This window comes from Micromonospora sp. CA-259024 (assembly GCF_050936255.1).
Classification (GTDB): Bacteria; Actinomycetota; Actinomycetes; order Mycobacteriales; family Micromonosporaceae; genus Micromonospora.
The window spans coordinates 4,055,869-4,171,211 of record NZ_JBNJND010000001.1; the positions used below are offsets into that span (position 1 = coordinate 4,055,869).

The following is a 115,343-nucleotide window of genomic DNA, read 5'->3' on the forward strand; positions in this document are numbered from 1 at the left end:
CGGGCCTGGGCGAGCGAGAGTGATTCCGGTGCGGTCATCGTCGGCGACCTTAATTCATCGGTACGACGCCGGTGCGGGAAGCTGGACGCGACGGCTATCGGGGCATAGAACGGTGCAATGCTGACCATCCGCCGGGAGGAGCCGGACGACGCCGAGGCGGTCGCCCGGGTGCACGTGCACGGCTGGCAGGCGGGCTACGCGGGCTTCATGCCGGACGAGGTGCTCGGGCGGTTGAACGTGCTGGCCTGGGCGCAACGCCGTCGCGACGTCGGCACCGCCGATCCGGAGCACCCGTTCACCACCCTGCTCGGCGAGGTGGACGGGTTGGTCGTCGGCTTCACCACCTTCGGGCCGTACCGCCGCAACCAGGACCGGGACGACCTGGACCCGACCGTCGGCGAGGTGGTGGCGCTCTACGTGGAGCCGGCCTGCTGGGGTGACGGGACCGCCGCCGCACTGCTGGCCGCCGCCCGGGCCGGGCTCAGCGAGCGGGGCTGGACCGATTACCGGGGGTGGGTGCTGGCCGAGAACCGGCGGGCCCGCCGGTTCTGCGAGCGGGCCGGGCTGTCACCGGACGGTGAGCGGTCGACCTACCAGGTGCCGCTCACCGGCGGGAGCCCGCCGGTCGGGCTCGTCGAGCTGCGGTACGCCGGTCGCCTCGGCGACTGACCCGCCCGGCCCCAGCCACCGGCGGATCGGCAGGAAGGCCAGCAGCGCCAGGCTGATCCACACGTAGGTGTTGCTGCCCAGGAAGCCGTCGACGCCGGTGAAGTCCTTCTCCCAGAACCAGACGGCCCGGCTGATCAGCAGCGCGTACCCGATGGTCGCGGCGACCAGCAGCACCCGCCGTCGGCGGCTGGCCGGCGCGGCCATGGCGTTGTCGACCAGGAGGATCAGCGCGGGCAGCAGCCACACCAGGTGGTGCACCCAGGTGACCGGGCTGACCAGACACATCACCGCGCCGGTCAGCGCCAGACCGGTCGCCTCGTCGCCAGCGGCGACGGCGGCCCGCGACCGCCAGGCCCAGAGCGCCAGGGTGCCGAGCACCAGCAGCAGCCAGAGCAGGGTGCTCGGGTGCTGCGGGTCGAGCCGGGCGACCACCCCGCGCAGCGACTGGTTGGAGACGAAGGCCAGCTCGCCCACCCGCCCGGTGTTCCACAGCGCCTCGGTCCAGAATTCCCGGGACGCGTCGGGGAAGAGCGCGCCGGCCAGCAGTGACACGCCGGCAGCCGTGCCGCTGGCGGTGAGCGCCGCCCGCCAGCGCCCGGTCACCAACAGGTAGACGATGAACACGCCCGGGGTCAGTTTGATCGCGGTGGCGAGCCCGATGCCGACCCCGGCCCACCGGTTGCCGGCCGGCAGCAGCCGCAGCAGATCCACCGCCACCAGGAAGAGCAGCAACGTGTTGACCTGGCCGAAGTTGATCGTCTCCCGCATCGGCTCGAACGCGGCGGCCAGGCAGAGTGCCACGGCGAGGGCGAACCACCGGGTCCAACCGGCGCGCCGGGCGATCGGGTCGACCAGCCACCAGATCAGCACAGTGGTGGTGACCACGCTGGCGAGGACGCTCACCACGATCGCGGCCGACCACGGCAGGTACGCCATCGGCAACATGACCAGCGCGGCGAACGGCGGATAGGTGAAGCCGTACTGGGTGCCCGGCTTGAGGTAGTCGTAGATCTCCCCGCCGTCGTGCACCCACCACGTCAACGCGCCGTAGTAGACCTTCAGGTCGAAGAAGCCGTGCCGTACCGCCGCGACGGCGAGGAACGCGGTGACCGCCGCGGCGAGCACCACCACCCCGACGACCTGCGCGGTCGTCCTGTTGGCACCCTGCGCCACCGTCGCCTCCCTGGCCCTGCGTAGGCTTCCGTCCCATGGCTCTCGGGTACGTCCGCCCGGCGCGTCCCGAGGACGCCGGCGAGATCGCACGCATCCAGCTCGCGACCTGGCGGGTCGCGTACCGCCGGATCCTGCCTCGGCACGTGCTCGACAACCTGGACGAGGCGTTCCTCGCCCGGCGGTGGAGCGCCGCGGTGCTGGAGCCGCCCTCGGGCGCGCACCGGGTGCTGGTCGCCGTCGAACAGGCCGAGCAATCGTATCTGGTGGGCTTCGCCGCCTCCGGCCCGGCCGATGCCGAGGCGCTGGCCCCGGGCGAGCCGGCCGACGCACTCGGCCCGGACGTGGCCGCGGTGACCGACCTGCTGGTGGAGCCGCGCTGGGGCCGGCGCGGGCACGGCAGCCGGCTACTCGCCGCCACCGTCGACCTGTGGCGGGAGGACGGCCTGAGCCGGGCGGTGGCCTGGGCGTTCGAGGGTGACGAGGCGACCCGCACGTTTCTCACCAGCACCGGTTGGGAGCCCGACGGCGCGGCCCGCGCGCTGGACGTCGACGACATGCTGGTGCCCCAGGTACGCCTGCACGTGGGCGTCCCGACCGAGAAGGTGCCCGCGGACGACTGACCTGACCGGGATGGCGGCCCGCGCCGGAGCCGCCACACCGGCCCGGGTCAGCCCTTGTCCGAGCCGTCGTTGGCGTCGCGGACGAAGTACCGCTGGAACACCACGAAGATGATCGCCACGGGGATGGTGGCCAGCAGCGCGGCGCCGAGTTTGAGCGGGTACTGGGTGCCGCTGCCGAGCGAGCCGCTGACCAGGTCGGCCAATCCGCGGGGCAGGGTGAACAGGTCCGGGTCCTGCACCGACACGAGGCTGTGCGGGAACTCGTTCCACGAGCTCTGGAACGACAGGATGGTCAGGGTGATCAGCGCCGGTTTCGCCATCGGCAGCACCACCGACCAGAAGGTGCGGAAGATGCTCGCCCCGTCGATCCGGGCAGCCTCCTCGACACTCACCGGGATCGACTCGAAGAACTGCTTCATGATGAACACGCCCGCCGCGTCGGCCAGCAGCGGCACCACCAGACCGGCGTAGCTGTTGTAGATGCCGAGCTGGTTGAGCACCAGGAACTTCGGGATCAGCAGCACCACCCCGGGCACCGCCATCACGGCGATGACGGCGGCGAACAGCCCGCCGCGACCCCGGAACCGCAGCCGGGCCAGCGCGTACCCGGCGAGCGAGTCGAAGAACACCCGGCCGATGGTGACCAGCACCGTCACCAGCAGCGAGTTGCCCAGCCACAGGGGGAAGTTGGTGCCGGCGAAGATCCGCTCGAAGCCGGCCAGCGTGAGCGGGTCCGGGAACGGCGAGAGCGGGTTGGCCGCCGCGTCCGACTCGGTCTTGAGCGAGTTGCCGATCTGGACGACGAACGGGTAGAGGAACACCAGCCCGAAGAAGACCAGCGTGGCGTACCCCAGGAAACGGGTGGCCAGGGTGCGGGCCACACGCTGGTCGCGCCGCGCGGGCGCCGCCGCCGGGCGGTCGGTGAGCACGGCCATCTCAGGACCTCTCCGGTACGCGCCGACGCCACCAGCCTCGTCGCGGCCGGTCGGTGTCCCGCTCGGCCAACGCCCGGCGCTGGACCAGCGTGAGCACGATGATGATCAGGAACAGGACGAACGAGATCGCCGCACCGGAGCCGTAGTCGAAGTCCCGGAAGGCGGTCCGGTACGACAGGTAGGCCGGGGTGAGCGTGGTCTTGGCCGGGTCGCCCTGGCTCATCACGTACACCTGGTCGAAGACCTGCCAGGAGCCGATCATGCCGAGGGTGAGCACCAGGAACGTGGTGGGCTTGATCAGCGGCAGGGTGACGTGCCGGAATCGCTGCCATCGGGACGCGCCGTCGAGGGTGCTCGCCTCGTCCAGCGCCACCGGCACGTTCTGCAGCCCGGCCAGGAACATCAGCATGAAGGTGCCGGAGGTGGTCCAGACGACCAACGTGATGATCGAGATCATCGCCACGCTGGGTCCGGCCAACCAGTCCCACCAGGTCAGCCCGAACGGGCCGCCGTCGGCCAGTGCCGCCGGCGGCGAGTCGACGCCGACCACGCCGAACAGCAGGTGCAGCACGCCCCGGGAATCGGCGAACCACTCCGGGCCGTCGATCCCGAGGAAGCCGAGCAGTGCGTTCACCGCGCCGGAGTTGGCGAAGAGGAACAGGAACACCACGCTGATCGCGACCGAACTGGTGACCGAGGGAAAGTAGAAGGCGCTGCGGAAGAAGCTCTTGCCCTTGAGCATCCGGTTGTTGACGACCAGTGCCAGTCCGAGCGCGAGCACGGTCTGCGCCGGCACCACGATCGCCACGTAGTAGATGTTGTTGCGGATACTGGTCATGAAGTCGCGGCGGGCCAGCCCGTCCTCGGTGAACAACTGGGTGTAGTTGTGTGCGCCGACGAACGGGACGTCGCCGGTGAAGGGACTGCCCTGGCCGTTCCAGTCGGTCAGGCTGACCCAGAGCGCCATCAGGATCGGCAACAGCAGGAACAGCCCCAGGATGACGATCACCGGCGCGACGAAGAGCCAGCCGGCGACGTTCTCGTTGCCGCGGGTGCCGCCCCGGCGTCGACGGGGACCCGCTCCGGTCGCGGTCGCCACGGCGGTCAGTGTCTCGGTTGCCATCTCCCCTCCCTCCCTGTCTCAAGCCGACAGTGACGGCGGGGGCCCGCTGCTACCCGGGCCCCCGCCGTCACCTCAGCTGGCGCCGAGCGCCGCCTTGGCGTTCTTGTCGAAGTTCTGCAGCACGGTCTTCGGGTCGCCGTTGGCCAACCCCTGCAGACCGGTGTCGAAATCCTTGAGAACGCTGTCCATCTTCGGGGCGTTCACCGGGCCCTGGGCGTACGCGGCGCCGTCGATGAACGGCTTGTCCTCGGGGTTGGCGGACGTGTACTGGTCACGCACCGACTGCCGGGACGGCATCACACCGACGGCCTTCGCGAAGATCAGCTGCTGCTCGCCGCTGGTCATCGCCTCGACGAACTTGATCGCCTGGTCCTTGTACTTGCTCTTGGCCGCGATGCCCCAGCACTGGGTGAAGGAGAGCGTGCCCTGCCCCTTCGGGCCAGCCGGCAACGCCACCACCCTGTACTTCACGTTCGGGAAGTCGTTCTTCAGGGCGCCCTTGATCCAGTTGCCCTCGATGGTCATCACGGCCTTGCCCCTGCCGAACGCCTCACCGGACCAGCCGGCGTCGAGCTGCTTCGGGTACTTGGCCAGGCCCGTACCGAGCATGGTCTTGACGTACTGGAGGGCGGCGAGGTTCTCCGGGGTGTCGGCCGTGGGCTGCTTACCGTCCTTGCTCAGCAGCCAGCCGCCGTTCTGCACCATGAACGCGCCGATCCGGTCGCGGGTGTCGCCGAGGGCCAGCGGGACCTGCCCCTTGGCCTTGATCTTCTGGGCGGCCGCGGTGAGCTGCTCCCAGGTGGTCGGCACGTCGGCGTCGGTCAGCCCGGCCCTGGTCCACAGGTCGGTGTTGATCTGCAGGGCCAGGGTGGAGAAGTCCTTGGGCGCGCAGTAGAGCTTGCCGTCGTACGTGAACGCGGTGCGCAGGCTCTCGTAGAAGTCGCCCGAGTTGCTGACCTTGTCGCCGTACGGCTCCAGGGCGCCGACGCTGGCGTAGTCGGCGAACTGGGCCGCGTCCACGTAGAAGACGTCCGGCGGGGTGCCGCCGGCGAGAGCCTGACCGACCTGCTGGGTGAGATCCTGTGCCGGCGTGACCGTCGCGGTGTTGCCGGAGTTGGTGGCCCACTTCGCCGCGGCGTCCTGCACGGCCTTGGTCTCGGCCTCGCCGGACGAGCCGATCAGGATCTGGAGGCTGGCCGGGCCGCTGGACTGGGCGGTGTCGCCGGAGGAGTCGTCGAAGCCGCTGCCGCAGGCCGCGGAGCCGATGAGGGCGACGGCGGCAAGGCCGGCCACCGCTGCCCGGGTGACTGTTCGAGGTGCCATGGTTTCTCCTGTGGGGGTGGGACTACGCGGTGTGCCGCAGTGCCAGCGAGGGCTGGAGCAGCACGGGGGCGGGGGTCTCGTGGTTGCCGTCCAGGACCCCGGTGAGCAGGTCCACGCAGCGGGCGGCCGCCTCACCGAGCGGTTGGCTGACGCTGGTCAGCCCGACCGCGGCGGCCACCGGTGTGTCGTCGAAACCGATCACCGACACGGGCGGGTCGATGCCGCGGATCGTCTGGAGGGCGCCGAGGGCGAGCGAGTCGCTGGCGCAGACCACCGCAGTCGGCGCCACGGTGACGAGCAGGTCACGCATCAGCCGTTCACCCTCGGCGATGTCGTCCTCGGTCTCCCGGTGCAGCCCGGTCGGGTCGACACCGGCCGCGCGCAGCGCGTCGCGCCAGCCGGCTCGCCGGTCGTCGCCGACGCCGGAGCCGGCCGGCCAGCCGAGAAACGCGATCCGTCGGTGCCCGGCGGCCAGCAGGTGCCGGGTGGCCTGGGCGGTGCCGGCGGCGCCGTCGACGTCCACCCAGGGGTGTGCGTCGATCGCGTCCCAGGGGCGGCCGAAGGTCACGAACGGCACGTCCCGATTGGCGAGCCAGGCGGTACGAGGGTCGCCGTACTTCGTACCGACGAGCACGAACGCGTCCAACTCGTACGTGCCGAGCAGGTCGTCGTAGGTGGCGATCTCCCGCTCGTCGTCCGTGGCGGTGTAGAGCAGCACCCGGTAGCCGGCGGCCTCCGCGGTCTCGGTGAGGCCGTGCAGGAAGCGGTCGAGCACGGAGCCGTTGATGCCGTCGCGTGTCGGTTCGATCCGGGCGGCGATGAGTCGGGACCGGCCGGTCCGCATCTGCCGGGCGGCCTGGTTCGCCCGGTAGCCGAGTGCGCTGATCGCGTCCTCGACCCGCAGCCGGGTCTCCTCCCGCACGATGTGCGGGGCGTTGAGCACGTTGGACACCGTCTGCCGGCTCACTCGGGCGTGCCGGGCCACCGTCGCGATGGTCACCTTTTCGGCCACGTAATTCCTCTCGCCGTCTTGAACGATCCAATCCGGATAGGGCAAAATTGGATCGTTCAAGTTTCTGGAATGTTTCGCACTTTGCACCGCCAGGGGCCGCGTTGTCAAGACGTCCGCCCCGCACCCCGAGGATCTGGAGCCACACCGTGATCGAACGCCAGCTGCAACCCCTCCTGCACGAGTTGGTGGGGGTGGTCCTCGCCCCGACCAGCGCACTGGGGGACGCGACCGGGCAGATCCGCCCGACCGGCGTCCAGGGCGTGTTCCACGCCGACGCCCGGGTGCTCTCCCGGGCCGAGCTGCGGGTCGACGACCGTGAGCTGGAAGGTCTCACCCGCGGTGACGACGGCCCGCACGGCGCCCACTTCGTGAGCCTGGCCCGCTGGCTCGGCGACCCCACGCCCGACCCCACCGTCCGGGTCGACCGGCTCCGCCGGGCCACCCGCAACGGCCTCACCGAGGAGCTGCGGGTCGTCTCCACCGCCACGGTCGGCGTACGGGCCACCGTCACCATCGACCTCGGCTGCGACCTGGCGCCCATCGAGGTGGTCAAGTCCGGTGGGACCGCCGCCGCGCTGGAGGCCAAGACCGGCCAGCCGGGCGTTCTCACCTGGTCGGCGGACGGAATCAGCGTCACCGTCACCGCGCCCGGCGCCGACGTGCTGGCCACCGACGAGCGGATCACCGCACCCCGGCTGTCCTGGCCGGTCGAGTTGCCCCCCGACGGTGAGATCGTGCTGCGCTGGCAGCTCACCGTTGAGGACCCGCACGCCGTCGTCGTCGGCCCGTCCGGCGAGCCCGAGTGGTCCCGACCCGAGGTGACGGCGGACGACCGGCGACTGGTCCGGCTGCTCCACCGCAGCCTCGACGACCTGCGCGGCCTGCGACTGGCCGAGACCGGCGCTCCGAGAGACGTCTTCCTCGGCGCCGGCGTGCCCTGGTTCCTCACCCTGTTCGGCCGGGACAGCCTCTGGGCCGCCCGGATGATGCTGCCGCTCGGCACCGACCTGGCCGCCGGCACCCTGCGCGTACTCGCCCGCCGGCAGGGCACCCGGGTCGACCCGGCCACCGGCGAGGCCCCCGGCAAGATCCTGCACGAGCTGCGCCGCCACGAGTTCGCGCTGCCCGACGACGGGCTGCGTCTACCGCCGGCCTACTACGGCACCGTCGACGCCACCATGCTCTGGGTCAACCTGCTGCACGACGCGTGGCGCTGGGGCCTGCCCGCCGAGCAGATCGAGCCACTGCTGCCACACCTGGAGGCGTCCCTGCGCTGGCTCGGCGAGCACGCCGACCCGGACGGCGACGGCCTGGTCGAGTACATCGACACCACCGGGCACGGCTTGTCCAACCAGGGCTGGAAGGACTCCGGCGACGCCGTCCGATTCCACGACGGCACCCTGGCCACCGCTCCGATCGTGCTGGCCGAGGTGCAGGGGTACGCGCACGAGGCGGCGGTGAACGGCGCCGCCCTGCTGGACGCCTTCGGCCGACCGGGCGGCGACCGTTGGCGCGAGCACGCCGCCGCGCTGGCCCGCCGGTTCCGGGACAGCTTCTGGGTCAACGGCCGGTACGGTCCACACCCCGCCCTGGCCCTGGACCGGGACAAGCGCCCCGTCAACTCACTGACCAGCAACATCGGTCACCTGCTCGGCACCGGCCTGCTCAACGGCGAGGAAGAGGCCCAGATCGCCCGCCTGCTCACCACCGACACGCTCGCCGGTGGCTTCGGGCTGCGGACGATGTCCACGGACGACGCCGGCTTCAGCCCGCTGTCGTACCACTGCGGCTCGATCTGGACCCACGACACCGCGATCGTGCTCGCCGGGCTGGCCCGTGCCGGGCACCGGGAGGCGGCGCTCGGCCTGGCCGAGGGGCTGCTCACCGCCGCCGAGGCGTTCGACTACCGGATGCCGGAGCTGTACGGCGGCGACGACCGCTCGCTGGTGAACCGCCCGGTGCCGTACCCGGCGGCGTGCCGGCCGCAGGCGTGGGCCGCGGCGGGCGCGGTGCTGCTGCTCCAGGCCGCGATTGGCCTCTACCCGGACGTGCCGGGCGGAACGGTCCGACTGGCCCCGCTGGCCGGAGCCGAACTCGGCGCCCTCGCGGTCAACGGCCTACGCGTGGCCAACACCCCGGTGAACGTCACGGTCAACCGCACCGGCGAAGCCACCGTAACCGGCCTTCCCACCTCCCTGACCCCAACCCCGACCCTCCCCACCCAACGCCGCCCCAAGACCGCATCCCTCCCCCGCTAGTCCCTACCCTCCCCCTCCACCCTCGCGATCTTGCACTTTCGGTTGCCGATGTGCCGCCTTGGCACCGATATCTCCCGACAGAAAGTGCAAGATCGGCGCGGTGGAGGGGTGGGGACGGGGTGGGGAGGGATGGGGGCGGGTGGGTTACGGGGTCTTTTCGGCTATCAGCTCGTCGTCGTCCATGGCTCCGGTGGGGTGGAAGCCCAGGGACTGGTAGAGGGTGGCGGCCTGGGTGTTGTCGGGGTGGTACGAGAGGCGGACCGGGGGGTTGCCGTCCCTTGTGGACAGCCAGGCGGCCAGGGTCCCTACCGTCGCGCGGCCCACGCCACGGTTCTGCTCGGCGGCGTCGATGAGCATTCCGCCGATCCAGTGCGAGCCGTCGTCGTCCACGCCCCACATGACGTGGCCGACCACGGCCTCCCCGGCGTACACGGCGAGCGAGGTCCACACCTCGGAGCGGGTGCTCAGCAGCAGATAGCGGGCGCCCAACGCGGCCACGAACCGGCGCTGGTCGTCGCGCGGGGCGACGTCGGCCACCGCCCGCCAGTTGTCGTCGTCGACCGGGCGCAGGGTGACCCGCCGTCCGACCCGGTCCAGGTGTCCACCGTCGATCATCTCGGCAGCCTAGGAGCGGCCCGGCCAACCCGCGACCAGGATTCCCGCCCACTCACCGCCGGCCCGCCGCCGCCCCGGCCGAACGACCGCAGGCGGCGCACCACCGACGCGTCAGTCGAGCAGTGCGTCCAGGGCGACGGTGAGGCCGGGACGATTGCGCACCGCGCGGACGGCCAGCAGCACGCCCGGCATGAACGACGCCCGGTCGTACGAGTCGTGCCGGATGGTCAGCGTCTCGCCGGTGGTGCCGAAGAGCACCTCCTGGTGGGCGACGAGCCCGGTGGCCCGTACCGCGTGCACGCGTACCCCGTCGATCTCGGCGCCGCGCGCACCCGGCACCTCGTCCTTGGTGGCGTCCGGCACCGGGCCGAGGCCGGCCTCGGCGCGGGCCCGGGCGATCTGCCGGGCGGTGTGGGTGGCGGTGCCGCTGGGGGCGTCCAACTTGCGCGGATGGTGCTGCTCGATGATCTCGACGGACTCGAAGTACCGGGCGGCCCGGGCGGCGAACTGCATCATCAGCACCGCGCCGATGCCGAAGTTGGGGGCGATGACGACGCCCACCCCGGGATTGCCGTCGAGCCAGCCGCGCACCTGCTCCAGGCGCTGCTCGGTGAAGCCGGTGGTGCCGACCACCGCGCTGATACCCCGGTCGATGCACCAGCGCAGGTTGTCCATGACGACGTCCGGCGTGGTGAAGTCGACGAGCACCTCGGCGGCGGAGGCGGCGGAGAGGTCGTCACCCTGGTCGATCGTCGCCACCAGCTCAAGGTCGTCGGCGGCGTCGACCGCCTTGCAGACCTCGATGCCCATCCGGCCTCGGGCACCCAACACGCCGACCCGCAGCGGCTCGCCCGGGGTCTTCTCCTGCTCGTCAGTCACGGGGCACAACCTATCCCAATCGGGACGTGCGCTCCCGGCCGGATCCGGTCGGCTCCACCAGCCGGGACGTACGGCGGCAGCCCTCAGACCGCGAAGTCGCCCGCGCCGAACGGACCGACCACGGCCAGCGACATCGGCCGGCTGAGCAGCTCGGCAGCGAGCGCGTTCACGTCCTGCACGCTGACCTCGTCGACCCGGCGGAGCAGCTCGTCCACCGGCATCAGGTCGCCGTAGAGCAGCTCACCCTTGGCCAACCGGCTCATCCGGGAACCGGTGTCCTCCAGACCGAGCACGAACGAGCCCTTGCTCATCCCCTTGCCCCGGGCCACCTCGGCCTCGGTCAACCCGTCGGCGGCCACCCGGGCCAGCTCGGCGCGGGTCAGGGCGAGCACCTCGTCCACCTTGCCCGGCGCGCAGCCGGCGTAGACGGCGAACAGGCCGGTGTCGGCGTACTGGCTGGCGTAGGAGTAGACCGAGTACGCCAGGCCGCGCTGCTCCCGGATCTCCTGGAACAGCCGGCTGGACATGCCGCCGCCGAGCACGTTGTTGAGCACCCCGAGGGCGAAGCGCCGTTCGTCGAGGCGGTCGATGCCGGGGCAGCCGAGGATGACGTGCGCCTGCTCGGTCTCCTTCGTCTCCACCATGGTGGTCGCCGGCTCGGTGCGTACCGCCGGGGTCGCCGCGCGGTGCGGCGCCGGGGTGGCCGGGTCGCTGTCCAGCGGGGTGCCGCGCACGGCCTGGCGGACCAGCTTGACCACCGCCGCGTGGTCGAGGTTGCCGGCCGCGGCGATGACGATCTGCGGCGCGGTGTAGCGACCCCGGTAGAAGCTCTGGATCTGCTGCCGGGTCATCGGCGTGACGGTCTCCTCGGTGCCGGAGATCAGCCGACCCAGCGGGTGGTCGCCGTAGACGGCCCGGACGAAGAGGTCGTGCACCTCGTCACCGGGCTCGTCGTCGTGCATGGCGATCTCCTCCAGGATCACGCCGCGCTCGGTCTCCACGTCGGCCGGCTCCAACAGCGAGTCGGCGACCAGGTCGCACATCACGTCGATCGCCAGCGGCAGGTCCTCGTCCAGCACGCGGGCGTAGTAGCAGGTGTATTCCTTCGTGGTGAAGGCGTTGGTCTCACCGCCCACCGCCTCGATCTGGGAGGAGATCTCCAGTGCGGTGCGCTTGTGGGTGCCCTTGAAGAGCAGGTGCTCGAGGAAGTGCGCGGCACCGGCCTGCGGGCCGGTCTCGTCACGCGAGCCGACCGCCACCCAGATGCCGAACGAGACGCTGCGCATCGCCGGAATCGCCTCGGTGAGCACGCGCAGGCCGCTGGGCAGCACGGTACGTCGTACCGTGCCGCCCAGCGGGTCGTCGCTGAGCGTCCGGGTCACCGCGCGGGCGGTGCCGCCGGAGCGGCCCGCCCCGGTGTCCCGAGACGGAGCCACCCCCCGTCGATCCGGTGGAAACGGCGCACTGAAGGCCCGACTCACGTGTTGCTCCCGGTTCGACGAGGGGTGGGTTTTGCAGGTGCTGGTGGTCAGCTGTGCCGGGTCCGACGGCGCGGACGCTCGCCGCCCTCGCCACCCTCGCCGCCGCCGTTGCCGCCCTCGCCGCCGCGCTCCGGGCCACGCCCGCCACGGTCGCCGCCACGCTCACGGTCGCCACGGTCACGCGGAGCCCGGTCGCCCCGGTCCCGACCAGCCGGCCGGTCGCCAGCGGCGGCCTCACCGGCGGCCGGAGCCTCGGTGCCCTCCGGGCGGACCTTGTCCAGGTAGATCTTGCCGCGGGCGTCGATGTCCGCGATCTCGACCTCGACCCGGTCACCGACGTTGAGGAAGTCCTCAACGCGCTCGACCCGCTTGCCGTCGCCCACCTTGGAGATGTGCAGCAGGCCGTCACGGCCCGGCAGGAGCGAGATGAACGCGCCGAACGCGGCGGTCTTGACCACCGTGCCGAGGAACCGCTCGCCCTGCTTCGGCAGCGTCGGGTTGGCGATCCCGTTGATCCGGTCGACGGCCGCCTGGGCCGACGGGCCGTTGGTGGCGCCGACGTAGATCGTGCCGTCGTCCTCGATGGAGATCTCGGCGCCGGTCTCGTCCTGGATCGCGTTGATGGTCTGCCCCTTCGGGCCGATCACCATGCCGATCTTGTCCACCGGGATCTTGACGGTGGTGACCCGCGGCGCGTAGTCCGACATCTCGGCCGGAGCCTCGATCGCCGCCTTCATGACCCCGAGGATGACCTGCCGGGCCTCGTTCGCCTGCTGCAACGCGGCGGCCAGCACGTCCGACGGGATGCCGTTGAGCTTGGTGTCGAGCTGGAGCGCGGTGACGAACTCCGGGGTGCCGGCGACCTTGAAGTCCATGTCACCGAACGCGTCCTCGGCACCGAGGATGTCGGTCAGCGTCACGTACTGGGTCTTGCCGTCCACCTCGTCGGAGATGAGCCCCATCGCGATGCCGGCGACCGGCGCCTTCAGCGGGACACCCGCGGAGAGCAGGCCCAGCGTCGACGCGCAGACCGAACCCATCGAGGTGGAGCCGTTGGAGCCGAGCGCCTCCGAGACCTGCCGGATGGCGTACGGGAACTCCTCGCGCGACGGCAGCACCGGGATCAGCGCGCGCTCGGCGAGCGCGCCGTGGCCGATCTCGCGACGCTTCGGCGAGCCGACCCGGCCGGTCTCACCGGTCGAGTACGGCGGGAAGTTGTAGTTGTGCATGTAGCGCTTGCGGTTCTCGGGGGACAGCGTGTCCACCATCTGCTCCATGCGGAGCATGTTCAGCGTGGTGACGCCCAGGATCTGGGTCTCGCCCCGCTCGAACAGCGCCGAACCGTGCACCCGGGGCAGCACGCCGACCTCGGCGGTCAGCGCCCGGATGTCACGCGGGCCACGCCCGTCCATGCGGACCTGCTCGCGCAGCACGCGGTTGCGCACCTCGGACTTGGTCAGCGACCGGAAGGCAGCGCTGAGCTCCTTCTCCCGACCCTCGAACCGAGCGCCCAGCTCCTCGGCGACCCGGGCCTTGACCCGGTCCAGGGCCTCCTCGCGGTCGGCCTTGCCGGCGATGGTGATCGCCTCGGCCACGTCGGCGCGGGCCAGCTCGGCCACGGCGGCGTACACGTCGTCCTGGTAGTCCAGGAAGACCGGGAACTCAGTGACCGGCTTCGCGGCGACCTCGGCCAGCTCGCTCTGCGCGCGGCACAGCTCACGGATCGCCGGCTTCGCGGCCTCCAGGCCGCTGGCGACGATCTCCTCGGTCGGGGCGGTGGCACCGGCCGAGATCAGGGCGACGGCGTTCGGCGTGGCCTCGGCCTCGACCATCATGATCGCGACGTCGCCGTCTTCGAGCGTGCGGCCGGCCACGACCATGTCGAAGGTGGCGCGAGCCAGCTCCTCCAGGGTCGGGAAGGCGACCCACTGGCCGTCGATGTGGGCGACGCGGGTCGCGCCGATCGGGCCGGAGAACGGCAGGCCAGAGAGCTTGGTCGACATCGAGGCGGCGTTGATCGCCACGACGTCGTACGGGTGCTGCGGGTCGAGCGCGAGGACGGTCTCGACGACCTGAACCTCGTTGCGCAGGCCCTTGACGAAGGACGGGCGCAGCGGCCGGTCGATCAGCCGGCAGGTGAGGATCGCGTCCTCGCTGGGCCGGCCCTCACGGCGGAAGAACGAGCCGGGGATGCGGCCCGCGGCGTACATCCGCTCCTCAACGTCGACGGTCAGCGGGAAGAAGTCGAACTGCTCCTTCGGGTGCTTACCGGCGGTGGTGGCGGAGAGAACAACCGTCTCGCCCAGCTGGGCGATGACGGAACCGGCGGCCTGGCGAGCCAGCCGGCCGGTGGAGAAGGTGATCTCGCGGGTGCCGAAGGACCCGTTGTCGATCACGGCGGTGCGGGATTCGGTGCCGAGTTTGGTCTCGGTCATGTGCTGTCGTGCTCCTTCGCGTCGTGGGCCCACGACAACGGGAGCTGCTCAGCCGGCCGGTCTTCGATCGAAGCGCCCGGGTGGCCGGCATGATGCCGGGTTCCCGGGGGCCACTACCGGAGACCGGTACGCTGACCGGCTCCCTCTCGGGTGGTCGCGCGGCCCGTGTTCTTCAGGTGGGACGCCGATCGGGGGAGCGGCCGTTGGGCCACTCCCCCGTCACGTCACCGGCGCAGGCCGAGCCGCTCGATGAGCGACCGGTAGCGGGCAATGTCCTTCTTCTGGACGTAGTTGAGCAGCCGACGGCGACGGCCGACCAGCAGCAGCAGCCCACGGCGGCTGTGGTGGTCGTGCTTGTGCACCTTCAGGTGCTCGGTCAGCTCGGCGATCCGCTTGGTGAGGACCGCGACCTGAACCTCCGGCGAACCGGTGTCGCCCTCGGCGGTCGCGTACTCCGCGCGGATGCTGGCCTTGGCTTCCTGGTCGAGCGCCATGTTCTCCCTGTTTCGATGGGTTGATCAAGTAAGTGTCCGTCGTCCCGATGGACCGGGAACGGACCGGTACCTCGCACCCGCGGCGTCGAGCAGGCACGCGAGGCCCCACGCCGGTCACCCGACGTCTCCGCAAGACTACCAGCACTCACCGGTAACACCGGGCCAAGGGCCTCGGCAGGGCCACGTCAGCCCGCGGCGATCAGGCCAGAGCACTCCGGGTACGCGCGACGTCCTGCTCGATCTGGGCGATCAGCGGCTCGATCGAGTCGTACCGGACCTGGCCGCGCAGGTGCGCCACGAAGTCCAGGGCCAGCCGCTCGCCGTAGAGGTCACCGGAGAAGTCCAGCGCGTACGCCTCCACCCGCCGTTCCCGACCGGAGAAGGTCGGGTTGGTGCCCACCGACACCGCCGCCATCAGCGGCTCGCGCTGCCCACGGCGGATCAGCCGGGCCGCGTACACCCCGTCGGCGGGTACCGCCGCGTAGCGGTGGCAGAGCAGGTTGGCGGTGGGGAAGCCCAACACCCGGCCGCGCTGGTCGCCACGGACCACCACGCCCTCCACGCGGTGCGGGCGACCCAGCGCGACGGCCGCCGCGCCCACGTCGCCCGCGTCGACGCAGGACCGGATGTACGTGGAGGAGAAGACCGTCCCGTCCCCGGCGATGAGCGGGCTGCCCTCCACGCCGAAGCCGAAGGTCTGACCCAGCCGCTCCAGCAGCCCCACGTCGCCGGCCGCCCGGTGCCCGAAGCGGAAGTTGCCGCCGACCACCACCAGCGCCGCGTGCAGGTGCTCGACCAGCACGTCGTGTACGAACTGCTCGGCCGAAAACCGGGAGAACTCCGGGGTGAACGGCACCACGCAGAGCACGTCCACGCCGAGCGACTCGATCAACTCCGCCTTACGGGCCGGCTCGGTGAGCACCGCCGGATGCGAACCGGGGCGGACCACCTCGGCCGGGTGCGGGTCGAAGGTGACCACCACCGACTGCACACCCAACTCCCGGGCTCGGGCCACAGCGTGCCCGATGGTCGCCTGGTGCCCCTGGTGCACGCCGTCGAAGACACCGATGGTGACGACCGAGCGTCCCCACCCACCGGGCGCCGCGTCGTACCCCCGCCATCGCTGCATGCCGTTCCTCCCTGCTGTCCCGCCTGCCGGCGGGTCGACACCGCCGGCCACGGGCCGGCGGACCTGCTTTCCGCCGTCAGGCCGGGGCGAGCACGATCTCCGCGCGGGCCCGCCCGTCCCGCTCGCTGACGATAGCGATCAGGCCGCCCGCCGGTCCGAAGACGGCGTACGGCCCGGTGCGGCCGGTCGGGTCCAGCGGCCCGCCGTGGGCGAGCACCCGGGCCTCGTCGGGCGTGGCGTCCCGGCGCGGGAAGAACCGGTCGGCCGCCGCGTCCAGCGGCAGGTTCACCACGTCCGGGGCGCGCTGCTCCAGCTCATCGAGGGTCGCCGCCTCGGCGAGGGTGAAGCCACCCACCGCGGTCCGGCGCAACGCCGTCAGGTGCCCACCGACACCGAGGGCCAGGCCCGCGTCCCGGGCGATGGCCCGGATGTACGTGCCGGAGGAGCAGGTCACGTCCACGTCCACGTCGACCACGTCCGGCTCGGTACGGCGGATCGCCAGCACCTCCAACCGGGAGATGGTGACCCGCCGCGCGGGCAGCTCGACGCTCTCCCCGTCGCGGACCCGCTTGTACGCCCGCTGTCCGTCGATCTTGATGGCGCTGACCGCGCTCGGCACCTGGTCGACCTCGCCGGCCAGGGCGGCCAGCGCCGACCGGATCGCGTCGTCGGTGACCTGGCCGGCCGGCGTGGTGGCGATCACGTCGCCCTCGGCGTCGTCGGTGACGGTGGCCTGACCGAGCCGGATGGTGCCGGTGTAGCTCTTGCCCGCGCCGATCACGTAGGTCAGCAGCCGGGTGGCCCGGCCCACGCCGATCACCAGCACACCGGTGGCCATCGGGTCGAGCGTGCCGCCGTGCCCGACCCGCCGGGTCTTCGCCAGCCGGCGGATCCGCGCCACCACGTCGTGCGACGTCATGCCGCCGGGTTTGTCGACCACGATCAGACCATCGGTGCTCACGACGCCCAAGCCTGCCAGATGCCCCGCCCCCCGGAGTGCCTGGGCGGGCCCGGCGTGATCCGAACGACCAGCGTCCGACTGGCAGCGCCGCGAAGGGACCCTCAACGGACCGCGCCGGTGACCGCCCATCTGCCGTTGCGGAGGCGCAGCAGCAGGGCGACCAACCGGATCACCACGAACAGGGTGAGCCCGGCCCAGATGCCGCCCAGCCCGAGGTCGAGCCAGTACGCCAGCCAGATGGCCGGCAGGAAGCCGCCGAGCGCCGCCACGATGGTGAGGTCGCGCAGGTAACGCACGTCGCCGGCGCCGATCAGCACGCCGTCGAGGGCGAACACCACCCCGGCCAGCGGCAGCATGACGACGAACCAGGGCCAGGCCACCATGGCCTGCTCGCGTACCTCCGGGTCGGAGCTGAACCACGACGGTACGACGCCGGCGCCGACGGCGATGAGCAGCGCGAAGACGACGCCGCAGACTCCGCCGAGCAGCCCGATCCGGCGGGCGAGGGCCCGAGCGCCCGCGTCGTCGCCGGCGCCGAGCGCGGCGCCCACCAGGGACTGCGCGGCGATGGCCAGCGCGTCGAGCACCAGCGCGGTGAAGAACCAGAGCTGCAGGGCGATCTGGTGGGCGCCGACGGCGGCGGCGCCGAAGCGGGCGGCGACGGCGGTCGCGGAGAGGAAGCTGGCCTGGAATGCCAGCCCACGGATCAGCAGGTCCCGGCTGAGCACCAACTGCTGGCGGATCACTCGGGGCCGGGGCCGCAGCGACACCCGCTCGGCTACCAGCGCCGCGGCGAAGAGCACTCCGCAGAGGGTCTGCGCGACGACGTTGGCCACCGCCGAACCGATGAGGCCCAACCCGCCGGGATAGACCAGCAGCGGGCAGAGCAGCGCGGAGAGCAGGTTGGGGCCGAGCACGAAGAGCAGCGGGCGGCGAGTGTCCTGCACACCGCGCAGCCAGCCGTTGCCGGCGGCGGCGAGCAGCAGGCCGGGGGCGCCGAGGGCCGCGATCCGCAGCCAGTGCGCGGCGGCGTCGGCCACCTCGCCACCACCGCCGGCGAGGGTACGGGCGAGCGCGCCGCCGCCGAACTGCATGCCGATCGCGATCAGCAGACCGACGCCGAACGCCAGCCAGGACGACTGGACACCCTCGGCCACCGCGGCTGCCCGGTCACCCGCGCCGAAGCGGCGGGCCGCACGCCCGGTGGTGCCGTACGCGACCACGGTGCCGACCCAGGCGGTGAGCGTCATGACCGTGCCGGCGACGGCGAGCGCGGCGAGCGGCACCCGGCCGAGGTGACCGACCACGGCCGTGTCGACCAGGACGTAGAGGGGCTCGGCGGCGAGCACCACGAGGGCCGGCAGGGCGAGGCTGGCGATCCGCCGAGGCGAGGCGGATCGGTGGGTGGTGGCGGCGGTCTGGCTCATCGCCGCTGATCGTGGCACGAGCGCAGTAAGGATCGCAATCCCGCCGACTGCTTACCTCCGGTCGGCGGGTGGCGTGCGGGCTCGTCGCGGTCCTCGCGCAGTGCCTACCGTTGGGCAGTCAGGCCGGCCGAGGCGAGGGCTCTGGTCAGAGGCTTTGGAGCTGATGTCGTCAACGAATCGCGTCTCGATGTCGCAGACGATTCAGCTCCACAGGCGCACCATGGCGCGTCCGCCTCCTCCGGCGGCACTGCCCGAAGGATCACCGCGCACGGATCAGATCACTGGCGGGTGTCCATCGACGTCTGCAACGCGCGGCGGGCCTGCTCGCGGGCGTCATCGGTGGTTTCCGGCTTGGGCTTGTTCGGCATGGTGGCACTCCTTCCAGGGCGCGAGCCACCGACACGCGGCGGCCCTCACGGGCGGTCGTGCTGAGCGCCCCACGGCGGTCCGGGGTTACCGGAGCAGCCGACTGGGCAGCGTGAGCCCGGGTCGGTCAGACCCTGGAGGGAGACGGCGCGAGGTGTGGCACCACCGCCCATGACCTGCACCGCTACGCGACACCGGCCGTCTCCCAAGTTATCGTTCAGGTCCATATGCTGCCCATGGTTCCCGCCATCTGGACAGTCGGCAACCCGGCTCAGCGGGCCAGGAAGTGCCAGCCCAGCCACCACCAGAACCCGAACAGACCGATCCGGCCCACCGGCACCGGGCCGACCTCGTAGCGCATCACGTACGCGCAGACCTCACCCAACGTGGGGATCCGGGAGCCCTCCCGCCGGGCCATCCACTCGACCACCGCGAAGAGGGCGAACGCGGCGAGAAAGCCGCCGATCGCGAGCGCTCGCATCATCGCCGCACCAACCCCCAGAAGGCGGCCAGCCAGGCGAACCAGGCCGCCGATCGGGTCAGGTGATCTTCCAGAAGGGGGTCGGCCAGCCGGGAGAAGGTGGGGAAGTCGTCGCCGACCGCCAGCACGAAGGTCGCGCCCTCGAAGACCCCGAAGACCACCACCGGCACCGCCCACCAGGCCGCCCCCGCGTCCAGACGGCGCGGTGCCGGTCGACGGGGCACCCGGTTGCTCAGACCGAGCCAGATCAGCACCCCGCCGGTGCCGAGGGTGAACAGGTTCGCCTCGGTGGAGAACGACGCGAACCGGCCACCGACGAGCGACAGGCAGACGAGAACGGGAACGGAGACGGCGGGCCGGTCCCAGGCGCGGGGGGCCTCCACGGTGAGGTCGTGCGGCTGCTCCATCCCGCAATTCTTCCCGGTCTCACGGAGCGCGGGAAGACCGACACTCCCCGGAGCTGACCCTGATCTTCGGCACCGACCGATCGATGGCGGTGAACGTCAGCGTCAACCGGCGGGGCGGATCAACGCCCCGTCCAACTGGCCCCGGATCGAGTCGACCACCTGCTCGACGGTGCCCCGACCGGTGAACCCGGCCGCGAACCTGTGACCACCGCCGCCCAGCGCGACCGCGACCCGGCTGACGTCCACCGCGCCCTTGCTGCGCATCGACACGGCCCACTCGCCGGGCGTGGTCTGCTTCAACACGCAGCTCACATCCGCCTCGGCGGTGCAGCGCACCGAGTCGATCAGCGCCTCGAGCACGTACGGCCGCTGGTCGTGCCGGGCCAGGTCGTCCAGGGTGGCGAAGGTCCAGACCAACCCTCGGCCGCCAGCGGCGGTCGGCTCCAGCCGGGCCCGGCCGAGCACCTCACCGAAGAGGCGGACCGCGCCGAAGGGCCGCGTGTCGAAGACCCGCCGGGAGATGTCGCCGGGCGAGATGCCGGTCGCCAGCAACCGGGCGGCCATCTGATGCACCGCGGGGGTGGTCGCCTCGAACCGGAAGGAGCCGGTGTCCGTGGTCAGCGCAACGTAGAAGCATTCGGCGATGGCCGGACCGAGCGCGACCCCGAGCCGGGCCAGCAGTTGCTCGGCCACCACCGACGTCGCAGCGGCACCCGGGTCGACGAGGTTGACCGTGCCGAAGCCGGGGTTGGAGGCGTGGTGGTCCAGCACCAGCGCCGCACCCGCGGACGACAACCGCCCGGCCAGCTCGCCGAGGCGCGACTCACTCGCCGCGTCAAAGCAGATCACCAGGTCAGGAGCCGGGTCCGCGGCGTTCGCCGGGACCAGCAGGTCCAGCCCGGGCAGACCACGGAACGGCTCGGGCACCTCCGGCGGCCCGGGAAAGGTCGCCTGCACCTCGCGTACGCCGAGCTGCCGCAGACCCAGAGCGAAGCCGAGCATGCTGCCCAGCGCGTCGCCGTCCGGGTTGACGTGGCAGATCAGCAGCACCCGACCGGTCGGCGGAAGGGCCCGCACCAGCGCCTCAGCCGCAGCCCAGTCCGCCTCGGCGGGGCCGGGCCGGGCCGGTGCGGCGAGCGGGGCGCTGGCGGTGCTGGTCACCGCGTTTCCCCACCCCGCGGAGTCTCCTTGGCGTCGGTGGCCTCATCGACCTCGTCGGCCTCGTCCGTCTCGTCATCCACCCGGTACGGCTGCGCTTCGCCCGCGTACTTCGCCTGGGCGGCGATCCGCTGCACCTCGGCGTCGGCGTTGCGGGCGGCGGCGAGCAGGTCGTCGATGTGCTTGACCTGGTCCTGCACGTCGTCGAGGACGAACGTGAGGGTCGGCGAGTGCCGCAACCCGAGCGCTTTGCCGACAGTGCTGCGCAGCAGGCCCTTGGCGCTCTCCAGCGCCGCCGCGGTGTCCGCCTGGGCCACCGCGTCGCCGAGCACCGTGTAGAAGACCGTCGCGTCGCGCAGGTCAGCGGTGATCCGGGCGTCGGTGATGGTGATCATCCCGAGCCGCGGGTCCTTGATCTGGCTCCGCACCACCGACGCGACCAGCTCACGCACCCGTTCCGCGTGCCGGCGTACCTTGGCCGGATCAGACATCTCGCCACCTCCACGGCGTCCTGCTCCCGGTCGACCCGGCGACCCGGAGGCCGCCGGCCCGACCGGCCAACATCTCGAACATTACCTTCGCGGCCGCGCCGGTCACCCGGCACGCCCAGCACCGTGGTCAGTCGTCGTCCACGCCGTACAGCCGGCGCCGGACCGACAGCAACTCAACCTCGGGACGGCCGGCCACCAGGCGCTCACAGGAGTCGAGCACCTCACGGACGTGCGTCGTCTCGGCGGCCACCACCGCCACCGCTATCTGCGCTCGACCGTGCAGGTCGAGCGCACCCACCTCGGCGGCCGACACCTCGAAACGGCGCAGCGCCGCCACGATCGGCCGTACGTATGATCTCTTGGCCTTGAGCGACCGGGAGTCGCCAGGCAGCAGCAGGTCGAAGACCGCGGTTCCGGTGAACATCGCCCCGGACGATACCGCCAACCCGCCCCGCATGATCAAGGGGTTTACGCCAACTGGCGTAAACCCCTTGATCAGGGTGTCACTGCCGGATCAGCCGCGAACCTTCTCGCGCATCTCGAAGGTCTCGATGACGTCGCCGACCTGGACGTTGTTGTAGCCGCCCAGGGTCAGACCACACTCGAAGCCCTCGCGGACCTCCGTGGCGTCGTCCTTGAACCGCTTCAACGAGGTGATCGTGAGGTTGTCCGCCACGACCGTCCCGTCCCGAAGCAGGCGAGCCTTCGCGTTGCGCCGGATGATGCCCGACCGGACGATACAACCGGAGATGTTGCCGATCTTGGACGAGCGGAAGACGTCGCGGATCTCCGCGCTGCCCAGCTCGACCTCCTCGTACTCCGGCTTGAGCAGGCCCTTGAGCGCTGCCTCGATCTCCTCGATGGCCTGGTAGATGACGGTGTAGTACCGGATCTCCACGCCCTCGCGGTCGGCCATCTCACGGACCTTGTTCGAGGCCCGCACGTTGAAGCCGATGATCGTGACCGGCTCGGACGAGGCGCTCGCGAGCATGACGTTGCTCTCGGTGATCGCGCCGACGCCCCGGTCGAGGACCTTGAGCTGGACCTCCTCGGGGATGTCGAGGTTGAACAGCGCGTCCTCCAGGGCCTCCACCGAACCGGAGACATCGCCCTTGAGGATGAGGTTGAGCGACGTCTTCTCACCCTCCTTGAGCTGCTCCATGAGCGTCTCAAGAGTCGCCCGGCCACGGGAGTTGGCGAATGCTGCCGCCCGCCGCCGCGCCTGCCGCTGCTCAGCGATCTGACGCACCGTGCGGTCGTCCGCCGCCGCGAGGAACGTGTCACCCGCGCCGGGCGGCGCGGTCAGACCCAGGACCATGACCGGACGCGCCGGACCGGCCTCGGAGACCTGGTTGCCGTTCTCGTCGAGCATGGCGCGGACCCGGCCGTGCGCCCCACCGGCGACGATCGAGTCGCCCGCCCGCAGGGTGCCCTTCTGGACCAGCACCGTCGCCACCGCACCGCGGCCCTTGTCCAGGTGCGCCTCGATGGCCACACCCTGCGCCGGCCCGTCGATCGGAGCGGTCAGCTCCAGCGACGCGTCGGCGGTCAGCAGGACAGCCTCGAGCAACTCCTCGATGCCGATGCCCGGCTTGGCGGCCACGTTGACGAACATGGTCTCGCCGCCGTACTCCTCGGCGACCAGGCCGTACTCGGTCAGCTGCTGGCGAACCTTGTCCGGGTTGGCCTCGGGCTTGTCGACCTTGTTGACCGCGACCACGATCGGCACGTCGGCCGCCTTGGCGTGGTTCAACGCCTCGATGGTCTGCGGCATCACGCCGTCGTCGGCCGCGACCACCAGGATCACGATGTCCGTCACCTGGGCACCACGGGCACGCATGGCGGTGAACGCCTCGTGACCCGGGGTGTCGATGAACGTCACCGCGCGGTCCACACCATCGTGCGGAACGTGCACCTGGTAGGCACCGATGTGCTGGGTGATGCCACCCGCCTCACCGGCGACGACGTTCGCCTTACGGATCGCGTCGAGCAGCTTGGTCTTACCGTGGTCGACGTGACCCATGACGGTCACCACCGGCGCACGGCTGACCAGACGCTCCTCGGCCACCTCCGCGTCGAGGTCGATGTTGAACTGCGCGAGCAGCTCGCGGTCCTCGTCCTCCGGGCTGACGATCTGGATGTCGAAGCCCAGGTGCTCACCCAGCAGCTGCAGGGTGTCGTCAGAGCAGGACTGGGTCGCGGTGACCATCTCGCCCAGGTTGAACATCTCCTGGACCAGCGAACCCGGGTTGGCGTTGATCTTGTCGGCGAAGTCCGACAGCGAGGCGCCACGGGAGAGCCGGACGACCTGACCCTGACCCCGGGGAGCACCCGAGCTCATGGTCGGAGCCGACAGGTTGTCGAACTCCTGTCTGCGCTGCTTCTTGGACTTGCGACCGCGTGTCGGCCGGCCACCCGGACGCCCGAAGGCACCCGCGGCACCGCCGCCACGGCCACGACCGCCCGCACCCGGACGACCGCCGCCACCGGCCGGAGCACCCGGACGGAAACCGCCACCGGGAGCACCCGCACCGCCGCCGGGACCGCCACGGTAGCCACCGCCACCGCCGGCACCCGCGCCGCCACCAGGGCCGCCGCGGTAACCGCCACCGCCACCGGCGCCACCGCCGGGACCGCCACGGAAGCCACCGCCGCCGCCACCACCGGGACGACCTGCGCCGCCACCGGGGCGACCAGCGCCACCGGGGCCGGGACGACCGGCAGCCGGACGCTGGCTCGGCATGGACGCCGGGCTGGGCCGCGGCGGCATGGAGTTCGGGCTCGGCCGCGGCGGCATACCCGCCGGGCTGCTCGGCCGAGGACCACCCGCACCGGCGGCCGGGGGCCGCTGCTGCTGGCCACCCTGGATGCCGAACGGGTTGTTACCGGCACCGCGCGCCGGCGGGCGACCGCCCGGCCGGGCACCCGGACCGGGAGCCGGCGTGCTCGGACGAGCTGCCGGCGAACCGGGACGGGGCGGCATCGCCGCGGGACCCGGCCGAGGGCCGGGACGGTTGCCGTCGGCCGGAGGCTCCCGGCGGACGGTCTCCCGCTGCTGCTGGCGGGCGGCCTGCGCGGCCTTGACCGCGGCCTCCTGCTCAGCCTTCAGCGCGGCGGCACGCGCCTCCGCGGCCGCCACCTCGATGTCGTGGGCACTCGCCGGCTTGGCGACCGGGGCCGCCGGCTGCGGCGCACCGGGCACCGGACCCTTCGGCTTCGGACCGGGTGCCGGCGCGGCCGGACGCCGAGGCGGCATCGGCTTGGCCGAAACCCGGGGCGCGCCCGGGGTCGGGGACGGCGTCGGGGACGGGGTTGAAGCCGGCGTCGACGCGGGCGCCGACGGGGCGGCCGGTGCCGGAGCACCGGCGGACGCGACGAATGCGTTACGCAGCCGCCGGGCGACGGGCGCCTCGACGGTGCTGGACGCGGACTTCACGAACTCGCCCATTTCCTTCAGCTTGGCGAGAACGGTCTTACTCTCGACCCCGAGCTCTTTTGCAAGCTCGTGTACGCGGGCCTTGCCTGCCACTGCACTCCTCACTCCGAGGTCGTGCGGGCAGCACCCGCAGCGACCTCACTCGTGCACTTGAAGCCTGGTCATTTCAGGGACTTCATCGTGTGCTCATGTCGGTCGTCCTACCCTGCTAGCGACCCTCGCCCGGTCGGGCTGACCGGACGTAGTGGTTGGCGCATCGACGTGCTCCGCCAGCACACCGTGGTCAAGGACCTCGGTGATGCGCAGCGCACGCCCGAAGGCGCGGCGCCGCACCGCCAGCGCGAAGCAGGCCGGATCCGGGTGCATGTTCGCTCCCCGACCCGGCAGCCTGCGGAGCGGATCAGGCCGGAGGCTGTAACCAGCCTCGTCCCTGACCGCGACGATCCGCAGCAATTCGCTGGCCGGCGCACGTTGCCGGCAACCCACACAGGTGCGCTCCGGCTGCGCGCGTCGTACCACTGGAGGAAGTCTACCCCTAGCTGCCCGAGATCGCGCCGCCCGGTTCCCGCACGTGATCAGCTGCCCCACGCGCGGCCGGGGCGGTCTGCTCCGCATCGGACCGAATGTCGATCCGCCAACCGGTCAATCGAGCCGCGAGTCGGGCATTCTGCCCCTCCCGGCCGATCGCGAGCGAGAGCTGGAAGTCGGGAACAGTCACCCGGGCGGCTCGGCCGGCCAGGTCGACGACCTCGACCCGCAGTGCCTTGGCCGGCGACAACGCGTTACCGACGAAGGTCGCCGGGTCGTCCGACCAGTCGATGATGTCGATCTTCTCGCCGTGCAGCTCGCTCATCACGGCACGCACCCGCTGACCCATCGGGCCGATGCAGGCGCCCTTGGCGTTCACGCCCGGGGTGGTGGAGCGTACGGCGATCTTCGTACGGTGACCTGCCTCACGGGCGATCGCGCCGATCTCCACCGTGCCGTCGGCGATCTCCGGCACCTCCAGTGCGAACAGCTTCTTGACCAGTGCCGGGTGCGACCGGGACAGGGTGATCTGCGGCCCCCGCATGCCCTTGGCCACGTGCACCACGACGCAGCGGATCCGCTCGCCGTGCGCGTACCGCTCGCCGGGCACCTGCTCGGACTGCGGCAGCACGCCCTCCAGCTTGCCCAGGTCGACGCTGACGATGCCCTTCTCAATCCGGGTCTCGTGCGCCTGCACCACGCCGGTGACCAGGTCACCCTCGCGGCCCACGTACTCGCCGAAGTGCACCTCGTCGGTGGCCTCCCGCAGTCGCTGGAGGATCACCTGCTTGGCGGTCATGGCGGCGATCCGGCCGAAGTCGTGCGGGGTGTCGTCCCACTCCCGTACGAGACTGCCGTCCTCGTCCATTTCCTGCGCGTACACCAGTGCGGCGCCCGACTTGCGGTCGATCTCCACCCGGGCGTGCGGTTCGGCACCGTCGGTGTGCCGGTAGGCGGTCAGCAACGCGGTCTCGATCGCCGCGAGAATCGTGTCGAACGGGATCTCCCGCTCGCGCTCGAGTGCGCGCAGCGCCGCGAGGTCGATGTTCACCTCTCCTCGTCCTCCACATCATCGTCGTCGTCGAAGTCGTCTGAATCGTCGATCTCGTCTGAATCGTCCGCGTCGTCGATCTCGTCGTCCGGCTCACCCAGCTCGGCGAGCCGGGTGAACTCGACCTGCACGCGGCCCGGGCCCAACTGGGCGTACGCCCAGGAGACGCGGTCGTCCCCGGTCTCCAGCTGCACGCCCTCGTCATCGGCCGCGACCACCCGGCCGGTCAGCTGGCGGTCACCGGCGGGCTGCTCGCCACGCTGGCCGGGCAGCGCGGCCGCGCCCCGGACGGTGACCTTGACCAGCCGGCCCACGTTGCGCCGCCAGTGGCGGGGAAGGGTGAGTGGCCGGTCCACGCCCGGCGAGCTGACCTCCAGCTGGTACTCCCCGGCGACGATGTCGCCACCGGTCTCCTCCGCGGCGTCCAGCGCGGCCGAGACCGCGCGGGAGACGTCCGCGACGGCGTCCAGGTCGATCCCGCCGTCGGCGTCGACCATCACCCGCACCACGTGCCGGCGACCGGCCCGCGACACCGTCAGGTCCTCCAGGTCGTAACCCGCGTCGTTGACCACGGGCTCGATCACGGCCCGCAACCGGGCACGCCGCGCGGCCAGGTCACCGCCGCGGGGACCCACGCCATCGCGGGGTCGACCCGTAGACCTGGTGGCACGGCCACGCTGCGTCATCTCCGCACCCTTTCCTGGTCGACGGTGACCGGGTCGTCCCGCCATGCCGGCACGCCACCGGAGCGGACGCGCCGGTGGCTGCGCAGAGCGTAACGCGCCTGCCCGGCGACGGGCCGGGCGGCGCACCGACGCCGGTGCCCCCCGGACCGGCGCGGATGGTGTTGACTTGGCCGGTGGGGATCGGCAGAACGACACAGCGCGACCAAGCATCCGGACATTCCAGGCGAAAGCTCCTGCGCGTCGGGGCTCTGCTGGCGCTTGGCGGTGCCACGGCGCCGCTGACCGGCTGTGATCTTTTCGACCGTGACGATCAGCCAGAGCCACCGCCGGACCCACTGCGGTCGATGGTGGACGAGTCCCTCGCGCTGGCCGCCGCATACCGGACGAGCGCGACCGCGCACCCCGAGCTGGCCGACCGCCTCGATCCGATCGCCGAGGCGCACACCGCGCACGCCACCGAGCTGGCCCGGGTGATCGGCATCCCCCTGCCGTCGGCGACGGCCGCCACCCCGACCACCGCGTCGGCGGCCGACCCGGCCGGCGCGCTCGCCGCCCTGAGGCGGCTCGAGAAGACCGCCCAGCAGTCCGCCGTCACCGCCTGCGCCGCAGCGCCCGCGGAACGCGCTCCACTGCTCGGGTCGATCGCCGCCGCCCGGGCCACCCACCAGGAGGCACTGAAGTGAGGCAACCGTCCGCCGGGGAGGCGCTCGCCTCCGTCCTCTCCGCCGAGTACGCGGCCATCTACGCCTACGGTCGGATCGGCGTCCGGCTCACCGGGGCGGCACGGGACGCGGCACAGCAGGCGGAGGCCGCCCACCGACGCCGGCGCGACACGCTGGTGGTGCAGCTCACCACCGCCGGCGGCGTCGTGCCGCCGGACCGCGCCGGGTACGCGCTACCGTTCCCGGTCACCGACCGGGCAAGCGCCCTGCGGCTCGCCGCTGAGGTGGAGGAGCGCACGGCCGCGCACTGGCGGGCCGCTCTGGCGTCCACCACCGGAGCCGACCGGGACCAGGCGCTGGCCGCCCTGGTCGAGTACGCCGTACGAGCCACCCGGTGGCGGAAGACGGCCGGACTGACCCCCCTGACTGTCCCGTTTCCCGGTCGACCGACCTGAACCGGTCTGCTCCGGTTGCGGTGCGCATACCAGGTATGCATACTCCGTTGCCATGTCCATCCGTCACGGGTTGCTCGCCCTGCTCGAACGCGGCCAGATGTACGGCTACCAGCTGCGCGCCGCGTTCGAGGAGTCGACCGGCTCGACCTGGCCGCTGAACATCGGGCAGGTCTACACCACGCTGTCCCGGCTGGAACGGGACGGTCTGGTGCGCCCGCTGCCGGAGAGCGAGGCCGGGCAGCGCCCGTACGAGATCACCGACGCCGGCCGGGCGGACCTGGCCCTGTGGTTCGCCACCCCGGTCAGCCGTACCGACCGGCCCCGCGACGAGCTGGCGATCAAGCTGGCGCTGGCGCTGACCACCCCCGGGGTGGACGTCCGCTCGGTGGTGCAGGCCCAGCGCAGCGCCACGATGCGGGCCCTGCAGGAGCTGACCCGGTTGAAGTACGGCAGCAACCGACCGGAGGACCTCCCCTGGCGCCTCGTACTGGACTCAATGGTGTTCCAGGCCGAGGCGGAGGTGCGTTGGCTGGACCACTGTGAGACCAGCCTGGTTCGGCACCAGCCCAGCGGCCCGGCACCCCCCGTTTCCCGACCGGGTGACGTCGACGCGCGTGACGCTGCGGGATGGACCGGCGAGGAGGCGCGACGGTGAGTGGGTCGGACGACGCGGTGCTGGAGCTACGCGCCGTCCACCGCACCCACGGGGCCGGACCGGCGGCGGTGCACGCGCTGCGCGGCGTCAGCCTGGTCGTTCGGCCCGGGGAACTGGTGGCCGTGATGGGTCCGTCCGGCTCCGGCAAGTCGACGTTGCTGTCCCTCGCCGGTGGGCTGGACCGCCCTACCGGCGGCGAGGTCCGGGTCGAGGGGCAACCACTGGGGGCGCTGGATCGTCGTGGCCTGGCCCAGCTGCGCCGCCGGCGGATCGGCTACATCTTTCAGCAGCTCAACCTGTTGGGCAGTCTGAGCGCGCTGGAGAACGTGGCGCTCCCGCTGGAACTCGACGGCGTCAGCGGACGTCGGGCGCGCGCGGCGGCCCTGGCCGCGCTCACCGAGGTGGGCCTGCCCGCACTGGGCGACCGCTTCCCGGACCAGCTCTCCGGCGGTCAGCAGCAGCGGGTGGCCATCGCCCGCGCTCTGGTGGGCGAGCGGCGGCTGGTGCTCGCCGACGAGCCCACCGGGGCACTGGATTCGCAGACCGGTGAGGCGGTGCTGCACCTGCTGCGCCGCCGGATCGACGCGGGCGCCGCCGGGGTGCTGGTCACCCATGAGGCGCGGCACGCCGGCTGGGCCGACCGGGTGGTGTTCCTCCGCGACGGCGTGCTGGTCGACACGACGGCCCCGCTGAGCAGCGTCGATCAACTGCTGTCCGGCAGCGACCGGTGACCAGCCGCCGTACGGTGCGGACGCCCGGCCGGGTCGACGCCCCGGCGGCGGGACCGGTCGTGTCATCGACGCCCATCGGTCGGCGGCGGTTCGCCGAGCTGACCGGCTCCTGGCGGGCGGCGCTGCGGATCGCCCGGCGGGAGTCACGCCGGGCCCGACGACGGACCGCCCTGGTGCTCGCGATGATCGCCCTGCCGGTGGCGGTTCTGGCCTTCCTGGCGGCGAGCTACGACATGGCCGAGCTGACCCCGCAGGAACGCGTCGACCGCCGGCTCGGCGTTGCCGACGCGGAACTGCGCTGGATCGCCGACACCCCGGTGGGGCAGGACGAGTGGGGTGAGAGCTGGTACGTGCGCGAGGGCGAGCAGCGCACCACGAGCCATGCCACCGCCGATCAGGTGACCGCACTCCTCGGGCCGGGCAGCCGGGTCACCGAGGTACGCGGACAGATCCCGCTGACGCTGCGGGGCCCGCACCGGGACGAGGACGTGGACGCGCAGGTGCTGGATCTCTCCGACCCCCTGGCCCGAGGGCTGGTGCGGTTCCGGGCCGGCCGGGCACCGCAGCAGCCTGGCGAGGTCGCGGTGAGCCCGGCTGCGCTACGCCGCCTGGAACTGCGCCTCGGCCACGCGGTGGCCGTCGCCGACGGGAGCAGGGCGTACACCGTGGTCGGGGTGGTCGAGTTTCCCGACGATCTCGGCGCGGTGGTGGCGCTGCACCCGGGGGCCGTGCCACCGACCGGTTTCGAGCCGGAGAGCGTCTGGCTCGCGGACGTGCCCGGCACCATCGATGCCGCACTGGTGTCCCGGCTCAACGAACGGGGGGTGGTGGTCACCCCGCGTCATCCGGCCGGCTCGGCATCCCAGCCGAACCGGATGTGGCTCGGGTCGATCGGGCCGAACGACGCCGACGACCTGAGCACCGGCGTGCTGATCGCCGGTCTCGGGCTGCTGGAGGTCGTACTGCTGGTCGGGCCGGCCTTCGCGGTCGGCGTCCGTCGGCGGCGGCGGGACCTGGCACTGGTCGCGGTAGCCGGCGGGGACGCCGCTCAGCTTCGCCGGGTCGTGCTGGCCGACGGGGTGGTGCTGGGTGTGCTGGGCGCCGCCGCCGGTCTGCTCGTCGGCGTCGGCGCGGCGTTCGCCGGTCGTCCGCTGGTGGAGCAGTACGTCTTCGGCGCGCGCTTCGGCGGGTACCGCTGCTGGCCGACCGCGCTGCTGCTGCTCGGTGGGGTCGCGGTGCTGGCCGGGGTGCTCGCCGCGCTGGCACCGGCCTGGACCGCCGCCCGGCAGGACGTCAGTGCCGGGCTCGCCGGCCGACGCACCCCACCCCCGTCCCAGGCCCGGTGGTTGGCCTTCGGGCTGGCGCTGGTGGCCGGTGGGGCCGGGCTGGCGGCGTTCGGAGCCACCCGCACCTCGCCGGCGGTGATCCTCACCGGCCTGATCCTGGGTGAACTGGGCCTGGTGTGCTGCACGCCGACACTGATCGGGGCACTCGCCCGCCTCGGCCGGCTGTTGCCGCTGGCGCCGCGGATCGCGCTGCGCGACGCCAGCCGCAACCGGGCCGCCGCCGCGCCGGCCATCTGCGCCGTGATGGCCGCCGTCGCCAGCAGCGTCGCGCTCGGCGGTTACCTCGCCAGCGACGGCGCGCGCGACGCGGGCACCTACCGGCCGACGCTGCCGACCGGGCACGTGCTGGTCAGCCCGAACGAGTCGGTCCGGCAGCCCACGCTGGCCCAGGTCACCGCCGCGGCCCGGGAACAGCTGGGTGCCGGCGAGGTCGCACCGGTACAGGCGGTGGGCTGCTCGCCGGCGGGCACCGGTTACTGCGACGTCGCGCCGGTGCTCCCACCGGAGCAGACCTGCCCCTGGCAGCCCGGGGACAGCCTCTCCGAGGCGCACCGCCGGCAGGCCCGGGCCGACTCGCGTTGCCTGATCCACGAGGTGGACTACTTCGGCGACTACGTGGTGCCGGGTGTGGACGACGGGACCGCACTGCCACTGCTCACCGACGCGGCTCCGGCGACGGCCGCCGCCGCCACGGCGGTGCTGCGCGCAGGCGGCGTGGTGGTGACCGACCCGCGTTACCTGCACGACGGCCTGGTGACCGTACGGGTGAGTCAGGTGGGCACCGGGCCGGACCGGCCGACCGCCGACCACGACCTTCCCGGCTACGCGCTGCCCGAGGCGGTCGGCCAGTCCCGCTTGCTGCTGTCCACGGCCGCGGCCCGGCAACTAGGCCTGAGCTGGTCCCCGGAGGGTTGGGTGATCGGCACCACCACGCCTCCCGACGAGGCCCAGCAGAACGGATTCACGGCCGCCCTGCGGCCTTTCGGGACGGTCTCCCTGTCCGTGGAGTACGGCGGCGCCCCGCGCGACGTCTCACCGCTGCTTCTGCTGCTCGCGGCGGCGGCAGGGCTGATCACGGTGGGGGCGGCCGGGATCGCCACCGCGCTCGCCGCCGCCGAGGGGCGCGCGGAGCTGACCACCCTGGCGGCCGTCGGCGCGGCACCGGCGGTACGCCGGCTGCTGGCGATCTGCCAGGCCGGGGTCATCGCCGGTCTCGGTTCGGTGCTCGGCATCGTGGCCGGACTGGGCACCGCCGCGATCGTGCTGTTCTCGGCCAACCGGCAGTACGCCACCGCCTGGCCGATTCCCGCTCCGTACCCGTTTCTGGTGCCGTGGCCCGCACTCGGGGTGCTGGTGCTGGTCCCGGTGGTGGCGATGCTCGGGGCTGGGCTGTTCACCCGTGCCCGGCTGCCGATCGAACGGCGACTGGACTGACTCCACGGCGTGGCCGGCCGGTTGGTAACCCGGGCGCGTGCGGGGGTGCCGCCGGGGCACGGCAGCCGGCAGACTGATCCGCGTGTCAGTGCTGGGAAGCCTCACGCGCCGGGTCGGTCATCACCGCTGGTTCGGCGCCGCCGCACGTCTGCTGGTCCCCGCCGACCGGGTGGTCGGTCGGCTCACCCGGGGTCGGGTGGTCGCGCTCGGCCTGATCCCGTCCCTGGTGATCACGACGACCGGCCGCCGCTCCGGCAAGCCACGCAGCAACCCGCTGCTCTACGTGCCCGACGGCGACGCCTACGTGGTGATCGGCTCCAACTGGGGACAGACCCACCACCCCGGTTGGGCGATGAACCTGCTCGCCGATCCAACCGCGGAGGTGTACGTGAAGGGTCGGCGGGTCCCGGTGCGGGCCGAGCCGGCCACCGGCGCCGACCGGGACCGGCTGTGGCAGTTGCTGGTCACCGAGTGGCCCGCGTACCGCACGTACGTGCAGCGGGCCGGGGGCCGGGAGATCCGCATCTTCCGACTGGTGCCGACCGGGCGCGGCGCGCCGGCCGGTCCGCCGCCGGCTGGCTAGGCTGACGCTCGGTAACGAGGCGGAGGCGGTCCCGTGAGCGCGAGGAGTGAGCCGGGGTTGCGAGCCCCGCAGTCGCGAACAAAGGCGGTCCCGTGAGCGCGAGGAGTGAGCAGGCCGGCGTTGACCGGGGCGTCGACGATCGACGGTGGACGGTCGCGGAGCGGGTCGCCGGGGCGGTTCGACGGCGTTTCCCGGCCGAGGTGCTCGCGGTCGCGGTGCACGGGCCTCTGGCGCACGGCGACGACGACGGCGGTGGGGACCGCGAGGCGGGCATGCTGGTGGTTACGTACCGGCCCGGCACCGGCCCGCCACCAGCGACCCGGCGCGTGGACGGGGTGCTGGTCGATCTGACCGTCGCCGCCGCCGAGGACTACCTCGCTCAGGCCCGGGTGCTCTCCCCGCTCTGGCCGCTGACCGCCGACCGGTTCGTCACCACGCAGCCACTGCACGATCCGACGGGCTGGCTGCGGACGCTGCGCGACGAGCATCTCGGCCGGCTGGCCCGGGCCCGGCCGGCGGAGTTCGGCTCCGCGGCCCGGCAGGCGTGGTACCGGGGAAGCGCGGCGCACTCCCGGGCCGCCCGGCTCGCCGAGTGGTACGAGACCGACCAGGCGCTGCTGATGCTCGGTGAGGCGCGGCTGGCGGCGGCCACGGTGACCGGTCTGCTGAGCCGCACCTACTTCCGGGACCCGGGGGACGCGGTACGCCGTACCGGGTTGGCCGGCGCGGACATGACCGAGGTGGGTGTGGTGCTGGCCCGGCAGGCCGAGGAGCTTGCCGCCCGGGGTCGTGCGGTCGACGGCACGATCGACGAGCTTCTCACCGCCTGACCGGCGTCACAGCCCGCCCTGGACGCCGATCAGCGAACCGATCAGGTAGGTGGCGCCGGCGGCTGCGGCGCCGAGCAGCAGCTGGCGCAGCCCGCTGGTCCACCAGGGCCGGTTGGTGAAGCGGGCGACCACCGCGCCGGCGGCGAACAGCCCGAGCCCGCCGACAGCGAGTGCCAGCCACAGCTCGGTGGCGCCGAACAGGTACGTCAGCAGCGGAACCAACGCGCCCACCGAGAAGAACAGGAACGACGAGATCGCCGCGGCCCACGGGCTGGGCTGGTCGTCGGGGTCGACGCCCAGCTCCTCGCGGACGTGCACCCGCAGCGCCTCCTCCGGGTCGCGCCGCACCGCCTCCGCGACCTGCGTGGCGAGGTCCCGGGGAAGGCCTCGGGCCACCCACGCGTCGGCCAACTCCCGGGCCTCCGCCTCGGGGTGCCGCTCCAGTTCGCGTCGCTCCTTGGCCACCTCGGCGGCGACCTGCTCGTTCGCGGAGCGCACGCTGGTGTACTCGCCGAGCCCCATCGAGATCGCACCGGCCACCAGGCCGGCGGAACCGGTCAGCACGATGCTGCGGGGCGACACCCCGCCACCGCCGACACCGGCGATCAGGGCGATGTTGGTGACCAGACCGTCCATCGCACCGAAGACGGCCGGGCGCAGCCAGCCGCCGGAGACGTCCGCGTGGTGCGCCTCGCGCAGCGCCGCCGGGGTGTCGGTCACGGCAAGGTCAGGATCTCGTGGCCGTCGTCGGTCACCACGATGGTGTGCTCGAACTGGGCCGTCCACTTCCGGTCCTTGGTGACCACGGTCCACCCGTCGTCCCACATGTCGTACTGGTAGGTACCAAGCGTGATCATGGGCTCGATGGTGAACGTCATCCCCGGCTCCATGATGTCGGTGGGGCGCGGGCTGTCGTAGTGCGGCACGTAGAGCCCGCTGTGGAAGGACTCGCCGATGCCGTGGCCGGTGAAGTCGCGGACGACGCCGTAGCCGAACCGCTTGGCGTACGACTCGATGACCCGGCCGATCACGTTGATCTGGCGGCCGGGCTTGACCGCCCTGATGCCGCGCATCATCGCCTCGTGGGTCCGCTCGACCAGCAGCCGGGCCTCCTCGCTGACCTCCCCGACGCAGAAGGTGGCATCGGTGTCACCGTGCACCCCACCGATGTACGCGGTCACGTCGACGTTGATGATGTCGCCGTCCTGCAGGACGGTGGAGTCCGGGATGCCGTGGCAGACGACCTCGTTGAGGCTGGTGCAGCAGGACTTCGGGAAGCCCTTGTAGCCCAGCGTCGACGGGTACGCGCCGTGGTCGCAGAGGAACTCGTGCACCACCTTGTCGATCTCGTCGGTGGTCACGCCGGGCTTGCAGTGCTCGCCGGCGAGCTGGGTCGCCTGGGCGGCGAGCCGGCTGGCGATCCGCATCTTCTCGATGGTCTCCGGCGTCTGCACGTGCGAGCCGCGCCACTCCTGCGGACGCTTCTTGCCCACGTACTCCGGTCGGGCGATCTGGCTGGGCACCGGTCGCGTCGGGGAGAGCGTGCCTGGTGTCAGCGGCGGGCGGACGGTCATGCCACAAGCCTATCGCCGGAGCCGCTGGTGACCCGCGCCACGGCCGCTCCGGAGCGGTTGTTGCCCCGTCAGGTCGGCTGTGCCATGGTGTCTGGGTGGATCAAGGGGCAGCACCGCCCGTCTTCTCCGCCAGCGCGGAGATCGACGGTGATCACCTCCATGTGGTGGTGGCCGGTGAGGTCGACATGGCGACGGCCGACACCATGCTCCACACCGCGCTGCGCGAGCCCGCCGGGCAGATCACCCTCGATTTGAGCCGGGTCACGTTCTTCGACTCGGCTGCCATCCACGCACTGGTCCGGCTCGCCCAGCAGTGTCCGGGCTCGCTCACCGTGGTGCCGTCGCGGCAGGTCCGCCGCGTGCTGGAGATCTCCGGCCTGGGCGGGCAGAGCTGGCTCAGGCCGGCCTGACGGACGCCGGGCGCGCGGTCAGCCCCGCAGGTGCCGGCGCAGCGTCACCTCGGTGCCCTCATCGGTACGCCGCACCGACAGGTCACCCAGCGCCTTGATCAGGGCCAGCCCGCGCCCACGGAACCCGGAGCCGGTCGACTCGCGCCACTGCCCGCTGTCGCGGACCGTGGCGGTCACCGTCCGACCGTCGATGGCCACCTCCACGCTGATCACCGCCTCGGCGGGGTGGACCGGATGCTCGATGGCGTTCGCGGCGGCCTCGGAGACCGCGACGGTCAGGTCGAACAGGTCCGTCTCACCGACCTCGTGCGCGACCAGGAAATCCTCCAGGCGCTTGCGCAGCACGCTCAGCCGGGTGGGGTCCGCCGGTAGCCGCAGGGCGAAACGGTTCAGCTCCGCCGCCTCCAGGGCGAGGAGCGCCACGTCGTCGCGGCGGGGCCGGCCGGCGACCCGCTCGACCACCGTGTCGATCAGGTCCGCCACGTGTTCGGCGGGGGTCGCCGCGTCGACGCACAGCTGGGCCAGCCCGGCGTCGATGTCGAGTTGACGGTCCTCGATCAGCCCGTCGGTGTAGAGCAGCAGTCGGCTGCCGGGCGCCAACTCCCCCTCGACCGCCTCGTACGTCGTGTCGGGGATGGCGCCGACCGGTGGGCCGAGCGCACGGCCGTGCAGGAACGTCACGTCGCCTCCTCTGATCAGCAGCGGGGACGGGTGACCGGCGCTCGCGTACCGGAGACGGCCGGTGCGCGGGTTGAACAGCAGACAGAGCACCGTCGCGAAGGATCGGCGCTCGGTGGACCCGACCAGTCGGTTGAGCCGGGTCAGCGACTCACCCGGGTCGTAGCCCTCCAGCAGGTATGCCCGCAACGCGTTGCGCAGCTGCCCCATCGCCGCGGCGGCTTGGACGCCCTTGCCGACCACGTCGCCGATGACCAGCACCAGTTCGTCGTCCGCGATGGCGATCGCGTCGTACCAGTCACCGCCCACCTCGACGTCCGCGCTGCCCGGCAGGTACCGGCTGGCGACCACCGCCCCGGGCAGTTGAGGCAGCGACCGGGGCAGCAGGCTGTGCTGCAACGTGGTGGCGATGCGGTGTTCGGCTTCGTAGAGCTGGGCGTTCTCCAGGCGAACCCCGACCAGCCGGGCCAGCTGGGTCAACGCGGCCTGGTCTGCCTGCGCGTCGTCGCCTGCCGGCCGCCAGACCCGCAACTCGCCGAGCGGTTCGCCGGTGGTGCCCGTCAGGGCTGCCACGAAGGACGGGTCGGCGGCGGTGGCGCCGCCGGTGTCCGCCTCGGACCGGGCCCCGGTCGCGGTGATCACCACCCGGGCCGCCTCCGCGAGGCTGAGCGCGTGCCGGGCGGCGATGTCGAGCACGTCACCGGTGGACCGCGCGGTGTTCACGGCCACCGCCGCGTCGGCCAGCGCCCGGAGCCGACGGATGATCTGCCCACGGAGTTGGCCCAGCTCGACGTTGGCGCGGACCCGGGCGATCAGCTCCTGGCTGGCGAACGGCTTGGTGAGGTAGTCGTCGGCACCGGCGGAGAGGCCGGCGACGGCCTCCGCGGAGCCAGCGCGGGCGGAGAGCAGCACGATCGGCACATGCCGGGTACGCGGATCCGCGCGCAACGCGCTCACCAGGCCGAACCCGTCCAGCCGGGGCATCATCACGTCGCTGAGCACCAGATCGAACCCGCCCTCGCGGGCCAGTGGCAGGGCCGCCAGCCCGTCGCGCGCGGTGACCACCTCCCAGGTCGGGGAGAGCAGCCGGGTGACGTGCTCGCGCAGGTCGATGTTGTCGTCGACGACCAGGATGCGCCCGGCCGGGGTGCCCTCGGTCGGCCGGCTGTCGAACTCGGGCGCCGGGCCGGTGCCGGTCCACAACGCGGTCTCCGCCACGTACAACCGGGCCTGCTCGGGCTCGCCCGTGGGCAGGGGGCCGTACACCGCCACCCGGTCCTCGGGGAGGTGCGCAGATCCGAACGGGACGGTCACCGTGAAGGTGCTGCCCTCGTCGACCTGACTGGTCAGCCCGACCTCGCCACCGTGCATCTCGACCAGCTCCCGGACCAGCGCCAGGCCGATGCCGGTGCCCTCGTGGGTCCGCGCACGCACCCCGGGCACCCGGTGGAACCGCTCGAAGACGTGCGGCAGCTCGTCCGGCACGATGCCGATGCCGGTGTCCGTCACGTCCAGGCGGGCCACGCCGTCCACGGCCCGGACCCGCACCCGGATCTCCCCGTCGAAGGTGAACTTGACCGCGTTCGACACCAGGTTGAGGACGATCTTCTCCCACATGTCCCGGTCGACGAAGACCGGTGCCGGCAGTGGTGGGCAGTCCACCACCAACCGCAACCCGGCTCGGTCGGTGGCCGAACGGAAGGTGCTGGCCAGCCGGGCCGTGTAGCCGGCGAGGTCGGTGGCCTGGTAGGAGGCGGCGAGCCGACCGGACTCCAGCCGGGAGAAGTCCAGCACGGTGTTGACCAGCTTGAGCAGGCGCAGCGCGTTGCGATGCATGACGGTGAGCCGGTCGGTTTCGGCGGCGGCCAGTGTCGGGTCGGCCAGCATGTCCTCCAGCGGGCCGAGCACCAGGGTCAGCGGGGTACGGAACTCGTGGCTGACGTTGGCGAAGAAGGTGGTCTTCGCCTGGTCCAGCGCGGCCAGCTCGGCAGCTCGGGCCCGCTCCCGCTCGTACTCCCGCTGCGTGCCGACCGCGCGGGAGAGCTGGGCGGCGATCAGGTCGAGGAAGTCGCGGTAGTCGTCGCTGAGCGGCAGCCGACGGGCCACGCCGACGACCAGCGCGCCGACGGTCTGGCTGGTCGCCGTGAGGGGGAGCACGAAGGCCTGGTCCGCGGCGTCGACCGGCGGCGGGTCGAGCAGACCGGCCACGTCGACCGTCGCGGGCACACCGTCGGCGGTCACCCGCGCCAGCCGCTCCGGGGTGATGCCGACGGTGGCCGGGGAGGCGCCGGTGGAACCGACCAGGGTGAGGTGGCCGCTCTGGTCGGCCAGGTAGATCAGGGCGAAGGGCACGTCCTCCCGGTGCTGGGCGAGCACACCGGCGGCGGTCCGACCGAGTTGGGCGGCGCTGCCGATGTCGGTCAGCTCGGCACCCAGTTCGGCCAGCGCCCGCAGCCGGCGCTCGCCGAGCACCCGGCCGGTGGTCTCGTTGACGATGCAGTAGACGCCACTGACCGAGCCGTCGTCACCTCGGATCGGGTCGTATGACACGTTGAAGTAGGTCTGCTCGACAAAGCCGTGCCGGTCCAGCAGGAACGGGTGGTCCTCGCCGCGGTAGGCGCGCCCGCTGCGCCGGACGCCGTCGAGCAGCGGGCCGAGCACCGCCCAGGTCTCCACCCAGTGCTGGCGCGCTGGCTGGCCGAGCACGTCCGGGTGTTTGCCGCCGATGGTCGGCCGGTAGGCGTCGTTGTAGAAGGCGAGCTGCTCATCGCCCCAGAACATGACGATCTGCGCGCTGGAGGCGAGCATCATGCCGACCGCGTTGGAGAGCGCCAACGGCCAGTGACCGGGCTCGCCCAGCGGGCCGGTGGACCAGTCGAAGTCGCGCAGCCGCTCGCCCATCTCGCCGCCGGCCGCGAACGCGGCCGCCAGCATCGGAGGGATCTCCCCGGCAGACGCGACGGGATGCCCGGCGTCCGCACCCCCCAGGGCCGAGCTCATACAGCCTCCCACCCCGGCCGTGCCCCGCGACCGTTGATCTTCACCCACCGTGCTTCGACTTGTACCCAAGAGGATCAGCAACGTAACGCATCACCACGGTTGGGCGCTGGTTGTGTCCGCACCAGCCGTCGGGCACCGGACAGTGCGGCCGCGTCGACAGTGCGGCCGCGTCGAGCGTCGGCTGCCGCAGCGCCGCGACGAGTCAGAAGACGGGCAGCCCGTCGATGCTCGCCGCGTTCCTGGTGGCGCGGTAGTCCACCAGGTCGTCGGCGGTACGACGGGAGTGGGAGGTGAGCAGCAGGTCGCGTTCGGCGCGGAAGTCCATCAACGGCACCGCGTAGCCGCAGGAGTCGCTGACCCGCTCCACCTCGACGGTGATCACGGCCCGGACGGCGTGCACGTCGGGCGGTGCGGGAAACTCCGCGAGGCGGTCGGCGAAGGCTCCCTCGGTCACCGCGACGCTGGTGCCCCGGCCGTGCAACCGGACGATCTTCGGCGGACCGTCGAAGGCGCAGAACATCAGCGTTATCCGGCCGTTGTCCCGCAGGTGGGCGATGGTCTCCGCCCCACTGCCGTGGTAGTCGAGGTAGGCCACCCGGTGCGGGCCGAGGATCACGAACGTGCCCCGCATGCCCTTCGGCGAGACGTTGACGTGCCCCTCGATGCCGGATGGCGCGGTGGCCACGAAGAAGACCGGCTGCGCCGCGATGAAGTCACGCAGGCGACCGTCGATCTCCGGATAGACCTTGCCCATGGGCCGATCCTCCCACCGGCCACACCGACGGGCGGGGGCGACGTGCGTCACACCCCCCGTCGACGCGCTGGCCAGCGGCCCGGACCAGCGCGGTGATCGGTCGGGGATCCGGCTCGTTCTCCGGATGCCACTGCACGCCGAGCACGAACGGCAGAGCCGGGTCCTCGACCGCCTCGACGACGCCGTCCTCCGCCCAACCGGTGACCGCGAGCCGGCCCGGCTCGGCGATCGCCTGGTGGTGGTACGAGTTGACCCGATCCACCCCGGCCAGCACCGTCGCGGCCAGGCTGCCCGGCGCGAACCGCACCGCGTGGCTGCCGTAGACGCCGGGCGCCGGACGGTGCGCCTCATGACCGACCACGTCGGGCAGGTGCTGGTGCAGGGTGCCGCCGTAGGCGACGGCGAGCAACTGCATCCCCCGGCACACGCCCAGCACCGGCAGCTCGGCGGCGAGCGCGGCGGCCAACAGGGTCAGCTCGCCGGCGTCCCGATCCGGCCGGTCCTCGGTACGCGGGTCGGGCGGCTGCCCGTACCGCCCCGGGCCCACATCAGCGCCACCGGCCAGCAGCAGCCCGTCGAGAACGGCCAACACGTCGCCGTCGACGTCGTCCGGCGGAAGCACCAACGCCCGACCGCCAGCGGCCGTCACCGCCCGCACGTACGCCTCGGGCACCAGCACGGCCCGCACGCCCCGCCAAGCCGCCCAGTCGACGGGCTCGACGTAGGCGCTGATCCCGATCAGCGGTCGGGTCGGGGCCGGCACCGTTCGCGACTGCGAGGCTCGCAAAACCGGCTCACTCCTCGCGCTCACAGGGGGGTGACGTACGCGCCGGTGATGCCGCCGTCGACCACGAACTGCGCGGCGGTCATGAACGAGGCGTCGTCGCTGGCCAGGAACGCCACCGCGGCGGCGATCTCCTCCGGTTGGCCGAAGCGACCCATCGGCACGTGCACCAGCCGGCGGGCGGCCCGCTCCGGGTCGGCGGCGAACAGCTCCAGCAGCAACGGGGTGGCTACCGGGCCGGGGCACAGCGCGTTGACCCGGATGCCCTCGCGGGCGAACTGCACGCCCAGCTCCCGGGTCATCGCCAGCACACCACCCTTGCTGGCGGTGTACGCGATCTGCGACGTCGCCGCGCCCATCAGCGCCACGAACGAGGCCGTGTTGATGATCGAGCCCTTGCCCTGGCGGCGCATGTGCGGGATGGCGTACTTGCAGCACAGGTAGACGCTCGTGGTGTTGACCCGCAGCACCCGCTCCCACGCGTCGAGGCCCGTGTCCAGAATGGAGTCGTCGTCGGGCGGTGAGATGCCGGCGTTGTTGAACGCGATGTCCACCCGGCCGTGCCGGTCCGCCACCCCGTCGAAGAGGTCGCGTACCGCCGACTCGTCGGCCACGTCGGTGGCCACGAACTCACCGCCGCACTCCTCGGCGGCCTTCTCGCCGGCCGCGGCGTCGATGTCCACGCAGACCACCCGGGCCCCCTCGGCGGCGAACCGCCGGACGGTGGCCAACCCGATGCCGCTACCCGCTCCGGTGACCACGGCCACCCGGTCCTGCAACCGACCCTGCACTGGCGTCACTCCTCTGTCGCGATGAACACGTTCTTGACGTCGGTGAAGGAGTGCAACGCGTCCGGGCCCAGCTCACGGCCGAGCCCGGAGCGCTTCATCCCGCCGAACGGGGTCCAGTAGCGCACGGAGGAGTGCGAGTTGACGCTGAGGTTGCCCGAGTCGACAGCGCGGGCCATACGGAGGGCGCGGCCCACGTCCCGCGTCCAGATCGAGCCGGAGAGGCCGTACTCGGTGTCGTTGGCGAGCCGGACCGCGTCGGCCTCGTCGTCGAACGGCAGCACCGAGACCACCGGGCCGAAGATCTCCTCCCGCCAGTGCCGGTCGGCGGGCGAGTCGGCCAGCAGCACGGTGGGCGCGTGCCAGAACCCGGGGCCGTCGGGGCAGGAGCCGGTGAAGGCGACAGTCGCCCCGGCGAGGTAGCCGGCGACCCGGTCCCGCTGAGCCGCGGAGATCAGGGGACCCATCTCGGCGGTGTCCCGCGACGGGTCCTCCACCCGAACTGCCCGTACCGCTGGTTCGAGGAGTGCCAGGAAGCGGTCGTACACCGGACGTTGGACCAGGATCCGCGACCGTGCGCAGCAGTCCTGGCCGGCATTGTCGAAGACCGCGCCCGGCGCGGTCGCGGCGGCGCGCTCCAGGTCGGCGTCGGCGAACACGATGTTCGCGCTCTTGCCGCCCAGCTCCAGGGTGAGTCGCTTCACCTGGGCGGCGCAGCCGGCCATGATCCGGGTGCCGACGTCGGTCGAGCCGGTGAAGCAGATCTTGCGTACGGCCGGGTGGCTGACGAACCGCTCCCCCACCACCGCGCCCGCACCGGGTACGACGATGAACACGTCCTCGGGCAGGCCCGCCTCGCGGGCCAGCTCGGCCAGCCGCAGCGCGGTGAGCGGTGTCAGCTCGGCGGGCTTGAGCACCACGGTGTTGCCGGCGGCGAGGGCCGGGACGAACCCCCAGGCGGCGATCGGCATCGGGAAGTTCCAGGGCACGATCACGCCGACCACGCCGAGCGGCTCGTGGAAGGTGACGTCCAACCCGCCGGGCACCGGGATCTGCCGCCCGGTCAGCCGCTCGGGCGCGCCGGCGTAGTAGTCCAGGACGTCTCGGACGTTGCCGGCCTCCCAGCGGGCATTGCCGATGGTGTGCCCGGAGTTGCGGACCTCCAGTGCGGCAAGCTCCTCCACGTGCGCGTCGACGACAGCGGCGAACCGCCGCAGGAGCCGCGCCCGATCCCCCGGCCCGACGGCCCGCCACGCCTCGAAAGCCGTCGCGGCGCGCGCGATCGCCGTGTCGACCTCCTCCACCGAGGCCCCCGGGACCTCTCGAAACCCCACCCCGGAAGCCGGATCCACCACAACCGTCACGCCGTCACCCATCCTTCCTCCGCGCGATCTTGCAGTTGCTGTCCCGACAAGAGCCACGATTCACCACAGATCGGCGACACAAAGCGCAAGATCGCGGGGGCGAGGGTGGGGGCGGGGGTGAGGGTGGGGGTGAGGGTGGGAGGGTGGGGGTTAGAGGCGTTCGAAGCCACGGGTCAGCTCCCAGTCCGTCACGGCCGCGTCGAAGGCGGCCAGTTCCACCCTCGCCTGGTTGGCGTAGTGGGCCACCACCTCGGAGCCAAACGCATCCCGAGCCACAGTGGAGGACTCCCAGAGGGTCAGGGCATCGCGCAACGTGCCGGGGACGCGATCGGCCTCCGGGTCGTCGTACGCGTTGCCGGTGCACTCCTCGCCCAGCTCCAGTTCGCGGTCGACGCCGTGCAGCGCGCCGGCGACCAGCCCGGCGATCGCCAGGTACGGGTTGACGTCCGCGCCGGGCACCCGGTTCTCCACCCGCATGCCCTGCCCGTGCCCGACCACCCGCAGCGCGCAGGTACGGTTGTCGACCCCCCAGCGCAGCGCCGTCGGGGCGAACGACCCCGGTTGGTAGCGCTTGTAGGAGTTGATGTTCGGCGCGAAGAGCAGGCTGAACTCCCGCATGGTGGCCAGCAGCCCGGCGAGCACCCGCTGCCCGGTCTGCGACAGGTGCGCCGGACCGTCGCCGAGCATCACCGAGCCACCACTGCTGTCCCGCAGCGAGAAGTGGATGTGACAGGAGTTGCCCTCACGCGCGTTCGGCTTGGCCATGAAGGTGATCGCCATGCCCTCCTGGGCGGCGATCTCCTTGGCACCGTTCTTGTAGATCACATGGTGGTCGGCGCAGGCCACCGCCTCGTCGTAGCGGAAGGCGATCTCGTGCTGGCCGAGGTTGCACTCACCCTTGGCGCTCTCCGGGGTGAGCCCGGCGGCGGCCATCTCGGTGCGGATCCGGCGCAGCAACGGCTCCACCCGGGCGGTGCCGAGCAGCGAGTAGTCCACGTTGTACTGGTTGGCCGGGGTGAGGTCGCGGTAGCCGCGCCGCCAGGCCTCCTCGTACGAGTCGCGGAACAGCACGAACTCCAGCTCGGTGCCGGCGTACGCGGTCAGGCCGTGCTCGGCCAGCCGGTCCAGTTGCCGGCGCAGGATCTGCCGGGGCGAGGCGACCACGTCACCCGAGCCGTCGAGCCAGGCCAGGTCGGCCAGCAGGAGCGCGGAGCCCGGTTGCCAGGGCACCCGGCGCAGCGTGCGGAGATCCGGCACCATCGCGAAGTCGCCGTAGCCGCGCTCCCAGCTCGACATCGCGTACCCGTCGACGGTGTTCATGTCGACGTCCACGGCGAGCAGGTAGTTGCAGCCCTCGCTGCCGTTGGCCACCACCTGGTCGAGGAAGAAGGGCGCGTGGAACCGTTTGCCCTGCAAGCGGCCCTGCATGTCGACGAGAGCCAGCACCACCGTGTCGATCTCACCGTCGGCGACAGCGACCCGCAGTTGTTCCAGCGTGAGCGGAGCTTTCCTCATTCGCGGGCCTCCATCACCAAGGTCTACTGGCAAACCGGATCACCGTCAATGCCCCCGGCGGTGCGGGCGGCAAACCCGGCGGGACGGCAATGACGCCCGTCCCGCCGGGTCCGGGTCAGGCCGGGCCGTCGACCGGCGCCGGGTCGGCCGCCGGCACCGGCTCCTCGACGGTACGAACCGGGCCGGTGAACCACTTGCGGGCCGAGGCGTACCACCAGACGGCGACCACCAGCAGCACCCCGCCGACGGCGAGCGGCGCGTAGTTCACCGCCGACCAGGTGAACCCGTCGTTGCCGGGCACCCCGGCGGGCACGATCGGCAGCACGAAGTAGACCGCGATCACCGCGATCTCGATCACCGCGATCCAGCCGAACAGCCTGTACTTCCGCCCGAGCGTCCACGGGCCGGGCGTGAACCGGTCGCCCATCCGCAGCCGCAGCGCGATCGGGATGAGGAAGGACAGGTAGAGCCCGAGCACCGCGACGGACACCACCGCGTAGAAGGCGATCGGGATGCCGGCTGAGCTCTCGTAGAGGGCCGGCAGGGTCAGCACCAGGCCGGCCAGGGTCGCGCCGATGATCGCGTTGACCGGGGTGCCGTTGCGGTCGACCTTCGACCAGAGCCGCCAGCCCGGCACCGCCCGGTCGCGACTGAACGCGTACGCCATGCGGCTCATCGATGTCACGCAACTCATCCCGCAGAAGAACTGCCCGATGGTGGAGATGATGATGACGATCTTGAAGAAGACCGGGGTCAGCGCGGACTCGAAGATGGCACCGGAGAAGCCACCCGCCGCGTTGACCGCCTCGACGTCGGTGGCCGCGAAGAGGAACGCCAGCAGCAGGATCCAGCCGCCGACCGCCGAGTAGAAGATGGACTGCCACAGCCCTCGGGCCGCGGCCTGGGAGGCGCCTCGGGTCTCTTCCGACACGTGCGCACAGGCGTCGAAGCCGGTGATCGTGTACTGGGTCAGCAGGAAGCCCAGCGGCAGCACGTAGAACCAGAACGTCAGCCCGCCGATGTCTCCGTCACCGAAGCCGGAGTTGTTGAACCGCTCGGTGAACACGAACTGGAAGCTCTGGTGGTTGTCCGGCACGAAGACCAGGATGGCCACCACCACGGCCGCGCCGGCCACGTGCCACCAGACCGAGACGTTCTGGAGTACGTCGATGATCCGGTGCCCGTAGATGTTGATCAGCCCGTGCAGCACCAGGATGATCACGAAGAGGATGAACGCCTGCCGTAGCGTCCCGGCCCAGCCGTCGAAGAGCGCCGACAGGGTGAGGTTGAGGAACGTCGCGCAGCCGTAGTCGACCGAGGCGGTGACCGCCACCAGACCGATCAGGTTCAGCCAGCCGGTGAACCAGCCGTGCACCGGGCGGCCCATGGTTGCCGCCCACCAGTAGATCCCGCCCGCTGTCGGGTACGCCGACACCAGCTCCGCCATGCAGAAGCCGATGATCAGGATGAACAGTGAGATCAGCGGCCAGCCCCAGGAGATGGCGACCGGTCCGCCGTTGTTCCACGCCTGGCCGAAGGTGGTGAAGCAGCCGGCCAGGATCGAGATGATGGAGAACGAGATGGCGAAGTTGGAGAAGCCACTCCACTTACGGCGTAGCTCCTGTTTGTAGCCGAGTTCGGCGAGCCGTCGGGCGTCGTCGTCCATCGGTTGCTCGGCGGTTGGCACGGGGGTCGTTGCCACTGCACACCTCCCTGAGGTGGTTCCGCGTGCGAGTGCGCAAAGTGTGGTCCCGGCCGATCAAGGCGGTCAATACGCAGTCGGTGGGAATCTCACCGCCGTGGCGGATAATTGTGTTGCCACTCCGGCCGCCCCGGCCGCATCCTTGAGCCCGTGACCAGGCCCGATCACGACGGGCCATCCACCGGGCGCTCGGACCGCCCGGCCCGCGTCGGCGCGGGGTGTCACCTCTCTCTCACCCGTACGGCGACCGCCGTATCCGACGGACATCCCGCGCCGACACGACCCCGCTTGGCGGAACACATGAGGACGCCGCCCCCGCCCCGGTCGGGGCGGGGGCGGCGCGCTCGTTGTCATGGCTGCCCCTGCGGTGTCGCCGGTCAGCGGGTCACGGTGAGCGACCCTTTCAGTCGGCCGACCGCGACCTCACTCATGCCCACGGCTGGCGCGGGGACGGTGAAGGCCACCCTCGCCATCTCGCCGGGCTCCAGGACCACCGGCGAGGTGGCCACCACCCTCCCGTCGATCCGAAGGACGCCCTGGTACTCGCCGGCGAGGTTCCCGAGGTTCTTCACCAGGGCGGTCACGGTCACGGGCTTCCCCGGTCGCACGCTGGCCGGATTGATCTTGAGGTCGGCCAGCACGAACCGCGCCGCCGGCTCGTCCGGCCGCATGTCCCGGCTGAAGATGTCCATCCCGCCGTTCGTGTCGCCCTCGACCAGGTTGGTCGCCCCGCTGGCGAAGGCCGCGTACCGGCCGTCACCGCTCAGCGCGACCTGCCCCGTCATCCCGGGGCCGCTGGCGACCCCCGGGAGCGGCGCGGACACCATTTCCGTCCGGTCGGTCTGGCGGTCGTGCAGGAAGACGTCCACCTGTCCGTTCGTGTCGCCCTCCACCAGGTTGGCTGCGGTGCTCTGGAAGGCTACGTACCGGCCGTCGGCGCTGATGGACGGTTCGGTCGACATGGACCAACGGGCGCTCTCGCCCCCGCCGGACGCCACCGACACCCGCTCCGTGACGCCGGACACACGGTCCCGGACAAAGATGTCCGTGCCACCGTTGGTGTCCTCGGGCACTAGGGGGGCATCGGTGCCGAAGGCGACGTAGCGGCCGTCGCCGCTGATCGACGGGTTCAGGGACCGGCTGTTGCCCTGCTCGCCTTTGGCCGTCACAGAGACCCGTTGGGTCGCACCGGTCAGGCGGTCGTGGACGAACACGTCCACTGTGCCGTTCGTGTCATCGGCCACCAGGTTGGACGCGTAGCTGATGAACGCCACGTAGCGGCCATCGGCGCTGATCGACGAGCCCGCCGAGTATCCGTCGCTCTGCCCTCCGCCGGATGCAACCGACACCCGCTGCGTCGTGCCGGTCTCACGGTCGAAGACGAAGATGTCGTTCTGTCCGTTGGTGTCCCCGGCCACCAGATTCGACGCGCTGCTGTCGTACGCGACGAACCGCCCATCGGTGCTGAGCGACGGAACGCTCGAACGGCCGTTGGACTGGGTGCCGTCGGAGGCCCGCGACACCCGTACGGTCGTACCGGCAGCCCGGTCCCGGACGAAGATGTCCGCCTCGTCGTTGGTGTCGTCCGGGACGAGGTTCGACGCGTCGCTGTAGAAGGCCACGATTCGCCCGTCCCGACTGGGCGACGAATCGCCCGACACGCCGTTCCCCTCGACCCCCTCCGTGGAGACCGAGATCCGCTCGACCGCGCCGTTCCACCGGTCGCTGAGGAACGCGTCGTACGTGCCGTTGCCGTCTCCGGCCACGTGGGTGGTCGCGTCGCTGTAGAAGGTCACGAACCGCCCGTCGGCACTCACCGCCGGGCTGTACGCCAAGGCGGAAACCTGCGTGCCGTCCGAGTTCACCGAGATCCGCTCGGTCGGCGTGGGCCCGCCGATCGTGAGGTCCAGACGTCCCGGCGTGCCCGCCGAGGCCACCGTGACGGCGCCCTCCGGCGAGGAGGCGAGGCCGGACGCGGAGGCCACCGCCCGGTAGGCGCCGACGGGTACACCGGTGATGGTGAACGAGCCGCTGGTGTCGGTCGTGGCGGAGAGGTCCACCGGGACATCCCGCACCCGCACGGTGGCGCCCGGGACGGTGGAACCGGTGGGTCCGTAGACGACCCGACCGGTGATCCGCCCGCGGGGCGCGAGCGTCAGCGCCAGATCACGGTCCACGAACCCCGTCTCGGGCACCGCCACGCCCGTCACCGTCACCGTCCGGTAACCGAACGCCGACACCTCGAGGTCGTAACTGCCCGCCGGCAGCTTCAGCTCGTACGCGCCGGTCTCGTCGGTCGTCCACGCGGCCTTCGCACCCACCGGCCGGATCGCCGCCCCGGCGATCGCCTCGCCCGTCTGGGCGTCGGTGACGGTGCCGCGGACGCCCCCGTTGAGGTCGATGTACTCGACGGCCGCCCGGGCGTCGATGCGCCCCCATCCGAACCGGGAGTTGGGTCGTTGCGCGCCGTACCGGTCATCGAAGACGGACGTGTCGATGAGGGCCTGAAGCGCTTCGTCGACGCTGAGGGCCGGCCGTCGCTGCAGCATGAGGGCCACGGTTCCCGCGACATGCGGGGTGGCCATGGAGGTGCCGTTCAGCGAGCCGTAGCTGCCGTCCGGCATGGCCGAGTACACGTCCACGCCCGGCGCCGAGATGTCGGGCACGACGTACGACTCGGGCCACTCAGCGGGCGCGGCCGCCCAGTCGGACCGGTCGACGACCTCGCCACAGGAGAAGTCACCCACGTTGTCCGAGGAGTCGGTGGCACCCACCGCCGTCGCCTCGTACACGTTTGCCGGCGTGCTGGACGCTCCGGGGGGGCAGTCGTTGCCGATCGCGAAGGCGGGGAAGATTCCGGCCTGGTAGAGGTTGAGCGTCGGCTCGATGAATTCCTGGTCGTGCCCGATCGACCCGAGCGACATGTTCACGACGTCGGCTGGCTCGCCCGCCGGGTTGCCGTCCGCGTCGTACGGGGCGGCGGCCCACTGCATACTTCCGAGGATCTGGGCGTAGGTGCCCGATCCGTCGGGAATGGCCACCGCGGCCATCAGCTCGACGCCCGGGGCAACACCGATCTGCGTACCGGAGGCCGCGCCGCCGACGATGGTCCCGGCGACGTGCGTGCCGTGGTAGCTGGTGTCGTGGGGAGCGGAGCGGACGGGCACGCCGTCCTCCGAGAACTCCATCCAACCGCCCGGGTGGGACTCGTCCGAGGGGTCGGTGGTGACCATCTTCCCGGCCAGATCCGGATGTGCGATGTCCACACCGGTGTCGAGCACGGCGACGCGAATGCCGTCACCCGTGACGCCAAGGGTGTTCTGTACGAAGTCCGCCCCGATCTTGCTGATTCCCCACGTGGTCGCGGCGGCGGTGGTCGCGGCGGCGGTCGCCTTCTCGGTCCGGGGCAGGGTGACCTCGAAGTTCGGGATGATGCGCTCGACCGAGCCCATCGCGGTCAGCCGCTCGAGTGTCTTCGGCTTCGCCTGGACCAGGACCATGTTGTTGAGCCAGAAGGAGGCGACCAGTTCACCACCCTCGGCCTTCACGGCCTTCAGAGCCGGGGCCTGGGAGGTGCGGGCGGTCGCGGCGAGCGCGGCGACCACCTCGCGGGCGCGTCCCCGCTGCTTGCTCAGCTGCGGTCGATCCTTCAGGACCACAAGCGCCTCGACTCGCTTGTCGGCCCCGACACGCTTCATGTCAGCGAGCAGCGATCCATCGATCTTGTCAAGCCGCGCGTCCTCGGACGCGGCGGCCTGAGCGACGGTGCTCGTCATCGTCGATGAGGCGAGCAGTACGAAGAGAGAAAGTAGAGCCGTAAGTGGGACCATCCGGCGCCCACGCTTGCGCAACATCATGCAGCTCCTGCGGTTGGCGAGACCGCCCGAACAGTGCCATCACGCCGCTGGCCTGGCAAGATCTGCTGGCTGGCGTCTTTTGCCGCGTGGCGGGATCACGACACCGCATTGCATGCATGTCGTCACTGGTAACCGGGAGGTGCTTGTGCTCGAAATTCTCGGCGTGAGTGCGCAGGAGGAAATGATCTTAGAGGCTCTGGTCCGACGGAACCTGGCGACGGTGACCGAGCTGGCCGACGACTGCCGGCTCACCGAGCAGGCCGTACGACGTATCGCCCAGGCCCTCACCCGCCGCGGACTCGCCAATCGCCTGCCGGGGCGACCGACCCGTTACACCGCCGTGCCCCCCGACAACGGCATCGAAGCGCTCATCCTCGACCACGAGGGCGCGATCCGGGACGTGCGCACCCGCATGAATCAGCTGATGGAGATGTTCCGGGCCGGAACCCGGTTCACGAACCCGGCGGACCTGATCGAGGTGGTCACCGGACGGGACGAGGTATACGCCCGGTGGGAACAGCTGCAGCGGGGCGCCCGGGCGGAGGTGTGCACCTTCGACCGCCCGCCGTACGCCATGGCCGATCCCTTCCTCACGCCGAACGACCTCGAACGGGAGATCCTGGCGAAGGGGACGACCTACCGGGCCGTCTACGACAGCACCGCCATGGAGCTGCCCGGCTGGCTGGACCACGTCACCGCCTCGGTACGGGCCGGCGAACGGGCACGGGTCTCGCACCGGCTGCCGATGAAGCTGGCCATTTCGGACGGTCGCCTCGCGATCATCCCATTGCTGCGCTCCGGGGACCACGAGGTGGCCGCCACCTACGTGATCCATCCGTCACCGATCCTGGACGCGCTCATTGCGTTCTTCGAGAGCGTCTGGAAGCGCAGCCAACCGGTACGCCTCAACGTCCATCCCGGGTCCCTCACGCCCGACGACCTCTCCGGAGACGACGCACGGATGCTGGCGCTGCTCGCCGCCGGGATGACGGATGGCGCCGCCGGCCGGGTGCTCGGGTGGAGCGAACGGACCGTGCAACGCCGCGTCGCCAGCTTGATGGACCGGCTCGGCGTACAGACCCGGTTGCAGATGGGCATCGCCGTCAGCCGGCGGGACTGGGTGTGACGGGAGGCGATTCCCTCCCGCCGTGATCTGTACCCGCGAGCCTCAGGCCGTGGCGGGCCGATCGACGTCCAGCAGGGCGGCGATCTCGTCGGCCGGCATCGGGGCCCCGAAGAAGCGGCCCTGCCCCGTGTCGCAGCGCAGCGCCCGCAGCCGCTCGGCCTGCACCGCCGTCTCCACCGCCTCGGCGGTGACCCAGAGCTCCAGCGCGTGGGCCAGCCGGACCAGCGCGTCCACGATCCGCTCGTCCCGGTGGTCCGCCACCGCCTCCGGCCCGTCGCCGCGGATCCCCTCGACGAACGGGCCGGCCAGCTTCACACAGTGGATCGGCAGCCGGCGCAGGTAGGCGAGGTTCGAGTAGCCGGTGCCGAAATCGTCGATCGCGAGCCGCACGCCGAGCCCCGCGAGGCGGTGCAGCGAGCGCAGCGGCTCCCCCGCGCTGCCCATCACGGCGCTCTCGGTCAGCTCCAGCTGCAGCAACTCGGCGGGGAGCCCCGTGGAGGCCAGCGCGTCCGAGACGGTGTCCACGATCGCCGGGTCGTCGGCCTGCCGGGCGGCCAGGTTCACGCTCACCACCAGCGGGGGGTCCGGGAAGCGACGCCGCCACTGCTCGGCGTCCCGGCACGCCTGCCGGAGCACCCACTCGCCGAGCCGGACGATCAGCCCGGTTTCCTCGGCCAGCCCGATGAAACGGTCCGGCCCGAGCAGGCCCAACTCCGGGTGTTGCCAGCGGACCAACGCCTCGACCGCGATCGTGCTGCCCTCCAGCAGCGAGACGATCGGCTGGTAGTGCAGCACGAACTCGCCCCGGTCCAGTGCGGCCGGCAACCCGGCGACCAACGCCGACCGGGCGATGTCCCGGGCGCTGCGCTCCGGGTCGTAGACCGCCCACCGGCCCCGGCCCGCCGCCTTGGCCCAGTAGAGCGTGGTGTCCGCCGCCTTCATCAGCTCGGACGCGGTGGTCTCCGAGGCCCGGCACTCCACGATGCCCACACTGGCCGAGACGGCCAACTGATGGTCACCGACGTGCACCGGGGCCGCGACCGCGGCCAGCGCGGCCTCCGCGACGGCCACCGCGTCGTCGATGTCGTTCCCGCCGTCGACCAGGATCACGAACTCGTCGCCACCCATCCGGGCGACCAGATGGCCATGATCCGCCACGCACGCGGCCAACCTCCGGCCGATCATCACCAGCAGCCGGTCGCCCAGGTCGTGGCCGAGGCTGTCGTTGATCGCCTTGAAGCCGTCCAGGTCGAGGAAGCACACCCCGACCCGCTGCCTGACGCCCGCGGTGTCGAGGACCCGGCCCAGGGTCTCGAAAAACAGCGTCCGGTTCGGCAGCCCGGTCAGCGGGTCGTGCAGCGCCTGGAAGCGCAGCCGCTGCTGGAGTTCGTACCGCTCGGTGATGTCCTCGATCATCGCGACGGTGAACCGGGGTCGGCCGTCCTTTCGGATCAGCGAGACGGCCAGGTCCGTCCAGACCACGGTGCCGTCCTTGCGGTGGTAACGCTTCTCCACCCGGGCCGCTTCGTGTTTGCCGTCGATCAGCTCCTGGTACAGCTCCCACATCCCGGCGGCGTCGTCGGCGTGGAACAACGCCGCCACGTTGATCTCGCGTAGCTCCTCGATCGAGTAGCCGAGCATGTCGGCGAACGCCTGGTTGACGTCGATGATCCGGCCGTCCACACCGGCGATGCCGATCCCCATCGCGGCGCCGGTGAAGATCGCCCGGAACCGGGCCTCGCTCTCCCGCAGCGCCTGCTCGACCTCGTCGCGCGCCTGCCAGGCGGACCGGGCGATCCGCTCCTGCTGGCTGAAGGTGCGGTCGCGCAGGGCCCGGGCGAACCCGGCGGCCAGCCCGCCCTGGACCGCCGCGATCCGGTCGGCGAGGTCCGCCGGCCGGTCGGCGGCGCCCAGCACCCGGCGCGGGAAGTCCGCACCGAGGGCGTGCAGCGTCCAGTCCAGGGCCTGCGGTTCACTGAGGTGCGCCTCCACCAGCGCCCGCCCGACCTCCTCGGCCGGACGGGCGGTGAACGGCTCCGCCCGCACCGCCTGCGCCAGCCGGATCGTGTGCACCAGCAGCAGCCGCTCGGTCTCGGCCACGCTGAGCGGCACGAAACCGAGTCGGCGTACCGCGCGCGCCCAGTCGGCGGCGTACCCCTGAGCGTCGGCCTGGCCGGCGTCGACCCCGACGGAATCCGGGACGGCGGCCACGGGATCAGCCGGCGGGCTGGTCGTACCGGGCGACGCCCCCGAACGCGCCGAAACGCTCCGGGTGCTCGTCCACATCAGACGGTGAATCGGGCCGCCAGAGCGGCATGTGCACCACGCCCGGTTCGAGGACGGTCCAATCGCCGAAGAAGCCGGTGACCTGTGCGCGGGAACGCAACGTGATCTCGGTGTCCGTCCGTGCGGAGAGCCGCTGGGCGTCCAGCATCTCCTGCGGCTGGTCCTCGAAGGTGGAGTGCGAGACGACCAGGAAGCTGCCCGGCGCGGCCGCGGCCCGCAGGGTGGCCAGGATCTCCTCGGGCCGGTCGGCGTCCGGAATGAAGTGCACCACCCCGGCCAGCAGGATGCCCACCGGCCGGCTGAAGTCGATCAGCCCGAGCTGTCGGGTCTCGGCGAGGATCCGCTCCGGCTCGCGCAGGTCGGCGTGGATGACCCCGGTCAGCTCGTTGCCGGCGAGCAGCTCCCGGCTGTGCGCGACAGCCACCGGGTCGATGTCGACGTACACCACCCGGGCCTTGGGGTTCACTCCCTGCGCCACCTCGTGCACGTTGCCCACGGTGGGAATTCCGGAGCCGATGTCGAGGAACTGGTCGATGCCGGCGTCGAGCAGCACCCGGACGGCCCGGCGCAGGAACTCCCGGCCGGAGCGCATGGTGGCCGCGAGATTCGGGGTCATGCTGGCGATCTGCTCGGCCAACTGCCGGTCGATCTCGAAGTTGTGCGCCCCGCCCAGGAAGTAGTCGTACACCCGGGCCGCGCTCGGCCTGGTCAGATCGATCTCGGTCGGCAGTCCGTCCGGCATCAGCGTGCTCCCCAGTTCATCGCCGCGGCGCGGGACGGCACCGGCGCCGGGACGTGCCGCGGGCACGCGCGCGAGCACCGGTCGACCCGCGGGTCGTGTGGTGTGGACCACTCTAGGCGGCTGACTCCAGCAACAGCGAGATTCCTTGACCGACGCCGATGCACATGGTGGCCAGAGCCCTGCGGCCTCCCCGGCGGCGCAACTCCAGGGCGGCGGTCAGGGCCAGCCGCGCGCCGCTGGCACCGAGCGGGTGCCCCAGCGCGATGGCGCCGCCGTTCGGGTTGACGTGTTCGGCGTCCACGGGCAGCCCCAGCTCACGCAACACCGCCACGGACTGCGCGGCGAACGCCTCGTTCAGCTCCACCACGTCCACCGCGCTCACCTCGACGCCGACCCGATCGAGCAGCTTGCGGGTGGCCGGCACCGGGCCGATCCCCATGATCCGGGGCGGCACGCCGGCCGCCGCGGCACCGCCGATACGGGCCAGCGGAGTGAGGCCGTACCGGTGCACCGCCGCCTCGCTCGCCACCAGCAGCGCGACCGCGCCGTCGTTGACCCCCGAGGAGTTGCCGGCGGTCACGGTGCCGCCCTCGCGGAACGGGGTCGGCAGCGCGGCCAACTTCTCCAGCGAGGTCTCCCGGGGGTGCTCGTCGACCTCGACCAGCCGGGTCTCCCGACGGCCGGCCGGCACGGACACCGCCACGATCTCCTCGGCGAACCGGCCGTCGGCCTGCGCCTTGGCCGCGCGCTGCTGTGAGCGGTACGCGAAGGCGTCCTGATCGGCCCGACTCACGCCGTACTCGGCGGCCACGTTCTCCGCCGTCTCCGGCATCGAGTCGACGCCCCACCCGTCGCGCATCAGCGGGTTCACCAGCCGCCAGCCCAGGGTGGTGTCGTACACCTCGGCGGAGCGGGAGTACGCCGACGTCGCCTTCGGCATGACGAACGGCGCCCGGCTCATGCTCTCGACCCCACCGGCGATCACCAGCTCCGCGTCCCCGGCGACGATGGACCGGGCGGCGGTGGCGAGCGCGTCCAGCCCGGAGCCGCAGAGCCGGTTGACCGTGCTCCCCGGCACCTCCTCGGGCAGGCCCGCCAGCAGCGCCGCCATCCGGGCCACGTTGCGGTTGTCCTCGCCGGCCTGGTTGGCGCAGCCGAGCACCACGTCGTCCACCCGCGCCCAGTCCACCGACGGATGCCGGGCGACCAACTCGCGGATCACGTGCGCGGCCAGGTCGTCGGGGCGGACGCCGGCCAGTGCGCCCGCGTACCGGCCGATCGGGGTACGGACACCGGCCACCAGGTATGCCACGGTCATCGCGAGTCCTTCGGGGGTGCGGAAGGGTGGGGGTAGGGGCACGCCCACCGGGTCGCGAGGGCTGCCGGCCGCCAGGATATCCGCGCCGGCAGCGGATAGGTTGACGGCATGGCCCGGGCCCAGTTCAGCGCAGAGACCAGCGGCGGCGGAGCGTTCGTCCGCCAGCCCAACCGGTTCACCGGTCGGGTCACGCCCGACTCCACCTCCCCGCCCGGCGGCGGTCCGGACGAGCAGGACCGCTGGCCACTGGAGGCCGGCCGGTACCGGCTGATCTGGTGCCGCGCCTGCCCCTGGGCGCACCGGGCGAGGATCGTGCGCGGCCTGCTCGGGCTGGACGACGCGATCTCGCTGGGCACCGTCGACCCCATCCGGGACGAGCGTGGCTGGGCGTTCGCCCTCGACCCCGACGGCTTCGATCCGGTCCTCGGTGTCAGCTTCCTCTCCGAGGCGTACCTGGCCACCGACCCGGACTACACCGGCCGGGTGACCGTGCCGGCCCTGGTCGACACCCTGACCGGCCGGGTGGTCACCAACGACTACCCGCAGCTCACCCTCGACCTCTCCACCGAGTGGCGGCGGTTGCACGCTCCCGACGCACCGGATCTGTACCCGGTCGCGCTGCGCCCCGAGATGGACGCGCTGATGGCCGAGATCCACACCGACGTCAACAACGGCGTCTACCGGTGCGGGTTCGCCACCTCGCAGGAGGCGTACGACGAGGCGTTCCGGGCTCTCTTCGCCCGGCTGGACGCGCTCTCCGAGCGGCTGGCCGGGCAGCGCTACCTGATGGGTGACGCGATCACCGAAGCCGACGTGCGGCTGTTCACCACGCTGGTCCGCTTCGACGCCGCGTACCACGGGCACTTCAAGTGCAACCGCAACAAGCTGGCCGAGATGCCGGTGCTCTGGGCGTACGCCCGGGACCTGTTCCAGACCCCGGGCTTCGGCGAGACGGTGGACTTCGACCACATCAAGCGGCACTACTACGGCACCCACCGGGAGATCAACCCGAGCGGCATCGTGCCGCTCGGGCCTGACGAGTCCGGCTGGAGCACCCCGCACGGACGTGGCTGAGCCGGGTCGGCCCGGCACCACGAGCGCGCTGAAGGCCGGCGCGGACGTCGCCCGCCGGGTCGCCGGGTCCGCGGCGGCGGGCTGCACGCTGGCCGGTGCGGTCGCGGTGACGGTCGCCGTGGTCGCCGGTCCCGGTGCGGGGCTCACCGGGTACGTCAGTGAGGCGGGCATCGCCGGCAGCGGCCACGCCTCGACGTACCGGATCGGGATCCTCGCGCTGGCCGGCGCGCTGCTGCTGCTCGGCGCGGCGCTGCCTCCCGGGGTGTGGGCGGCGCCGGCGCTGCTCGCCACCGGTGCCGTGTGCACCGCCGTGTCCGGTGCGGTGACCTGCTCCGCCGGTTGCCCGCTGCCGCCGTTCGAAAACGCCACGACGGCGGATCTGGTGCACGGCGGCGCGAGCATCGTGGCGACCGCGTCGGTGGTCTTCGCCATGGTCACGCTCGCCGTGTCCGGGTCGGCCGGTCCGGCGGTGCGTCGGCTGGCGGGCGTGGCCGCTGCGCTGGCCCTGCCGCTCTGCGTCATGGTGGGGCTGGCGATGCTCGTGGTCGGCCGGGGCGCGGTGGTGGGTGTGCTGGAGCGGTTGATCCTCGCGCTCGCGGTGCTGTGGAGCCTGGCCACCGCGACCGCCCTGGCCCTGGCCCGCCGGTAGGGATGTAAGGAGCCTCACGCCGATGACTCCTTCCGATCAGCGGTAATCGGCGTATCGTCGGCGAACGATGACCAATGTCTGGGGCCTCACCGTCCGCCTGTATGTCGATCTCCGACTGCAGGCCAGCGGCATCTGTCCGGGCTAGCCGCGCTCACACGCCTACCCCGATCAGACCCGGACAATTGGATACATCCTCATGCCCTTCAGCCTGCGCAAGATTCCCTTCTCCGTGCAGATCCTGCTCGGCCTCGTGCTCGGCGTCGCGCTGGGCTTCCTGGCCCGCAGCAACGACCTGAGCTGGCTGACCAGCACCCTGCACACCGTCGGTGGCCTCTTCGTCCAGCTGCTCAAGCTGGCCGTGCCGCCGCTGGTCTTCACCGCCATCGTGGTCAGCGTGGTCAGCCTGCGCGGCGTTTCCAACGCCGCCCGGCTCGCGCTCAAGACCCTGATGTGGTTCGGCATCACCGCACTGGTCTCCGTCGCCATCGGCATCGGCCTCGGCCTGCTCACCAACCCGGGCAGGGGCGTGACCCTCGACCTGGGTGGCGCGACACCGCCGAAGAACACCGGCTCGTGGACCGACTTCCTCACCGGCATCGTGCCCACCAACCCGGTCGGGGCGTTCGTCGAGGGCAACGTCCTCCAGATCGTCTTCCTCGCCCTCGTCGTCGGTGCCGCGGCCCTGCTGGTCGGCGACGCCGCCGAGCCGTTCGTGGCGCTGAACCGCTCCCTGCTGGAGATCGTCCAGAAGGCCCTCTGGTGGGTCATCCGCCTCGCCCCGATCGGCACCCTCGGCCTGATCGGCAACGCCGTCGCCTCGTACGGCTGGGACCTGTTGGCCCCGCTCGCGAAGTTCACCACCGCCGTCTACGTCGGCTGCGCCATCGTGCTGTTCGTGGTCTACCCGCTGGTGCTGATCTTCGCCGGCCGTCTCAACCCGCTGCGCTTCTTCGCCGGCGCGTGGCCGGCGATCGAGCTGGCCTTCGTGTCCCGCTCCTCGGTCGGCACCATGCCGGTCACCCAGCGCTCCGTCGAGCGGCTCGGCGTGCCCCGCGAGTACGCCTCGTTCGCGGTGCCCTTCGGCGCCACCACGAAGATGGACGGTTGCGCCGCCATCTACCCGGCACTCGCCGCGATCTTCGTGGCCCAGGTGTTCGGCGTACAGCTCGGCGTCACCGACTACCTGCTGATCGCCTTCGTCTCGGTGGTCGGCTCGGCGGCCACCGCCGGCCTGACCGGCGCGATCGTGATGCTGACCCTGACCCTCAGCACGCTGGGCCTGCCACTGGCCGGCGCCGGCCTGCTGCTGGCCATCGACCCAATCCTGGACATGGTCCGCACCGCTACCAACGTGGCCGGACAGGCACTGGTGCCGACCGTGGTCGCCGCCCGCGAGGGCACCCTCGACCGGGTCGCGTACGAGTCCGCCGGTCGACGCGACCTGACCGACCCGGAGCCGGTCGCGGAGGCTCGGCCGAACCGGCACGACGAGCTGAACCCCGTTCCGGCCTGACCGGTCCACAGCGACGCAGACGGGCCCCTTCCCGGAGGGGCCCGTCTCCGTCTCCTTCGAGAGGATGACCCCATGAGTTCCCTCTTCACACCGCTGGCCCTGCGCGCGGTCACCCTGTCCAACCGGATCGCCATGGCGCCGATGTGCCAGTACTCCGCTGGACCGGACGGTCTGCCCACCGACTGGCACCTGATCCACCTCGGCAGCCGCGCGGTGGGTGGCGCCGGTCTGGTGCTGACCGAGGCGACCGCCGTGGTCCCCGAGGGCCGGATCAGCCCGCAGGACACCGGGCTGTGGTCCGGTGCGCACGTCGACGCGTGGCGGCCGGTGACCGCGTTCGTCGCCGCCCACGGCGCGGTGCCGGCCGTGCAGCTCGCGCACGCCGGGTTCAAGGCCTCCACGTACCGGCCGTGGGCACCGAACCGCGGCGGTGTGCCGGACGCCGAGGGTGGCTGGACGCCCGTCGCTCCCGACTCGGAGCCGTTCACCGCCGGATACCGGACGCCGACCACCCTCGACGCGGCGGGCATCACCGGAGTGGTCGAGGCGTTCGCGGCCGCCGCCGAGCGCGCGCTGGACGCCGGCTTCGCCGCCGTGGAGATCCACGCCGCGCACGGCTACCTGCTCAACGAGTTCCTCTCGCCGCTGACCAACCACCGCACCGACTCCTACGGTGGTGACCGGACCGCCCGGATGCGACTCACCCTGGAGGTGGCCCGCGCGGTGCGCGCCGCGGTCGGCGAGAACGTGCCGGTGCTGACCCGGATCTCCGCCACCGACTGGGTCGAGGGCGGCTGGACGATCGAGGACAGCGTGGTGCTCGCCGGAGAGCTGGCCGGCGTCGGCGTCGACCTGGTGGACGCGTCCTCCGGCGGCGTGAGCATGGACCAGCGCGTCCCGCTCGGCCCCGGCTACCAGGTGCCACTGGCCGCCCAGATCCGCCGCGAGGCCGGCGTGCCGACCGGCGCGGTGGGCCTCATCGTCGAGCCCGAGCACGCCGAGCAGATCGTCGCCAGCGGCGAGGCCGACCTGGTGCTGCTCGGCCGGGAGCTGCTGCGCGACCCGTACTGGCCGCGCCGGGCCGCCGCCAAGCTCGGCGTCGCGTACACCGGGCCCGCCCAGTACGCCCGCGCAGCCTGATCCCAAGCCGGTCGGGCGGCTGCCGTACCGCGCAGCCGCCCGACCGTCGACACCGCCGCCCGACCGTCAACCGGCCAGGTGCGACCAGTCGCCCTCCAGCTCCTGCCACGTTCCCTGCGCCGCCACCGCGCCGCCGAGCAACACCACCACGTGGTCGGCCCGGACCAACGCGGCGCGCTTCGCGGTCGAGCCGACCACGGTCACCCCGTGTCCGCGCAACGCCTGCCACAGCGCCAGCTCGGTCGTGACGTCCAGCGCCGACGACACGTCGTCGGCGACCAACAGTTCGGTACGCGGGGCCAGCGCCCGCGCCAGCGCCAACCGCTGCAGCTGCCCACCGGAGAGCCGGGTGCCCTTGTGGCCGATGAGCAGGCCGAGCCCCCCGCCGGCGGCGGCCAGGTCATGGTCGAGCTGGGCGGTGCTGACCGCCCCGGCCGCGTCCACCTGGTGCCCGAGCGCGATGTTGTCGGCCACCGTGCCGGAGAGCACCCGGGGCAACTGGCCGACGTAGCCGACCTGGTTGGGGCGCAGGAACAGCTCCGGCTCGGTGACCGGATCGCCGTTCCACGCCAGCTCGCCGGTGTGGTGCACGATCCCGGCCAACGCCCGCAGCAGCGAGGACTTGCCCGACCCCACCGGCCCGACGACCAGCACCAACTGCCCACGCTGCACGGTCAGGTCCACATCCCGGACGGCGACCGTACCGTCGGAGTGCACCACCCCGAAACCGCGCAGCTCCAGCCGGCGCAGCGGGTGCCGGGGCGGCATGGTCGGCGCGGGTGCCGTCCCGGCGGCCAGGTCGACCGCCGGCACCCCCGCGGAGTACGCGTTCACCCCGGTCATCGCCACCGTGCGTCGGGTCCAGACCCGCGCGGAGGGCAGCTGGGAGATCAGCGACGCCGTTGTCCAGGCGAACCAGCGGGCCGCGCCCAGGGTGGAGACGGCCACCAGCACCGCCCCGGCGGAGAGTCCGCCGCTCAGGTAGAGCGCCCACGCGCCGATCGGCAACAGCCCGCTGGCCACCGACGGCGTGGAGCGCGACCACACCTGCACCGAGATCTCCCGCCGCTGCCGGTCGCTGCGCAGCACGTCCAGGTCCGCCAGGTGGCGGAGAACCGCCGTGGTCGCGCCGGCGAGCTTCACCGTCCGCGCCGCGGAGAGCGCGGAGACCAGCGCCGTGGCGAAGGCGGCCCGCGCCGTCACCGTCGCCCGGGCCGCACGTTCGAGCTTCGGCCCGAACAGCGTCGCGGCCAGCCCGGAGACGACCATCGTGCCGAGGAAGAACAGCCCGGGTACGACGCTGCCGGTGACCGCCGTCATGGCGACCACCAGGACCAGCGCGACTGCCTGGTCCAGCACGTTGTCAGCGAGTTGGACGACCCGCTCGGTGTCGCCGCCCTGCGCCACCACCTCGGCCGGGGTGTGCGAGCTGACCCGGCGCGGCCCGGTCTGGCCGTGCACCAGGCGCAGGCCGATCCGCAGCATCTGCCGCACCCACCACTGCGGGAACCAGACGTGGGTGTAGTACGGCAGCGGCAGGGTGACCAGCAGCCCGGCGGCGATCCCCACCGCCGGCAGGTACGGGTTACCGGTCCCGTCGACCACGTCGGCCCAGAGCCAGGGCAGCACCGGGCCGTCCAGCCCCAACAGGCTGAGCCCGAGGAACAGCACGATCGCGGCCAGCCCGTACCGGGGATCGTTGGTGCAGAGCCGGACGATCTCCCGCAGCGTCCGGGCCGGCGGCACGGGCGGCAGTGGCGGCGGGTCGGCACGGGTCGGCCCGACCGGCTCGGCCGGCTCGGCCGGCCCACCCGGCTTGACGGGTTCGGTCGCCGGCTCGCTCGGCCAGGCGTCGGCCGGGTCGGGGCCGACCAGCAGGTCGGTGCCGGCGCCGGTGCGGCCGGCCGGCGCCACCGCGGCGTACGCGGCGGCGTGACTCGTCGCCAGCAGCTCGGCGAAGCGCGTCGATGTCTCCAACGGGCCGGCCTCGACCACCGCACCGTCGGCCAGCACCACCACCTCGTCACAGCGGCGCACGGAGGAGAGTCGGTGCGCGATGACGATCCCGATCCGGTCGCGCAGCAGTCGTTCGGTGGCCCGCTGCACCCGTGCCTCGGTGACCGGGTCCAGCCGCGCGGTGGCCTCGTCGAGAATCACCACGTGCGGGTCACGGACCAGGATCCGGGCGAACGCCACCAGTTGCTCCTGACCGGCGGAGAGCACGTGCCCGCCCTCCCCCAGCCGGGTCGCCAACCCGTCCGGCAGCTCCGCGATCCAGCCGGCCAGGCCCAGCTCGTTCAGCGCCTGGGCCGCCGCGTCGAGCAACGCCGGGTCGAAGAGCGCGACGTTCTCGGCGAGCGTCCCGGCCAGGATCTCGGTGCGCTGCGGTACCAGCGCCACCCAGCGGCGCAGCTGCTCGACGTCGAGGTCGCACAGGTCGGTGCCGCCGAGGAAGACCGTTCCCGGCGGCACGTCGACCGCCCTGGTGAGCACCTTCGCCAGAGTCGACTTGCCCGAACCGGTCCGCCCGATCAGGGCGTACGAGCGGCCTCGCGCGAAGGTGAGGCTGAGCCCGCGCAGCGCGGCCCCCCGGCCACTCTCCGGGCCGCTCACCTGGTACCCGAACGTCAGGTCGCGGATGCGCAGGTCACCGTCGGTCGGGCTGGCTCCGCCGACGGGCTCCTGCCGGGCCTTCTGGAGCAACTGCACCCGGGCCCACGCGCCGAGAGCCTCCTGAATCTCCGGCACCATCCGGCTGACATGTTCCGCGGTGGCCCCGAAGGCCAGGGCGAGCAGCCAGATGGCGGTGAGCCGGGCGGCGTCGACCCGGTCGGTGGCGAACGCCCAGGCCCCGCCGAGCACCACCACGCCGATGCCGGCCCGAATCGTCGCGGTGGCGGCCGTGGCCACCCGGGCGGACAACACCCAGACCAGGTGGCCCCGGGACAGCACGGCGGCGGCGCGCCGGGCGTACAGCCGCAGCACGTACGGCCGGGCCAGGCTGGTCCGTACGTCGTCCTGGCCGTGCACCGCCTCCTCCATCACCGCGGCCAGGTCGGACCACGCCTCCTCCTCAGCCATCCGGGCCGGGCCGATCCTCGCCGTGGGCTTGCGCAGTCCGGCCGCGAGCACCACCGTGAGCAGCAGCATCGCGATCCCGGCCGGCCACCACACGGCCAGCGCGACGACCATCGACAGCAGCCCGACGCAGAGGCCCTGGGCGAGCCGGGTGCCCTGGTTACGGACCGCCGACGCCACCTGGTAGACATCCCCGTCGATGCGGTCGAGCAGCTCGCCCACCGGGGTGGTCTCCAGGGTGGGCAGGTCCTGCCCGAGCGCGACGCGGCAGAGCCGGCGGCGCACGTCGGCGGACCAGTCGGCGGTCAGGCCGGCCATCAGCAGGCTCACCGCGAGGTCGCTGAGGACCACGGCGACCAGCGCCGCGGCCAGCACGGCGAAGAAGCCGGCCGAGCGGTGCACCAGCACCGCCCCGGCCAGCGCCGACGCGCCCGCCTGACCGACGGCGCCGAGCACGATCAGAATGGCCACGATCGTCATACGACGTGTCGAGGTGCCCCACAGATCACGGAGCAGGCGCATTGGTGTCCCTCCGGACGTCAGTGGCGGCGAACCCAGCGTGCCGGTACGGAGCGGGTCAACTCAACCGATTTACGGCTTTGAGCAGGGCCTCAGTCACGCCGACAACTCGCGCGACGCCGAGCGGCGCCCGGCGACCTCCCCGACCGAACGATCGCCTGGCGGGCCGGCCTGCGCACCCGGGCCGACGACGAGGACCCGCGGTTGTCCCTGGCGGTGCTGGACGTGTGCGGGGCGCCCACGCTGACCGCGCGGGTGGTGTCGATCACCAGGCCACTGACCCCAGGGCCGAGACGCCCAGGGCTCCCCCTCCACGACCAGGAAGCGAGATGTCCGACTCCGCGTTGGATCAACCCGGACCGGGGACACTGACCCAGACAAGGCCTTTCGTCCGAAATATGCGACTCTGGCCCACGACGGCACGATCGGCCCTCTTGATCGACTCGGCTTGGTGAATGTCGGGGTGTTGGGCCGCACCGGATGCCCCGACATCAACGAAGTCGAGTTGATCACGCGGATCAGGATGGTCTGAGGGCGCGCCCGGCCAGGCCCCTGGGTGGTTTGTCCGGTTGAGCACCCGACTGGGGTGTGACCGGTGGCACCTGTGGCCTGGAATCATGGCCGGGTCGGGGTCGTTACACACCCTGACGATCGCAGCACCACCGGCCCGCCGCCCGCCCCCCGGGGTTGGAATGCCGGGCCTCGTGCGGTCGTTACAGTCCCCACGAACGACCGCCCGGCCGCGCTGCCACTCGGCGCATGGGCCCGGGAATGACCCCCGACCCCCGGTCGTTACACACAGACCCGGCGCCACGAGCCCTCCGCTCGTAGGCCGCCGACCCCGGCGCCGAGACACAGCGTAGGCGCCGACCCTCTTGAAGACTTTTCCCTTGGATTTGATGCGCCCGGACGAGGTGCTCACCCTGCTGGTGCCGACCCCCTATCGGCGCGTGCGGGTGTCCTTACCCCCGAAGGAGCTAACCCTCATGAACACGATCATTCGTAAGAGCATGCTGTCCGTTGCTGGTCTCGCGTTCGCCGGTGGTGTCTTCGCCGGTCCGATCGCCGCCCACGCCGCCACCCCGGTCGATGCCAAGCCGGTCGCGGTCGCCATGCAGACGGCACCCAAGCCGCAGGGCGACCAGTCGCACATCACCCTCAACGACGAGCAGACCGCCAACGTCAAGGCGATCATCGCCGCCACGAAGAAGGCCGGGATGCCCGAGCGGGCCGCGGTCATCTCCATCGCGACGAGCCTGCAGGAGTCGAAGCTGGAGAACCTGGGCCACCTCGGCGACATGAACGACCACGACTCGCTGGGCCTGTTCCAGCAGCGCCCGTCCTCGGGTTGGGGTACGCCGGAACAGATCACCGACCCCGCCTACTCCACGACCGCGTTCCTCAAGGGCCTCAAGCAGGTCGACGGGTGGCAGGACATGCCCCTGACCGACGCCGCGCAGACCGTCCAGGTCTCCGCCTACCCGGACGCGTACGCCCAGTGGGAGCAGCAGGCCACCGACCTGGTCGCCCAGCACTGGAACAGCTGACCCACCGCACAACACCAACCACCGACTGGCCGGCACCCCACACCCGGGGTGCCGGCCAGCGGCATATCCACGACCTGAACGCGAAGAGTGGGCCGCCTGCGACAACCGGCGGTCAGAAGAGGACCGTGGCGAGAGTGCCGACGGGCTGGAAGCCGCAGCGCTCGTAGACCCGGCGGGCCGGGAGGTTGAAGTCGTTGACGTACAGGCTGACCGTGGGGGCGACCCGCAACAGCGCGTCGCGGACCACCGCTGCCATGGCGGCCGTGGCGATCCCGCGACCCCGCCACTCCGGCGCCACCCAGACGCCCTGGACCTGCGCCGTCCGCTTGGTCACCACGGCCAACTCGGCCTTGAACACGACCTTGCCGTCGACGAAACGGGCGTACGCCCGACCGGCCCGAACCAGGTCGTTGACCCGCCGTCGGTAGCTGCGCCCGCCGTCCTCGGCCAGCGGGGAGACGCCGACCTCCTCGGTGTACATGGCCACCGCCGCTGGGAAGAGCCGGTCGACCTCGCCGGAGCGGACCTGACGCACCTCCGGGTCGCCCGGCACGGACGGCAGAGTGTCGGCGGCGAGCAGTGGCTGGTTGGGGCGGACGTCTCGGGCTGGCCCCCAGGTGTCGGAGAGCCGGTCCCAGAGACCGAGGACGGCGTCAGCCCGGCCGACGATCGAGGAGCAGAGCCGCTCCTCACCCGCGAGCAGGTCGGCGAAGGCCGCCACCGCGGCGTCGGTCGCCAGGACCGGGGTCAGGTTGCCGCCGAGCCAGCAGAGCGATTCCAGGTTGCGCCGGGTGCCGTACCCCAGGATTCTGCCCTCGGCCCGCCACCAGGAGAGCCCGCGCGCGGCGATCCGCTCGGCGACCTGCGCGCCCGCGAACGGGTCATGGTCGAGAAGTCGCTCGACCGCGCGGCGCTCCGATTCCCCCAGTTGGCGTACCGGCACCGTCAGCACGACTATCAGCCTGCCAGATCGACCCCCTGCTCCGCCGGTCGAGTGACGAGGCCGGCACCGGTTCTGCGGGTTCGCTGATCGGCCGGGTCCGCCCGGCCCATCGGACGACCGGGGGCACCAGCGCACCGAGCAGGAGAAACAGGGCACCGAGCACGAGCCAGCCCGGTACGCCCCAGCCGAGCGCGAGGGTGGTCACCACCACCGGCGCAAGCATCTTGCCCAGTTCGTAGCCCATGCCGTACGCCCCCTGGTACTGGCCCTGGGCATCCGGTGGCGCCAGCCCGAAGGAGATCCCCCAGCCGGCGGCGGAGTGCCACAGCTCCCCGGTCACGTGCGCGAGCGCCCCGACGCCGAGCAGGCCCACGGCGCCGGCGGTGGGCAGCGCTCCGCTGGCGGCGAAGAGTACGCAGGCCAGGGCGATCGCCACGCCCGCTCGACGGGCGGCGCGGGCGGCTCCGGACAGGGTGGCGGCGCTCCGCGCGGCACGTACCTGCAGGAGCACCACCAGCACGGTGTTGACCAGCGTCAACGCGGAGATCATCCAGGCGGGTGCCTGGGTGTGTTCGGCGATCCACAGCGGCAGGGCGATGGTGAGGAGGCTGAAGTGCATGGACATCAGCCCGTCGACCAGGGTGAAGGCGAGGAACGGTCGGTCCCGCAGGGCGATCAGCCGGGGACCGTGCGTCGGGGCGGCGACCGGGGCGACGGTGGGCAGGCGGACGAAGACCGCCGCTGCGGCCAGTGATGCCGCCGCCGCGGTCAGGATCAGCGCGACGTACCCGGTTCGCGTGTCGGCGGCGATGGCGAAGCCGCCGAGGACTGCACCGACGGAGATCCCGACGTTGGTGGTGGCCCGCAGGTAGGCGCGGGTGCGTACCCGCTGGTCGGCCGGGATCGCTCCGGCGATCAGCGCGCCCCGGGCCCCGCGCTCGATCGCGTCGGCGAGGGCCGTGGCGGCTCCCACCAGTACGAACGTGGGGAACGAACGGACGGCGATCAGGCCGATGGTCAACGTGCCGGCGGCGAACAGCGCGCCGACCTGCACGCCGCGTGGGCCGACGCGGTCGGCCAGGTAGCCGCTCGGTGTACTGGCCAGCACACCGATCAGCGCCGAGATGGTCAGCCCGACGCCGACCTGGGTCGCCGACAGGCCGACCGACCGGGTGAGGAAGAGCGCACTCGCGACGAGCCAGAGGCCCCGTCCGACGGTCTTGACCAGGGTGCCGAGGGTGAGGACCCGGGCGGGGCCCGGCGGGGGAAGCAGGCGCATGACCGACACCCTAGCAAGACGTACGTACGGTTTGTAAGCAACGGGTTGTCGACGATGCATTGCCGATATATCGTTGATGCATCAGCGACAGTACGAAGAAGAGGAGAACCCGATGAGGTTCCATCGACAGCACCACGCGATGCACGAGGCCCGGATGCGGGGGTTCGGCTTCCCGCCGATCCCGCCCGGCCATGGCCACGAGCACGGGCACGGCGGCCCCTGGGGCGGTCGGGGCCGGGGACGGAGCCGGGGCCGACGCCCCAACGTCCGAGCCTCCGTGTTGGCCCTGCTCACCGAGCGGCCGATGCACGGCTACGAGATGATCCAGGAGATCGACTCCCGCACCGGCGGCGCGTGGCGGCCGAGCCCGGGCTCGATCTACCCGACCCTCCAGCTACTGGAGGACGAGGGCGTGATCGTGGCCAGCACGGAGGAGTCCGGTGGCGGGCGGAAGCGGTTCACGGTCACCGAAGCCGGTCAGGCGGAGGCCACCGAGGCCGCGCAGACCCCGCCGTGGGCGGACGTCGCCCAGGGCACGGTGAGCAGTTGGCACGACATCCGCGACTCCGGCGCGCAGGCGATGAACGCCCTGCGTCAGGTCATGATGAACGGCACCGACGACCAGCGCGAGCGGGCCGCCCAGGTGCTCGACGAGACCCGGCGCAAGCTGTACGCGATCCTCGCCGAATCCGAGTGACGCGACCCGGCACCACAGCACCGGAGACAACGAAAAGCGGCCGTTCCCCGCGGGGGACGGCCGCTTTCTCGCGAGCGATGGATCAGTGCACGGTGACGGTCGGGCCGGTGACCAGCCCGCGCAACTCCTCGGGAAGCTCGGCGCCCATCTCGTCGGCGATCCGCAGCGCCTCCTCGATCAGCGTCTCCACGATCTGTGCCTCGGGAACCGTCTTGACGACCTTGCCCTTGACGAAGATCTGACCCTTGCCGTTGCCGGAGGCGACGCCGAGGTCGGCCTCGCGAGCCTCGCCCGGACCGTTGACGACGCAGCCCATCACCGCCACCCGCAGCGGCACCGGCAGTCCTTCCAGACCGGCGGTGACCTCCTCGGCGAGCTTGTAGACGTCCACCTGGGCCCGCCCGCAGGACGGGCAGGAGACGATCTCGAGGCCCCGCTCACGCAGGCCCAGCGACTCCAGGATCTGGTTGCCGACCTTGATCTCCTCCACCGGCGGGGCGGACAGCGACACCCGGATGGTGTCGCCGATCCCCTCGGCGAGCAGGGCGCCGAAGGCCACCGCCGACTTGATGGTGCCCTGGAAGGCCGGACCGGCCTCGGTGACACCCAGGTGCAGCGGGTAGTCGCACTGCTCAGCGAGCTGCCGGTACGCCCGGATCATCACGACCGGGTCGTTGTGCTTGACCGAGATCTTGATGTCCCGGAAGCCGTGCTCCTCGAACAGCGAGCACTCCCACAGCGCCGACTCGACAAGCGCCTCGGCGGTGGCCTTGCCGTACTTGGCCAGCAGCCGCTTGTCCAGTGAACCGGCGTTGACGCCGATCCGGATCGGCGTACCGGCCGCCGAGGCCGCTGCCGCGATCTCCTTGACCTTGTCGTCGAACTGGCGGATGTTGCCCGGGTTGACCCGGACCGCCGCGCAACCGGCGTCGATCGCGGCGAAGACGTACTTGGGCTGGAAGTGGATGTCGGCGATCACCGGGATCTGCGACTTCTTGGCGATCGCCGGCAGGGCCTCGACGTCGTCCTGGGACGGCACGGCCACCCGGACGATCTGGCAGCCGGACGCGGTCAGCTCGGCGATCTGCTGGAGGGTGGCGTTGACGTCGGAGGTGAGGGTCGTGGTCATCGACTGCACGGACACCGGCGCACCGCCACCGACCGGCACCGAACCGACCATGATCTGGCGGCTGGCCCGGCGGGGAGCGAGCGGCGGGGGCGGCACGGCGGGCATACCGAGACTGATAGCGGTCACTTCAGGCACTCACCTTGGGAAGAGCGTGATGGGGTTGACGACGTCAGCGGCGATCGTCAGCAGCGTGAACGCGCCACCGATCAGGATCACCGCGTACGTGAAGGGCATCAGTTTGAGGTAGTCGACCCGGCCGGGGTCGGCCCGGCCGATCCGTGCGTAGACCCAGGAACGGGCCCGCTCGAACCAGGCGATGGCGATGTGGCCGCCGTCCACCGGGAGCAGCGGCAGCAGGTTGAACACGCCGATGAAGAAGTTCAGCGACACGAAGAGCATGAAGAAGACCAGCCAGGCGTTGTTCTCCACCGCCTCGCCGCCGAGTCGGCTGGCGCCGACCACGCTGATCGGGGTGTCGACGTCCCGCTCGCCGCCGGTGAGGGCGGTCCACAGGGCGGGGACCTTCTGCGGGAGGCGCTGGAGCGCCTGGACGGTGCCGACGGCCAGCTGACCGGTGAAGTCGGCGGTGGCGCCGAAGGCGCCGATCGGCCCGTACGTCACCCGGGTGGGCGTGCTGGGGACGAGGCCGACGCCGAGCGCGGCCACCGGCGCGGCGGCGCCGGTCGGGTCGTCCAGCGGCGGACGCTGGGTCTGCGCGAGCACCGTGCTGGTGGTGCCCGGCTGCCCGTCGCGGACGTACGCGATCTGCGCGGTGTCGCCCGGCTTGAGCCCGCGCAGCGTGGTGAGCAGGTCGCCGTAGGAGCCGATCGGGGTGCCGTTGACCGAGGTGATCCGGTCACCGTCGCGCAGTTGCGCCTGGGCGGCCGGGCTGGCCGCGTCGGCGGGGGTGCACGCGCGCACGGCGTTCTCCGGCACCACGCACGGGCTGAGCTGGATCACCGCGGGCTCCTGGCGGGCCTGCGCGTCCGTGGTCGGGAAGTCCGGGTTGGGCAGGCCGGCGGAGACGGCGAGGATCCAGATCGTGATCAGGGCGAGCGCGAAGTGCGTGATCGACCCGGCGGCCATCACGATCGTCCGCTTCCAGACGGGGTAACGCCACATCACCCGCGACTCGTCGCCCGGCTCGACGTCGTCGTCCTGCGGGGTCATCCCGACGATCTTGCAGAAGCCGCCGAGCGGGATGCCCTTGACGCCGTACTCGGTCTCACCCCGCTTGAACGACCAGAGGGTGGGGCCGAAACCGACGAAGAACCTCGTGACCTTCATCCCGAACGCCTTGGCGGTCACCATGTGACCCGCCTCATGCAGGCTTACCGAGATGAGGATGGCCAGGGCGAAGAGGACCACCCCGAGCAGGTACGACATCAAGCTCCTTCCACCGAACCCGCGATGATCTCCTGCGCGTGCGCGCGTGCCCACGACTCGGCCGCGAGCACGTCCTCGACGGTACCTGGTTCGTCGAAGTCCGGAGCGTCCTCCAACACGCGTTCGAGGGTGTCGACGATCCCGAGGAACGGCAGCCGGCCCGCCACGAACGCCGCCACGCACTCCTCGTTCGCCGCGTTGTAGATCGCCGGGCGGCTGCGCCCGGCCTCCCCCGCGGCCTTGGCCAGCGCGACGGCCGGGAACGCCTCGTCGTCCAGCGGCGCGAACTCCCAGGTGTGCGCGGCCGTCCAGTCGACGGCGGCGGCGGCCTCCGGCACCCGGTCCGGCCAGCCGATGCCGAGCGCGATCGGCAGTCGCATGTCCGGTGGACTGGCCTGCGCGATCGTCGACCCGTCGACGAACTCGACCATCGAGTGGATCACCGACTGCGGGTGCACCATCACGGTGATGTCGGCGTACGGCACGTCGAACAGCTCGTGCGCCTCGATCACCTCCAAGGCCTTGTTGACCATCGTGGCGGAGTTGATCGTGACGACCGGCCCCATGTTCCAGGTCGGGTGCGCGAGGGCCTGCTCGGGTGTGACCTGCGTCAACTCGTCGCGCCGCCGACCCCGGAACGGGCCGCCACTGGCCGTCACGATCAGCCGGCGCACCTCGCCGCGCGAACCGGAGCGCAGGCACTGGGCCAGCGCCGAGTGCTCCGAGTCGACCGGGACGATCTGCCCCGGCCGCGTCACCGCGGCCTTGACCAGCGGGCCGCCGGCGACGAGAGACTCCTTGTTGGCCAGCGCGAGGGTACGACCACCGCGCAGCGCGGCCAGCGTAGGAGCGAGGCCCAACGAGCCGACCACCCCGTTGAGCACGATCTCGCACGGCCACTGGGCCAGCTCGGTCATCGCGTCCGGCCCGGCCACGATCTTGGGAAGCTTGAAGTCGCCGGTGGCCCAGCCGCGCCGGCTCGCCTCGGCGTAGAACGCGAGTTGGAGGTCCTGCGCGGCCGACGCCTTGGCCACCCCGACCGCCTCGACGCCCAACTCCAGGGCCTGCGCGGCGAGCAGCTCGACGTTGCCGCCGCCCGCACCGACCGCGACCACCCGGAACCGGTCCGGGTTGCGCCGGACGATGTCGATGGCCTGCGTGCCGATCGAGCCGGTGGACCCGAGCAGGACGAGGTCGCGGGGGGAAGTCACCCGGCCATTGTTCCCCACCGCCGCTGTACGCCCACTGGGAGCCTCAGCCCTCGCCGCCCACCTGCAGATCGGCGACCCCGTCGGTTGATGATCGACTCGCGTTCACGAATTTCGGGGTATCCGCAGCACCCGGACACCCCGACATCCGTGAAATCGTGTCGATCAAGCCGACGGGCGGTTGACCGGGGGCCGCCGGAGCGGCCCCCGGTCAGCGCTAGCCGCCGTTGATGACGAACTGCGAGCCCGGCTGGATGACGATGTTGCCGTCGGCCGAGTTGGTGATGGTCACGTTGGTCAGGTTGGCGTTGCCGCGCGCGCCGCTCATCGCGAGGATGCCGGCACCGTTGTTGGACTTGTCGATCCGCACGTTGGTGATGGCGACGTTCGGCATGTTGCCGCCGCCGTTCTTGAACTGGATGCCGTCGTAGGTCGAGTCGATGATGTCGGTGTCGCGGATCGTGACGCCGACGATGTCCCTGGTGGCGGGGAAGAGGGTGATGGCGCCGAACTCCTGGTCCTCGTTCCAGAAGGCGCCACCGGTGCGGTAGAGCCCGTTGTTGGCGATCAGCGTCGTCCCGGAGAAGGGCAGCGGGTCGTGGTCGGTCGCCAGCATGATGCCCGGGTAGTTCGCGGTGTCGTAGACCAGGTTGTTCTCGATCGAGTTGTCGTAGCCGCCGTAGATGGCGATGCCGTTCGCCCGCCAGGGCAACTGGATGGTGTTGTTGACGAAGTGGTTGTCGTGGGCGATGTCGACGTTGCGGTCCTTGACGTACGGGTTGGCCCAGACGGCGAGCGCGTCGTCACCGGTGGTGCGGAACGACGAGTTGAACACCCGCGAGTTGCGCGTGCCGTTGCTGAAGTTGATGCCGTCGGCGTACGTGTTGCGGATCCGCATGCCGGTGAACTCCAGCCCGTCGGCCGGCCCCCACAGGTCAGGGATGTTGTCGTAGTCGCGGCCCACCCACACACCCACGTTGGCGTGCTCGATCCAGACGTTGCTGATCCGGGTGCCGGTGCCGAACCGACCGTTCAGACCCACGCCACCCTCGGCGTTGCCGTCACCGCCACGGATCCGGCCCGAGCCGAAGATGGCGATGTCGGAGATCTGGGTGTTCTTGTCGATGTCGAAGCCGAAGTTGCCCTCGTGCGGGTGGTTGATGCCGCCCACCACGTTCTGCGGCTCGGTCAGCGTGTAGAGCTGCGAGTGCCACATGCCGGCGCCCCGGATGGTGACGTTGCTGATGCCGACCTGGTTGTGCGTACCCCGGTTCAGTGGGTCGTCGGTCAGGATCTTCTGCTCCTGCCGCCACTGGCCGGCGGGGATCCAGACGCAGCTGATGACGCCGTTCTGGTCGTCGGTCACGGCCCGCTGGATGGCGGCGGTGTCGTCGAGCCCGTCGTTCGGGATCGCACCGTACGACGTGATCGAGGTGCAGCCGGCCGGCTGGCTCGCCGCCGGTGCCACCTGCTCCAGGTCGATCATGTCGATGACGTAGAACGAGGCGTTGTCACCCGCATCGCGCTGCAACTTGAACCGGGTGCCAGCCGGGTACGACTGCGCCAGCAGCGCGTTCGACTCGTCGAACAGCCGTCGGGCGTCGGCCTGCGGGGTGTTGGTCAGCGCCTCCGGCCCGTCGGTGTTGCCGTAGAGCCAGCTGTGCCTGGACGACAGGGTCAGCTTCCGGGAGAAGACGTCGTTGACGTAGAGGCTGATCGTCGCCTCGATGCCACCGCCACCGGGAGCGTCCGGGATGGAGTTACGCACCACGATCGCGTTGGCGGCGTTCGCCGAGGTGAACTCGACGAACTGGCCGGTGCTGTTCAGGCGTACCGACTTGCGGCCCGAGGACTCGGTCGCGAAGTTGGTGTGACCGAAGGTGCGCAGCGGGTCGGTCTCCAGCAGCGTGCCCTGGTAGCGGCCGGCCTCGGCCTCGTACGAGACGTACGGGACCGCTGCCCCACGCCCGACCACGATCGACTGGCTGAACGCGTTGTTGCTCTCGTTGGTCTCGGTGACCGCGTTTGTCGCGTCGGCGGTGGCGGTGATGGTGGCGCCGCCGCTCGTCGCCGTCCAACTGCCGGTGACGGCCACGTTGACCGTCGCGCCGGCCGCGATCGAGGCGGTGGTGGTGTTGAGGGTGGAGCCGCCCACCACCAACCGGGTGACCGTGGTCGCGCCGGTCGCGCTGGTGCCGCGGTTGCGGACCGCCACGGTGAAGGTGACGGACGCCCCGACGGCCGGGTTCGGCGGGTTGGAGGCGATGCCGAGCACCTCGAGGTCAGGGCCGGGGGCCTGCGCGACCACCAGTGGTGCGGGTGCGGTGAGACTGTTGTTGCCGTTGTTCTGCTCGACGATCGTGTTGGTCGGGTCGACCACCGCCGAGACGGCGTAGCTGCCCATCGGGCGGGTGCCGGCGTTGAACGACACGGTGGTCGAGGCGCCCGCGCTGAGCGCGCCCACCGTGGCGCTGCCGACGACCGCGCCGGCCAGGCTGAAGTTCAGCGTGGTGGCACCGGCGGCCGCTGACCCGATGTTCTGCACCACGGCCGAGAGGGTGACCGGGCTGACCTCGCTGGGCGACGTCGGCGACCAGGTCACCGAGTTGACGACCAGGTCCGGGTTGGGCGCCGGCGTTCCGCACACCTCAAGCTCGGCCACCTGTCCGGACGGGGCGCCGGTGTTGCCGGTGAACCGCAGCTGCACGTCCGCGGTGGTCGCGGTGACCGGGATGCTCACCACGTTGGTGCCCTGGACGAACTGGTAACTCGCCGCCGACACCAGACTGGTGTACGCGGACGCGGCCTGGTCGCGGCCCAGGATCTGGATGGTCTGGGTACGGGTGCCCCACGCCGGGTCGGGGTTGAGCTTGACGGTGACGCCGCTGATGGAGTGGTTGGCGCCCAGCGCCACGGTCAGGTTCTGCGGGTAGCTCGGCGCGCCTTCCCAGTAGGTGGTGAGCTGCCCGTCGTTCGCCTTCTCAGGGGTGAAGCTGAAGGTGGAGCCGCTCGCCGTCATGCTCTTGCCCTGCGCCACGTTGGTGCAGGCCGGCGGGTTGCTACCGGTCCGGGTCACCGTGTTGCTGCTGCCGGACAGGTTGCCGGCGCCGTCGCGGGCGCGGACGAAGTACGACACGGTCGCCGTCGCCGGCTGGGTGTCCTGGTAGGTGAGGACGGTGCCCAGCGTCGCGATCAGGTTGCCGCCCCGGTAGACGTTGTAGCCGGCCAGGCCGCTGCCGCCGGTGTCGGTGGACGCGCCCCAGTTCAGCGTGATCGTGCTGCCCGACGTGCTGTGCGACAGCGTGCCCGGGACGCTCGGCGCGGTGGTGTCACCGCTGCCGGTGCGGGTCACCGTGTTGCTGTTGCCGGACAGGTTGCCGGCGCCGTCGCGCGCCCGGACGAAGTACGACACGGTCGCCGTGGCCGGCTGCGTGTCGTTGAAGGTGGTCACGTTGCCGATGGACTGGAGGAACGCGCCGTTGCGGTAGACGTCGTAGCCGGCGATGCCGCTGCCGCCCGCGTTGTCGGTCGACGCGACCCAGTTCAGGCTGATGGTGGTGCCCGACTGGGTGTAGGACAGGTTGCCCGGCACGCTCGGCGCGGTGGTGTCCGGGGTGGTGCCGCCGCTGCCGTACACCTCCAGCTCAGACAGTTGCCCGGCCGGCCAGCCGCTGTTCGCGGTGATGGTGATGCGGACGTAGCGGGTGGCGGTCTGACTGAAGTTGATCGTGACCGTGCTCGCGCTCGCCGGGTTGAACGTGTACGTCTGCGACCCGACCAGGTCGGTAAACGACGAACCGGTCGCGCTGCCCTGCACGCTCAACGTCTGCGTACGTGTCGCCCAACCGGAGGTCGGCAGCTTCAGCACGACCTGGTTGACGCTCTGCGATGAGCCGAGATCGACCTGCACCCACTCCGGGAAGGAGTTGTTGACGCTCTCCCAGTAGCTGCCCGCGTTGCCGTCGACGACCTTCGACGAGTCGTACACGTCGGCGTGGCCGCTCTCCTGGGTGGGGCGGCCCTGGGCGAGGTTGGTGGCCGCCGGGGCGAAACCGGTGCTCGGCGCGGCTGCCGTGTCGGCGGGGCGGGCTGCGCCGGCCGGGTTCGCGACCGCGGTCGCCCCTGCCGTGGCGATCAGCGTGGCCGCGGCTGTCGCCGCCACCATCCTGAACAGATTCGTTCGTCTCATCACTGTCCTTGTCGTCGGGGGACGGTTGCCGCGGATGGCGTGATCCGCGGCGTGGGGGCGTGCGTCGGCGCAGCGCCGGCTCACGGGTGGGCGCGAGCCGCGCTGGTGTCGTCGGGTGCCGGCGAGGCGAGGTGGTGGTGGCGGGAACGGGGGAAGAAACCGCCGCAGAAGTGGATCCGCTGGAATTTGCGGCCGAGTGCAAGGAATCAAGCACGCCTTTGTCGAGATCTTGCACTACGTTGACCAAAGATTACTGACGTGCTACGAGTGCGTCAACACTTCGACCACGGTGACTATCGACGGCGTTGGCTGTCTGGGGTCGACTGCGGATCCGCGCACCATCGCGGAAACCGCTGTCTCCCAACGAGACAGAGGCAGCAACGTCGGTGACGTTGCTGCCTCCGCGTGCTCGGTGGTCAGTCGGTCGGCGCCGTCAGGACGAAGGTCTCCACCTCCTCGCCGCCGTACCAGTCGGTGCGCCGGCCCACGTGCGTCATGCCGAGACGCCGGCAGACCGCCATCGACGCCTCGTTGCCCGGCGACACGACCGCGTAGATCTCCGTGGTGCCGGTGGCGAACTCCCGTGCGACGAGCGCACGCCCCGCCTCGGTGGCATAGCCGTGCCCCCACGAATCCGGGTGCAGGTGCCAGCCCACCTCGATGTCCTCGGTGCGCACCGCCTCGTCTCGCCCCGGCAGCGGCTTGAGCAACGCCGTACCCACCACCAGGCCGGTCTCGCGTACCTCGATCGCCCAGGTGCCGTACCGGCCGTCGTCGGCGGCGTGCCGGTCTTGCCAACTCCGCAGGCGCTCGGCGGCCTGCGCCGGGTCGGTCAGCGGCAGACCCGGTGACACGCCCAGCCAGCGGGCGATCTCCGGACGGGAGTAGATGTCGTAGATCCGGGCCAGGTCGGCCGGATCGTCGGTCCAGTCGCGCAGGATCAGGCGTTCGGTGGTGAGAACAGTCATGATCGGCGATCTTAAGGAGTGACGGTCACGACGATAGGGAAAGAAACCACGATGGGCGGCGCATGGCAGCGGGCGAAGCGGATCAGCGGCGCCGCGCTCCGCCCCGTGCGCGGGCGAGACCTGTCGCTGCACGCCGCCGCGATCACCTTCTACGGGGCCATCGCCATCGTTCCGGTCGCCCTGCTGGCGATCTGGCTCTCCGCGCTGGCGGCCGGGGCCGACCGGGTACGTCGGCTCACCGCGTACGCCGTGGAGGCCCTGCCCACCGCGATCGGCGCGCCCCGGGCGGTGGACGCGCTGGTCGACGCCGGGGTGGAGTTGACGCCGTTGCTGGCGCTGGCCGCACTGCTGCCCGCGTCGCTGTACGGCGAGGGCCTGCGCCGGGCGTTCGTCTCGGTGGCCGAGCCCCACTCCGACGAGCATCTGGTGGGTTGGCGGGGCCGGCTCCTGCTGCTGCCGCTGCTCGCGCCGGCCCCGGCGCTGCTGCTGTCGATCCTGCTGGCGCTGCCGCTCACCACCCGCCTGGTACGCCAGGGCGGCTGGGTCGGCGCACTGGGCGTCGTGCTGTCGTTCCTGGCGGTCTGGCTGGTGCTCACGCCGGTGCTGGTGTGGGTGTTCCGGGTGGTCGGGCCGGCCTCCCCGGACTGGCTCTCCACGCTCGCGATCGGGTCGTTCACGGCGGCGAACCTCTCCGGCTTCCTGCACGGCTTCGTGCTCTTCGCCTCGCTCCCGCTGGACCTGGGCGTGCCGTTCGGTGGCTTCGACGAGATCGGCGCCGGCGTGGCCGTACTCCTCTGGCTCTACGTGTTCCACGTGATCGTCCTGGCCGGTTACTCGGCGACCCTGGCCCTCTCCCACTGGCGCACCACCCGCACCACCCCCCATCCGAGTTGATCAAGAGGTTCGCGTCACCGGAGGGGCCTCTGCTGACGCAAACCTCTTGATCACGGGGCGGGCCGGGGGCTTACCCCCGACGGCGGTGCGGGCTAGGCTGCCGCGGCATGAGCAGCGAACTTCCCGTCCGCGCTGACGTGGTGATCGTCGGCGCCGGGCACAACGGTCTGGTCTCCGCAGTCCTGCTGGCCCGCGCCGGGCTGGACGTCCTGGTGTTGGAGGCCGCCGACGTGATCGGCGGCGCGACCCGCACCGAGAACCCGTTCCCGAAGGTGCCGGGGCTGCGCCATTCCACCGGCTCGTACCTGCTCGGGCTGATGCCGCCGGAACTGCTCGCCACGCTCGACGTACGGATCCCGGTGCTGCGCCGCGACCCGCACTACTTCCTGCCCACGCCGGGCGGCCTCGGCTCGCCGTACCTGCTCTTCGGCAGCGACACCGCCGCCACCCGGGCGCAGCTCGCCGAGTTCTTCTCCCCCGCCGACGTGGCCGCCGACGACGCCATGCAGGCCGAGTTGGCCGCGCTGCGCGAGGATCTCGCCCCGGCCTGGCTGGCGGAGCCGCTGAGCGCCCCGGAGACCGCCGAGCGGCACGTCCGCCCGGCGCTGCGGCAGGTCTTCGTCGACCTCGTCCAGGGCTCGGTGGCCGACTACCTGGCCCGGTTCGAGTTCCGCTCCGAACTGCTGGTCAGCATGTACGCGGTCACCGACGGGCTGTCCGGGCTCAACGCCGGCCCGGACGACCCCGGCACCGGCCACAACTTCCTCGTGCACAACATGTGCCGGCTACCCGGCTCCGGCGGCACCTGGATGATCGCCGAGGGCGGGATGGGCACGGTCTCGCGCACGTTCGCCGAGGCCGCCCGCGCCGCCGGGGCGACCATTCTGACCGGTACGCCGGTGAGCGCGGTGAGCCTGGACGGCGGCGCGGCGAGCGGAGTCGTGCTGGCCGACGGACGGCAGGTGGCCGCCCGGGTGGTGCTCGGCGCGTGTGATCCGTACCGGCTGATGGACCTGTTGCCCGACGGCGCGCTCCCGGCGCCGCTCGGCGAGCGGATGGCGGCGGTCCGCCGCCCCGGCACCACCCTCAAGCTCAACCTGGCGCTCACCGGGCTGCCGCAGTTCTCCTGCCTGCCGGCCGGCACGCCGAGCCCGTTCGGCTCGACCATCCACCTGCTGCCCGGCTCCGCGTCGCTGGTCGGCGGGGAGGCCACCTCACCGATGACAGCACTGCGGGCGATGTGGGCGGACGTGCAGGCCGGGCTGCTGCCGGCGGAACCCACTATCGAGTGGTACCTGCACACCACCGTCGACCCGTCGCTCTCCGACGCCGCCGGGCACCACTCGTCGGCGCTCTTCGTCCAGTCCGTCCCGTACGAGCTGACCGGCACCACCTGGGACGCGGAGCTGCCCGGTTACGTCGACCGGCTCATCGGGATCGTCGAGCGGTACGCCCCCGGCACCGCCGACCTGATCGCCGACGCGGTGCCACTGCCGCCGCCCGGCATCGAGGAGCACTTCGGCATCACCGGTGGGCACATTCACCACGTCGACAACACCGTCTCGTTCACCGACCGGATGCCCTACGCCACCGGGATCGACGGCGTGTACGCCGGCAGCGCTGGCTGCCACCCGGCCGGCAGCGTGATCGGGGCCGCCGGCCACAACGCCGCCCGCCGCATCCTCGCGGACCTAGGCCGCTGACCCGTCCTCGGCCCGGTGGGCGTACGGCCGGAGGTCACCCGGGCCACCGATGAGGTAGAAGGCGACCAGCAGGAGGTACGCGCCGAGGCTGAGGATGGGGTCGACGAAGACGACAGCGAAGGCGATCACGTAGAGCAGGGGCTTCAGCCGTATCCGCCGTGCGATCGCCCGGGCCAGCCGGGGATCCAGGTCGGCGTGGAGCAGCCCGCGCCGGCGGGCCCACCACCAGCTCAGGTTGACGAAGATCGCTTCGCCGAGCACGGTGCCGACGTAGAGGGCGGCGGTCAGCCGCTGCTCCGTCGCGCTGCCGCGCAGGTTGTCCGACAGCAGGTCGGCGGTGAACGGGATCGTCGCGATGAAGAGCAGCACGAGCAGGTTGAGGACCAGCAGCATCTGGTCGACCCGGGCCACGTACCGCCAGATGTTGTGGTGGGCGATCCAGACCTGACCGGCGATCCCGAAGGTGATCACGTACGCCAGGTAGGACGGCCAGGCGTCGGCGAGGGCCTCGGGAAGCTCTCTCCCGCCGACCCGGGCCGGGCCGGTCTGGAGCAGCTCGACGGCCATCACCGTCAGCACGACCCCGAAGACCCCGTCGCTGAACGTCTCCACCCGCGCCGCGTCCCGAGCCATCTCCCGGCCGCGCCCGTACCGGTACTCGCCCTTGCGCGCGTCCGCCCCCGCCACGCCCACCCCACTCTCGGTGGTGTCCGGTTGCTGCCGGACTGCGGCTTACGCCGCCCTCCACTGCATCGTGGTGCATGGCGGGGCCGCGCGGACGCGGATCGGGCGCGCCGGGCACCACCTCGGGTGCCCGACCGGCTCGTCAGCTCAGCGCCTCACCGGCGGGGGCCGGGGTCTCGGCGTCGACGCGGTGGGCACGAACCTTGTGGCCGACGCTCGTCAGGCAGCGGCCACTGGGCAGGTCGAAGCGCCAGCCGTGCAACTGGCAGGTGAGCTGATCGCCCTCCACGATGCCGAACCGGGTCAGGTCCGCCTTCAGGTGCGGGCAGCGCCGCTGCACCACCCAGTCGCCCAGCGTGATGTCCTCGGCGTCGGTGCTGCGCTCGTGCTCGTCGTACCAGCCCTCGGCGTACTGGAGCCGCTCTTCGGACAGGCACTTGAAGAACGCGTAGACGAACTCGTTGTACTGACCGATCCGGGCCGCCGAGAACCGGCAGGACAGGAAGAGCGAGTTGACCCAGTCGACCTCGTCGATGAAGAGCAGATGCTCGATCAGCGACCGCTCCGTGCGGAACCGGTAGCGCACCTTCTCGTCGGCGTACGGCCGGACCTCCTTGCCCGGGAAGTCCACCACGATCGACTCGACGCTCTCCCCGTCGTAGCCCACCAGGTCGAATCGGACCGGGCCGCCGACACCCTTGGCCAGGTAGATCGACTCGTCGAGCAGCGGCTCGATCCGGCTCTTCATCTGAGCGAGCACGTCCACCTCGGGGTGCCGCCAGGACGCCTTCTCCGCCTCGATGATCGGACGCTTGCGCTCCCGCATCTCCTCCAGGTGCGCGACCTTGTTCGCGAAGAACTCGTCGACCGGCACCGGGTGGGTCGTGGTCGCGCCCTCGGTGGTCACCTCGGCGACGCTGCCCGGCAGCAGCACGATGCCGTTGGTGCCGCCGACCTTGGCGTACTCCGACAAGAAGACGGACTGGTCGGGGAAGATGTTGCCCTCGTCGCCGTGGATGTCGTTGAACTGCCACAGCGCGTCGTCGAGGAAACACGGCGGGCCGGCGATCGGGAAGACGTGCGACGCCTTCAGGTCGTCGATGTACCGCCAGGTCCGGTCGAACTGCCGGTCGCGCTTCTGCTTACCGAACGCGGTCTTCGCCGCCTGCGGCAGTTCGTAGACCATCGGATACCAGATCGCGCCGGAGAACTGGAGCAGGTGCGCGTGCACGTGCCCCAGCTCGGCGAAGACGCTCAGATCGGTGGGGCGGGCGTCGTTCTGGTTGAGCAGTCGCACCCCGTCGTACTCGACCCAGAGCGAGGAGTCGCCGATCGGCCCGTCGGTCGGGCTGGTCAACGCCTGAATCATGATCTTCAGGCCGCCGGGCAGCTCCACCACCTGCTCGTTGGGCGCCTTCAGGAACGTGGTGAAACCCAGCGCCCGGAACTCGTCCTCCATCTCCGAGGTGGGGAACTCAGGGAGCAGGACCGTGGCGTCCTTGGAGATGAAGTCGCGCAGGTGCTTCGCGTCGAAGTGGTCCCGGTGCAGATGGGAGACGTACAGGTAGTCGACCTGGCCCAGGCTCTCCCAGTCGAGCAGGGAATTGTCCGGGAATGGGAACCAGGAGGCGAAGTAGGCCGGATTGACCCACGGGTCGCACAGGATGCTGCCCGCGGCCGTGTCGATCCGCATGCTGGCGTGCCCGGTTCCGGTCACTCGCACCGCACAGTCCCCCTCAAACAGACAATCAGGTGTACGCCAAACGCTACCGGAGCGAGTCTGGCCCCCGCCCCTCGATGCCGGCAGTGCCGTTCGGCCCGAGTGGGGCGGGGGCCGACGGCCGGGAAACACCCACCCCACCGCACCGAGCGAGAGGCGTGCCAGACTAACCAAAGATCCGATCGCGAGGGAAGGACCGACAGTGGCAGGAAGCGAGCCAGTAACGTCGCCAGATCAGCACAAGCCCGGGCACCGCAAGTCCGGGCAGATCGGTGCGGTGCTCTCCGCGCTGACGCTGGTCGTGATGGCGTTCTGCGGCAACCACGAGGGCAGGGTCGAGGACCTCTGGCTGATCGGTCTGGCCGCGCTGCTGCTGATCATCGTGATCGGCGACGTCGTGCTGCGGCGCAACGGTCTGCGCTCCTGACGCGACCGACCGCCGGACGACCGGCCAACGTACGCCGAGGGCCTGCCCCCACCCGGGGACGGGCCCTCGTCCGTACGCGTCGGGCTCAGCGCCCGAAGAGAATGTCCTGCACGTCCTTGAGCGCGGCGTCGACCTCAGCCTCGAAGTAGCCACCGGGCACCAGGCCGAACCGGAGCGTGTCCAGGTCCTTCGGGTCGACCGGCATCGGGTTGCGGCGCTGCATGCCACCGAGCAGGCTGTCGAAGAACCGATCCACCTGGTCCGGGTCGTACCCGCTGCCGAACCGGCGCACCTGGAAGCTGCGACGGATCTGATCGACCCGGTACAGGTCGCTGCCGGGCGGGCCAGCCATCGGCGGACCACCCATCGGCGGGCCGCCCATCGGAGGGCCAGCCACAGCGGGCGGGCCGCCCATCGGAGGACCACCCATGCCCTGCTGCGGCATCGGAGGCGGACCGGCCGGGCCTCGGCGCATGTCACGCAGGTCCCGCTCCGGCATCCGAATCTCGGCCGTCATGTCGGCGCGGCCATGCCGCCCGGCCTCGAAGCCGTCGAAGCGCGGCTCCTCCGGCGGAGGCGGATAGCCACCGGGCGAGCGCTGGTCATCCGGGCCGTAACCACCGGGCACACGCTGGTCGTCCGGGCCGTACCCGCCAGGCCCACGCTGGTCGTCCGGACCGTAGCCACCGGGGCCGGCGGGCAGGCCGCGCGGCGGAACACCGTGGCCACCCATCGGACCGGGACCCATCGGGCCACCGGGACCCATCGGGCCGGGGCCGGCCGGGCCTCGCGGGGCGTCGTAACCGCCGCGCGGGGCGTCGTAACCACCGGCGAAGGCGCCGGTCGGCTCGTCGTAGCGGCCGTAGCGGTCGGCGGGCGGGCCGGCCTGCGCGGGCATCGGTCGGGGCGGCATCGGCTGCGGCATGCCCCGGTCATCGCGCATCGGAGGCCCCATGCGGTCCGGTGGGCCCATCCGGTCACCCATTCGGGGGTCGCCACCGCGCCCGGCGCTGGTGCGCTCCTCCAGCTCGGCCAGCTGTCGCTCGACGCGGTCCAGGTGCAGGTCGACCTGCCACTCGTCATAGCCGTTGAACCGGACCCGGAAGACGACGTCGTGGACCTCCTGGGAGGCCACCGGGGCGCCGACCTGTCGGCCGTCGAGCGTCGCCTCGACCCGGTCGAGGAAGGCATCCACCTCGTCGACCTTGTATCCCCGGCGGAGCGCCTTGCGCCGGAAACGCTGACCCTGACTCGCCACTATGTCTCCTGGTCTCGTTCGCCACGCCCGGTCACGCCGGTGCCTCTCCGGCGCGGTCGGTGTTGGTGTCGTTGTCCTCGGCGGCGGCGAGCTGGCCACACGCGCCGTCGATCTCGCGACCTCGGGTGTCCCGTACCGTGGTGGACACCCCGGCGTCGCGCAACCGCCGGACGAACTCCCGCTCAACCGGCTTCGAGCTCGCGTCCCAGCGGCTGCCCGGCGTCGGATTGAGCGGAATGAGGTTCACGTGGGCCAATTTGCCGGCCAGCAGCCGCCCGAGCAGGTCGGCTCGCCACGGCTGGTCGTTCACGTCCTTGATCATCGCGTACTCGATCGACACGCGACGGCCCGTGCGGGCAACGTAGTCCCACGCTGCGTCCAGCACCTCGGCTACCTTCCAGCGCTGGTTTACCGGCACGAGTTCGTCGCGCAGATCATCATCGGGGGCGTGCAACGACAGCGCAAGGGTCACTGAGAGGTCTTCGCTGGCCAGTCGGTGGATGGCCGGAACCAGGCCGACCGTGGAAACGGTGATGTGCCGCTGGGACAGGCCGAGCCCCTCCGGAGCCGGGCTGACCAGGCGACGGATGGCCGCGACGACCCGGGAGTAGTTGGCCAGCGGCTCGCCCATACCCATGAACACGACGTGTGACAGCCGCGGCGGAGAGCCGACGACCGCACCGGAGGCCGCCACACCGGCCAGATAGACCGCCTGGTCGACGATCTCGGCGGTGGACAGGTTGCGGGTCAGCCCGGCCTGGCCGGTCGCACAGAACGGGCAGGCCATGCCACAGCCCGCCTGGCTGGAGATGCAGACCGTCACCCGGTCCGGGTAGCCCATCAGCACGCTCTCGACCAGCGCGCCGTCGTGCAGGCGCCACAGCGCCTTACGGGTCGCGCCGTCGTCACACGCCAGCTCGCGCACCGGCGTGAGCAGCGTGGGCAGCAGCTGCTCGGACAACCGCTCCCGGGTGGCCGCGGGCAGGTCGGTCATCGCCTGCGGGTCGCGGACCAGCCGCCCGAAGTAGTGGTTGGAGACCTGCTTGGCGCGGAATGCCGGCTCACCCAACTCGGTGACCAGCGCCTGGCGGCCGGCCAGGTCCAGGTCGGCGAGGTGCTTCGGCGGCATGGAGGCCCGGCGCGCGGCGGGGGCGTCCGAGATGGCGGGGATCAACGGCAGGCTCGTCATGGCTGGTCCAGTGTGTCACGCCGCTGGCGGCAGGTGCCGGTCCGGAGGTGCCGAACGGGCCCCCACCGCTGGAGCCGGGTGACCGCGACGCCGTGATTCATACCTCAGTTCACCACCGGCACGAAGATCGCCAGCAGCAGGTAGGCGGTCGGCACCGCGAACAGGATCGAGTCCAGTCGGTCCATCAGACCGCCGTGGCCGGGCAACAGATTGCTCATGTCCTTGACACCGAGATCCCGCTTGATCATGGACTCGGCCAGATCGCCGAGGACCGCCGCGCAGGAGACGGCCACCCCGAACAGCGCGCCCCACCAGGGGGCCACCTCGAACATCAGCCACAGCAGCAGCGCGCTGCCCAGGGCCGCCGCGGTGACCGAACCGGCGAAGCCCTCCCAGGACTTCTTCGGACTCACCGACGGGGCCATCGGGTGTCGGCCGAAGGAGACACCGGCCGCGTACCCGCCGGTGTCGGAGAGGACCACCGCGATCAGCGTGGCCAGGATGCGCAGCGGGCCGTCGTCGGGGGCCGCCGCCAGCAGCGCCGCGAAACCGCCGAGGAACGGCACGTAGACGGCGATCAGGGTGGCCGCGGTGAGATCCCGCTGGAAACCGGCGGGACCGTCGCCCAGCCGCCAGATCATGGTGCCCAGCACGGTGACCAGCAGGCCCAGGCTGAGCGCGTCCGGGCCGGCGAACCAGGCCAGGCCCACAGTCAGCACACCACCGGCGATCAGCGGCACCAGCGGCGGGTGGGCGCCGCTGCGCCGGACCGCCCGGGCCATCTCCCAGATGCCGACGGCGATGGCGGCGGCGATCACCGGCAGGAACGCCAACGGGTAGAACGCCAGCGGCACGACGATCAGCGCGCCGAGGCCGAGCCCGACCCCGATCGCCGCCGGGAGGTTGCGGCCGGCCCGTCCGGTGCCCCCCTGCTGGGTGGCCGGTCGGTCGGCGCTGGCCCGGCGTCGACCCTTCGGCCGTCGACCGGTCGTCGCCGAAGCCTCGTCCGGCGGCGCCACGTCGGCCCGAATCGGCGCGAGCTGCTCGGTCGGGTACCCCGGGTCGTCGAAACGGGCGGGAGCGCCCCGGTCCGGGTGCGCCGGGCCGTCGAAACGGGTCGGCTCGTCAAAGCGCCCCCGGGCCGCGCCGTCGAAACCGTTCGGACCATCGCCAGCGGCGGGCGGCCGGTCAAGGTACCGGTCGCCGCGACCCCGCTCGTCGTACCGGTCGGGCCGGTTCCGGTCGTCCTCGTACCGGTCGCGGTCGTCGAAACGATCGTGCCGGTCCCGGTCGTCGAAGCGGTCCCGGTCGTCCGGACGGACCGCGCGGCCACGCTCGTCGTACGGGTCCGTCGGGTGCGGCTCGGCGTACGGCCGGGTGTGCGGGTCCGCGTACAGCTCAGGGCCGGCGGGTGGACGGCGGCTCCACTGGCCGGCATCCAGGTCCTGGTCGGGCCAGGGCAGTGCCACCGGGCGCTCCGGCCGGTCCCAGCCGCGAGGCTCGCTGCCGTAGGGGTCGGGGTGGGACATCACGCACCGCGACGCGGCACGAGAACCACCACATGACGCAAGACCACAAGCATCCCCTACACGCGCGATGTTCCTCCGATTGACCGCCCCGACGGTCGGTCGATTCCCGGTATTCACCGCCCGGTGGCCGGGAATCCTGCAGAGCCTACTGCACCCGCCGCACCCGCACGGCGGACGAGGCACGGCGACGGTGGTCGCCCGGCCGCCAGCAGCCCGGATTCCTGCCGGGGTACGGCACGAGGCCCGCCCCCCCGACGTCGGGGGGGCGGGCCTCGGAGTATCTCACCCGGCCAGTCGGCGGACGGTCACACCTCGAGCAGCTCGGTTTCCTTGTGCTTGACCAGGTCGTCGATGGTGGCCACGTAGCGCTGGGTCAGGTCGTCGAGTTCCTTCTCGGCGCGGCGACCGTCGTCCTCGCCGGCCTCGCCGTCCTTGACGATCCGGTCCAGCTCTTCCTTGCCACGGCGGCGGACGTTGCGGATCGCCACCTTGGCTTCCTCGCCCTTGTGCCGGGCCACCTTGATCATGTCGCGGCGGCGTTCCTCGGTCATCTGCGGGAGCAGGATGCGCAGCTGGTTGCCCTCGTTGTTGGGGTTCACCCCGAGGTCCGAGTCGCGGATCGCCTTCTCCATCGCATTGATCTGCGAGTTGTCGTACGGCTTGATGATGGCCATCCGCGGCTCGGGAACCGCGATGGACGCCATCTGGGTCAGCGGCGTGGGGGTGCCGTAGTAGTCAATGATGACCTTGGAGAACATGGCGGCGTTGGCGCGACCGGTGCGGATGGCGCCGAACTCCTCCTTGGCGTGCTCAACCGCACGCTCCATCTTCTCCTCGGCCTCGAGGAGGGTGTCGTCGATCACCGGTCTCCTCGCCTCCTTCTGTGCTCGTCGTGGGCTCTGCTGAAAGTCGTCAGACCGTGGTCGCCGTCGCGGGGCTCAGGCGGTGATCAGGGTGCCGATCTTCTCGCCACCCACCGCGCGGATGATGGTGTCGCCACCCTGCGCGCCGAAGACCAGCATCGGCAGACCGTTCTCCATGCAGAGGCTGAACGCCGCCGCGTCGGCCACCCGCAGGTTGCGGCGCAGCACCTCGGAGAAGGTGATCGAGTCGAGCTTGCTGGCGGTGGGGTCGATCCGGGGATCGGCGGTGTAGACGCCGTCCACGCCGTTCTTGCTCATCAGCACCACGTCGGCCCGGATCTCCAGAGCCCGCTGGGCCGCCACCGTGTCGGTGGAGAAGTACGGCATCCCGGCGCCGGCGCCGAAGATGACCACACGGCCCTTCTCCAGGTGCCGGATCGCCCGCAGCGGGATGTACGGCTCGGCGACCTGGGCCATGGTGATGGCACTCTGCACCCGGGTCTCGATGCCTTCCTTCTCCAGGAAGTCCTGCAACGCGAGGCAGTTCATCACGGTGCCGAGCATGCCCATGTAGTCGGCACGGGCCCGGTCCATCCCACGCTTCTGCAGCTCCGCGCCACGGAAGAAGTTGCCGCCGCCGACGACCACGGAGACCTGCACGCCGCGGCGGACCACGGTGGCGATCTGCCGGGCGATGGCCTGGACGACGTCCGGGTCGACGCCGATCGCGCCCCCACCGAACACCTCGCCCGAGAGCTTCAGCACCACCCGGCGGGCACGCCCCGGCGGCGGCGCCGTCGGATCGTCCATCGCCAGCGTCCGGTCACTCACAACCTGCGTCATCCGCCCCGCCCTTCCCCACGCGCACGCCCCGTGCGGCGCGTACCGCGAACCTGCCGCTGCCGACCCTATGTGACGAGGAGGCCGCGGTGCCTGTCACGTACACCGGCGGCCTCCTCGTTGACGTCTCCTGCCCACGGGCGCCCGCGGCGCCCGGTGACGGCTCAGGCCTGGCCGACCTCGAACCGTACGAAGCGGGTGACCTCGATACCGGCCTCGGCCAGCATCTGCTTCACCGACTTCTTGTTGTCGGCGACGGACGCCTGCTCGACCAGGACGTAGTCCTTGAAGAAGGCGTTCACCCGACCCTCGACGATCTTCGGCAGGGCCGCCGCGGGCTTGTTCTCCTCGCGGGCGGTCTGCTCGGCGATGCGCCGCTCGGACTCGACGACCTCAGCCGGAACCTCGTCCCGGGTGAGGTACTTCGGCCGCATCGCGGCGATCTGCATGGCCACACCACGGGCGTCGGCGTCGCCCGCCTCGTCGGTCTTACCGGTGTACGACACCAGCACACCAACGGCCGGCGGCAGGTCCTGGGCCTTGCGGTGCAGGTAGACGGCGGTGGTGCCCTCAACCCGGGCGAAGCGGTTGAGCACCAGCTTCTCGCCGATCTTGGCGGACTGCTCCTGGATCAGGTCCGCGACGACCTTGCCGTCGAGCTCGGTGGCGAGCAGCTCCTCGGCGGTGTTCACGCCGGACCGCTCGCCGTGCTCGACCAACTGCTGGGCCAACGCGATGAACGAGTCGGTCTTGGCGACGAAGTCGGTCTCGCAGTTGAGCTCGAGCAGCGCCTTGCCGGAGTGGGCGACCAGGCCGTTGGCGGCCGTACGGCCGGCCCGCTTGCCGACGTCCTTGGCGCCCTTGACGCGCAGGATCTCGATGGCCTTGTCGAAGTCGCCCTCGGCCTCGGTCAGCGCCTTCTTGCTGTCCATCATGCCGGCGCCGGTGAGGTCGCGGAGCTTCTTGACGTCCGCGGCGGTGATTTGGGACATGGCTCTCTCTTCGGTGTTGAGGCGGCGTGTGGATGGTCAGAGGTGCCGGTTACCCGGATCCGGGCTGAACGTGCCCGGCGTACCGCCGCTGCCCCGCGTCGAGAAAACGGACGGCGGGGCAGCGACGGTGCGATCACTCCGCGGTAGCGGCAGCCGGCTGCTCGGTGGTGGCCTGCTCCGGGGCAACGGGCTGCTCGGTGGCGGCAGCGGCGGGCTTCTCGGCCGACTCGTCGGCCTTCTTCGGCTCCAGCAGCTCGCGCTCCCACTCGGTCAGCGGCTCGTCGCTCGCGACACCCGGCTCGGGCTTCTCGTCGGTGCCACGGCGACGGCCGGAACGCGCGATCAGACCATCCGCGACGGCGGCGGCGACGACCTTGGTCAGCAGCTCGGCCGAGCGGATCGCGTCGTCGTTACCCGGGATCGGGAAGTCGACCTCGTCCGGGTCACAGTTGGTGTCCAGCACCGCGATCACCGGGATGCCCAGCTTGCGGGCCTCGTCGACGGCGATGTGCTCCTTCTTGGTGTCGACGATCCAGACCGCGGCGGGAAGCTTCTGCATGTCCCGCAGGCCACCGAGGGTGCGGGTCAGCTTGATCTTCTCGCGGGAGAGCTGCAGGGTCTCCTTCTTGGTGTAACCGGCGGCGGTGCCGCTGAGGTCACCCAGGGCCTCCAGCTCCTTCATCCGCTGAAGCCGCTTGTACACCGTCTGGAAGTTGGTCAGCATGCCACCGAGCCAGCGGTGGTTGACGTACGGCTGGCCGACCCGGGTCGCCTGCTCGGCGATCGCCTCCTGGGCCTGCTTCTTGGTGCCGACGAACAGGATGCTGCCACCCTCGGCGACGGTCCCACGCACGAACTCGTACGCCTTCTCGATGTAGTCGAGGGTCTGGCGCAGGTCGATGATGTAGATGCCGTTGCGCTCGGTCATGATGAAGCGCTTCATCTTCGGGTTCCAGCGCCGGGTCTGGTGCCCGAAGTGGACACCGCTCTCCAGCAGCTGGCGCATGGTCACGACGGCCATGGTTGGGGTACTCCTCAAGATCCCTGGTTTGTCACGCCCGGCCGGTGGCCGGGCGTCCTGGCGCCTGATCGCCGGCCCATGGTGGGCCCGACCAAGATCGGGACCAGGGAGGCCGTCGCTCCACGACGATTCGTGAAGAGGGCGCGCGAGGTCGACCGCACGGGGCGGTCGCCAGTTGGCAGTGTACGCCCCTCACCCGTTCAGCCGCCCCGGGGTGCGCGGCGGGGCGTGGGGCGGGTCAGCCGGCGGCGAGCGCCGCGGCGAGGAAGAGCACCAGGCCGACGGTCAGGTAGGCCGTCGGCGGGCGTAGCCAGCCCCGGCCACCGTCGGAAAGCGCCAAACCTCCGGTACGGAGCCCATACAGCCCGGTCGCGAAGATCGGCAGCCCGGAGACCAGAGCGATACCCACCACCACGTTCCCGGCGTTCACCGGATCACCGGTCACGCCCGCCAGCAGCACCCGCAGCGCGGGGATCTCGAAGATCAACACCAGCAGGGCGAAGAGTACGGCCAACACGGGGCGGCGGGTCCGGTAGACACCGTCGGCCACCGGCGGATACACCGGCGGCCCGCCCGCGGGCAGGTCGGCTCGGGGGCCGATCCCCGGCATCGGGCCGGTCGGCATCTCCAGCGGGTGCGGCGTGTCCCCGCCCCGGGTCGGCTCGATGATCGGGTACCCACCCAGCGGGGCGGGACGAGCCTGGTCAGCGAGCAGGCCGGCCGATGTGTCGGCCGCCAGCGGGGCGTCGCGCGTGGCCTCCGACACCCCAGCGGCCAGCGGGGAACCCGCGCCGGCCGACTCCCGGGCCGCCCGGCGACCGGGCAGCTCACCGGAGATCTCCGAGGGGTCCCGGTCCGCCCGCCGTGACCGGACAGCCCGGTATCCGTCGGTCTCCGGCCGGGCGTCACCCAACGGGTCGACGGTACCGAGCCGTCCCGAATTCGCCTCTGTCGCGCCGAACCGACCGGGCTGGGCGTCCAGGGCAGCGAAGCGACCCGAGTCCGATTCGGGCGTACCCCCGAAACGTCCCGCGTCTACCGCGCCGAAGCGGCCCGAGTCGGGCTCCCGGCCTCGACCAGCACCGATGTCCTCGACGGCGCGGCCGTCGTCGACGCCTCGCTGCTCGGGAATCTCGCTGTCCCGGTACCGCGGTTCACCCGCGCCGCGCCACTCCGACTCGCCGTAGCCACGACCCCGCTCGTCGGGGTACCAGCGCGACTCCTGATCTTCGGGAAAGCTCCGTCGTCCGTCCACGTCCGGCACCGTATGCGACCGGCCGCGCCCGCGCCATTTCACCCGTCCCGTCACGGCGCCCGCGGCATCGGAGGGCAGCGCGATGATCAAGTGATGAAAAGTAGGTGCCAGCACCGCTTCTGACCTACTTTTCATCACTTGATCACGCCGGACGCAGGGCGCCGGACGCAGGGCGCCGGACGCAGGGCGCCGGACGCAGGGCGCCGGACGCAGGGCGCCGGACGCAGGGCGCCGGACGCAGGGCGCCGGACGCAGGGCGCCGGACGCAGGGCGCCGGACGCAGGGCGCCGGACGCAGGGCGCCGGACGCAGGGCGCCTGGCGCCTGGCGCCTGGCGCCGGACCGCCGGCACGCGGAACGCCTTAGCACAGGCGGGCTTGATCGTGCGGTTGTCCACAGCACACCCGTCGTCCACAGACGGGCAGTCGCGGGGTCGCGGCGCTCGCACTCCGACGGGCACCGTGCCGGCCATGACGAAGCGGAACCAGGCGGTCGGCGCGTACGGCGAGCGGTGCGCCGCGCGACACCTGACCGAGGCAGGGCTGCGCCCGGTCGCCCGAAACTGGCGCTGCCCGGCCGGGGAGATCGACATCATCGCGTGGGACGGGCCGGTGCTCGCCTTCTGTGAGGTGAAGACCCGCCGGGGCGACGACTTCGGCTCCCCGGCCGAGGCGGTCGTACCGGCCAAGGCACGCCGGCTGCGAGGGCTCGCCGCGCGTTGGCTCGCCGAGACGGGCACGACCGCCGAGGAGGTGCGCTTCGACGTGCTGTCGGTGCGCCTACCCGACGCCGGTCCGGCCCAGGTCGACCATCTCAAGGGCGCGTTCTGACATGCGCACACCGGGCGTTCGGGCTGGCGGTGACGCGCCGTGAGCTACGCGAAGGTGCTCTGTGTGGGGCTGGTCGGGGTTACCGGCCACCTGGTCGAGGTGGAGGCCGACCTCGCCGCCGGCCTACCGGCGGTGGTGATCTCCGGCCTGCCGGACACCGCCCTGCACGAGGCCCGCGACCGCGTCCGCGCCGCCGTGGTCAACTCCGGCCAGCGCTGGCCCAATCGGCGGATCACCCTCAACCTGCTGCCCGCCACGCTGCCGAAATTCGGTTCGGCGTTCGATCTGGCCATCGCCGCGGCTCTGCTGGGCGGCTCGGGAGAGCTGCCGTTGCTCCCCCTGGAGGGGGTGGTGGTCCTCGGCGAGCTGGGGCTGGACGGGACGGTCCGGCCGGTGCGCGGGGTGCTCCCGATGGTCGCCGCCGCGGCCCAGGCCGGTGTCGGGCGGGTGATCGTTCCGCTCGGCAACGCCGCCGAGGCCGCGGTGATCCCCGGGGTACGGGTGCGCGCGGTGGACACCCTGCACCGGCTGGTCGCCTTCGTCCGCGACGGCACCCCGCTGATCGAGCCGCCGGCCGCCACCCCGGCACCGGTAGCCGGCGGGCCGGATCTCGCCGACGTCGCCGGGCAGCAGATGGGCCGCCGCGCGTTGGAGGTGGCCGCCGCCGGTGGGCACCACGTGGCACTGCTCGGCCCTCCGGGCGCCGGCAAGACGATGCTCGCCGAACGACTGCCGTCCATCCTTCCGGAGCTGGACGACGACGCGGCGCTGGAAGTGACCGCCCTGCACTCGGTCGCCGGGTTGCTGCCGCCGGGCGGCCGGTTGCTGCGTCGCCCGCCGTTCCAGGCGCCGCACCACACCGCGACGATCCCGTCGCTGGTCGGTGGCGGTTCGGGGCTGGCCCGACCCGGCGCGGTGTCGCTGGCACACCGCGGCGTGCTCTTCCTGGATGAGGCCCCCGAGTTCAGCAAGGGCGCCCTGGAGGCACTGCGCCAACCCCTGGAGGACGGCCGCATCCAGCTCAGTCGCAGCGGGGGTGGCACCGTGTACCCGGCCCGGACCCAGTTGGTGCTGGCGGCCAACCCGTGCCCGTGTGCCAAGCCGGCCGGCGACGCGCACTGCGAGTGCACCCCGCTGGTTCGCCGCCGCTACCTGGGCCGGCTCTCCGGGCCGCTGCTCGACCGGATCGACGTACAGGTGCGGCTGATGCCGGTGTCGGCGGCGGAGCTGATGGCACCCGACGGCGACGCCGAGCCCTCGGCGACGGTCGCCGCCCGGGTGGCGGCGGCCCGGCAGGCGGCGGCCACCCGCTGGGCCGCTCTCGGTCGACGGGTCAACGCCGAGGTGGACGGCCCACACCTGCGCCGACCGCCGTGGCGGCTGCCCGCCCGGGTCACCGCCGAGCTGCGTGGCCGGCTCGACTCCGGCTCGCTGTCGGCACGCGGCTTCGATCGGGTGATCCGGATGGCCTGGACCATCGCCGACCTGGACGGCCGGGACCGGCCAGACCTGGATGACGTCCGGGAGGCGATCCAACTACGGACGGGAGAGGCGACGTGAGCGCCGACGAGGAGCGCAGACTGGCCCGGGTGGCACTGACCTGGCTGGCCGAACCGGGCACCCGTGCGGTGCACCGACTGGTGGAACGGCTCGGTCCGGTGGCGACCCTGGACCTGCTGCTCGACGGCGGCAGCCCGGACGGCTGGCTGCACACCACGGTGGCCGCCCGGTCGGCGGCGGGCGACGCCCGGGCGATCGCGGCGGAGGCGCTGGAACGGGCGGACCGGCTCGGTGCCCGGCTGGTCACACCGGACGACGAGGAGTGGCCGGCCCGCGTAGCCGGCCTGGTGAAGCTGCAACTGCCGGACGCCACCCGCCGGGTGGACGGGGAGACCGCCCCACCGCTCTGCTTCTGGGTGCGCGGAAGCTGGCCGCTGGGCGAGGCCCTGGAGCGCTCGGTGGCCGTGGTCGGAGCGCGGGCAGCCACCGGTTACGGCCAGCACGTTGCCACTGAGCTGGGGTACGGGCTGGCCGAGCGGGACTGGACGGTCGTGTCCGGTGGTGCGTTCGGCATCGACGCTGCCGCCCACCGGGGTGCCCTCAACGCGGGTGGCCTGACCGTCGCGGTGCTCGCCTGTGGGCTGGATCGGCCGTACCCGATGGGTAACGCCGCGCTCTTCGACCGGATCGCCGACACCGGGCTGCTGGTCAGTGAGTGGCCGCCCGGCGCCGAGCCGCTGCGGCCCCGGTTCCTGATCCGCAACCGGGTGATCGCGGGAGGCACCCTGGGCACCGTTGTGGTGGAGGCGTCGGCGCGCAGTGGCGCGACGCAGACCGCGCGACGAGCCATCTACACCGAACGGGTGGCGATGGTGGTGCCCGGGCCGGTGACCTCGGCGATGTCCGTCGGCGCACACGAGTTGCTCCGCGAGTACCCCAAGGCCCGGCTGGTCACCGGGGTGGCGCACGTGCTGGAGGAGGTGGGCCGGATCGGCGCCGACCTGGCCCCGCTGACGCGCGGCCCACAGCGACCGACCGACGCGCTCGACGACGACGCGCGGTCGCTGCTGGAGGCGCTGCCCCGCCGACGCGCGATGGGTGTGGACAGGCTCGCCGCCCGCGCCGGTGTCGACGTGCGGACCGCGTTGCGCAAGCTGTCCCTGCTGGAAGAGTTGTCCATGGTGGTCCGTCGTGACGACGGCTATGCCCTCGCCCCACCCGCCGCGCCGAAGGGCGGCGCGGAAGGCATCGCCGCCCGCTGAAGGACGGGCACCCCGGCAGTCGGTGTTACCGGTATGGTGCGCGGCCATGGGTGCGATCAAGCCGTGGCACATCACCACGCTGTGCTGTCTCGTCACGTCCGCCGCGCTCATCGCCGGCCTGGTCATTTTCCTGATCAAGAGGGCCAACCGCCGGTAGTCGGGGGCGACGAACACCGGCACCATCGTGGCCGGTGACGCACGACACGCGGCCGTAGGCTGGTGCCGTGCCAACTGTGAGTGAGGGTGCCGGGGCCGGTCGATGGGCCAGCCCACCCGCGACGGCGCGACCGGTGTGGGCGCGACCGGCCAGCCCGGCCGCGACGGCGCGGCCGGTGTGGCCGCGATGAGCCGGCCTGACCGGGGCAGCCGGGCCATGCACGAGGCACTACCGCCGGCGCTGCGCGACGCCGTCGACTCCTTCGCCGAACACCTGTCCCGGGTGCGGAACCGTTCGGCGCACACCGTCCGCGCGTACGTCACCGATGTCGTGTCGCTGCTCGACCACGCCGTACGGATGGGCTGCGTCGACCTGGCCGAGCTGGACCTGTCGGTGCTGCGCAGCTGGCTGGCGCGGCAGCGAACCACCGGTGCGGCGCGCACGTCGTTGGCCCGGCGGGCCGCGTCGGCCCGGGCGTTCAGTGCCTGGGCGCACCGGGCCGGGCTGCTCTGCGCCGACGTGGGTGCCGCGCTGGCCAGCCCTCGTGCGCACCGGGAGCTACCCACCGTCCTGCGCGCCGACCAGGCGGCCGCCCTGGTCGAGGCGCCGGCCCGACACGCCTCGCCAGCGAACCCACCAGCCGGGCCGACACCGGAGGCGGCGGAAGAGGCCGCGACCGAGGCGGTGCCGCTGCGCGACCGGGTGCTGCTCGAGCTGCTCTACGCCACCGGTGTACGGGTCAGCGAGGCCTGCGGGTTGGACGTCGGGGACGTCGACCACGGTCGGCGGGTGATCCGCGTCTTCGGCAAGGGCGGACGCGAGCGCGCGGTGCCGTACGGGGTGCCCGCGCAGCGGGCGTTGGACGACTGGCTGCGCCGGGGCCGCCCGGCGTTGCTGGGCGCCCGCACCGGCGACGCGCTGCTGCTCGGCGCCCGGGGTGGTCGGCTCAACCCGACGACCGCGCGTCAGATCGTCGGTGCGTACGCCGAGGCCGCAGGCCTGCCCCGGACCAGCCCGCACGCTCTGCGCCACTCCGCGGCCACCCACCTCCTGGAGAACGGTGCGGACCTGCGCGCCGTGCAGGAGCTGCTCGGCCACTCGTCGCTGGCCAGCACGCAGATCTACACGCACGTCTCGGTGGAGCGGCTGCGCGCCGCCTACCGCCAGGCCCACCCGCGCGCCTGAGCTGGGCCGGAAGGGCGAACCGCTCGGTGATGATCCACCGGCGGTTACGATCACCGGGTGAGCGTCCCGCAGCCGCCTGAGCCGATACCGGGCGCCCGTCTGTTGTTCTCCCTGGACCCGGCGGTCAGCCACCTCAACCACGGCTCGTTCGGCGCGGTCCCGATCGGGGTGCAGCGCGCCCAGCAGCGGCTGCGCGACGAGATGGAGGCCAACCCCCTGCGCTTCTTCACCCAAGGGCTGGTCGACCGGATCGCCCACACCCGCCGGCACGTCGCCGGCTTCCTGGGCGCCGACCCCGACGGCAGCGCCCTGGTGGGCAACACGACCACCGGCGTCGCCGTGGTGCTCCAGTCGGTGGGCCTGCAACCCGGTGACGAGGTGCTCAGCACCGACCACGGGTACGGCGCGGTGAGCCTGGCCATCCAGCGCGAGTGCCGGCGTACCGGGGCGGTCAGCCGGGTCGTGCCGATTCCCCTGAACGCCACCGACGAGCAGATCGTGCAGACCATCCGCGCCGGCCTGCGCCCCGGGCGGACCCGGCTGCTCGTCGTCGATCAGCTCACCTCGGCCACCGCCAAGCTCTTCCCGGCCGCCGCCATCGTCGGGGTGGCCCGCGAACACGGCGTGCCGGTCCTGGTGGACGCCGCGCACGCCCCGGGCATGCTCTCCACCCCGGTGGCCAGCATCGGCGCCGACTTCTGGGCGGGCAACCTGCACAAGTGGGCGTACGCCCCACGCGGGACCGCCCTGCTGGCGGTGGCACCGCAGTGGCGGGACCGGATCGAGCCGTTGGTGGTCTCCTGGGAACAGGACTCCGGTTTCCCGGCCCGGATCGAGTGGCAGGCGACTCTCGACTACACCTCCTGGCTGGCCGCCCCGGCGGGCCTGTTCACGCTGCGCAGTCTCGGTGTCGACCGGGTACGGGCGCACAACGCCGCCCTGGCCGCGTACGGCCAGCGGGTGGTGGGGGACGCGCTCGGCGTGCCCCCCGCCCAACTGCCCGACCCCGGCGGGCCGGGGGTGTCTCTGCGCCTCGTGCCGCTGGCGGACGGCACCGCCACCACCGTCGACGCGGCGCGGGCGTTGCAGACGAGGATCGGCGAGCGGCTCGCCACCGAGGTGGCGGTGATGAGCTGGAGTGGCCGGGGCTGGCTGCGGCTCACGGGTCAGGTCTACAACACCGCCGCCGAGTACGAGCGGCTGGCCGTGCGGCTGCCGGCCCTGCTCGCCCAACGCTGACCCCACCGCCCCCGGCGTTACCGACCCGGTCAACCGGGAGCAGGCGCACCGGGCCGAGGCCGAGCAGTGCCAGCGGGTCCAGATATTCCTCTCCCCGGCGCAGCCCCCAGTGCAGGCAGGCGTCGGCCGGGCAACCCGGATGGCCGGACAGCAGCTCGCCCAGCGGCGTGCCGGCGGTGACCGACTGGCCGGGGTGGACGCCCGGTCGGACCGGCTCGTGGGTGGTCCGCAACCCGTCGGCGTGCCCCACGGTGATCACCGGTCGGCCAGCCACCAGGCCGGCGAAGAGCACGGTGCCCGACCCGGCGCTGCGGATCACCGCCCCGGCTGGGGCGGCCAGGTCGACGCCCCGGTGCCCGGGCAGCCACGGCTGGGGTGGCGGATCGAACCGGCGTACCGGGCGAGGCGGCCCGTCGACCGGCCAGCGGAACCGCCCCGGCGCGACGCCCGTCGGGGCGAGCGCCGCCGCCGCGACCGGCACGGCCGACGCCGGTGACTGGCCGGGCACCGCCGCGACCAGCACGGCCAGCCCGCAGAGTTGAACGGTCAGCGCGACGGGAAACGCGGTGCAGAGCAGCACGGTACGACGGATCGAGCCGAGGCGCGGGGCGGATGGCGGTCGCATGACGGCAGCCTCCGGCCGAGGCCGGGTCGCCCGCCGGCCCGGCCGCGGACCTGTGGACAACCCGGTGGTGCTGTGGACGACCACCCAGAGGCTTCGATGATCTGCTATGCGCGGGGTCGGCGGCCACGTCCGGGCGGTGACGACGCTCCCGCTACCCCCAGCCCGACCGCGTCGCCGGGCCGTTTTCGAGCCGTCGCAAAGGGCCTAGGCTGGGCCGCGTACGGCGAGTGCCGCCGTTTGGATCGGGGAGGCCGCATGACCACTGTCGATGACCGGATGCCGACGGTGGCTGACGTGAGCGGCCCGTCCCGTCTCGCGGAGCCGGACGAGGCCATCAGCGCCGAGGAGTTGCAGCTCGCCGCCCGCAACCACGGCATCCCGTTGGAGGCGCTGCGCTACGACGTCACCCCGGCCGGGCTGCACTACCTGCTGATCCACTACGACATCCCGGAGCTCGACCCGTCGACGCACACGCTGACCATCGGCGGCGCGGTGGACCGGCCGCTGACGGTCACCCTGGCCGAGCTGCGCGAGCGGCCCCGGGTCACCCACCAGGTGACCCTGGAGTGCGCCGGCAACGGTCGAGCCCTGCTGCACCCCCGGCCGGTCAGCCAGCCCTGGCTGGTCGAGGCGGTCGGCAACGCCGAGTGGACCGGCACCCCGCTGGCGCCGCTGCTGCGCGAGGCGGGCCTCGGGCCGGACGCGCTGGACGTGGTCTTCACCGGCGCCGATCACGGTGTCGAGCGGGGGGTTGAGCAGGACTACCAGCGGGCGCTGCCGGTCGCCGACGCGTTGCGCGATGAGGTGCTGCTGGCGTACGAGATGAACGGCGCTCCCCTGCTGCCGCAGCACGGCGCGCCGCTGCGGTTGATCGTGCCGGGCTGGTACGGCATGGCGCACGTGAAGTGGGTCCACTCCATCGAGATCCGGACCGAACCGTTCGAGGGCTACCAGAACGCGGTGGCGTACCGGGTGCGCCGTGACGCCGACGACCCGGGTGTGCCGGTCACGCGGATCGAGCCGCGGGCGCTGGTCCGCCCGCCCGGCTTCCCCGACTTCATGTCCCGCCGCCGGGTGCTGCGCCCGGGACCATGCACCATCGACGGTCGGGCCTGGTCGGGGCACGCGCCGGTGATCGCCGTGGAGGTGACCACCGACGGTGGGGAGAGCTGGGCACCGGCCGAGCTGGACCCGGCGAACGCTGGAGATTTCGCCTGGCGGCGCTGGCGACACGAGTGGGTCGCGACCCCCGGTCGGTACGTGCTCGGCGCACGGGCGACCGACGCGTCCGGGCGGACCCAGCCGGTCGAGCAGCCGTGGAACCGTGGCGGCTTCGCCAACAACCTGGTGCAGCGGGTCGAGGTCGTGGTGCCGGCCGAGTGATCGGCGGCAGGTGCTACACCACGGGTGGGGGGCCCGTGGTGCGGCCGGGTGGCACGGGTGCGGTCAGCCGCCGAAGCCGGAGTCGGCGGGCAGCGAGATGTCGGGCTTCTCCAGCTCCTCGACGTTGACGTCCTTGAACGTCATCACCCGGACGTTCTTCACGAAGCGGGCAGGACGGTACATGTCCCACACCCAGGCGTCGTGCATCTCGACCTCGAAGTAAACCTCGCCGTCGGAGTTGCGCACGTGCAGGTCGACCTGGTTGGCCAGGTAGAACCGACGCTCTGTCTCCACCACGTACGAGAACTGGCGGACAATGTCGCGGTACTCCCGGTAGAGCTGCAGCTCCATCTCGGTCTCGTACTTCTCGAGATCTTCCGCGCTCATCGCACTCCGCCTTCCATGGCCACATCTTCCCCCACCGGCGTCGGAGGCCGAGGCTGCTCGCCCAACGCCACGCCGACGGTACCCCCTGACGCCCGGGAGCGCCCCATCGGCTTCTCCGGGCCGTGGCCGCCGGGCCGTCGAGCGCGCGGCGGCCGGCCGTCGCGGCCGGAGACCGCGGCGACATTGACGTACGAGAAACGGTGCTCCCGGCACGGGCCGTGCTCCTGTAGCGCCGCGGAGTGCTCCGGGGTGATGTAGCCCTTGTGCTCGGCGAAGCCGTACGCCGGGAACACCCCGTCCATCTCCACCATGATCCGATCCCGGGTGACCTTGGCGAGCACGCTGGCTGCCGCGACGCACGCGGCAACCCGGTCGCCCTTCCACACCGCCAGCCCGGGCACCCCCAGGCCGTCCACGCCGAAGCCGTCGGTCAGCACGTACTCCGGGCGCGTGGTGAGCGAGGCGAGCGCCCGCCGCATCGCGGCCAGGTTGCACACGTGCAGCCCCCGGGCGTCGACCTCCTCGGCCGGAATGACCACCACGGCGTACGCGAGTGCGCGGTCCACGACCTCCGCGTACACCCGTTCCCGGCTGGCCGGGGTGAGCAGCTTCGAGTCGGCCAGCCCCTCGATCTCGCCGCGCCGCCCCTCGGGCAGCACCGCAGCGGCGGCGACCAGCGGACCGGCGCACGCGCCCCGGCCCGCCTCGTCGGCGCCAGCAACGTGCCGGAAACCACGCCGCTGCAACGCCCGCTCCAGGGCGTACAGGCCGGCCTCGCGGCGCACGACGGTACGCGGCGGGGTCAGCACGTCGCCCCGTCGGCGCCGGCAGTGGTCGGCTGCCCCAGCCGGGTCAGCAGCACCGGCAACTCGGCGGGGTAGAACCGCTCACCGCTGGCCACCAGCTCGTCGGGAAGCCACCAGCGGTGGCCGGCGATGCTGCGCTGCTCGATGTCGTTGAAGCCCGCGGTGTCCACCTCCCAGGACTCCACCCGGAGGAGGAAGAAGTCCTGCGTCTGGCGGTACCAGGTGCCGTCGAACGTGAACTCGGTCGTGTCGGACCAGACCGGGTCGCCCAGCTCGGCCGGGTCGAGCCGCAGCCCGGTCTCCTCGGCCAGTTCCCGGGCCGCGCCCGCTGCCGGGGACTCCGCCGGATCGAGCCCACCGCCCGGGGTGAACCAGTAGCGGTGCCCGGGTCGGGCCGGGTCGAAGCCCTCGAACAACAGGACCCGACCGGCCGCGTCGACGAGCAGCACGCGGGCCGCGCGTCGAGGGGTGTAGACGGTCACGGCCCCCAGCCTGCCAGACCGGCGGCGGATCGCCCACGCCCCCGTCGGTCTACGGCTTGGGAATGCCGTCGAACTGATCGGGCACGGTCAGCCACGTGGCCCGGCTGACCGGCCAGAAGACGGTGAACGCCCGCCCGACGACTTCGCCCTCGGGGATGGTGGCCTCGGTGATGTTCTGCCCGGACTGCTGCCAGTGCTCCAGTGAGTCGCCCGAGGCCGAGCGGTGGTCGCCCATCACCCACAGCCGACCCTTCGGCACGGTGATGTCGAACTCCTGGTCGGCCGGCTTGTCGCGAATCCCGTCCATCGAGAAGATGTACGGCTCGTCCAGCGACTTGCCGTTGATGATCAGCCGCTCCTCGGGGTCGCAGCAGACCACGTGATCGCCGCCGACGCCGATCACCCGCTTGATGAAGTCCTCACCATCGGGGTTGCCGCTCCACTCGGTCGGAGCCTTGAACACGATCACCTCGCCGCGGTGCGGCGATCGGAAGTCGTAGACCAACTTGTTGACCAGCACCCGGTCATCGATCTTGAGAGTGTTCTCCATGGACGGGGAGGGGATGAAGAAGGTCTGCAGCACGAAGGCGCGGACCAGCACCGCGACCAGGATCGCCACACCCAGCAGGATCGGCAACTCCTTCCAGAAGGAGCTGCGCGGCTTGTCGGTCTGCTCGTCAATCACGCCAAGGAGCCTACGTTGCCGAACTGGACGTCACCGTCCGGAACGCGCGGGAACCACGCAGCGCGGCTACCAGCGGAAGGATCAGCAGCACACCGCCCTGCGGAGTGGGTCGCACCGGGGGCGCACCGGAGGACGCCGTGACCGGCCCGGACACGTCCTCGAACGTCGACGGCACCGACAGCGACGTCCACCGGGACGAGGGCCAGACCACCATGAAGGCCCGGCCCACCACGTTGTCGATCGGCACCGGGCCCTGGCAGCGCGCATCCTGGGAGACCTCGCGGTGGTCGCCCATCACGAATATCTGGCCAGGGGGTACGACCACCTCGTCGAAGCGCCGGGAGCGGCACTCCGACGGGTTGGGCGGCAGGTCCAGTGGGGAGTCCCGAAGGACGTACTGCTCGTTGATCGGCGTGCCGTTGACGGTCACCCGGCCCTGGCTGTCGCAGCACTTGACCCGGTCACCGGGGAGGCCGATCACCCGCTTGATGAAGTCCTTCTCGCCGGGGCGGCTCACCCCGACCAGGTCGCCGACGGTGCGGGTGAGCCGGCCGGCGAGGCCGGGCTTCGGCTGCTCGTCGACCTGCGGCGCCCAGCGGTCGGTGCCCCGGAAGACCACGACCTCGCCGCGTACCGGGTCACGAACGTCGTAGACGACCTTGTTGACCAGCACCCGGTCCCCGATGAGGAGAGTGTCCTCCATCGAGCCGGACGGGATGAAGAACGCCTGGAGCAGGAAGGTGCGGATCAGCACCGCGAGGCAGAACGCGACCACCAGCAGCAGCGGGAGCTCCTGCCAGAGTGGCATCTGCCGGCGGGTGCGGCGAGCCCGTCGGCGCCACGGATCGACGGTGCCGTCCTCGTCAAGCGTCTGCACCACGCCACTCCCCGGTCCGCAGAAACACCACCGCCCGGGAGCCTCGTCGAGGCTCCACGGGCGGTAGTGGACAGCTGCCCGCCACGTGGGCGGGCCCGCCGCCTCGCTGCGCCCGTACGACCAGGGTAGTGCGGTCTGGCCGGTACGGCATACGCGCAGCTCAGGCGGCGTGGCGAGCGGGAAGTCAGCTGGGCAGCTTCTCCCGCTTTTCCTTGATCTTGGCCTTCTTGCCGCGCAGCTCGCGCAGGTAGTACAGCTTCGCGCGACGCACGTCACCGCGGGTCACGATCTCGATCCGGTCGATGCCCGGGCCGTTGAGCGGGTAGGTCCGCTCGACGCCGACACCGAAGCTGACCTTGCGGACCGAGAAGGTCTCGCGCAGACCGTCACCCTGGCGGCGGATCACGACGCCCTGGAAGATCTGGACACGGGACCGGTTGCCCTCGACGACGCGGGCGTGCACCTTGACGGTGTCACCGGCCCGGAAGTCGGGAAGGTCGGTCCGCTTCGACTGGGCGTCAAGGGCGTCCAGGATGTTCATCGCTGCGTCCTCGTAAGGCTCACGGCGCACCGTCACTCGGTGCGCGGGTGGGTGATTCTGATCCCCGGGTGGTGGTCGGCGGGCCGACCCCGGTCGGCGATCCTCGCAGCCGTCCACGGGCGCGGACGGATGCGGCAACCCCCCTACTTTGCCACATCCCCCGGCGGCAGCTGAAATCCGGCCCGGTCCAGCGCCGCGATGTCCCGTTTGTCGAGCCGATCGGCGGGCAGCGCGGCGAGCAGGTCCGGGCGGCGGGCGGCGGTCCGCAGCAGGCCCTCCTCGCGCCGCCAGCGGGCGATCTTGCCGTGGTCACCGGAGCGGAGCACCTCCGGCACGTCGTGCCCACGCCAGCTCGGCGGCTTGGTGTAGATCGGCGCCTCCAGCAGCCCGTGCGCGTGCGACTCCTCGTCCAGCGAGCCCGCGTTGCCCAACACCCCCGGCAGCAGCCGGGTGACCGCCTCCAGCATCACCAGGACCGCGACCTCGCCGCCGAAGAGCACGTAGTCCCCCAGGGAGACCTCGGTGACCGGCATCCGGGTGGCGGCGTGCGCCAGCACCCGTTGGTCGATCCCCTCGTAGCGACCGCAGGCGAAGAGCAGGTGCGACTCGGCGGCCAACTCGTACGCCATGGCCTGTGTGAACGGGGCACCGGCCGGCGACGGCACCAGCAGCCGGGGCGGCGGGGCCTCGGCCGGCGCGAGCGCGTCCAGCGCCTCACCCCATGGCTCCGGGCGCATCACCATTCCCGGCCCGCCACCGTAGGGGGTGTCGTCGACCGTGCGGTGCACGTCGTGGGTCCAGGTCCGCAGGTCGTGCACGGCAAGCCGGAGTACGCCGTTGGCCCGCGCCCGCCCGATCAGCGACAGGTCGAGCGGGGCGAAGTACTCCGGGAAGATCGACACGACGTCGACGCGCATTGGGGTGGTCCTAGAGGTCGAGCAGTCCGGCTGGCGGGTCGACGATCACACGTCCGCCGGCGAGGTCGACCTCCGGAACGATCGCCCGGACGAACGGGATCAACGCGGTACGCCCCTCGGGGCGCCGCAGCACCAGCAGGTCGGACGAGGGCGCGTGGTCGATCCGGGCAACCTCGCCCAGGCGTTCGCCCGCCGGGGTCACCACGGCCAACCCGACGAGCTGGTGGTCGTGGAACTCCTCCGGATCGTCCGGCGGGGCCACGTCGGCGCTGTCCACCACGAGCAGGGTGCCGCGCAGCGCCTCGGCGGTGTTGCGGTCCAGGATTCCACCGAACGCGATGAGCACCCGGCCCTGGTGGAAGCGGGCTTCCTCGATGGTCAGCTCCGCCGGAACCCGGAACGGCACCCCGGGCTCATCAGTGGATGGAGGGGGCGTCGCCCCCGGCTCAGTGCGTAACACTGTGCCGGGGGCGAACCGTGCCTCGGGCTCGTCGGTCCGCACTTCCACGGTGACCTCACCGCGGACACCGTGCGGCTTGCCGATCCTGCCGACGACGAGCTGCATCAGTACGAGTCGACGATGTCGACGCGTACTCCGCGCCCGCCGATGGAGCCGATCACCTGGCGCAGCGCCTTGGCGGTCCGGCCGGACCGCCCGATCACAGTGCCGAGGTCCTCGGGGTGCACGCGGACTTCGAGCCGCTTGCCCCGACGGGAATCGACCATCCGCACCCGGACGTCGTCCGGGTTGTCGACGATGCCCTTGACCAGGTGCTCCAACGCCGGACGCAGTGGCATGTCAGGCCTGCTCACCGGCGTCGGCAGCAGCGGCCGGAGCCTCGGTCTTCGGCGCCTCGGCCGGAGCCTCGGCGGCCTTGGCGGCCTTCTTGGCCGGCTTGGCCGGGGTCTCCGGGGCGAGCCCGGCGGCGGCCTTCGCCTCAGCCTCGTACGCCGCCTTGCGGTCGGCCCGCTCGGGGGCGACCAGGAGCGGCGGCGGGGCCGGCAGGCCCTTGTACTTCTGCCAGTCACCGGTCAGCTCCAGCAGCCGCTGCACCGCCTCGCTCGGCTGAGCGCCGACGGACAGCCAGTACTGGACCCGCTCCGACTTGACCTCGATGACCGAAGGGTCTTCCTTCGGCTGGTACACCCCGACGAACTCGATCGCCCGACCGTCACGCTTGGTGCGCGAGTCGGCGATGACGATGCGGTACTGCGGGTTGCGGATCTTGCCCATCCGCAGGAGCCGGATCTTTACGGCCACAGTTGTTTCGCTCCTGTTGCGATCTCACCGGCCCGTACGGGCGGTGTGCATGGGTGAGCGCCGACCGGCACAGTGGGGTTGGGCCGGAGACTACTCGGTGGACTGGCGACGTGCCCGGGTTAGAGGGCGCCGGACGCGCGCCGGATACCAGCGACCTATTCTGCCAGATCCGGTGCCGATCTCACGCATCGGACCCGGACACCGCGTCTCCGGTGACCTGGAACACCTCTCAACGCACCGGCGGGCGGTCCCATCCCGGCGGAAGTTCGTCCGGTACATCCCAGTCTGGCGGGGGCGTGAAGTCGCACCAGGTGCCGTCGAACGGGAACTCACCAGCCTCGGCGAGCGCGATCACCCGCTCCCCCTCCGCGCGGACCGCCTTCTCGTCGGTCACCCAGTAGTCGTCACCGAAGGCGAGCCGCTCGACGAACTCGTCCTCGTCCTTCCAGTGCCAACTGAGGTCCGGGCGCACCACCACGTCCAGGTCCTGGTCCACCACGTCGACACCGGCCACCGGGCCGTCGTCCCAGCGGACACCGGGCTCCTCCAGGTTGACGTACCAGTTCGCGAACCGGCCCCGCGCGTCCCGGAACCACCACACCGAGTGCGCCGCCCCGGTGGGCAGGAACTTCAACAGCGGCGGCCCGTTCCAGTGCCCGTGCGCCAAGCGGTACGACGACGAGATCCACTGGGCGAACGGCATCGCGCGCATCCCCAGGCCCGCCTCGGTCACCTCGTGGGCCACCGGCGAGTCCCGGGCGATCCAGACCAGCAGGCCCCGCTCGTCGTCGCTGACCACCCGGCCCGGCCGAACCCACCCGATCCGGCCGTGCCGCACGTTCCGATGCATGATCAGCCGGCCCGGCGCGAACCGGTCCTCGGGACCGCTCGGGCGCATCTCAGTAGGCGCGGGCGAGGATGGCGATCAGGTCGGGCTCGTCCTCGGAGTCCGGTACGGAGCCGTCGGCGCGCAGCAGGCAGCGCACCGTGACGCCCTGGCCGTTCGCCTCGGCCTCGCCGGCAACGCCGACCGCCGACCACGGCACCCGGGCCCAGCCGTTCGCGGCAGCCTCGATCGCCTCGGCGAGGGTGGCCACCTCCACCGTGCGCGACTCGCGGTTGGCCAGCGCCTGGTCGTGCAGCACCCGCTGGTCGGTCTCCAGCGCGGCGAGCACCGCGGCGACCACGTCGGCCACCGGCGTCGGGGACTTCGACCCGTCGGTGCGGCGCACCACCACCGCGTTGCCGGCGGCCAGGTCGCGGGGACCGACCTCGACACGTACCGGATAGCCGCGCAGCTCCGCGTCGACGGCGCGGCGGCCGAACGGGGTGTCGGTCCGGTCGTCGAGCGCGACCCGGACACCGGCGTCGCGCAGGCCGTCGCGCAGCTTGGCCGCCGCCTCGCCCACGCCGTCGCCGTCCTTGACCACCATGACGTACGCCTGGATCGGCGCCAGCTTCGGCGGCACGCGCAGGCCGTTGTCGTCGCCGTGCGCCATGATCAGGCCGCCGAGCATCCGGGTCGACGTGCCCCAGGAGGTGGTCCAGGCGTGCTCCCGGCCGCCCTCCTTCGAGGAGTAGCTGATGTCGAACGCCTTGGCGAAGTTCTGGCCCAGCTCGTGGCTGGTGCCCAGCTGCAGCGCCTTGCCGTCACCCATCATGCCTTCGCAGGTGTACGTGGCCGTCGCACCGGCGAACCGCTCGCGCGTCGTCTTCAGGCCCACCACCACCGGGATGCCGATGACGTTGACCATGAGGTCCTCGTACGCCTCGTGCAGGATCCGCCGCGCGTACGCCCGAGCGTCCTCGCGGGTGGCGTGCGCGGTGTGCCCCTCCTGCCAGAGGAACTCGCTGGTACGCAGGAAGATCCGCGGACGCAGCTCCCACCGGACCACGTTCGCCCACTGGTTGAGCAGCAGCGGCAGGTCCCGGTACGAGTCGATCCACTTGGCCATGAACTCGCCGATCACCGTCTCGCTGGTGGGGCGCACCACCACCGGCTCGGCGAGGGGCTTGCCACCACCGTGGGTGACGACCGCCAGCTCCGGCGAGAAGCCCTCGACGTGCTCGGCCTCACGCTTGAGGTAGCTCTCGGGGATGAACAGCGGGAAGTACGCGTTCTCCGCACCCGCCGCCTTGATCCGGGCGTCCATCTCGGCCTGCATACGCTCCCAGATGGCGTAGCCGGCCGGGCGGATGACCATGGTGCCGCGGACCGGGCCGTTGTCGGCCAGCTTCGCCTTGGCGATCAGGTCCTGGTACCAGCGGGGGAAATCCTCCGCACGGGGAGTGAGCACGCGTGCCATGACCGCACATCCTATGCGCCGCTCGTCAGGGCAGTGCGCTCGGGCGCGGCATCGTTAGCATCTGCCGTCATGACCTTCCGCAATCCGCACACCGGAGCGGCTCCCACCCCCGAGCCCGAGGCCCCCGATCTGGCACACCTGGCCGCGAGCTGGGTGCGCTGGGTGGCCCGACACCGGCAGCCGACCAGCCCGATCGCCGACCGGTCCGGCCGGCACGCCGGGCGTCACCAGCCCGCCGACGTGTGGTTCCTCGCGGGTACGCACGGTGGCTCTGTGCAACGGAGTTGCGTGGTCCCCGCCGGACGGCCACTCTTCTTCCCGGCGTTCTGCTGGTGGCAGGTCGGCGGTGGAACCGGCCCGGCCGAGGCCGACCTCGACGCGACCGGGCACGCGCAGCTCGACGGACTGCCGATCGCGCTGACACCGGCCGGATCGGCCGAGCCGTTCCCGGTCCGCGGCTTCTTCAACAACGTCGTCACCAGGTGGCCGTGGTCCGTTCCGGTCTCCTGCTGGGGTCTGTGGGGGCTGATCCCGCCGCCAGGCCCCGGCCGACACGAGCTGAGCTTCGGTGGCACCGACGGCGGGCGGTTCTGGGTCGAGGCGCAGTACCAGATCGAGGTGCGCTGAACCGACCTACACTTCGACCACCATGATTGAGCAGAGGGGCCCCACCCCGGTACGGACCGGCATCGTCGACGCCGCCCGCACGCTGACCGTCGCGACCGGCTGGGACGGCGTCCGGATGGGTGCCGTCGCGAACGCCGCCGGGGTGAGCCGGCAGACCGTGTACAACGAGTTCGGCAGCAAGGCAGGGCTCGCCGAGGCGCTCGCCCGCGCCGAGGTGGACCGGTTCGTCGGCGCCGTCCGGACCGCTCTGCTCGCCCACGGCACCGACGTACGGGCCGGCGCGTCCGCGGCCATCGCGCACACCCTCACCACGGCGGCGGAAAACCCCCTGGTCAAGGCCATCCTGAGCAGCGCCCGAGGCGGCTCGGACGAGCTACTGCCGTACCTCACCACCCGGGCTGAGATGGTGCTCACCGAGGCGGCCGGCGCGCTGATCGACTGGGCCGGCGACCACCTGCCCGGAGCGGACCAGGCAGCGCTGGCCTTCGCCGCCGACACCATCGTCCGCCTGGTGGTCAGCCACATCGTGCTTCCCCGCGAACCGATCGAGCAGACCGCCACGGCCCTCGCCGACCTTGCCGTACACCTCTTCAGCGCCGCCGCCCGCCCCGCCCTCTGACCCGCGCCGGCCCGGCGCGGGGCGACGCGGCACGGCCCGGCCGGGGCGGCGCTCGCGGGGGTTAGCGGATGACGCGGCCGCGGAGGATCGTGCGGGACGGGGCGCGAACGACGCGCAGGTCGCGGCGGGGGTCCTCGGGGTAGACGGTCAGGTCGGCAAGGCCGCCCTCGACGAGGCCGGGGAAGCCGAGCCACTCCCGGGCGCCCCAGGAGGCGGCGGCGAGCACGTCGACCGGCGCCATGCCGGCCCGCTCGTGCAGCAGCAACATCTCCTCGGCGGCGAGGCCGTGGTCGATGCCGCCGCCGGCGTCGGTGCCCACGTAGATCGGCACCCCCGCCTCGTGCGCGGCACGTACCACCTCGGGGAAGCCGTCGCGCAGCGCGAGCATGTGGTCGGCGTACCCGGGGAACTTGGCCCGCGCCTGCTCGGCGATGTCCCCGAAGGTGACGATATTGATCATCGTGGGGATCAGTGCGGTGCCCTGCCGGGCCATCTCGTCGACCAGGTCGAGGCTCAGCCCGGTGCCGTGCTCCACCGAGTCCACCCCGGCCCGCACCATGATCTCGACGGCCGACTCGGAGAACGTGTGCACGGCGGCGCGTACCCCGGCGTCGTGCGCGGCCCGCACGGCCGCGGTGAGGGTGTCCGCGTCCCAGGCGGGCGCCAGGTCACCCACACCCCGATCGATCCAGTCGCCGACCAGTTTGACCCAGCCGTTGCCGGCCCGCGCCTGCGCGGCCACCGTCGCGGCCACGTCGGACGCGTCGACCTCCACGCCGATGTCGCGCAGGTAGCGCTTCGGCGGCGCGACGTGCTGGCCGGCGCGGGCCAGTCGCGGCAGGTCCGGTTCGTCGTCCAGCTCTGGGTACGGGTACGGCGAACCGGCGTCGCGGATCGCCAGCACTCCGGCGTCCCGGTCGACGTGGGCCAGCTCGCGGGCCTGGTCGAGAGAGGTGATCGGGGCGCCGCCGTGGGCGATGCCGATGTGGCAGTGCGCGTCGACCAGGCCCGGCAGGACGAAACCACCGTCGACGACCGTCTCCGCACCGGGCACCGGGGTGAAGGTCACCCGGTCGCCGACCAGCCAGAGATCCCGGACCTCGTCGTCGGGGAGCAGCACAGCGCGCACGTGAAGAGCCATGCGCACAGTCCTACCCGATCACGCCCCGTCGGGAGCGAGCAGGTCGTTCTTCCGGGCGGTCAGGGCCGGCAGGTCCACGGATGACGTCGCCCTACCGTCACCGACACACTCAGCGGGGGCGGTTGTCGCCGCCCTTGCCGAGCTTGTTGAAGTCGATCTTCGGGAGCTTGAAGCCCGGCGGCAGGCCCTGGCCGGCGGCCAGGTCGTTCGGGTCCATCCCCGGTGGGAGCTGCGGCATGCCGCCCGGGAAGCCGCCCGGCATTCCGGCGCCGGCCCCGGTACGTGGACGACCGCCACCCTTGGTGCCCTTGCGCTTGTTCTTCGGCGACTTGGTCGCCTTACGCCGGCCACCGCCGGGCAGGCCCATCATGCCGCCCATCTGCTTCATCATCTTCTGCGCGTCGGCGAAGCGGTTGAGCAGCTGGTTGACGTCCATCACGGTGACCCCGGAGCCGTTGGCGATACGGGCCCGGCGAGAGCCGTTGATGATCTTCGGGTTGGTCCGCTCGCCCGGGGTCATCGACCGGATGATCGCGGTGACCCGGTCGAAGTGGGTGTCGTCCAGGTCGGCGAGCTGGTCCTTCATCTGCCCCATGCCGGGCATCATGGCCAGCACGTTGGCGATCGGGCCCATCCGCCGCACCGCGATGAGCTGGTCGAGGAAGTCCTCCAGGGTGAACTGCTCACCGCCCATCAGCTTGGCGGTCATCTTCTCCTTCTGATCGGAGTCGAAGGCCTGCTCGGCCTGCTCGATCAGAGTGAGGACGTCGCCCATGCCGAGGATCCGGCTGGCCATCCGGTCGGGGTGGAAGACGTCGAAGTCCTCCAACTTCTCGCCGGTGGAGGCGAACAGGATCGGCTGCCCGGTCACCTCGCGCACCGACAGCGCGGCACCGCCACGGGCGTCGCCGTCGAGCTTGGAGAGCACCACGCCGGTGATGCCGACGCCGTCACGGAACGCCTCGGCGGTGCGGACGGCGTCCTGACCGACCATCGCGTCGATGACGAAGATGACCTCGTCCGGCTGAACGGCGTCGCGGATGTCAGCGGCCTGCTGCATCATCTCGGCGTCGATACCGAGTCGGCCGGCGGTGTCGACGATGACGATGTCGCGGGCCGCCCGCTTCGCGTGCTCGATCGACGCCCGCGCCACCTGCACCGGGTCACCGGTGCCGTTACCGGGCTCCGGGGCGTACACCTCGACCCCGGCCCGGCCACCGAGCACCTGAAGCTGCCCGACGGCGTTGGGGCGCTGGAGGTCGGCGGCGACCAACAGCGGCTGGTGCCCCTGGCCCTTGAGCCAGCGGGCCAGCTTGCCGGCCAGGGTCGTCTTACCGGAACCCTGGAGGCCGGCCAGCATGATCACCGTCGGGGGCTGCTTGGCGAACTGGAGGCGTCGCCCCTCGCCGCCGAGCACGTTGATCAGCTCTTCGTTGACGATCTTGATGATCTGCTGGGCCGGGTTCAGCGCCTGGGAGACCTCGGCGCTGCGGGCACGCTCCTTGACGGCCGCGATGAAGCCCTTGACGACCGGCAGCGCGACGTCCGCCTCCAGCAGCGCGAGGCGAATCTCACGCGCGGTGGCGTCGATGTCGGCGTCGGTGAGCCGCCCCTTGCCGCGGAGCTTGGTGAAGATCCCGGACAGGCGGTCACTCAAGGTGTCAAACACGCGAACATCCCGTTTGTCAGTGTTCCGGCGGGCATAACGCGGCCGGCACTGCGAAGTCCGGCCACCGCTAGGGTAGCCGCCCGGTACCGGGGCCGCTGTCGCCCGGCCCGGGCCTCACTCCGGGACCAACCCCGACTGGTACGCGAAGACGACGAGCTGGGCCCGGTCCCGGGCTCCCAGCTTGCCCATCGCCCGGCTGACGTGGGTCCGCGCGGTCGCCGGGCTGACCACCAGCCGGGCGGCGATCTCCTCGTTGTTCAGGCCCTCACCGACCAGGCCGACCACCTGGCGCTCCCGGTCGGTCAGCGCGTCCAACCGAGGGTGCGGACGAAGCACCCGGGACGGCCGGGTGGCGAACTCCCGCACCACCCGACGGGTCACCGACGGCGACAGCAGCGCCTCCCCCTCCGCGACCAGCCGGATCGCGCGCAGCAGCTCGGCCGGTCGGGTGTCCTTGGTGAGGAACCCGCTCGCGCCGTGCCGCAGCGCGTCGAAGACGTACTCGTCCAGCTCGAAGGTGGTGAGCACCACCACCCGCGTACCGGTCAGGTCGGGGTCCGCGACGATCCGCCGGGTCGCCTCGATACCGTCGATGCCGGGCATGCGGATGTCCATCAGCACCACGTCCGGCCGTTCCCGGCGCGCCAACTCGACCGCCCGGAGCCCGTCGGCCGCCTCGCCGGCCAGCGAAAGGTCGTCCTCGCTCTCCACCAGCGCGCGCAGACCGAGCCGGACGAGGTCCTGGTCGTCGGCGATCAGGACCCGGATCACGTCGTCGGCTCCACGGGCAGCCGGGCGTACACCCGGAACCCACCATCGGCGCGCGGCCCGGTGGTCAACCGCCCGCCCAATGCCGCGACCCGCTCCCGCATCCCGGCCAGCCCGTGGCCGTCGCCACCGTCACCGTCACCGGCCAGATCCGCCCCATCGGTGGCAGCGCCCGTGCCCCGGTCCGTGACCTCGACGGTCAACTCGTCGGCCCGGTAGCCGACGACCACCTCCGCGTCGGACACCCCGGCGTGGCGCAGCACGTTGGTCAACGCCTCCTGCACCACCCGGTACGCGGCCAGGTCCACCGTCGCCGGCAGTTCCCGAGGGTCGCCGACCACGCGCACCTCGACGGCGAGACCGGCCCCGGCCAGCCGGTCGCGCAGCGCCGGTAGCCGGGCCAGACCGGGCACCGGCCCGCGCTCGGCACCCTGCCGCACCGCGCCCAGCGTGACCCGGAGTTCGTCCAACGCCTCCCGACTTGTCCGGCTGATCGCGGTCAGCGCGGTCTCCGCCTGCTCGGGCCGTTTCGGCAGCAGGTGCAGGGCGATCTCCGCCTGCATGCTGATCGCGGCGAGCCCGTGCCCCACCACGTCGTGCACCTCCTGCGCGATCCGCAACCGCTCCTCGTCGGCCTGCCGCCGGGCCTGCTCGGCGCGACTGCGAGCCTGCTCGGCGCGGTTGCGGGCGGCTGCCTCGCGGTTGACCCGCACCACCATCCCCACCGCGAACGGTACGACCACCCAGGCCGACGCGGGCAGCACTCCGGCCCAGCCCGGCGCCGGACCCCGCGACCAGAAGACGTGGGTCAGCAGCAGCACGAACGCGCCACCGGTGGCGAGCGCCGCCGGGCGCACCGGCAGTCGCACCGCCACGCTGTACACCGCGATCAGGAAGGTGAGCAGGATCGGCCCGTACGGGTAGCCGAGCACGAGGTACGTCGAGGTGGCCACGGTGACCACGGCGAGGGTGGCCACCGGGGCCCGGCGCCGGGCCGGCAGGGCCAGCGCGGCGACCACGATCAGCACCCGGCAGGCGGCGTCCACCGGCCTCGACCCCGGCTGGTTGTCCCCGGCCAGGCCGGTGGCGAGCAGCCCGAACGCGAGCAGCACCAGGGCGAGCACGGCGTCGGCCGCCGCCTCCTGTCGCCCGGTCCATCGCATGGCCGTCATTCTGCCCGCGTCGATGCCGTCAGGCGTGCGTCCACGAGCGGCACCGCAGCTACGCCCCCGGACGTACCCGCCGCCGAGGGTGGCCGGAACACCCGATCGCACCGCGTCGGTGGCGGACGCCCTCATGAGCCTGATGACCCTGAGGCATCAAGATGACTCTGAGGTATCACGCTCGTGGGAGCGACCGGCCGACCTGAGCGGCCAACGGCCGAAAATCCAGGCGCACCGCGCGGCCGCACCCGTCGACCAGGCGGCCAGCCGCGCCAGCGCCCCCGAGTGGGTCAGACGGCGGCGAGGACCGCGGCCTCCAGGCGGGCCCGGGTGGCGTCGTCCGGCCAGCCACCGACCAGGTAGAAGGCGTCCACGACGTCGGCGCCGAGAGTGGAGATGCGGGCCGCGCGGACCAGGGCACCAGCCTCGTCGAGGGCGCAGGTGACCCGGTAGAGCAACCCGGCGGCGTCGGCCGCGCGCAACTCCAGCAGTACCGCGTCGGTGGCCGCCTCGCGGTGCCAGACCACCCGGGGAGCAGCACCGCCGCCACGGGCGGCGAGCGCACGGCCGCGCAGCCGCTGGGTGACCGACACGTCGCCGCCGACCGCCCTGCGCAGGTCGGCGCGGAGTGAGACCGGGTCCGGCGGCAGGCCGTAGCGGGGTTGCACCCGGCACTCGACCAGGGCCCGGCCGTCGACCACGGAGGCGTCCGCCGAGATCACCTCCAGCCGGTGCAGGGCCAGGCAGCCGGCAACCGTGGCGAGCAGGCCCCGCCGGTCGGCGGCGGCGACGGACACCCGGTCCCCGGTCAGGTGGACGACCGGCAGTGGCCCGGCCAGCAGCGCCGGGTCCGGTGCGGGCGGTTCGGGAAGCACGCCGGTGTCCAGTGCGGTGCGGACCCGGGCGACCAGCTCGGCGACGAGCCGCCCCTTCCAGTCCGACCAGGCCGCCGGCCCGGTCGCCGCCGCGTCGGCGCGGACCAGCGCGTGCAGCAGATCCAGGGTGCCGGTGTCACCGACCGCCTCGGCCACCGAGGCGATGGTGACGGGGTCGGCCAGGTCCCGGCGGGTGGCCACGTCGGGCAGCAGCAGGTGCAACCGGACCAGCGTGCCGATCAGCTCGACCTCGGTGGGAGGCAGACCGATCCGGGTCGCCACCGCCTGGGCCAGTGGCACACCGACGGTGCTGTGATCGCCGGCGAGGCCCTTGCCGATGTCGTGCAGGAGTGCGCCGAGGAGCAACAGGTCGGGACGCTCCACCTCGCGGGCGTGCCGGCTGGCCTCGTGGGCGGTCTGCACGAGGTGCCGGTCGAGGGTGTAGCGGTGCACCGGGTTGTGCTGGGGCAGGCTGCGCAGCCTGGTCCACTCGGGCAGCCAGCCGTCGACCAGCCCGTACCGGTCGCAGGTCTCCCACGCCGGTACCAGGCCAGGACCGGCGCCGAGCAGGGTGATCAGCGCGGCCCGGGCCTCGGCCGGCCAGGGCGCGGGC

101 protein-coding genes (2 of these 101 only partly in view) are annotated in these 115,343 nt (G+C 71.9%); 29 read left to right on the plus strand and 72 right to left on the minus strand.

What is annotated here, in order from left to right; translation table 11 throughout:
* Positions 1-38, minus strand: the start of a protein-coding gene (locus ACQEUX_RS17925) for a winged helix-turn-helix domain-containing protein (protein ID WP_433048749.1). Its footprint begins 1,192 nt before the window's first position; the window shows 38 of its 1,230 coding nt (coding positions 1-38); its start codon is at positions 36-38; its stop codon lies off the left edge, out of view.
* A 79-nt stretch (positions 39-117) separates the two neighbouring features.
* Here ACQEUX_RS17925 and ACQEUX_RS17930 point away from each other — a divergent pair, with 79 nt between their 5' ends.
* Positions 118-669: an N-acetyltransferase family protein gene (locus tag ACQEUX_RS17930; protein ID WP_433048752.1), complete on the plus strand. Its 552-nt coding sequence runs from the start codon at positions 118-120 to the stop codon at positions 667-669.
* On the opposite strand, the gene ACQEUX_RS17935 is transcribed toward ACQEUX_RS17930, so the two are convergent.
* Positions 568-1,842: a glycosyltransferase family 87 protein gene (locus ACQEUX_RS17935; protein ID WP_433048755.1), complete on the minus strand. Its 1,275-nt coding sequence runs from the start codon at positions 1,840-1,842 to the stop codon at positions 568-570. The two genes, ACQEUX_RS17930 and ACQEUX_RS17935, sit on opposite strands and share 102 nt — an antisense overlap.
* 35 nt (positions 1,843-1,877) lie before the next feature.
* Here ACQEUX_RS17935 and ACQEUX_RS17940 point away from each other — a divergent pair, with 35 nt between their 5' ends.
* Positions 1,878-2,462 carry an N-acetyltransferase family protein gene (locus ACQEUX_RS17940; protein WP_433048758.1) on the plus strand — a complete coding sequence of 195 codons (585 nt, stop codon included), beginning with the start codon at positions 1,878-1,880 and terminating at the stop codon, positions 2,460-2,462.
* A 47-nt stretch (positions 2,463-2,509) separates the two neighbouring features.
* Here the strand turns inward: ACQEUX_RS17940 and ACQEUX_RS17945 are convergent, their stop codons facing one another.
* The 4 genes from ACQEUX_RS17945 to ACQEUX_RS17960 form a co-directional block, all read right to left on the minus strand.
* On the minus strand, positions 2,510-3,397 hold the full coding sequence (locus ACQEUX_RS17945) for a carbohydrate ABC transporter permease (protein ID WP_433048761.1): 888 nt from the start codon (positions 3,395-3,397) through the stop codon (positions 2,510-2,512).
* Between the two features lies 1 nt (position 3,398).
* Positions 3,399-4,520 carry a carbohydrate ABC transporter permease gene (locus tag ACQEUX_RS17950; RefSeq protein ID WP_433048764.1) on the minus strand — a complete coding sequence of 374 codons (1,122 nt, stop codon included), beginning with the start codon at positions 4,518-4,520 and terminating at the stop codon, positions 3,399-3,401.
* A gap of 72 nt (positions 4,521-4,592) precedes the next feature.
* Complete coding sequence (locus tag ACQEUX_RS17955) at positions 4,593-5,843, minus strand: sugar ABC transporter substrate-binding protein (protein ID WP_433048767.1); 1,251 nt, start codon at positions 5,841-5,843, stop codon at positions 4,593-4,595.
* A 22-nt stretch (positions 5,844-5,865) separates the two neighbouring features.
* On the minus strand, positions 5,866-6,855 hold the full coding sequence (locus ACQEUX_RS17960) for a LacI family DNA-binding transcriptional regulator (RefSeq protein ID WP_433048770.1): 990 nt from the start codon (positions 6,853-6,855) through the stop codon (positions 5,866-5,868).
* A 146-nt stretch (positions 6,856-7,001) separates the two neighbouring features.
* On the opposite strand from ACQEUX_RS17960, the gene ACQEUX_RS17965 reads away from it, so the two are divergent.
* Positions 7,002-9,113 carry an amylo-alpha-1,6-glucosidase gene (locus tag ACQEUX_RS17965; protein WP_433048773.1) on the plus strand — a complete coding sequence of 704 codons (2,112 nt, stop codon included), beginning with the start codon at positions 7,002-7,004 and terminating at the stop codon, positions 9,111-9,113.
* Between the two features lie 144 nt (positions 9,114-9,257).
* Here the strand turns inward: ACQEUX_RS17965 and ACQEUX_RS17970 are convergent, their stop codons facing one another.
* The 17 genes from ACQEUX_RS17970 to rimP all read right to left on the minus strand — a co-directional run bounded on the left by ACQEUX_RS17970 (position 9,258) and on the right by rimP (position 27,138).
* On the minus strand, positions 9,258-9,728 hold the full coding sequence (locus ACQEUX_RS17970) for a GNAT family N-acetyltransferase (protein ID WP_433048776.1): 471 nt from the start codon (positions 9,726-9,728) through the stop codon (positions 9,258-9,260).
* 111 nt (positions 9,729-9,839) lie between these two features.
* Positions 9,840-10,607: a 4-hydroxy-tetrahydrodipicolinate reductase gene (gene dapB, locus ACQEUX_RS17975; protein ID WP_433048779.1), complete on the minus strand. Its 768-nt coding sequence runs from the start codon at positions 10,605-10,607 to the stop codon at positions 9,840-9,842.
* Positions 10,608-10,690: 83 nt separating this feature from the next.
* A complete protein-coding gene (locus tag ACQEUX_RS17980) occupies positions 10,691-12,088 on the minus strand; it encodes a M16 family metallopeptidase (RefSeq protein ID WP_433048782.1) in 1,398 nt (465 codons plus the stop codon).
* Between the two features lie 47 nt (positions 12,089-12,135).
* Complete coding sequence (locus ACQEUX_RS17985; protein ID WP_433048785.1) at positions 12,136-14,523, minus strand: polyribonucleotide nucleotidyltransferase; 2,388 nt, start codon at positions 14,521-14,523, stop codon at positions 12,136-12,138.
* A gap of 224 nt (positions 14,524-14,747) precedes the next feature.
* A complete protein-coding gene (gene rpsO / locus ACQEUX_RS17990; RefSeq protein ID WP_030337594.1) occupies positions 14,748-15,017 on the minus strand; it encodes a 30S ribosomal protein S15 in 270 nt (89 codons plus the stop codon).
* A 199-nt stretch (positions 15,018-15,216) separates the two neighbouring features.
* Positions 15,217-16,146, minus strand: coding sequence for a bifunctional riboflavin kinase/FAD synthetase (locus ACQEUX_RS17995; protein WP_433048789.1), 930 nt, complete (start codon positions 16,144-16,146; stop codon positions 15,217-15,219).
* Between the two features lie 76 nt (positions 16,147-16,222).
* The gene (truB, locus tag ACQEUX_RS18000) at positions 16,223-17,107 is read right to left on the minus strand and encodes a tRNA pseudouridine(55) synthase TruB (protein ID WP_433048792.1); all 885 of its coding nucleotides are present in this window, start codon (positions 17,105-17,107) and stop codon (positions 16,223-16,225) included.
* Between the two features lie 101 nt (positions 17,108-17,208).
* Positions 17,209-18,534, minus strand: a complete 1,326-nt coding sequence (locus tag ACQEUX_RS18005; RefSeq protein WP_433048795.1) for an MATE family efflux transporter — start codon at positions 18,532-18,534, stop codon at positions 17,209-17,211.
* 637 nt (positions 18,535-19,171) lie between these two features.
* Positions 19,172-19,381, minus strand: coding sequence for a DUF6186 family protein (locus ACQEUX_RS18010; RefSeq protein ID WP_433049950.1), 210 nt, complete (start codon positions 19,379-19,381; stop codon positions 19,172-19,174).
* Positions 19,381-19,788: a hypothetical protein gene (locus ACQEUX_RS18015; protein ID WP_433048798.1), complete on the minus strand. Its 408-nt coding sequence runs from the start codon at positions 19,786-19,788 to the stop codon at positions 19,381-19,383. Before ACQEUX_RS18015 ends, ACQEUX_RS18010 begins: the two co-directional genes overlap by 1 nt.
* Before the next feature lie 102 nt (positions 19,789-19,890).
* Positions 19,891-20,949: a DHH family phosphoesterase gene (locus ACQEUX_RS18020; protein WP_433048801.1), complete on the minus strand. Its 1,059-nt coding sequence runs from the start codon at positions 20,947-20,949 to the stop codon at positions 19,891-19,893.
* Positions 20,946-21,437, minus strand: a complete 492-nt coding sequence (gene rbfA, locus ACQEUX_RS18025; protein WP_433048804.1) for a 30S ribosome-binding factor RbfA — start codon at positions 21,435-21,437, stop codon at positions 20,946-20,948. Before rbfA ends, ACQEUX_RS18020 begins: the two co-directional genes overlap by 4 nt.
* Before the next feature lie 127 nt (positions 21,438-21,564).
* A complete protein-coding gene (locus ACQEUX_RS18030; RefSeq protein ID WP_141908266.1) occupies positions 21,565-21,861 on the minus strand; it encodes a DUF503 domain-containing protein in 297 nt (98 codons plus the stop codon).
* A gap of 90 nt (positions 21,862-21,951) precedes the next feature.
* Positions 21,952-24,966, minus strand: a complete 3,015-nt coding sequence (gene infB, locus ACQEUX_RS18035; protein ID WP_433048808.1) for a translation initiation factor IF-2 — start codon at positions 24,964-24,966, stop codon at positions 21,952-21,954.
* 93 nt (positions 24,967-25,059) lie between these two features.
* Positions 25,060-25,392 carry a YlxR family protein gene (locus ACQEUX_RS18040; RefSeq protein WP_089017217.1) on the minus strand — a complete coding sequence of 111 codons (333 nt, stop codon included), beginning with the start codon at positions 25,390-25,392 and terminating at the stop codon, positions 25,060-25,062.
* Positions 25,393-25,408: 16 nt separating this feature from the next.
* Positions 25,409-26,452: a transcription termination factor NusA gene (gene nusA / locus ACQEUX_RS18045; protein ID WP_433048813.1), complete on the minus strand. Its 1,044-nt coding sequence runs from the start codon at positions 26,450-26,452 to the stop codon at positions 25,409-25,411.
* Complete coding sequence (gene rimP / locus ACQEUX_RS18050) at positions 26,449-27,138, minus strand: ribosome maturation factor RimP (protein WP_433048816.1); 690 nt, start codon at positions 27,136-27,138, stop codon at positions 26,449-26,451. Before rimP ends, nusA begins: the two co-directional genes overlap by 4 nt.
* Positions 27,139-27,293: 155 nt before the next feature.
* Between rimP and ACQEUX_RS18055 the strand changes: the two genes are divergently transcribed.
* The 7 genes from ACQEUX_RS18055 (at position 27,294) to ACQEUX_RS18085 (ending at position 33,834) form a co-directional block, all read left to right on the plus strand.
* A complete protein-coding gene (locus tag ACQEUX_RS18055) occupies positions 27,294-27,821 on the plus strand; it encodes a hypothetical protein (protein ID WP_433048819.1) in 528 nt (175 codons plus the stop codon).
* A complete protein-coding gene (locus ACQEUX_RS18060) occupies positions 27,818-28,255 on the plus strand; it encodes a ferritin-like domain-containing protein (protein WP_433048822.1) in 438 nt (145 codons plus the stop codon). Before ACQEUX_RS18055 ends, ACQEUX_RS18060 begins: the two co-directional genes overlap by 4 nt.
* Positions 28,256-28,307: 52 nt before the next feature.
* Positions 28,308-28,910 (plus strand): PadR family transcriptional regulator, encoded by a 603-nt coding sequence (locus ACQEUX_RS18065; protein ID WP_433048825.1) that lies wholly within the window; start codon positions 28,308-28,310, stop codon positions 28,908-28,910.
* Positions 28,883-29,641, plus strand: coding sequence for an ABC transporter ATP-binding protein (locus ACQEUX_RS18070; RefSeq protein ID WP_433048828.1), 759 nt, complete (start codon positions 28,883-28,885; stop codon positions 29,639-29,641). Before ACQEUX_RS18065 ends, ACQEUX_RS18070 begins: the two co-directional genes overlap by 28 nt.
* 59 nt (positions 29,642-29,700) lie before the next feature.
* Positions 29,701-32,421 carry an FtsX-like permease family protein gene (locus ACQEUX_RS18075; protein WP_433048831.1) on the plus strand — a complete coding sequence of 907 codons (2,721 nt, stop codon included), beginning with the start codon at positions 29,701-29,703 and terminating at the stop codon, positions 32,419-32,421.
* 82 nt (positions 32,422-32,503) lie between these two features.
* Positions 32,504-33,004, plus strand: a complete 501-nt coding sequence (locus tag ACQEUX_RS18080; protein ID WP_433048834.1) for a nitroreductase family deazaflavin-dependent oxidoreductase — start codon at positions 32,504-32,506, stop codon at positions 33,002-33,004.
* Between the two features lie 92 nt (positions 33,005-33,096).
* The gene (locus ACQEUX_RS18085) at positions 33,097-33,834 is read left to right on the plus strand and encodes a nucleotidyltransferase domain-containing protein (protein ID WP_433048836.1); all 738 of its coding nucleotides are present in this window, start codon (positions 33,097-33,099) and stop codon (positions 33,832-33,834) included.
* Positions 33,835-33,840: 6 nt separating this feature from the next.
* Here the strand turns inward: ACQEUX_RS18085 and ACQEUX_RS18090 are convergent, their stop codons facing one another.
* Complete coding sequence (locus tag ACQEUX_RS18090) at positions 33,841-34,554, minus strand: VIT1/CCC1 transporter family protein (protein ID WP_433048839.1); 714 nt, start codon at positions 34,552-34,554, stop codon at positions 33,841-33,843.
* Positions 34,551-35,408 carry a type I methionyl aminopeptidase gene (gene map / locus ACQEUX_RS18095; RefSeq protein WP_433048842.1) on the minus strand — a complete coding sequence of 286 codons (858 nt, stop codon included), beginning with the start codon at positions 35,406-35,408 and terminating at the stop codon, positions 34,551-34,553. The genes ACQEUX_RS18090 and map overlap by 4 nt, the downstream gene beginning before the upstream one ends.
* Before the next feature lie 95 nt (positions 35,409-35,503).
* On the opposite strand from map, the gene ACQEUX_RS18100 reads away from it, so the two are divergent.
* Positions 35,504-35,818 carry an STAS domain-containing protein gene (locus ACQEUX_RS18100; RefSeq protein WP_433048845.1) on the plus strand — a complete coding sequence of 105 codons (315 nt, stop codon included), beginning with the start codon at positions 35,504-35,506 and terminating at the stop codon, positions 35,816-35,818.
* An 18-nt stretch (positions 35,819-35,836) separates the two neighbouring features.
* Here ACQEUX_RS18100 and ACQEUX_RS18105 read toward each other — a convergent pair whose 3' ends face one another.
* From ACQEUX_RS18105 to ACQEUX_RS18140, 8 genes are all read right to left on the minus strand, one after another.
* On the minus strand, positions 35,837-39,496 hold the full coding sequence (locus tag ACQEUX_RS18105) for a SpoIIE family protein phosphatase (protein WP_433048848.1): 3,660 nt from the start codon (positions 39,494-39,496) through the stop codon (positions 35,837-35,839).
* 202 nt (positions 39,497-39,698) lie between these two features.
* Positions 39,699-40,250, minus strand: a complete 552-nt coding sequence (locus ACQEUX_RS18110) for a pyridoxamine 5'-phosphate oxidase family protein (RefSeq protein WP_433048851.1) — start codon at positions 40,248-40,250, stop codon at positions 39,699-39,701.
* A complete protein-coding gene (locus tag ACQEUX_RS18115; protein ID WP_433048854.1) occupies positions 40,210-41,013 on the minus strand; it encodes a gamma-glutamyl-gamma-aminobutyrate hydrolase family protein in 804 nt (267 codons plus the stop codon). The genes ACQEUX_RS18110 and ACQEUX_RS18115 overlap by 41 nt, the downstream gene beginning before the upstream one ends.
* Positions 41,014-41,057: 44 nt before the next feature.
* Complete coding sequence (locus ACQEUX_RS18120; protein WP_433048857.1) at positions 41,058-41,825, minus strand: 3-oxoacyl-ACP reductase; 768 nt, start codon at positions 41,823-41,825, stop codon at positions 41,058-41,060.
* Between the two features lie 5 nt (positions 41,826-41,830).
* Positions 41,831-43,198 (minus strand): aldehyde dehydrogenase family protein, encoded by a 1,368-nt coding sequence (locus ACQEUX_RS18125; RefSeq protein WP_433048860.1) that lies wholly within the window; start codon positions 43,196-43,198, stop codon positions 41,831-41,833.
* A 138-nt stretch (positions 43,199-43,336) separates the two neighbouring features.
* Positions 43,337-44,701: a glutamine synthetase family protein gene (locus ACQEUX_RS18130; RefSeq protein WP_433048863.1), complete on the minus strand. Its 1,365-nt coding sequence runs from the start codon at positions 44,699-44,701 to the stop codon at positions 43,337-43,339.
* A 115-nt stretch (positions 44,702-44,816) separates the two neighbouring features.
* A complete protein-coding gene (locus ACQEUX_RS18135; protein WP_433048866.1) occupies positions 44,817-46,403 on the minus strand; it encodes an amino acid permease in 1,587 nt (528 codons plus the stop codon).
* A gap of 377 nt (positions 46,404-46,780) precedes the next feature.
* Positions 46,781-50,179, minus strand: coding sequence for a S8 family serine peptidase (locus ACQEUX_RS18140; protein ID WP_433048869.1), 3,399 nt, complete (start codon positions 50,177-50,179; stop codon positions 46,781-46,783).
* Positions 50,180-50,372: 193 nt separating this feature from the next.
* Here ACQEUX_RS18140 and ACQEUX_RS18145 point away from each other — a divergent pair, with 193 nt between their 5' ends.
* Positions 50,373-51,386 carry a helix-turn-helix domain-containing protein gene (locus ACQEUX_RS18145; RefSeq protein WP_433048872.1) on the plus strand — a complete coding sequence of 338 codons (1,014 nt, stop codon included), beginning with the start codon at positions 50,373-50,375 and terminating at the stop codon, positions 51,384-51,386.
* A gap of 42 nt (positions 51,387-51,428) precedes the next feature.
* Here the strand turns inward: ACQEUX_RS18145 and ACQEUX_RS18150 are convergent, their stop codons facing one another.
* The 3 genes from ACQEUX_RS18150 to pcaF form a co-directional block, all read right to left on the minus strand.
* Entirely contained in the window at positions 51,429-53,597 is a 2,169-nt protein-coding gene (locus tag ACQEUX_RS18150; RefSeq protein ID WP_433048875.1) for a putative bifunctional diguanylate cyclase/phosphodiesterase, read from the minus strand.
* Between the two features lie 4 nt (positions 53,598-53,601).
* On the minus strand, positions 53,602-54,414 hold the full coding sequence (locus ACQEUX_RS18155; RefSeq protein WP_433048878.1) for an SAM-dependent methyltransferase: 813 nt from the start codon (positions 54,412-54,414) through the stop codon (positions 53,602-53,604).
* Between the two features lie 112 nt (positions 54,415-54,526).
* Positions 54,527-55,732, minus strand: a complete 1,206-nt coding sequence (gene pcaF, locus ACQEUX_RS18160; RefSeq protein WP_433048881.1) for a 3-oxoadipyl-CoA thiolase — start codon at positions 55,730-55,732, stop codon at positions 54,527-54,529.
* 108 nt (positions 55,733-55,840) lie between these two features.
* On the opposite strand from pcaF, the gene ACQEUX_RS18165 reads away from it, so the two are divergent.
* The 4 genes from ACQEUX_RS18165 (at position 55,841) to ACQEUX_RS18180 (ending at position 60,108) form a co-directional block, all read left to right on the plus strand.
* The gene (locus tag ACQEUX_RS18165; RefSeq protein ID WP_433048884.1) at positions 55,841-56,806 is read left to right on the plus strand and encodes a glutathione S-transferase family protein; all 966 of its coding nucleotides are present in this window, start codon (positions 55,841-55,843) and stop codon (positions 56,804-56,806) included.
* Positions 56,799-57,455, plus strand: a complete 657-nt coding sequence (locus tag ACQEUX_RS18170) for a DUF998 domain-containing protein (RefSeq protein ID WP_433048887.1) — start codon at positions 56,799-56,801, stop codon at positions 57,453-57,455. Before ACQEUX_RS18165 ends, ACQEUX_RS18170 begins: the two co-directional genes overlap by 8 nt.
* 208 nt (positions 57,456-57,663) lie before the next feature.
* The gene (locus ACQEUX_RS18175) at positions 57,664-58,968 is read left to right on the plus strand and encodes a dicarboxylate/amino acid:cation symporter (RefSeq protein ID WP_433049953.1); all 1,305 of its coding nucleotides are present in this window, start codon (positions 57,664-57,666) and stop codon (positions 58,966-58,968) included.
* Positions 58,969-59,040: 72 nt separating this feature from the next.
* Positions 59,041-60,108, plus strand: coding sequence for an NADH:flavin oxidoreductase/NADH oxidase (locus ACQEUX_RS18180; protein WP_433048890.1), 1,068 nt, complete (start codon positions 59,041-59,043; stop codon positions 60,106-60,108).
* Between the two features lie 66 nt (positions 60,109-60,174).
* Here ACQEUX_RS18180 and ACQEUX_RS18185 read toward each other — a convergent pair whose 3' ends face one another.
* Positions 60,175-63,708 (minus strand): ATP-binding cassette domain-containing protein, encoded by a 3,534-nt coding sequence (locus tag ACQEUX_RS18185; RefSeq protein ID WP_433048893.1) that lies wholly within the window; start codon positions 63,706-63,708, stop codon positions 60,175-60,177.
* A 983-nt stretch (positions 63,709-64,691) separates the two neighbouring features.
* Here ACQEUX_RS18185 and ACQEUX_RS18190 point away from each other — a divergent pair.
* Positions 64,692-65,252, plus strand: a complete 561-nt coding sequence (locus ACQEUX_RS18190; RefSeq protein WP_433049956.1) for a hypothetical protein — start codon at positions 64,692-64,694, stop codon at positions 65,250-65,252.
* 112 nt (positions 65,253-65,364) lie between these two features.
* On the opposite strand, the gene ACQEUX_RS18195 is transcribed toward ACQEUX_RS18190, so the two are convergent.
* Both ACQEUX_RS18195 and ACQEUX_RS18200 read right to left on the minus strand, forming a co-directional pair.
* Positions 65,365-66,204, minus strand: coding sequence for a GNAT family N-acetyltransferase (locus tag ACQEUX_RS18195; RefSeq protein WP_433048896.1), 840 nt, complete (start codon positions 66,202-66,204; stop codon positions 65,365-65,367).
* The gene (locus tag ACQEUX_RS18200) at positions 66,134-67,474 is read right to left on the minus strand and encodes an MFS transporter (RefSeq protein WP_433048899.1); all 1,341 of its coding nucleotides are present in this window, start codon (positions 67,472-67,474) and stop codon (positions 66,134-66,136) included. The genes ACQEUX_RS18195 and ACQEUX_RS18200 overlap by 71 nt, the downstream gene beginning before the upstream one ends.
* Positions 67,475-67,586: 112 nt before the next feature.
* Here ACQEUX_RS18200 and ACQEUX_RS18205 point away from each other — a divergent pair, with 112 nt between their 5' ends.
* A complete protein-coding gene (locus tag ACQEUX_RS18205; protein ID WP_433048902.1) occupies positions 67,587-68,171 on the plus strand; it encodes a PadR family transcriptional regulator in 585 nt (194 codons plus the stop codon).
* A gap of 82 nt (positions 68,172-68,253) precedes the next feature.
* On the opposite strand, the gene ispG is transcribed toward ACQEUX_RS18205, so the two are convergent.
* The 5 genes from ispG to ACQEUX_RS18230 form a co-directional block, all read right to left on the minus strand.
* Positions 68,254-69,426, minus strand: coding sequence for a flavodoxin-dependent (E)-4-hydroxy-3-methylbut-2-enyl-diphosphate synthase (gene ispG / locus ACQEUX_RS18210; RefSeq protein ID WP_433048905.1), 1,173 nt, complete (start codon positions 69,424-69,426; stop codon positions 68,254-68,256).
* A gap of 9 nt (positions 69,427-69,435) precedes the next feature.
* On the minus strand, positions 69,436-70,686 hold the full coding sequence (locus tag ACQEUX_RS18215) for a M50 family metallopeptidase (protein ID WP_433048908.1): 1,251 nt from the start codon (positions 70,684-70,686) through the stop codon (positions 69,436-69,438).
* Positions 70,686-71,897, minus strand: a complete 1,212-nt coding sequence (gene dxr, locus ACQEUX_RS18220; protein ID WP_433048911.1) for a 1-deoxy-D-xylulose-5-phosphate reductoisomerase — start codon at positions 71,895-71,897, stop codon at positions 70,686-70,688. Before dxr ends, ACQEUX_RS18215 begins: the two co-directional genes overlap by 1 nt.
* Positions 71,898-72,111: 214 nt before the next feature.
* Positions 72,112-76,083 carry a CARDB domain-containing protein gene (locus ACQEUX_RS18225; protein ID WP_433048914.1) on the minus strand — a complete coding sequence of 1,324 codons (3,972 nt, stop codon included), beginning with the start codon at positions 76,081-76,083 and terminating at the stop codon, positions 72,112-72,114.
* 416 nt (positions 76,084-76,499) lie between these two features.
* Positions 76,500-77,051 (minus strand): GNAT family N-acetyltransferase, encoded by a 552-nt coding sequence (locus ACQEUX_RS18230; RefSeq protein ID WP_433048917.1) that lies wholly within the window; start codon positions 77,049-77,051, stop codon positions 76,500-76,502.
* A 51-nt stretch (positions 77,052-77,102) separates the two neighbouring features.
* Here ACQEUX_RS18230 and ACQEUX_RS18235 point away from each other — a divergent pair, with 51 nt between their 5' ends.
* Together ACQEUX_RS18235 and ACQEUX_RS18240 are read left to right on the plus strand one after the other, a co-directional pair.
* Positions 77,103-77,945 carry a YhjD/YihY/BrkB family envelope integrity protein gene (locus ACQEUX_RS18235; RefSeq protein ID WP_433048920.1) on the plus strand — a complete coding sequence of 281 codons (843 nt, stop codon included), beginning with the start codon at positions 77,103-77,105 and terminating at the stop codon, positions 77,943-77,945.
* Positions 77,946-78,052: 107 nt separating this feature from the next.
* A complete protein-coding gene (locus tag ACQEUX_RS18240) occupies positions 78,053-79,648 on the plus strand; it encodes a phytoene desaturase family protein (protein ID WP_433048923.1) in 1,596 nt (531 codons plus the stop codon).
* Here ACQEUX_RS18240 and ACQEUX_RS18245 read toward each other — a convergent pair.
* Together ACQEUX_RS18245 and ACQEUX_RS18250 are read right to left on the minus strand one after the other, a co-directional pair.
* Positions 79,637-80,281: a TMEM175 family protein gene (locus tag ACQEUX_RS18245; RefSeq protein WP_433049959.1), complete on the minus strand. Its 645-nt coding sequence runs from the start codon at positions 80,279-80,281 to the stop codon at positions 79,637-79,639. The two genes, ACQEUX_RS18240 and ACQEUX_RS18245, sit on opposite strands and share 12 nt — an antisense overlap.
* A 193-nt stretch (positions 80,282-80,474) precedes the next feature.
* The gene (locus tag ACQEUX_RS18250; RefSeq protein ID WP_433048926.1) at positions 80,475-82,055 is read right to left on the minus strand and encodes a Rieske 2Fe-2S domain-containing protein; all 1,581 of its coding nucleotides are present in this window, start codon (positions 82,053-82,055) and stop codon (positions 80,475-80,477) included.
* A gap of 199 nt (positions 82,056-82,254) precedes the next feature.
* Between ACQEUX_RS18250 and ACQEUX_RS18255 the strand changes: the two genes are divergently transcribed.
* Complete coding sequence (locus tag ACQEUX_RS18255; protein WP_433048929.1) at positions 82,255-82,479, plus strand: DUF2631 domain-containing protein; 225 nt, start codon at positions 82,255-82,257, stop codon at positions 82,477-82,479.
* 85 nt (positions 82,480-82,564) lie between these two features.
* Here the strand turns inward: ACQEUX_RS18255 and ACQEUX_RS18260 are convergent, their stop codons facing one another.
* The 8 genes from ACQEUX_RS18260 to ACQEUX_RS18295 all read right to left on the minus strand — a co-directional run bounded on the left by ACQEUX_RS18260 (position 82,565) and on the right by ACQEUX_RS18295 (position 91,426).
* On the minus strand, positions 82,565-83,737 hold the full coding sequence (locus ACQEUX_RS18260; RefSeq protein ID WP_433048932.1) for a DivIVA domain-containing protein: 1,173 nt from the start codon (positions 83,735-83,737) through the stop codon (positions 82,565-82,567).
* Positions 83,738-83,768: 31 nt separating this feature from the next.
* Positions 83,769-84,926 carry a 23S rRNA (adenine(2503)-C(2))-methyltransferase RlmN gene (rlmN, locus tag ACQEUX_RS18265; protein ID WP_433048935.1) on the minus strand — a complete coding sequence of 386 codons (1,158 nt, stop codon included), beginning with the start codon at positions 84,924-84,926 and terminating at the stop codon, positions 83,769-83,771.
* Between the two features lie 104 nt (positions 84,927-85,030).
* Positions 85,031-86,455, minus strand: coding sequence for a phosphatidate cytidylyltransferase (locus ACQEUX_RS18270; RefSeq protein WP_433048938.1), 1,425 nt, complete (start codon positions 86,453-86,455; stop codon positions 85,031-85,033).
* 305 nt (positions 86,456-86,760) lie between these two features.
* Positions 86,761-87,318: a ribosome recycling factor gene (gene frr / locus ACQEUX_RS18275; protein WP_433048946.1), complete on the minus strand. Its 558-nt coding sequence runs from the start codon at positions 87,316-87,318 to the stop codon at positions 86,761-86,763.
* Between the two features lie 75 nt (positions 87,319-87,393).
* The gene (gene pyrH, locus ACQEUX_RS18280; protein ID WP_433048949.1) at positions 87,394-88,161 is read right to left on the minus strand and encodes a UMP kinase; all 768 of its coding nucleotides are present in this window, start codon (positions 88,159-88,161) and stop codon (positions 87,394-87,396) included.
* A gap of 161 nt (positions 88,162-88,322) precedes the next feature.
* A complete protein-coding gene (gene tsf / locus ACQEUX_RS18285) occupies positions 88,323-89,150 on the minus strand; it encodes a translation elongation factor Ts (RefSeq protein ID WP_433048952.1) in 828 nt (275 codons plus the stop codon).
* 133 nt (positions 89,151-89,283) lie between these two features.
* A complete protein-coding gene (gene rpsB / locus ACQEUX_RS18290; RefSeq protein WP_433048955.1) occupies positions 89,284-90,171 on the minus strand; it encodes a 30S ribosomal protein S2 in 888 nt (295 codons plus the stop codon).
* Positions 90,172-90,409: 238 nt separating this feature from the next.
* Positions 90,410-91,426, minus strand: coding sequence for a hypothetical protein (locus ACQEUX_RS18295; protein WP_433048958.1), 1,017 nt, complete (start codon positions 91,424-91,426; stop codon positions 90,410-90,412).
* A 469-nt stretch (positions 91,427-91,895) separates the two neighbouring features.
* Here ACQEUX_RS18295 and ACQEUX_RS18300 point away from each other — a divergent pair, with 469 nt between their 5' ends.
* From ACQEUX_RS18300 to ACQEUX_RS18320, 5 genes are all read left to right on the plus strand, one after another.
* Complete coding sequence (locus ACQEUX_RS18300; RefSeq protein ID WP_433048961.1) at positions 91,896-92,255, plus strand: YraN family protein; 360 nt, start codon at positions 91,896-91,898, stop codon at positions 92,253-92,255.
* A gap of 39 nt (positions 92,256-92,294) precedes the next feature.
* Positions 92,295-93,815, plus strand: a complete 1,521-nt coding sequence (locus ACQEUX_RS18305; RefSeq protein ID WP_433048964.1) for a YifB family Mg chelatase-like AAA ATPase — start codon at positions 92,295-92,297, stop codon at positions 93,813-93,815.
* Positions 93,812-95,017 carry a DNA-processing protein DprA gene (locus tag ACQEUX_RS18310; protein ID WP_433048967.1) on the plus strand — a complete coding sequence of 402 codons (1,206 nt, stop codon included), beginning with the start codon at positions 93,812-93,814 and terminating at the stop codon, positions 95,015-95,017. Before ACQEUX_RS18305 ends, ACQEUX_RS18310 begins: the two co-directional genes overlap by 4 nt.
* A 343-nt stretch (positions 95,018-95,360) precedes the next feature.
* On the plus strand, positions 95,361-96,359 hold the full coding sequence (locus ACQEUX_RS18315) for a tyrosine recombinase XerC (protein WP_433049962.1): 999 nt from the start codon (positions 95,361-95,363) through the stop codon (positions 96,357-96,359).
* 57 nt (positions 96,360-96,416) lie between these two features.
* Entirely contained in the window at positions 96,417-97,598 is a 1,182-nt protein-coding gene (locus ACQEUX_RS18320) for an aminotransferase class V-fold PLP-dependent enzyme (protein WP_433048970.1), read from the plus strand.
* On the opposite strand, the gene ACQEUX_RS18325 is transcribed toward ACQEUX_RS18320, so the two are convergent.
* Complete coding sequence (locus ACQEUX_RS18325) at positions 97,519-98,223, minus strand: murein hydrolase activator EnvC family protein (RefSeq protein ID WP_433048973.1); 705 nt, start codon at positions 98,221-98,223, stop codon at positions 97,519-97,521. The two genes, ACQEUX_RS18320 and ACQEUX_RS18325, sit on opposite strands and share 80 nt — an antisense overlap.
* 255 nt (positions 98,224-98,478) lie before the next feature.
* Between ACQEUX_RS18325 and ACQEUX_RS18330 the strand changes: the two genes are divergently transcribed.
* Entirely contained in the window at positions 98,479-99,606 is a 1,128-nt protein-coding gene (locus ACQEUX_RS18330; protein WP_433048976.1) for a sulfite oxidase, read from the plus strand.
* Positions 99,607-99,669: 63 nt separating this feature from the next.
* On the opposite strand, the gene ACQEUX_RS18335 is transcribed toward ACQEUX_RS18330, so the two are convergent.
* The 12 genes from ACQEUX_RS18335 to proS form a co-directional block, all read right to left on the minus strand.
* Complete coding sequence (locus ACQEUX_RS18335) at positions 99,670-99,993, minus strand: DUF2469 domain-containing protein (RefSeq protein ID WP_007075222.1); 324 nt, start codon at positions 99,991-99,993, stop codon at positions 99,670-99,672.
* Complete coding sequence (locus ACQEUX_RS18340) at positions 99,990-100,802, minus strand: ribonuclease HII (RefSeq protein WP_433048979.1); 813 nt, start codon at positions 100,800-100,802, stop codon at positions 99,990-99,992. The genes ACQEUX_RS18335 and ACQEUX_RS18340 overlap by 4 nt, the downstream gene beginning before the upstream one ends.
* Positions 100,796-101,281 carry an NUDIX hydrolase gene (locus ACQEUX_RS18345; protein ID WP_433048982.1) on the minus strand — a complete coding sequence of 162 codons (486 nt, stop codon included), beginning with the start codon at positions 101,279-101,281 and terminating at the stop codon, positions 100,796-100,798. The genes ACQEUX_RS18340 and ACQEUX_RS18345 overlap by 7 nt, the downstream gene beginning before the upstream one ends.
* Before the next feature lie 49 nt (positions 101,282-101,330).
* Positions 101,331-101,966 (minus strand): signal peptidase I, encoded by a 636-nt coding sequence (lepB, locus tag ACQEUX_RS18350; protein WP_433048985.1) that lies wholly within the window; start codon positions 101,964-101,966, stop codon positions 101,331-101,333.
* Between the two features lie 10 nt (positions 101,967-101,976).
* Complete coding sequence (gene lepB / locus ACQEUX_RS18355; protein WP_433048988.1) at positions 101,977-102,846, minus strand: signal peptidase I; 870 nt, start codon at positions 102,844-102,846, stop codon at positions 101,977-101,979.
* 181 nt (positions 102,847-103,027) lie between these two features.
* A complete protein-coding gene (gene rplS, locus ACQEUX_RS18360) occupies positions 103,028-103,384 on the minus strand; it encodes a 50S ribosomal protein L19 (RefSeq protein ID WP_184182400.1) in 357 nt (118 codons plus the stop codon).
* A gap of 143 nt (positions 103,385-103,527) precedes the next feature.
* Positions 103,528-104,301 carry a tRNA (guanosine(37)-N1)-methyltransferase TrmD gene (gene trmD / locus ACQEUX_RS18365; protein WP_433048992.1) on the minus strand — a complete coding sequence of 258 codons (774 nt, stop codon included), beginning with the start codon at positions 104,299-104,301 and terminating at the stop codon, positions 103,528-103,530.
* A 10-nt stretch (positions 104,302-104,311) separates the two neighbouring features.
* Positions 104,312-104,866: a ribosome maturation factor RimM gene (rimM, locus tag ACQEUX_RS18370; protein WP_433048995.1), complete on the minus strand. Its 555-nt coding sequence runs from the start codon at positions 104,864-104,866 to the stop codon at positions 104,312-104,314.
* On the minus strand, positions 104,866-105,126 hold the full coding sequence (locus ACQEUX_RS18375; protein WP_425774327.1) for an RNA-binding protein: 261 nt from the start codon (positions 105,124-105,126) through the stop codon (positions 104,866-104,868). Before ACQEUX_RS18375 ends, rimM begins: the two co-directional genes overlap by 1 nt.
* Entirely contained in the window at positions 105,101-105,562 is a 462-nt protein-coding gene (gene rpsP, locus ACQEUX_RS18380) for a 30S ribosomal protein S16 (protein WP_433048998.1), read from the minus strand. The genes ACQEUX_RS18375 and rpsP overlap by 26 nt, the downstream gene beginning before the upstream one ends.
* Before the next feature lie 229 nt (positions 105,563-105,791).
* Positions 105,792-106,460: a DUF402 domain-containing protein gene (locus ACQEUX_RS18385; RefSeq protein ID WP_433049001.1), complete on the minus strand. Its 669-nt coding sequence runs from the start codon at positions 106,458-106,460 to the stop codon at positions 105,792-105,794.
* Position 106,461: 1 nt separating this feature from the next.
* Positions 106,462-107,868: a proline--tRNA ligase gene (proS, locus tag ACQEUX_RS18390; protein WP_433049004.1), complete on the minus strand. Its 1,407-nt coding sequence runs from the start codon at positions 107,866-107,868 to the stop codon at positions 106,462-106,464.
* A 69-nt stretch (positions 107,869-107,937) separates the two neighbouring features.
* On the opposite strand from proS, the gene ACQEUX_RS18395 reads away from it, so the two are divergent.
* Positions 107,938-108,495 (plus strand): hypothetical protein, encoded by a 558-nt coding sequence (locus ACQEUX_RS18395; protein WP_433049007.1) that lies wholly within the window; start codon positions 107,938-107,940, stop codon positions 108,493-108,495.
* Positions 108,496-108,517: 22 nt separating this feature from the next.
* Positions 108,518-109,114 carry a TetR family transcriptional regulator gene (locus tag ACQEUX_RS18400; RefSeq protein WP_433049010.1) on the plus strand — a complete coding sequence of 199 codons (597 nt, stop codon included), beginning with the start codon at positions 108,518-108,520 and terminating at the stop codon, positions 109,112-109,114.
* Positions 109,115-109,175: 61 nt separating this feature from the next.
* Here ACQEUX_RS18400 and ACQEUX_RS18405 read toward each other — a convergent pair whose 3' ends face one another.
* The 5 genes from ACQEUX_RS18405 to ACQEUX_RS18425 all read right to left on the minus strand — a co-directional run.
* The gene (locus ACQEUX_RS18405) at positions 109,176-110,255 is read right to left on the minus strand and encodes an amidohydrolase family protein (RefSeq protein WP_433049013.1); all 1,080 of its coding nucleotides are present in this window, start codon (positions 110,253-110,255) and stop codon (positions 109,176-109,178) included.
* Positions 110,256-110,364: 109 nt separating this feature from the next.
* The gene (ffh, locus tag ACQEUX_RS18410; RefSeq protein WP_433049016.1) at positions 110,365-111,924 is read right to left on the minus strand and encodes a signal recognition particle protein; all 1,560 of its coding nucleotides are present in this window, start codon (positions 111,922-111,924) and stop codon (positions 110,365-110,367) included.
* Between the two features lie 114 nt (positions 111,925-112,038).
* Positions 112,039-112,695: a response regulator transcription factor gene (locus tag ACQEUX_RS18415; RefSeq protein WP_433049019.1), complete on the minus strand. Its 657-nt coding sequence runs from the start codon at positions 112,693-112,695 to the stop codon at positions 112,039-112,041.
* Entirely contained in the window at positions 112,692-113,855 is a 1,164-nt protein-coding gene (locus tag ACQEUX_RS18420) for a sensor histidine kinase (protein ID WP_433049022.1), read from the minus strand. Before ACQEUX_RS18420 ends, ACQEUX_RS18415 begins: the two co-directional genes overlap by 4 nt.
* Positions 113,856-114,145: 290 nt before the next feature.
* Positions 114,146-115,343, minus strand: the 3' portion of a protein-coding gene (locus tag ACQEUX_RS18425) for a [protein-PII] uridylyltransferase (protein ID WP_433049025.1). 1,079 nt of this gene lie beyond the right edge of the window; the window shows 1,198 of its 2,277 coding nt (coding positions 1,080-2,277); the start codon falls outside the window, past its right edge; the stop codon is at positions 114,146-114,148.

What these genes read in the sequence shown, in the direction of transcription:
- ACQEUX_RS17930 (WP_433048752.1), top strand. Translation starts at nt 118, where the DNA reads ATGCTGACCATCCGCCGGGAGGAGCCGGACGACGCCGAGGCGGTCGCC.
- ACQEUX_RS17940 (WP_433048758.1), top strand. Translation starts at nt 1,878, where the DNA reads ATGGCTCTCGGGTACGTCCGCCCGGCGCGTCCCGAGGACGCCGGCGAG.
- ACQEUX_RS17945 (WP_433048761.1), bottom strand. Translation starts at nt 3,397, where the DNA reads ATGGCCGTGCTCACCGACCGCCCGGCGGCGGCGCCCGCGCGGCGCGAC.
- ACQEUX_RS17950 (WP_433048764.1), bottom strand. Translation starts at nt 4,520, where the DNA reads ATGGCAACCGAGACACTGACCGCCGTGGCGACCGCGACCGGAGCGGGT.
- ACQEUX_RS17955 (WP_433048767.1), bottom strand. Translation starts at nt 5,843, where the DNA reads ATGGCACCTCGAACAGTCACCCGGGCAGCGGTGGCCGGCCTTGCCGCC.
- ACQEUX_RS17970 (WP_433048776.1), bottom strand. Translation starts at nt 9,728, where the DNA reads ATGATCGACGGTGGACACCTGGACCGGGTCGGACGGCGGGTCACCCTG.
- ACQEUX_RS17985 (WP_433048785.1), bottom strand. Translation starts at nt 14,523, where the DNA reads ATGACCGAGACCAAACTCGGCACCGAATCCCGCACCGCCGTGATCGAC.
- rpsO (WP_030337594.1), bottom strand. Translation starts at nt 15,017, where the DNA reads ATGGCGCTCGACCAGGAAGCCAAGGCCAGCATCCGCGCGGAGTACGCG.
- ACQEUX_RS17995 (WP_433048789.1), bottom strand. Translation starts at nt 16,146, where the DNA reads ATGCAGCGATGGCGGGGGTACGACGCGGCGCCCGGTGGGTGGGGACGC.
- ACQEUX_RS18005 (WP_433048795.1), bottom strand. Translation starts at nt 18,534, where the DNA reads ATGAGCCAGACCGCCGCCACCACCCACCGATCCGCCTCGCCTCGGCGG.
- ACQEUX_RS18010 (WP_433049950.1), bottom strand. Translation starts at nt 19,381, where the DNA reads ATGCGAGCGCTCGCGATCGGCGGCTTTCTCGCCGCGTTCGCCCTCTTC.
- ACQEUX_RS18015 (WP_433048798.1), bottom strand. Translation starts at nt 19,788, where the DNA reads ATGGAGCAGCCGCACGACCTCACCGTGGAGGCCCCCCGCGCCTGGGAC.
- rbfA (WP_433048804.1), bottom strand. Translation starts at nt 21,437, where the DNA reads ATGTCTGATCCGGCCAAGGTACGCCGGCACGCGGAACGGGTGCGTGAG.
- ACQEUX_RS18030 (WP_141908266.1), bottom strand. Translation starts at nt 21,861, where the DNA reads ATGTTCACCGGAACCGCGGTCTTCGACCTGCTGCTGCCTGGCGACTCC.
- rimP (WP_433048816.1), bottom strand. Translation starts at nt 27,138, where the DNA reads ATGACGCAGCGTGGCCGTGCCACCAGGTCTACGGGTCGACCCCGCGAT.
- ACQEUX_RS18055 (WP_433048819.1), top strand. Translation starts at nt 27,294, where the DNA reads ATGGTGTTGACTTGGCCGGTGGGGATCGGCAGAACGACACAGCGCGAC.
- ACQEUX_RS18065 (WP_433048825.1), top strand. Translation starts at nt 28,308, where the DNA reads ATGTCCATCCGTCACGGGTTGCTCGCCCTGCTCGAACGCGGCCAGATG.
- ACQEUX_RS18070 (WP_433048828.1), top strand. Translation starts at nt 28,883, where the DNA reads ATGGACCGGCGAGGAGGCGCGACGGTGAGTGGGTCGGACGACGCGGTG.
- map (WP_433048842.1), bottom strand. Translation starts at nt 35,408, where the DNA reads ATGACCGTCCGCCCGCCGCTGACACCAGGCACGCTCTCCCCGACGCGA.
- ACQEUX_RS18105 (WP_433048848.1), bottom strand. Translation starts at nt 39,496, where the DNA reads ATGAGCTCGGCCCTGGGGGGTGCGGACGCCGGGCATCCCGTCGCGTCT.
- ACQEUX_RS18110 (WP_433048851.1), bottom strand. Translation starts at nt 40,250, where the DNA reads ATGGGCAAGGTCTATCCGGAGATCGACGGTCGCCTGCGTGACTTCATC.
- ACQEUX_RS18125 (WP_433048860.1), bottom strand. Translation starts at nt 43,198, where the DNA reads ATGGGTGACGGCGTGACGGTTGTGGTGGATCCGGCTTCCGGGGTGGGG.
- ACQEUX_RS18130 (WP_433048863.1), bottom strand. Translation starts at nt 44,701, where the DNA reads ATGAGGAAAGCTCCGCTCACGCTGGAACAACTGCGGGTCGCTGTCGCC.
- ACQEUX_RS18140 (WP_433048869.1), bottom strand. Translation starts at nt 50,179, where the DNA reads ATGACGAGCACCGTCGCTCAGGCCGCCGCGTCCGAGGACGCGCGGCTT.
- ACQEUX_RS18145 (WP_433048872.1), top strand. Translation starts at nt 50,373, where the DNA reads ATGCATGTCGTCACTGGTAACCGGGAGGTGCTTGTGCTCGAAATTCTC.
- ACQEUX_RS18155 (WP_433048878.1), bottom strand. Translation starts at nt 54,414, where the DNA reads ATGCCGGACGGACTGCCGACCGAGATCGATCTGACCAGGCCGAGCGCG.
- pcaF (WP_433048881.1), bottom strand. Translation starts at nt 55,732, where the DNA reads ATGACCGTGGCATACCTGGTGGCCGGTGTCCGTACCCCGATCGGCCGG.
- ACQEUX_RS18165 (WP_433048884.1), top strand. Translation starts at nt 55,841, where the DNA reads ATGGCCCGGGCCCAGTTCAGCGCAGAGACCAGCGGCGGCGGAGCGTTC.
- ACQEUX_RS18180 (WP_433048890.1), top strand. Translation starts at nt 59,041, where the DNA reads ATGAGTTCCCTCTTCACACCGCTGGCCCTGCGCGCGGTCACCCTGTCC.
- ACQEUX_RS18185 (WP_433048893.1), bottom strand. Translation starts at nt 63,708, where the DNA reads ATGCGCCTGCTCCGTGATCTGTGGGGCACCTCGACACGTCGTATGACG.
- ACQEUX_RS18190 (WP_433049956.1), top strand. Translation starts at nt 64,692, where the DNA reads ATGAACACGATCATTCGTAAGAGCATGCTGTCCGTTGCTGGTCTCGCG.
- ACQEUX_RS18200 (WP_433048899.1), bottom strand. Translation starts at nt 67,474, where the DNA reads ATGCGCCTGCTTCCCCCGCCGGGCCCCGCCCGGGTCCTCACCCTCGGC.
- ACQEUX_RS18205 (WP_433048902.1), top strand. Translation starts at nt 67,587, where the DNA reads ATGAGGTTCCATCGACAGCACCACGCGATGCACGAGGCCCGGATGCGG.
- ACQEUX_RS18215 (WP_433048908.1), bottom strand. Translation starts at nt 70,686, where the DNA reads ATGTCGTACCTGCTCGGGGTGGTCCTCTTCGCCCTGGCCATCCTCATC.
- ACQEUX_RS18225 (WP_433048914.1), bottom strand. Translation starts at nt 76,083, where the DNA reads ATGAGACGAACGAATCTGTTCAGGATGGTGGCGGCGACAGCCGCGGCC.
- ACQEUX_RS18230 (WP_433048917.1), bottom strand. Translation starts at nt 77,051, where the DNA reads ATGACTGTTCTCACCACCGAACGCCTGATCCTGCGCGACTGGACCGAC.
- ACQEUX_RS18235 (WP_433048920.1), top strand. Translation starts at nt 77,103, where the DNA reads ATGGGCGGCGCATGGCAGCGGGCGAAGCGGATCAGCGGCGCCGCGCTC.
- ACQEUX_RS18240 (WP_433048923.1), top strand. Translation starts at nt 78,053, where the DNA reads ATGAGCAGCGAACTTCCCGTCCGCGCTGACGTGGTGATCGTCGGCGCC.
- ACQEUX_RS18245 (WP_433049959.1), bottom strand. Translation starts at nt 80,281, where the DNA reads ATGGCTCGGGACGCGGCGCGGGTGGAGACGTTCAGCGACGGGGTCTTC.
- rlmN (WP_433048935.1), bottom strand. Translation starts at nt 84,926, where the DNA reads ATGACGAGCCTGCCGTTGATCCCCGCCATCTCGGACGCCCCCGCCGCG.
- ACQEUX_RS18270 (WP_433048938.1), bottom strand. Translation starts at nt 86,455, where the DNA reads ATGTCCCACCCCGACCCCTACGGCAGCGAGCCTCGCGGCTGGGACCGG.
- pyrH (WP_433048949.1), bottom strand. Translation starts at nt 88,161, where the DNA reads ATGACGCAGGTTGTGAGTGACCGGACGCTGGCGATGGACGATCCGACG.
- tsf (WP_433048952.1), bottom strand. Translation starts at nt 89,150, where the DNA reads ATGTCCCAAATCACCGCCGCGGACGTCAAGAAGCTCCGCGACCTCACC.
- rpsB (WP_433048955.1), bottom strand. Translation starts at nt 90,171, where the DNA reads ATGGCCGTCGTGACCATGCGCCAGCTGCTGGAGAGCGGTGTCCACTTC.
- ACQEUX_RS18300 (WP_433048961.1), top strand. Translation starts at nt 91,896, where the DNA reads ATGACGAAGCGGAACCAGGCGGTCGGCGCGTACGGCGAGCGGTGCGCC.
- ACQEUX_RS18315 (WP_433049962.1), top strand. Translation starts at nt 95,361, where the DNA reads ATGAGCCGGCCTGACCGGGGCAGCCGGGCCATGCACGAGGCACTACCG.
- ACQEUX_RS18325 (WP_433048973.1), bottom strand. Translation starts at nt 98,223, where the DNA reads ATGCGACCGCCATCCGCCCCGCGCCTCGGCTCGATCCGTCGTACCGTG.
- ACQEUX_RS18330 (WP_433048976.1), top strand. Translation starts at nt 98,479, where the DNA reads ATGACCACTGTCGATGACCGGATGCCGACGGTGGCTGACGTGAGCGGC.
- ACQEUX_RS18335 (WP_007075222.1), bottom strand. Translation starts at nt 99,993, where the DNA reads ATGAGCGCGGAAGATCTCGAGAAGTACGAGACCGAGATGGAGCTGCAG.
- rplS (WP_184182400.1), bottom strand. Translation starts at nt 103,384, where the DNA reads ATGAACATCCTGGACGCCCTTGACGCCCAGTCGAAGCGGACCGACCTT.
- trmD (WP_433048992.1), bottom strand. Translation starts at nt 104,301, where the DNA reads ATGCGCGTCGACGTCGTGTCGATCTTCCCGGAGTACTTCGCCCCGCTC.
- rimM (WP_433048995.1), bottom strand. Translation starts at nt 104,866, where the DNA reads ATGCAGCTCGTCGTCGGCAGGATCGGCAAGCCGCACGGTGTCCGCGGT.
- ACQEUX_RS18385 (WP_433049001.1), bottom strand. Translation starts at nt 106,460, where the DNA reads ATGCGCCCGAGCGGTCCCGAGGACCGGTTCGCGCCGGGCCGGCTGATC.
- proS (WP_433049004.1), bottom strand. Translation starts at nt 107,868, where the DNA reads ATGGCACGCGTGCTCACTCCCCGTGCGGAGGATTTCCCCCGCTGGTAC.
- ACQEUX_RS18395 (WP_433049007.1), top strand. Translation starts at nt 107,938, where the DNA reads ATGACCTTCCGCAATCCGCACACCGGAGCGGCTCCCACCCCCGAGCCC.
- ACQEUX_RS18400 (WP_433049010.1), top strand. Translation starts at nt 108,518, where the DNA reads ATGATTGAGCAGAGGGGCCCCACCCCGGTACGGACCGGCATCGTCGAC.
- ACQEUX_RS18405 (WP_433049013.1), bottom strand. Translation starts at nt 110,255, where the DNA reads ATGGCTCTTCACGTGCGCGCTGTGCTGCTCCCCGACGACGAGGTCCGG.
- ACQEUX_RS18420 (WP_433049022.1), bottom strand. Translation starts at nt 113,855, where the DNA reads ATGCGATGGACCGGGCGACAGGAGGCGGCGGCCGACGCCGTGCTCGCC.